The 113,979-nt window shown below is 67.3% G+C and carries 110 protein-coding genes (1 of these 110 only partly in view); 60 read left to right on the top strand and 50 right to left on the bottom strand.

The features are described 5' to 3' along the window. Positions 1-212, top strand: the 3' end of a protein-coding gene (locus tag ACOGXE_RS01090; RefSeq protein ID WP_419933458.1) for an aminomethyltransferase family protein. The gene continues 979 nt to the left of window position 1, outside the view; the window shows 212 of its 1,191 coding nt (coding positions 980-1,191); its start codon lies beyond the left edge, outside the window; the stop codon is at positions 210-212. Continuing rightward, complete coding sequence (locus ACOGXE_RS01085; RefSeq protein WP_419932117.1) at positions 205-969, top strand: class I SAM-dependent methyltransferase; 765 nt, start codon at positions 205-207, stop codon at positions 967-969. Before ACOGXE_RS01090 ends, ACOGXE_RS01085 begins: the two co-directional genes overlap by 8 nt. A gap of 29 nt (positions 970-998) precedes the next feature. On the opposite strand, the gene ACOGXE_RS01080 is transcribed toward ACOGXE_RS01085, so the two are convergent. Continuing rightward, complete coding sequence (locus tag ACOGXE_RS01080) at positions 999-1,829, bottom strand: HNH endonuclease (protein WP_419932116.1); 831 nt, start codon at positions 1,827-1,829, stop codon at positions 999-1,001. Positions 1,830-2,085: 256 nt separating this feature from the next. On the opposite strand from ACOGXE_RS01080, the gene ACOGXE_RS01075 reads away from it, so the two are divergent. From ACOGXE_RS01075 to ACOGXE_RS01065, 3 genes are all read left to right on the top strand, one after another. Continuing rightward, the gene (locus ACOGXE_RS01075; protein WP_419932115.1) at positions 2,086-2,598 is read left to right on the top strand and encodes an adenine phosphoribosyltransferase; all 513 of its coding nucleotides are present in this window, start codon (positions 2,086-2,088) and stop codon (positions 2,596-2,598) included. A gap of 105 nt (positions 2,599-2,703) precedes the next feature. Further along, the gene (locus ACOGXE_RS01070; protein WP_419932114.1) at positions 2,704-3,141 is read left to right on the top strand and encodes a PPOX class F420-dependent oxidoreductase; all 438 of its coding nucleotides are present in this window, start codon (positions 2,704-2,706) and stop codon (positions 3,139-3,141) included. A 7-nt stretch (positions 3,142-3,148) separates the two neighbouring features. Further along, positions 3,149-4,153 (top strand): LLM class flavin-dependent oxidoreductase, encoded by a 1,005-nt coding sequence (locus ACOGXE_RS01065; RefSeq protein WP_419932113.1) that lies wholly within the window; start codon positions 3,149-3,151, stop codon positions 4,151-4,153. 24 nt (positions 4,154-4,177) lie between these two features. Here the strand turns inward: ACOGXE_RS01065 and ACOGXE_RS01060 are convergent, their stop codons facing one another. Beyond that, positions 4,178-6,481, bottom strand: coding sequence for a CotH kinase family protein (locus ACOGXE_RS01060; protein WP_419932112.1), 2,304 nt, complete (start codon positions 6,479-6,481; stop codon positions 4,178-4,180). A gap of 203 nt (positions 6,482-6,684) precedes the next feature. Between ACOGXE_RS01060 and ACOGXE_RS01055 the strand changes: the two genes are divergently transcribed. The 11 genes from ACOGXE_RS01055 to ACOGXE_RS01005 all read left to right on the top strand — a co-directional run bounded on the left by ACOGXE_RS01055 (position 6,685) and on the right by ACOGXE_RS01005 (position 18,670). Beyond that, positions 6,685-7,539 (top strand): MBL fold metallo-hydrolase, encoded by an 855-nt coding sequence (locus tag ACOGXE_RS01055; RefSeq protein WP_419932111.1) that lies wholly within the window; start codon positions 6,685-6,687, stop codon positions 7,537-7,539. Between the two features lie 82 nt (positions 7,540-7,621). Continuing rightward, entirely contained in the window at positions 7,622-9,904 is a 2,283-nt protein-coding gene (locus ACOGXE_RS01050) for an arylsulfatase (RefSeq protein WP_419932110.1), read from the top strand. A gap of 11 nt (positions 9,905-9,915) precedes the next feature. Further along, entirely contained in the window at positions 9,916-10,461 is a 546-nt protein-coding gene (locus ACOGXE_RS01045) for a hypothetical protein (RefSeq protein WP_419932109.1), read from the top strand. After that, positions 10,458-11,366 carry a haloalkane dehalogenase gene (locus ACOGXE_RS01040; RefSeq protein WP_419932108.1) on the top strand — a complete coding sequence of 303 codons (909 nt, stop codon included), beginning with the start codon at positions 10,458-10,460 and terminating at the stop codon, positions 11,364-11,366. The genes ACOGXE_RS01045 and ACOGXE_RS01040 overlap by 4 nt, the downstream gene beginning before the upstream one ends. A 49-nt stretch (positions 11,367-11,415) precedes the next feature. Then, positions 11,416-12,864, top strand: a complete 1,449-nt coding sequence (locus tag ACOGXE_RS01035) for a N,N-dimethylformamidase beta subunit family domain-containing protein (RefSeq protein ID WP_419932107.1) — start codon at positions 11,416-11,418, stop codon at positions 12,862-12,864. A 5-nt stretch (positions 12,865-12,869) separates the two neighbouring features. Beyond that, entirely contained in the window at positions 12,870-14,258 is a 1,389-nt protein-coding gene (locus ACOGXE_RS01030; protein ID WP_419932106.1) for a carotenoid oxygenase family protein, read from the top strand. Positions 14,259-14,328: 70 nt separating this feature from the next. Continuing rightward, positions 14,329-15,558, top strand: a complete 1,230-nt coding sequence (locus tag ACOGXE_RS01025; protein ID WP_419932105.1) for a hypothetical protein — start codon at positions 14,329-14,331, stop codon at positions 15,556-15,558. A gap of 7 nt (positions 15,559-15,565) precedes the next feature. Then, the gene (locus ACOGXE_RS01020; protein ID WP_419932104.1) at positions 15,566-16,738 is read left to right on the top strand and encodes a hypothetical protein; all 1,173 of its coding nucleotides are present in this window, start codon (positions 15,566-15,568) and stop codon (positions 16,736-16,738) included. Positions 16,739-16,769: 31 nt separating this feature from the next. Continuing rightward, entirely contained in the window at positions 16,770-17,924 is a 1,155-nt protein-coding gene (locus ACOGXE_RS01015) for a redoxin domain-containing protein (protein WP_419932103.1), read from the top strand. An 82-nt stretch (positions 17,925-18,006) separates the two neighbouring features. Next, positions 18,007-18,306, top strand: coding sequence for a hypothetical protein (locus tag ACOGXE_RS01010; RefSeq protein WP_419932102.1), 300 nt, complete (start codon positions 18,007-18,009; stop codon positions 18,304-18,306). Beyond that, entirely contained in the window at positions 18,290-18,670 is a 381-nt protein-coding gene (locus ACOGXE_RS01005; RefSeq protein ID WP_419932101.1) for a twitching motility protein PilT, read from the top strand. The genes ACOGXE_RS01010 and ACOGXE_RS01005 overlap by 17 nt, the downstream gene beginning before the upstream one ends. Positions 18,671-18,751: 81 nt before the next feature. Here ACOGXE_RS01005 and ACOGXE_RS01000 read toward each other — a convergent pair whose 3' ends face one another. From ACOGXE_RS01000 to ACOGXE_RS00985, 4 genes are read right to left on the bottom strand one after another with little or no spacing between them, the layout of a single operon-like run. After that, on the bottom strand, positions 18,752-19,171 hold the full coding sequence (locus ACOGXE_RS01000; RefSeq protein ID WP_419932100.1) for a DUF5367 family protein: 420 nt from the start codon (positions 19,169-19,171) through the stop codon (positions 18,752-18,754). A gap of 22 nt (positions 19,172-19,193) precedes the next feature. Continuing rightward, positions 19,194-20,312 (bottom strand): zinc-binding dehydrogenase, encoded by a 1,119-nt coding sequence (locus ACOGXE_RS00995; protein ID WP_419932099.1) that lies wholly within the window; start codon positions 20,310-20,312, stop codon positions 19,194-19,196. A 20-nt stretch (positions 20,313-20,332) separates the two neighbouring features. Further along, complete coding sequence (locus ACOGXE_RS00990) at positions 20,333-20,776, bottom strand: PaaI family thioesterase (protein ID WP_419932098.1); 444 nt, start codon at positions 20,774-20,776, stop codon at positions 20,333-20,335. A gap of 10 nt (positions 20,777-20,786) precedes the next feature. Next, positions 20,787-21,893, bottom strand: coding sequence for a zinc-dependent alcohol dehydrogenase (locus ACOGXE_RS00985; protein WP_419932097.1), 1,107 nt, complete (start codon positions 21,891-21,893; stop codon positions 20,787-20,789). A gap of 217 nt (positions 21,894-22,110) precedes the next feature. Between ACOGXE_RS00985 and ACOGXE_RS00980 the strand changes: the two genes are divergently transcribed. The 9 genes from ACOGXE_RS00980 to ACOGXE_RS00940 all read left to right on the top strand — a co-directional run bounded on the left by ACOGXE_RS00980 (position 22,111) and on the right by ACOGXE_RS00940 (position 32,372). Then, on the top strand, positions 22,111-23,079 hold the full coding sequence (locus ACOGXE_RS00980; protein ID WP_419933457.1) for an ester cyclase: 969 nt from the start codon (positions 22,111-22,113) through the stop codon (positions 23,077-23,079). Between the two features lie 84 nt (positions 23,080-23,163). Beyond that, positions 23,164-24,183 (top strand): LacI family DNA-binding transcriptional regulator, encoded by a 1,020-nt coding sequence (locus tag ACOGXE_RS00975; protein WP_419932096.1) that lies wholly within the window; start codon positions 23,164-23,166, stop codon positions 24,181-24,183. After that, a complete protein-coding gene (locus tag ACOGXE_RS00970; protein WP_419932095.1) occupies positions 24,180-25,310 on the top strand; it encodes a hypothetical protein in 1,131 nt (376 codons plus the stop codon). The genes ACOGXE_RS00975 and ACOGXE_RS00970 overlap by 4 nt, the downstream gene beginning before the upstream one ends. 46 nt (positions 25,311-25,356) lie before the next feature. After that, a complete protein-coding gene (locus tag ACOGXE_RS00965) occupies positions 25,357-26,862 on the top strand; it encodes an ABC transporter substrate-binding protein (RefSeq protein WP_419932094.1) in 1,506 nt (501 codons plus the stop codon). Positions 26,863-27,028: 166 nt separating this feature from the next. Beyond that, positions 27,029-27,895 carry a carbohydrate ABC transporter permease gene (locus tag ACOGXE_RS00960; RefSeq protein ID WP_419932093.1) on the top strand — a complete coding sequence of 289 codons (867 nt, stop codon included), beginning with the start codon at positions 27,029-27,031 and terminating at the stop codon, positions 27,893-27,895. Positions 27,896-27,926: 31 nt separating this feature from the next. Next, positions 27,927-29,045 carry a carbohydrate ABC transporter permease gene (locus ACOGXE_RS00955; protein WP_419932092.1) on the top strand — a complete coding sequence of 373 codons (1,119 nt, stop codon included), beginning with the start codon at positions 27,927-27,929 and terminating at the stop codon, positions 29,043-29,045. A 3-nt stretch (positions 29,046-29,048) separates the two neighbouring features. Continuing rightward, the gene (locus ACOGXE_RS00950; RefSeq protein WP_419932091.1) at positions 29,049-30,125 is read left to right on the top strand and encodes a nuclear transport factor 2 family protein; all 1,077 of its coding nucleotides are present in this window, start codon (positions 29,049-29,051) and stop codon (positions 30,123-30,125) included. Between the two features lie 31 nt (positions 30,126-30,156). Beyond that, on the top strand, positions 30,157-31,332 hold the full coding sequence (locus ACOGXE_RS00945; protein WP_419932090.1) for an ABC transporter ATP-binding protein: 1,176 nt from the start codon (positions 30,157-30,159) through the stop codon (positions 31,330-31,332). Then, complete coding sequence (locus ACOGXE_RS00940; protein WP_419932089.1) at positions 31,329-32,372, top strand: ester cyclase; 1,044 nt, start codon at positions 31,329-31,331, stop codon at positions 32,370-32,372. The genes ACOGXE_RS00945 and ACOGXE_RS00940 overlap by 4 nt, the downstream gene beginning before the upstream one ends. A gap of 20 nt (positions 32,373-32,392) precedes the next feature. Here ACOGXE_RS00940 and ACOGXE_RS00935 read toward each other — a convergent pair whose 3' ends face one another. The 6 genes from ACOGXE_RS00935 to ACOGXE_RS00910 all read right to left on the bottom strand — a co-directional run bounded on the left by ACOGXE_RS00935 (position 32,393) and on the right by ACOGXE_RS00910 (position 39,095). After that, entirely contained in the window at positions 32,393-33,205 is an 813-nt protein-coding gene (locus ACOGXE_RS00935; RefSeq protein ID WP_419932088.1) for an SDR family oxidoreductase, read from the bottom strand. A gap of 101 nt (positions 33,206-33,306) precedes the next feature. Continuing rightward, the gene (locus tag ACOGXE_RS00930; RefSeq protein WP_419932087.1) at positions 33,307-33,786 is read right to left on the bottom strand and encodes a c-type cytochrome; all 480 of its coding nucleotides are present in this window, start codon (positions 33,784-33,786) and stop codon (positions 33,307-33,309) included. After that, positions 33,783-35,348, bottom strand: coding sequence for a copper resistance CopC/CopD family protein (locus tag ACOGXE_RS00925; protein ID WP_419932086.1), 1,566 nt, complete (start codon positions 35,346-35,348; stop codon positions 33,783-33,785). Before ACOGXE_RS00925 ends, ACOGXE_RS00930 begins: the two co-directional genes overlap by 4 nt. A gap of 6 nt (positions 35,349-35,354) precedes the next feature. Further along, on the bottom strand, positions 35,355-35,870 hold the full coding sequence (locus ACOGXE_RS00920; RefSeq protein ID WP_419932085.1) for an O-acetyl-ADP-ribose deacetylase: 516 nt from the start codon (positions 35,868-35,870) through the stop codon (positions 35,355-35,357). Next, positions 35,867-38,212 (bottom strand): CoA transferase, encoded by a 2,346-nt coding sequence (locus tag ACOGXE_RS00915; protein ID WP_419932084.1) that lies wholly within the window; start codon positions 38,210-38,212, stop codon positions 35,867-35,869. Before ACOGXE_RS00915 ends, ACOGXE_RS00920 begins: the two co-directional genes overlap by 4 nt. Positions 38,213-38,324: 112 nt before the next feature. Next, on the bottom strand, positions 38,325-39,095 hold the full coding sequence (locus ACOGXE_RS00910) for a glucose 1-dehydrogenase (RefSeq protein WP_419932083.1): 771 nt from the start codon (positions 39,093-39,095) through the stop codon (positions 38,325-38,327). A gap of 116 nt (positions 39,096-39,211) precedes the next feature. On the opposite strand from ACOGXE_RS00910, the gene ACOGXE_RS00905 reads away from it, so the two are divergent. The 13 genes from ACOGXE_RS00905 (at position 39,212) to ACOGXE_RS00845 (ending at position 52,748) form a co-directional block, all read left to right on the top strand. Continuing rightward, on the top strand, positions 39,212-40,420 hold the full coding sequence (locus tag ACOGXE_RS00905) for an NAD(P)/FAD-dependent oxidoreductase (protein ID WP_419932082.1): 1,209 nt from the start codon (positions 39,212-39,214) through the stop codon (positions 40,418-40,420). A gap of 69 nt (positions 40,421-40,489) precedes the next feature. Continuing rightward, complete coding sequence (locus tag ACOGXE_RS00900) at positions 40,490-41,500, top strand: LLM class flavin-dependent oxidoreductase (protein WP_419932081.1); 1,011 nt, start codon at positions 40,490-40,492, stop codon at positions 41,498-41,500. 55 nt (positions 41,501-41,555) lie between these two features. After that, positions 41,556-42,017: a nuclear transport factor 2 family protein gene (locus ACOGXE_RS00895; protein WP_419932080.1), complete on the top strand. Its 462-nt coding sequence runs from the start codon at positions 41,556-41,558 to the stop codon at positions 42,015-42,017. 71 nt (positions 42,018-42,088) lie between these two features. After that, positions 42,089-42,772 carry a VOC family protein gene (locus ACOGXE_RS00890; protein WP_419932079.1) on the top strand — a complete coding sequence of 228 codons (684 nt, stop codon included), beginning with the start codon at positions 42,089-42,091 and terminating at the stop codon, positions 42,770-42,772. Positions 42,773-42,871: 99 nt separating this feature from the next. Further along, positions 42,872-44,854, top strand: a complete 1,983-nt coding sequence (locus ACOGXE_RS00885; RefSeq protein WP_419932078.1) for a 4Fe-4S dicluster domain-containing protein — start codon at positions 42,872-42,874, stop codon at positions 44,852-44,854. A 53-nt stretch (positions 44,855-44,907) separates the two neighbouring features. After that, on the top strand, positions 44,908-45,906 hold the full coding sequence (locus ACOGXE_RS00880) for a hypothetical protein (protein WP_419932077.1): 999 nt from the start codon (positions 44,908-44,910) through the stop codon (positions 45,904-45,906). A 71-nt stretch (positions 45,907-45,977) separates the two neighbouring features. Then, complete coding sequence (locus ACOGXE_RS00875; protein ID WP_419932076.1) at positions 45,978-46,187, top strand: type II toxin-antitoxin system CcdA family antitoxin; 210 nt, start codon at positions 45,978-45,980, stop codon at positions 46,185-46,187. Beyond that, entirely contained in the window at positions 46,172-46,492 is a 321-nt protein-coding gene (locus ACOGXE_RS00870; protein WP_419932075.1) for a type II toxin-antitoxin system PemK/MazF family toxin, read from the top strand. Before ACOGXE_RS00875 ends, ACOGXE_RS00870 begins: the two co-directional genes overlap by 16 nt. Positions 46,493-46,506: 14 nt before the next feature. After that, positions 46,507-47,376, top strand: coding sequence for an FAD binding domain-containing protein (locus ACOGXE_RS00865; RefSeq protein WP_419932074.1), 870 nt, complete (start codon positions 46,507-46,509; stop codon positions 47,374-47,376). Then, entirely contained in the window at positions 47,376-47,867 is a 492-nt protein-coding gene (locus ACOGXE_RS00860; RefSeq protein WP_419932073.1) for a (2Fe-2S)-binding protein, read from the top strand. Before ACOGXE_RS00865 ends, ACOGXE_RS00860 begins: the two co-directional genes overlap by 1 nt. Then, positions 47,864-50,140, top strand: a complete 2,277-nt coding sequence (locus ACOGXE_RS00855) for a xanthine dehydrogenase family protein molybdopterin-binding subunit (protein WP_419932072.1) — start codon at positions 47,864-47,866, stop codon at positions 50,138-50,140. Before ACOGXE_RS00860 ends, ACOGXE_RS00855 begins: the two co-directional genes overlap by 4 nt. Before the next feature lie 2 nt (positions 50,141-50,142). Beyond that, positions 50,143-51,762 carry a hydantoinase/oxoprolinase N-terminal domain-containing protein gene (locus ACOGXE_RS00850; RefSeq protein ID WP_419932071.1) on the top strand — a complete coding sequence of 540 codons (1,620 nt, stop codon included), beginning with the start codon at positions 50,143-50,145 and terminating at the stop codon, positions 51,760-51,762. Continuing rightward, a complete protein-coding gene (locus ACOGXE_RS00845) occupies positions 51,759-52,748 on the top strand; it encodes an LLM class flavin-dependent oxidoreductase (RefSeq protein WP_419932070.1) in 990 nt (329 codons plus the stop codon). Before ACOGXE_RS00850 ends, ACOGXE_RS00845 begins: the two co-directional genes overlap by 4 nt. A 72-nt stretch (positions 52,749-52,820) precedes the next feature. Here the strand turns inward: ACOGXE_RS00845 and ACOGXE_RS00840 are convergent, their stop codons facing one another. From ACOGXE_RS00840 to ACOGXE_RS00815, 6 genes are all read right to left on the bottom strand, one after another. Continuing rightward, positions 52,821-53,891, bottom strand: a complete 1,071-nt coding sequence (locus ACOGXE_RS00840) for a DUF917 domain-containing protein (RefSeq protein WP_419932069.1) — start codon at positions 53,889-53,891, stop codon at positions 52,821-52,823. After that, entirely contained in the window at positions 53,875-54,888 is a 1,014-nt protein-coding gene (locus tag ACOGXE_RS00835; protein WP_419932068.1) for a phosphotransferase enzyme family protein, read from the bottom strand. The genes ACOGXE_RS00840 and ACOGXE_RS00835 overlap by 17 nt, the downstream gene beginning before the upstream one ends. Then, positions 54,881-56,161 (bottom strand): aspartate aminotransferase family protein, encoded by a 1,281-nt coding sequence (locus tag ACOGXE_RS00830; RefSeq protein WP_419932067.1) that lies wholly within the window; start codon positions 56,159-56,161, stop codon positions 54,881-54,883. The genes ACOGXE_RS00835 and ACOGXE_RS00830 overlap by 8 nt, the downstream gene beginning before the upstream one ends. After that, complete coding sequence (locus ACOGXE_RS00825; RefSeq protein WP_419932066.1) at positions 56,158-57,033, bottom strand: phytanoyl-CoA dioxygenase family protein; 876 nt, start codon at positions 57,031-57,033, stop codon at positions 56,158-56,160. The genes ACOGXE_RS00830 and ACOGXE_RS00825 overlap by 4 nt, the downstream gene beginning before the upstream one ends. 65 nt (positions 57,034-57,098) lie before the next feature. Then, entirely contained in the window at positions 57,099-57,566 is a 468-nt protein-coding gene (locus ACOGXE_RS00820) for a hypothetical protein (protein ID WP_419932065.1), read from the bottom strand. 127 nt (positions 57,567-57,693) lie between these two features. Next, complete coding sequence (locus ACOGXE_RS00815) at positions 57,694-58,095, bottom strand: VOC family protein (RefSeq protein WP_419932064.1); 402 nt, start codon at positions 58,093-58,095, stop codon at positions 57,694-57,696. Between the two features lie 18 nt (positions 58,096-58,113). On the opposite strand from ACOGXE_RS00815, the gene ACOGXE_RS00810 reads away from it, so the two are divergent. Genes ACOGXE_RS00810 through ACOGXE_RS00800 form a run of 3 tightly spaced genes read left to right on the top strand, consistent with a single transcriptional unit; the run spans position 58,114 to position 60,565 of the window. Next, on the top strand, positions 58,114-59,085 hold the full coding sequence (locus ACOGXE_RS00810) for a DUF7065 domain-containing protein (RefSeq protein WP_419932063.1): 972 nt from the start codon (positions 58,114-58,116) through the stop codon (positions 59,083-59,085). After that, a complete protein-coding gene (locus tag ACOGXE_RS00805) occupies positions 59,082-59,513 on the top strand; it encodes a hypothetical protein (protein WP_419932062.1) in 432 nt (143 codons plus the stop codon). The genes ACOGXE_RS00810 and ACOGXE_RS00805 overlap by 4 nt, the downstream gene beginning before the upstream one ends. 2 nt (positions 59,514-59,515) lie before the next feature. Beyond that, positions 59,516-60,565 carry a phosphotransferase family protein gene (locus ACOGXE_RS00800; protein WP_419933456.1) on the top strand — a complete coding sequence of 350 codons (1,050 nt, stop codon included), beginning with the start codon at positions 59,516-59,518 and terminating at the stop codon, positions 60,563-60,565. A 19-nt stretch (positions 60,566-60,584) separates the two neighbouring features. On the opposite strand, the gene ACOGXE_RS00795 is transcribed toward ACOGXE_RS00800, so the two are convergent. Next, positions 60,585-61,580 (bottom strand): LLM class flavin-dependent oxidoreductase, encoded by a 996-nt coding sequence (locus ACOGXE_RS00795; RefSeq protein ID WP_419864880.1) that lies wholly within the window; start codon positions 61,578-61,580, stop codon positions 60,585-60,587. 95 nt (positions 61,581-61,675) lie between these two features. Between ACOGXE_RS00795 and ACOGXE_RS00790 the strand changes: the two genes are divergently transcribed. The 8 genes from ACOGXE_RS00790 (at position 61,676) to ACOGXE_RS00755 (ending at position 72,409) form a co-directional block, all read left to right on the top strand. Next, positions 61,676-63,256, top strand: coding sequence for a pyridoxal-phosphate dependent enzyme (locus tag ACOGXE_RS00790; RefSeq protein WP_419932061.1), 1,581 nt, complete (start codon positions 61,676-61,678; stop codon positions 63,254-63,256). 47 nt (positions 63,257-63,303) lie between these two features. Further along, positions 63,304-64,608, top strand: coding sequence for a Zn-dependent hydrolase (locus ACOGXE_RS00785; protein WP_419932060.1), 1,305 nt, complete (start codon positions 63,304-63,306; stop codon positions 64,606-64,608). Further along, positions 64,605-65,531: an N-carbamoyl-D-amino-acid hydrolase gene (locus ACOGXE_RS00780; protein WP_419864877.1), complete on the top strand. Its 927-nt coding sequence runs from the start codon at positions 64,605-64,607 to the stop codon at positions 65,529-65,531. The genes ACOGXE_RS00785 and ACOGXE_RS00780 overlap by 4 nt, the downstream gene beginning before the upstream one ends. Positions 65,532-65,646: 115 nt before the next feature. After that, entirely contained in the window at positions 65,647-68,238 is a 2,592-nt protein-coding gene (locus tag ACOGXE_RS00775) for a molybdopterin cofactor-binding domain-containing protein (RefSeq protein WP_419932059.1), read from the top strand. A gap of 54 nt (positions 68,239-68,292) precedes the next feature. Then, complete coding sequence (locus ACOGXE_RS00770; RefSeq protein WP_419932058.1) at positions 68,293-69,228, top strand: LLM class flavin-dependent oxidoreductase; 936 nt, start codon at positions 68,293-68,295, stop codon at positions 69,226-69,228. Positions 69,229-69,317: 89 nt separating this feature from the next. Beyond that, positions 69,318-70,367 carry an amidohydrolase family protein gene (locus tag ACOGXE_RS00765; protein ID WP_419932057.1) on the top strand — a complete coding sequence of 350 codons (1,050 nt, stop codon included), beginning with the start codon at positions 69,318-69,320 and terminating at the stop codon, positions 70,365-70,367. Between the two features lie 25 nt (positions 70,368-70,392). Next, complete coding sequence (locus tag ACOGXE_RS00760; protein ID WP_419932056.1) at positions 70,393-71,559, top strand: diaminopropionate ammonia-lyase; 1,167 nt, start codon at positions 70,393-70,395, stop codon at positions 71,557-71,559. Between the two features lie 73 nt (positions 71,560-71,632). Further along, the gene (locus tag ACOGXE_RS00755; protein ID WP_419864872.1) at positions 71,633-72,409 is read left to right on the top strand and encodes an enoyl-CoA hydratase-related protein; all 777 of its coding nucleotides are present in this window, start codon (positions 71,633-71,635) and stop codon (positions 72,407-72,409) included. A gap of 90 nt (positions 72,410-72,499) precedes the next feature. Here ACOGXE_RS00755 and ACOGXE_RS00750 read toward each other — a convergent pair whose 3' ends face one another. The 3 genes from ACOGXE_RS00750 to ACOGXE_RS00740 form a co-directional block, all read right to left on the bottom strand. Then, positions 72,500-72,994 (bottom strand): aromatic-ring-hydroxylating dioxygenase subunit beta, encoded by a 495-nt coding sequence (locus ACOGXE_RS00750; RefSeq protein WP_419932055.1) that lies wholly within the window; start codon positions 72,992-72,994, stop codon positions 72,500-72,502. 9 nt (positions 72,995-73,003) lie between these two features. Next, positions 73,004-74,311, bottom strand: a complete 1,308-nt coding sequence (locus ACOGXE_RS00745) for an aromatic ring-hydroxylating oxygenase subunit alpha (RefSeq protein ID WP_419932054.1) — start codon at positions 74,309-74,311, stop codon at positions 73,004-73,006. A gap of 99 nt (positions 74,312-74,410) precedes the next feature. Then, positions 74,411-75,247, bottom strand: a complete 837-nt coding sequence (locus ACOGXE_RS00740) for a phytanoyl-CoA dioxygenase family protein (RefSeq protein WP_419932053.1) — start codon at positions 75,245-75,247, stop codon at positions 74,411-74,413. Between the two features lie 71 nt (positions 75,248-75,318). Here ACOGXE_RS00740 and ACOGXE_RS00735 point away from each other — a divergent pair, with 71 nt between their 5' ends. Then, positions 75,319-76,221, top strand: a complete 903-nt coding sequence (locus tag ACOGXE_RS00735; protein WP_419932052.1) for a nitroreductase family protein — start codon at positions 75,319-75,321, stop codon at positions 76,219-76,221. A gap of 67 nt (positions 76,222-76,288) precedes the next feature. Here ACOGXE_RS00735 and ACOGXE_RS00730 read toward each other — a convergent pair whose 3' ends face one another. From ACOGXE_RS00730 to ACOGXE_RS00720, 3 genes are all read right to left on the bottom strand, one after another. After that, the gene (locus ACOGXE_RS00730) at positions 76,289-77,527 is read right to left on the bottom strand and encodes an acyl-CoA dehydrogenase family protein (protein ID WP_419853607.1); all 1,239 of its coding nucleotides are present in this window, start codon (positions 77,525-77,527) and stop codon (positions 76,289-76,291) included. Positions 77,528-77,631: 104 nt separating this feature from the next. Further along, positions 77,632-78,423, bottom strand: a complete 792-nt coding sequence (locus ACOGXE_RS00725; RefSeq protein ID WP_419932051.1) for an SDR family NAD(P)-dependent oxidoreductase — start codon at positions 78,421-78,423, stop codon at positions 77,632-77,634. Between the two features lie 66 nt (positions 78,424-78,489). Continuing rightward, complete coding sequence (locus ACOGXE_RS00720) at positions 78,490-79,659, bottom strand: LLM class flavin-dependent oxidoreductase (RefSeq protein ID WP_419932050.1); 1,170 nt, start codon at positions 79,657-79,659, stop codon at positions 78,490-78,492. Between the two features lie 266 nt (positions 79,660-79,925). Here ACOGXE_RS00720 and ACOGXE_RS00715 point away from each other — a divergent pair, with 266 nt between their 5' ends. The 6 genes from ACOGXE_RS00715 to ACOGXE_RS00690 are packed head-to-tail and all read left to right on the top strand — an operon-like array spanning position 79,926 to position 86,614. After that, entirely contained in the window at positions 79,926-81,146 is a 1,221-nt protein-coding gene (locus tag ACOGXE_RS00715; protein ID WP_419932049.1) for a cytochrome P450, read from the top strand. Between the two features lie 19 nt (positions 81,147-81,165). Then, positions 81,166-82,053 carry an LLM class F420-dependent oxidoreductase gene (locus ACOGXE_RS00710; RefSeq protein ID WP_419932048.1) on the top strand — a complete coding sequence of 296 codons (888 nt, stop codon included), beginning with the start codon at positions 81,166-81,168 and terminating at the stop codon, positions 82,051-82,053. A gap of 43 nt (positions 82,054-82,096) precedes the next feature. Continuing rightward, on the top strand, positions 82,097-83,758 hold the full coding sequence (locus ACOGXE_RS00705; RefSeq protein ID WP_419932047.1) for an amidohydrolase: 1,662 nt from the start codon (positions 82,097-82,099) through the stop codon (positions 83,756-83,758). Next, positions 83,755-84,549, top strand: coding sequence for an SDR family NAD(P)-dependent oxidoreductase (locus tag ACOGXE_RS00700; protein WP_419932046.1), 795 nt, complete (start codon positions 83,755-83,757; stop codon positions 84,547-84,549). Before ACOGXE_RS00705 ends, ACOGXE_RS00700 begins: the two co-directional genes overlap by 4 nt. After that, the gene (locus ACOGXE_RS00695) at positions 84,546-85,628 is read left to right on the top strand and encodes a DUF1295 domain-containing protein (protein ID WP_419932045.1); all 1,083 of its coding nucleotides are present in this window, start codon (positions 84,546-84,548) and stop codon (positions 85,626-85,628) included. The genes ACOGXE_RS00700 and ACOGXE_RS00695 overlap by 4 nt, the downstream gene beginning before the upstream one ends. Next, on the top strand, positions 85,628-86,614 hold the full coding sequence (locus tag ACOGXE_RS00690) for a CobW family GTP-binding protein (protein ID WP_419932044.1): 987 nt from the start codon (positions 85,628-85,630) through the stop codon (positions 86,612-86,614). The genes ACOGXE_RS00695 and ACOGXE_RS00690 overlap by 1 nt, the downstream gene beginning before the upstream one ends. Positions 86,615-86,736: 122 nt before the next feature. On the opposite strand, the gene ACOGXE_RS00685 is transcribed toward ACOGXE_RS00690, so the two are convergent. From ACOGXE_RS00685 to ACOGXE_RS00640, 10 genes are all read right to left on the bottom strand, one after another. Next, positions 86,737-87,039 carry a hypothetical protein gene (locus ACOGXE_RS00685; RefSeq protein WP_419932043.1) on the bottom strand — a complete coding sequence of 101 codons (303 nt, stop codon included), beginning with the start codon at positions 87,037-87,039 and terminating at the stop codon, positions 86,737-86,739. Between the two features lie 331 nt (positions 87,040-87,370). Continuing rightward, positions 87,371-88,273 carry a VOC family protein gene (locus tag ACOGXE_RS00680; RefSeq protein ID WP_419932042.1) on the bottom strand — a complete coding sequence of 301 codons (903 nt, stop codon included), beginning with the start codon at positions 88,271-88,273 and terminating at the stop codon, positions 87,371-87,373. Further along, entirely contained in the window at positions 88,270-90,690 is a 2,421-nt protein-coding gene (locus ACOGXE_RS00675) for a xanthine dehydrogenase family protein molybdopterin-binding subunit (RefSeq protein WP_419932041.1), read from the bottom strand. Before ACOGXE_RS00675 ends, ACOGXE_RS00680 begins: the two co-directional genes overlap by 4 nt. Further along, the gene (locus tag ACOGXE_RS00670; protein ID WP_419932040.1) at positions 90,687-92,231 is read right to left on the bottom strand and encodes a 2Fe-2S iron-sulfur cluster-binding protein; all 1,545 of its coding nucleotides are present in this window, start codon (positions 92,229-92,231) and stop codon (positions 90,687-90,689) included. The genes ACOGXE_RS00675 and ACOGXE_RS00670 overlap by 4 nt, the downstream gene beginning before the upstream one ends. A gap of 37 nt (positions 92,232-92,268) precedes the next feature. Then, on the bottom strand, positions 92,269-94,089 hold the full coding sequence (locus tag ACOGXE_RS00665; RefSeq protein WP_419932039.1) for a thiamine pyrophosphate-binding protein: 1,821 nt from the start codon (positions 94,087-94,089) through the stop codon (positions 92,269-92,271). Continuing rightward, the gene (locus ACOGXE_RS00660; protein WP_419932038.1) at positions 94,086-94,835 is read right to left on the bottom strand and encodes a 3-oxoacyl-ACP reductase family protein; all 750 of its coding nucleotides are present in this window, start codon (positions 94,833-94,835) and stop codon (positions 94,086-94,088) included. Before ACOGXE_RS00660 ends, ACOGXE_RS00665 begins: the two co-directional genes overlap by 4 nt. A 138-nt stretch (positions 94,836-94,973) precedes the next feature. Then, on the bottom strand, positions 94,974-95,432 hold the full coding sequence (locus ACOGXE_RS00655; RefSeq protein ID WP_419933455.1) for a cupin domain-containing protein: 459 nt from the start codon (positions 95,430-95,432) through the stop codon (positions 94,974-94,976). Positions 95,433-95,587: 155 nt separating this feature from the next. Further along, entirely contained in the window at positions 95,588-96,787 is a 1,200-nt protein-coding gene (locus ACOGXE_RS00650; protein ID WP_419932037.1) for a Rieske 2Fe-2S domain-containing protein, read from the bottom strand. Between the two features lie 70 nt (positions 96,788-96,857). Beyond that, positions 96,858-97,958, bottom strand: a complete 1,101-nt coding sequence (locus tag ACOGXE_RS00645; protein ID WP_419932036.1) for an LLM class flavin-dependent oxidoreductase — start codon at positions 97,956-97,958, stop codon at positions 96,858-96,860. Between the two features lie 166 nt (positions 97,959-98,124). Beyond that, on the bottom strand, positions 98,125-99,627 hold the full coding sequence (locus ACOGXE_RS00640) for an HNH endonuclease (protein ID WP_419932035.1): 1,503 nt from the start codon (positions 99,625-99,627) through the stop codon (positions 98,125-98,127). Positions 99,628-99,882: 255 nt separating this feature from the next. On the opposite strand from ACOGXE_RS00640, the gene ACOGXE_RS00635 reads away from it, so the two are divergent. Next, positions 99,883-100,611, top strand: coding sequence for a M48 family metallopeptidase (locus ACOGXE_RS00635; RefSeq protein ID WP_419932034.1), 729 nt, complete (start codon positions 99,883-99,885; stop codon positions 100,609-100,611). 151 nt (positions 100,612-100,762) lie between these two features. Then, positions 100,763-101,617 (top strand): carboxyl transferase domain-containing protein, encoded by an 855-nt coding sequence (locus tag ACOGXE_RS00630; RefSeq protein WP_419932033.1) that lies wholly within the window; start codon positions 100,763-100,765, stop codon positions 101,615-101,617. Positions 101,618-101,624: 7 nt separating this feature from the next. Here the strand turns inward: ACOGXE_RS00630 and ACOGXE_RS00625 are convergent, their stop codons facing one another. The 15 genes from ACOGXE_RS00625 to ACOGXE_RS00555 form a co-directional block, all read right to left on the bottom strand. Beyond that, positions 101,625-102,467 carry a hypothetical protein gene (locus ACOGXE_RS00625; RefSeq protein ID WP_419932032.1) on the bottom strand — a complete coding sequence of 281 codons (843 nt, stop codon included), beginning with the start codon at positions 102,465-102,467 and terminating at the stop codon, positions 101,625-101,627. Between the two features lie 127 nt (positions 102,468-102,594). Beyond that, entirely contained in the window at positions 102,595-102,756 is a 162-nt protein-coding gene (locus ACOGXE_RS00620; protein WP_419932031.1) for a hypothetical protein, read from the bottom strand. Next, complete coding sequence (locus tag ACOGXE_RS00615; protein ID WP_419932030.1) at positions 102,749-103,321, bottom strand: hypothetical protein; 573 nt, start codon at positions 103,319-103,321, stop codon at positions 102,749-102,751. The genes ACOGXE_RS00620 and ACOGXE_RS00615 overlap by 8 nt, the downstream gene beginning before the upstream one ends. Further along, positions 103,308-104,384, bottom strand: a complete 1,077-nt coding sequence (locus tag ACOGXE_RS00610) for a hypothetical protein (RefSeq protein WP_419932029.1) — start codon at positions 104,382-104,384, stop codon at positions 103,308-103,310. The genes ACOGXE_RS00615 and ACOGXE_RS00610 overlap by 14 nt, the downstream gene beginning before the upstream one ends. Further along, the gene (locus tag ACOGXE_RS00605; RefSeq protein WP_419932028.1) at positions 104,381-104,878 is read right to left on the bottom strand and encodes an HK97 family phage prohead protease; all 498 of its coding nucleotides are present in this window, start codon (positions 104,876-104,878) and stop codon (positions 104,381-104,383) included. The genes ACOGXE_RS00610 and ACOGXE_RS00605 overlap by 4 nt, the downstream gene beginning before the upstream one ends. A 3-nt stretch (positions 104,879-104,881) precedes the next feature. After that, complete coding sequence (locus ACOGXE_RS00600; protein WP_419932027.1) at positions 104,882-106,144, bottom strand: hypothetical protein; 1,263 nt, start codon at positions 106,142-106,144, stop codon at positions 104,882-104,884. Between the two features lie 92 nt (positions 106,145-106,236). Further along, complete coding sequence (locus ACOGXE_RS00595) at positions 106,237-106,503, bottom strand: HNH endonuclease (protein WP_419932026.1); 267 nt, start codon at positions 106,501-106,503, stop codon at positions 106,237-106,239. After that, on the bottom strand, positions 106,503-108,035 hold the full coding sequence (locus ACOGXE_RS00590; RefSeq protein WP_419932025.1) for a hypothetical protein: 1,533 nt from the start codon (positions 108,033-108,035) through the stop codon (positions 106,503-106,505). Before ACOGXE_RS00590 ends, ACOGXE_RS00595 begins: the two co-directional genes overlap by 1 nt. A 129-nt stretch (positions 108,036-108,164) precedes the next feature. Then, positions 108,165-108,617, bottom strand: a complete 453-nt coding sequence (locus tag ACOGXE_RS00585; protein ID WP_419932024.1) for a hypothetical protein — start codon at positions 108,615-108,617, stop codon at positions 108,165-108,167. Between the two features lie 247 nt (positions 108,618-108,864). Next, positions 108,865-109,038, bottom strand: coding sequence for a hypothetical protein (locus ACOGXE_RS00580; protein WP_419932023.1), 174 nt, complete (start codon positions 109,036-109,038; stop codon positions 108,865-108,867). Next, the gene (locus ACOGXE_RS00575; protein WP_419932022.1) at positions 109,035-109,280 is read right to left on the bottom strand and encodes a hypothetical protein; all 246 of its coding nucleotides are present in this window, start codon (positions 109,278-109,280) and stop codon (positions 109,035-109,037) included. Before ACOGXE_RS00575 ends, ACOGXE_RS00580 begins: the two co-directional genes overlap by 4 nt. Further along, the gene (locus ACOGXE_RS00570; RefSeq protein WP_419932021.1) at positions 109,277-109,894 is read right to left on the bottom strand and encodes a sigma factor-like helix-turn-helix DNA-binding protein; all 618 of its coding nucleotides are present in this window, start codon (positions 109,892-109,894) and stop codon (positions 109,277-109,279) included. Before ACOGXE_RS00570 ends, ACOGXE_RS00575 begins: the two co-directional genes overlap by 4 nt. A 94-nt stretch (positions 109,895-109,988) precedes the next feature. Next, positions 109,989-110,297 carry a hypothetical protein gene (locus ACOGXE_RS00565; protein WP_419932020.1) on the bottom strand — a complete coding sequence of 103 codons (309 nt, stop codon included), beginning with the start codon at positions 110,295-110,297 and terminating at the stop codon, positions 109,989-109,991. Next, the gene (locus ACOGXE_RS00560) at positions 110,281-110,505 is read right to left on the bottom strand and encodes a helix-turn-helix transcriptional regulator (protein WP_419932019.1); all 225 of its coding nucleotides are present in this window, start codon (positions 110,503-110,505) and stop codon (positions 110,281-110,283) included. The genes ACOGXE_RS00565 and ACOGXE_RS00560 overlap by 17 nt, the downstream gene beginning before the upstream one ends. Positions 110,506-110,792: 287 nt before the next feature. Further along, on the bottom strand, positions 110,793-111,995 hold the full coding sequence (locus ACOGXE_RS00555) for a tyrosine-type recombinase/integrase (protein WP_419932018.1): 1,203 nt from the start codon (positions 111,993-111,995) through the stop codon (positions 110,793-110,795). A gap of 101 nt (positions 111,996-112,096) precedes the next feature. Between ACOGXE_RS00555 and ACOGXE_RS00550 the strand changes: the two genes are divergently transcribed. Next, a complete protein-coding gene (locus ACOGXE_RS00550) occupies positions 112,097-112,975 on the top strand; it encodes a carboxyl transferase domain-containing protein (RefSeq protein WP_419932017.1) in 879 nt (292 codons plus the stop codon). Between the two features lie 56 nt (positions 112,976-113,031). Continuing rightward, complete coding sequence (locus tag ACOGXE_RS00545; RefSeq protein WP_419932016.1) at positions 113,032-113,922, top strand: LLM class flavin-dependent oxidoreductase; 891 nt, start codon at positions 113,032-113,034, stop codon at positions 113,920-113,922. The last annotated feature ends 57 nt before the right edge of the window (positions 113,923-113,979 follow it).

The raw sequence follows: 113,979 nt of genomic DNA, 5'->3' as shown, positions 1-113,979 counted from the left end.
GGGTGTGCTCAACCGCCTGGTCGCCGTACCTCCAATGCGGCGTCGCTATCGCGCGCATGGACGACTCGGCTGACGGCCCCGGCACCCGACTCGACGTGGAGTCTCACGACGGCGCCATGCTGCACGGCGAGCTGTGCACGCTGCCGATGTACGACCCCGAACGCCTCATCCCACGAGGCCTCCTCGTCGACATCCCCGACCGCTGTGACTGATCGCCATCAGGCGTTCAACGAGCTTGCGGGCGCCTACAGCCGGGCTCGGCCTGGGTATCCCGAATCGCTGTGGGCTGCTTTGCGAGCGAGGCTCGACGGCCGTGCTGTGCCCCAGCTGGCTGTCGATGTCGGCTCGGGCACGGGCATCGCCACGCGGCAACTCGCGCTGATCTTGCCTGAATGGCGCATCGTCGGGGTCGAACCCGGGGAGGCGATGCGAGCGCAGGCTGTGAGCGACAGTCGCGGTGCCGCCGTCGACTTCCGTGTCGGCACCGCAGAGGACTTGCCCATTGAGGAAGCATCAACGGGTCTCGTGATCGCCGCGCAGGCATTGCATTGGTTCGATCACCCTCGCTTCTACGCAGAGGCACAGCGCGCGCTGGCTCCGGCTGGACTGATCGCGATCATCCAGAACGATCGTGCGTTGGACGAGCTCCCTCTCTTCGAGGACTACGAGTCGTTCCTCGAAGAGCACAGTCCGGGCTACACCCGCGACTACCGCAAATTCGACATCGCCTCGGAGCTCTCCGAGGCGGGTTTCGGCGATGTGTCGAGCACGACAGCGGAATGGACGCGGCCCCAGACCCATAAGGAGTTCATCGAGCTAGCCCGGTCTTCCTCCAAGATGCACGCCGCTGTCGAGCAGCTCGGCGAGGAGGAGACGACGCAACGGCTGCGAGCGCTGCTCGAGCATCACCACCCCTCAGGCCAGTTGGAGATCCCCTACATCTCCACACTTTTCACCGCCCAGCGCTGACTGGGTCCCCGTCGTTCGCCGATGCCGACTCAGCTGGTTTGCACGAACTCCTCGTACCGCTCTTCCAGCAGTTCAGGATTCGGCCTCCGCGCCCGACGGCGAGGCACTTGGATCCGTTGAAGATGCAAGCCCTGTAGAGCGTGTTTCAGCGTTGGGCCGTCTTCCTCGGTGAGGACATCGGCTCGTACCTCGATTTCGTAGGTGGGCCGGATCGCCATGACTCGGTTGTCGAATGCCGCGTGGTGGATCTTGCACATGGCGATGCCATTTGGGACGACCGGTTCTCCCCCCTTGGCGTCACTGCGAATGTGGGCTGCGTCGAGCAGTTCGCGATGACGCAGCCGGCAGAGGGCGCATTGGCCTTCGTAGGCGGTGAGCACCTGCTGGCGAAACACCGGTTGGTGCAAGCGCTCACGGACGACTCGCTCCGCATACGCGCGCCGTAGATCGATCACGTGTTCATCGTCCGTACGGTCCCAGGTGTCTCGCTGCTGCTCGTCAAGTGCAACCACGAATTGATGATTGGCGGGCTCTTCACCGACCAACCAAACCGGAACCACCGGTAGGTACAACCCCGATGCAATTCCCTGAAACCAGATAAGCGGAAGGTTGGCTCGCATCGCGCGCCGAAGCGCGATGTTGTCCGAATGGCTTGGGTTCGTGCCCATCCACTTGTAGCGGAGGTAGCCATCGGGACCTGTCTCATCGGCGTACGGCCGTCGCTCGGGACTACTTGAGAAGACCGTCAGAATGCTGAGCGCCGCATCCAGTTGCTTTGGTTTGCGAATCCCGCGGTACGGGTTCATGAGAGAAATCCGCTGTCCGTCGATCTCGAACGCAGCGACATCGTCGCGGCGCACGGGACCGCCAGTGCGATCCTGGACGGTGCGCAGGAATGCGAGCGCGCTTGATCTCACTCGTTCGTCGAACTCGGCGCTAACTGCCACTGGATTCCAATACAGACATTCGTGCCGAATGTAGTTCTGGCGATCTATGTGCTTACGAGTTGTCGAGCGACGACCTAGTTCTGGCAGTTGCTATGCGAACTGCAAGCGTGTCCACTGCTGAACAAGACTCCAGGTCAATGGAGTCATCGACAGCGACTAGGGGCGGGCTGTGTGGCGGGGGCTGATTCGGGATGTGCCGGGATTTCCGCAGGCTGGGATCGTGTTCAAGGACATCACGCCGTTGCTGGGGGACCCTGTCGGCTTGGCAGCATGCGTCGACGAGTTGGTGGCACCGTTCGAGCACGAGGGCGTCGAGCTTGTTGCGGCACCTGAGGCTCGGGGCTTTGTGATCGGCGGGATGGCAGCAGATCGGCTGGGCGCCGGGTTTGTACCGCTGCGCAAGCCGGGCAAGCTGCCACGCTCCGCGCTGGGCGCCGACTACGAGCTGGAGTACGGCGTTGAGCGTCTCGAGATGCACACCGACGCCGTCGCCGATCGGAAACGGGTGCTGATTGTCGACGATGTGTTGGCCACTGGCGGTACCGCTGCCGCGTCTGCGCGGCTCGTTACGCTGGGCGGCAGCGAGCTTGTCGGTTTCTCGTTCATCGTCGAGCTCGCGTTCCTCCACGGGCGCCGCCTGCTCGGCGATGCACGCGTCGAGTCAGCGCTCCTCGTCGACTAGCGAGGTCCGCCCCGCAAGACACGAGTCACCATGCAGGCGGTGCCCCGACGCTTGCGTTTACGGTGAACGCTTGCACACCGACCTGCTTGCGAAGCGAGGGAACTCATGACGACACCGACTCCGAAGGCCATGACCGCAGAGGCGCAGGAACTGGTGCGCCGGCCAAATTTCGCGCACCTCGCAACCGTGCGCGCAGACGGCTCGCCCAAGCTCGACCCGATCTGGATCGACCTCGTCGACTCCACGACGGTGATCATGGCCACCGGTCGGACATCGCTGAAAACGCAGAACATCCTGCGCGACCCCCGTGTCGCCATCTCGATCGTTGACATGGACAATCCCTACGAGGAAATGCAGCTGCGAGGCGTCGCCGAAGTCGAGCCCGACCCCGACATGGCCGCTATGGACGCCATCAGCCACAAGTACACGTCCAAGCCGTTCCCGATGCGAGACAACCTTGAGAACCGGGTGGTGCTGCGGGTGACGGTGACGCAGAGTCGCTACTCGAACCTGCCCTTCGAGCACACCCCGCCGCAGGAGTGACCGCCGTATGAAACTGGGCACGTCCATTCGGTTCCTGTACCCAACGGGTCCTCACACGTACCCGCAGTTCAAGGAGATCTTCGACTCGCTCCCGCCGGGGGCCTTCTTCGAGCGGCCCATGGGTGCCGAGGACACAGGCCAACAGGCCCGCAACGTTCTCGAGCTGGCGGCCACCGCCCGCCAAGCGGGCCTCAACGGGTTTCTGACCGGCGATCAGCACGCGCTGCCGGCCAGCTACGCCAACACGTTCTCGCCGATGCCGACGCTCGGGCGGATCATGGCGGTCACCGGCGACATGCCGATTGGCGTCGTCCTCCTGGCGCCGTTCTACGAACCGGTCATGCTGGCCGAGCAGCTCGGCACGCTCGCTGCCTTCGCCGAAGCGCCATTGATCGTGGTGCTGGTGAACGGCGGCAACCCCGAGCCGTTCAGGGCGTACGGGTTCTCGATGGCGTCACGGGCCCGGCGCACCGAGGAGCTCGCTGCGGTGCTGCGCCCCCTGCTCGACGGCGAATCGGTCAGCTTCGAGGGGCGGTACCTGCAACTCGACAGCGTCAGCATCAGCCCGCTGCCCCGCGTGCCCGTCGAGATCTGGATCGGCGGCACAGTGCCCGCTGTTGCAGAACGGGCGGGCCGGCTCGCCGATGGGTGGCTGTCGGGTCAGAACACGCCCGACGATCTCAGCGTCGAGCAGTTGCAGCTCTACGAGGACACGGCGGCCGCACACGACCGACCGGCACGAGCTGTGCTGCGGCGCGACATCTTGGTGGCCGACACCAGCCAGGCTGCCCACGCAGAAGTCGACCAGGTGCTCGCCGAGGGCTACCGGGGGACCGGCAAGGGAGATCTCATCGTGGGCTCGGCGGCCGAGGTCACCGAACGTCTCGCCCACTTCGCCAGCTTGGGCTTCGGAGAGGTCATGGTTCGCCACATCTCCGGAGACCACGCCAAGATCCTGCGTTCCATCGAACTCATCGGCGAACAGGTCATCGGGGCCATCGCCGACTACTAGCGGGCTTGCGGAAGCGCCGTCGCATTAGCGCTGGTTGGCGGCGCCTGGGGTGGGGGTGTCGACCGTTTCGAATCGGCCGGTGACATCGGGCACTCGGGCGTAGCTCTCATCTGCGCCGGACTGTCCTTCGTCCCAGTCGACGCTGGCGACCAGCGTGCCGTCCAGCAGCCAGATGCCCAGTTCCTCGTCGCTGCCGAGCGCGAAACCGGGCCAAGCCTCCTTGTCGAGGCTGAATTGCAGGTACTCGCCCGGCCCGATGACCGTGCCGGCCGGGAACGGCACTCGCTTTCCGGCATCGGTGAGATCGTCGGCCATCTCGAAGCCATCAAGCGCTATCGGCACTAGCGAAGCGTTGTGCAGCTCGAACCAGTCGAGCGGGTCGCCCTTGGCAGCCACCTCATTGATGACCAAGCCGACATCAAGCGGCGCATCTGAGGTGCCGGCGCCCTGCGCGCCTGCATCGGCGTCGCCGGTCGCTGGCAGGGACCACCCGTAGGCGCCCCGGAAGTCACCTGCGATGGCCGCGCCGGGAGTCGTCCCACCGCTCGACAGCTCAAGCGCACCCTCAGTGAAGGGCGAGAAGCTGTCCGGCGACGACGCTCCTGGCGGGATCGACCAGATTCCTCCGGCGATGGCATCCACGCCGATGACCAGCGTCTTCCCCGCCGTGAGCTCGCGGGGGTCGACGACAAGCGACATTCCATTGACCGAACCGTCGGGTTCGAGCCCAGCGACGACGATGGAAGCGGGCACCTCGACGTTCGGAAGCAGCACACGCTCTTCGGGGTTGGCGTTACCGGCAAAGATCCCGATGCGTTCGATCAATTCGGGGGTGCCGTCCAACAACAGACTGTGGACCGTTCCTTGCCCGAGCGGATTGGGACTCGAGCTACTGCCCCACGTCGTCTCGAAGCTGATCTCGAGGGTTCCTGACCCAGCAGGGGACGGCGCAGACACGTCAGGTTGGGGCCAGTCAGGTGGCTCCGGCGAGAGGTCCGCCAATATCTCGGCCTTGCGCTTCGAGATGAACGTCCGCAGTCGCTCGGTGTCCTGCTCGGCAGCGCTGGCCTCGGCCGGCAGGGCGTGCTGCTGCACGATGGCGGCCATCTCTTCGACCGCCGCAAGCAACTCAGTCTCGTGCCAGACGTCGTCCAGCATCTGCTTCAGCCGGGCGACGTAGGAGGCCCGCCAGTCAGGGTGGTTGTACAGGCGGTTGGGAATGGCGGTCAGCGCCAGCACCGACGGCGGCGGGTCGGAGATGTTGTCGAAGGGGTTCGGGTCATCGGAGAGGTGGAACGTGCCGTCTGTGCCCCATGGCAAGAACACGAACCGGCCGCCGGGCACCCGGTAGAACCAGTAGTTGTTCCGGTCACCGGCGTACCCGTCCCAGTGGCCCACCAGCACCTCTGTCGCCCAGAACGACAGGAAGCGGTCGAGGTCCACGACTTCGCCCAGCGCTTTCAGGCCGGCGTCGGAAGGATCCGCCACGGCCGCTACTACGGCGTCGATGTCGGACCAGTCGTCGGCGTCCTCGTTGGTCTTCTTCTCGATCGTGCCGCGGAACTCCGGCGTGAAGTCGCTGACCGTGCCTTCGTACAGGTTGCCGTCCGCGCTCCCGAAGTGGTGCGACAGGAACGGCGCCTTGAACTCCTCCACGTGCACGTAGAGCCCGAGATCGGTGCCGTTCACCGACACCGTGGCGAAGTTGCAGCGCGGTGCCGGGTTGCCGGCCGCAGCGAACACCCGGTACGACAGACAGGTGTTGAGCATCGAGGGGTCCTGAACGCTGTTGTTCAGCGTCATCCGGTTCATGCCGCCCGGAAGGGACTGGTCGTCGACGTACTTGTCGAAGCGCAGCTTGAGCGACGGCTTGGTGGAGCTCTGGGAGCCGACGAATCCCTTCTTGCGCACGCCAACGTCGGCGTGCGTGTCGCCGTCAACTGTCACGGTGGCGCCGAACCAGGTGTAGATGCTGGCAAAGGGCCGCGACAGGCCGTACTCCTCGATCTCCGCGAACACGTCTGCGAGGGTGCGGGTCTGATTGCGCAGGACATCCCAGTCCTCCACGGCGATCTCGATGCTGATGTCGAGCACGCGGTCGAGGTCGAAGTAGACGGCGCGTGGGTCGGCCTCGACGTCGTCGTGGGCTGCCTCGGCATCGTCTTGGGATGCTGTCGGGGGAGCGGTGGTGGGAGCTGCAGTGTCGGGGACGGACGTCGCGGTCGGGGATGCGCCATCGTCGGTCGCACCCGTGCAGCCGGCAGCGATCAGCGACGCCGCCACGAGCGCTGCGGCCAAGCGGCGCTGGAGCCGGCACGGTGCTTGCATTCGTCCACCTTCCCAAACTCGATGAGACGTCAGCGGACCATATCGACAGGCTCGTCCGGCGATGCCCAATCAGGAATGCCATACCGGGAATGCCACGTGAGGCATGGGTGAAAGGTATTGGCAGTAATACTGGCAGAAGAATGCTAGAGTGCCGCTGGCTCGTCGAGGCTCGGCCGAGACTGCAAGGCACCCTGGGGAACGTCATGGACATCGTGCTGACCGGGACCGGCTCGCCTCTGCCCGACGCCAACCGTGCGGGACCATCCACGCTGGTCAAGGCAGGCGACACCCACATCCTCGTCGACGCCGGCCGCGGCACGGTGATGCGCATGGCCGGCGGCGGTTCGCTGCCGGTCTTCCTGAGCGCTGTGCTGATCACTCATCTCCACAGCGACCACGTGTGTGCGCTCAACGACGTGATCACGACCCACTGGGTGATGAGCCAGGGCAATGCAACGCTGAGTGTCTACGGCCCGCCGGGCACAGCGCGGTTCGTCGAACGGCAGCTCGGTGCGCTGGAGGCCGACATCGGCTACCGGATCGCCCACCACGACGTACTGGTCAACGAGCCGCAGGTCGCGGTGGCCGAGCTGGAAGCGGGCGATGTGTTCGACATCAACGACGTTCACGTCAGCACGGCGGCAACTGACCATGCGCCGGTGCGACCGACGCTGGGGTACCGCCTCGAACACGAGGGAGCGGTGGCCGCCATCGTCGGGGACACGGTCCCGTGCGACGGCGTGGACCAGTTGGCGGCAGGCGCCGATGCCTATGTCCAGACGGTCATCAGGAGCGACCTCGTCAGGCTGACCCCCAACGAGATGTTCCAGGACATCCTCGACTACCACTCCGACGTCGAGCAGGCAGCCCAGACGGCGGCTCGCGCCGGCGCCAAGCGGCTGGTGCTGACCCACATGGTGCCGGCACCCACTCCCGAGCAATACCCGGAGTGGATCGAGCTGGCCGCAGCGCACTTCGACGGCGAAGTGATCATCGGCGATGACCTCACGACGGTCACGCTGCCAGAGGCTGAGCCGTCAGGCGAAGCCGTGGCCTGAGCGGCCCGTGAGCCCGTATTGAATCGAAACTGGGAACAAGAGCGGGAAACAAATGGGCGGCACGACGAATACCGGAGCATCGATGACACATCCGATCCAGCCCACCCCGTTCGAGGGCCGCATCGGCCGCACGCTGGCCGAGTCTGAGCCGCATTTCGCCTCGTCGCCGCATCCGGGCCCCGAGGCACCGAACGTCGTGATCGTGCTGCTCGACGACACCGGCTTTGCCCAATTCGGCTGCTACGGCTCCGACATCGACACACCCCACGTGGACGCGCTCGCCGCAGGCGGTCTGCAGTTCACCAACTTCCACGTCACCCCGCTGTGCTCGCCGACCCGGGCATCGCTGCTGACGGGACGGTCCCAGCACGCGGTCGGCATGCGCTCGGTGTCGAACCATCGCACCGGCTTCCCGCACCAGCTCGGCCACATCACCAACCACGCAGCAACCGTGGCTGAAGTGCTCGGCTCGCAGGGCTACGCCACGTTCTGCTGCGGGAAGTGGCATCTGGCGCCGACCGAGGACATCTCCGCTGCCGGGCCGTTCGACCAGTGGCCGCTGGGCCGAGGCTTCGACCGGTTCTACGGGTTCCTTGAAGGCGAGACCGACCAATTCCATCCGGAGCTGGTGGTCGACAACCACCACATCGACCCGCCCGGCGGGCCCGATGAGGGCTACCACCTCAGCGACGACCTGGTGGGTCAGCTGCTGCGCATGATCAACGACAGCAAGGGCGTGCGACCCGACCGGCCGTTCTTCGCCTACCTGCCATTCGGGGCAACGCACGCTCCGCACCAGGCGCCGCAGGCATACCTCGACAAGTACCGGGGACGCTTCGACGAGGGCTGGGACGTGATGCGCCAGCGCTGGTACGAGCGTCAGCTCGCGCAGGGCGTCATACCGGAAGGCACGCAGCTCGCGCCACGCAACCCTGGCGTGAAGCCGTGGACTGAGCTGCCGGACAGTCACCGTCGCTTCGCCTGCCGCCTGCAGGAAGCCTTCGCCGCATTCCTCGACCACACCGACGACCAGATCGGCCGCCTTGTCGACGGCCTGCGCCAGATGGGCCAGCTCGACAACACGATCCTGATCGTGCTGGCCGACAACGGCGCCTCCCAAGAGGGCGGACCGTTCGGGGTCATGCACGAGATGAAGTACTTCAACGGCATCGTTGACGACCCCGACGACGTCATGGAACGCCTCGACGACATCGGCGGTCCCAACTCGCACACCAACTACCCGTGGGGCTGGGCCCAGTGCGGCAACAGCCCCTTCAAGTGGTACAAGCAGAACACCCACGAGGGCGGGGTGCATGTTCCCCTGGTCATGCACTGGCCCGCTGGCATCGCTGCCGCCCAGCAGGGCACTCGCCGCGACCAGTTCGTGAACGTGTCCGACGTGGCGCCCACGGTCTACGAGCTCGTGGGCATCACGCCGCCCGAAGTGTTCCGTGGCTACTCGCAGCTGCCGGTGACCGGGAGTTCTTTCGCCTCGGTGCTCGCCGACGAAGGCGCCCCGGCCACGAACACGCTCCAGTACTTCGAGCAATCAGGCTCCCGCGCCCTCGTGGTCGAGCAGGACGGCGTGTGCTGGAAGGCGGTGACGCGGCACATCAAGGGGGAATCCTTCGACGACGACCGCTGGGAGCTGTACGAGCTGTCAGCGGACCGGTCCGAGTGCAACGATCTCGCCGAGACCCATCCCGGCAAGCTGGACGAGCTGATCGGGTTGTGGTGGTCCGAAGCCGAGCGTCACGGCGTGCTCCCGCTAGACGACCGCATGATCGAGCTCTTCGTCGCCCGTCCCGACGATCACTCGCCCCATCCGACGAACCGGCGCTACCGCTACCGCCCGCCGATGTCGCCGATTCCCTCGGCGGCCTCGGCGTCGCCGTCAGGCCGGTCGTGGGAGCTCACGGCGCAGGTGAGCCGCGGTGCTGATGACGCCGGTGTCCTGTGGGCGACCGGCAATGCCAACTCGGGCATGTCGGTGTTCGTGCAGAACGGACGCCTGGTGGCGGACTACAACTCATTCGGCGAGCACACGGTGGTCGAGTCCGAGCTGGAGGTACCAGCAGGCGACTGCGTCCTGGCGGCGCGAGTGCGGCGCACGAGTCGCACCGAGGGCGTCATTGAGCTGGAGATCGACGGCGAGCCCTGCGGGAGCGCAGAGCTTCCCTACATGATGCGCATCATCTCCTCGATCGGCTCCAGCGTCGGCCTCGACCACGGCCAGGCAGTGTCGCCGCGGTACGAGGCGCCCTTCGCCTTCAGCGGCGCCCTGCATGCTGTCGAGATCGACCGCAGCGGCGCGTCGCGAGCCGACGCCGAGACGGCAGCCCGCGCCGAGATGGCCCGCCAGTAGGAGATACGGCGATGACGTTGACTGCCGACTCGATTCCCGTCGCGTACACCCCGGCGGGGGGTTGGACGCAGTGGCCGCCAGCGATCCTGGCGGGCTGCACCCAGCCCCTGTGCGACGGCGCGCCCGACATGCGGGGCTTCTGGCAGACCGCCGAGGTGTACGTGGACGGCACTGCGCAGCCCGGCCATCCTGCCATCGGGCATGTGCAGCGCATCGAGCAGGCCGCCGATCGGGTAGTGGTGACCGGCGCCGGCATCATCCACGACATGCGCTGCGACGGCACGCTGCGCAATGGCGTGCACGATGTCGCGGAGTTCGACAAGTCGACCGAGATCCACGTTGTCGCTGCTTTTGAGGACAGCGTTCACGTGCTGCGCCCTCACGGTCTCGAGGGATCGTCGGGGCCGATAGAGGTACGCCGCTGGCGTGACGGCGAGCACCTCATGTGGGACTACCTGGGATTCACCGCGCGCCTGCGCCTGCTTGCACCGCCTGACGCCGACCCGGCCAGCGTTCTGTCGCAACTCGACCAACACCAAGAGGAGAAATCACGATGAAGACCTTTCGCACGCCCGACGAGCGCTTCGCCGATCTGCCCGGATACGGCTTCGAACCGCACTACACCGAGATTCCCGACGGCGAGGGCGGTTCGTTGCGCGTCCACTACCTCGACGAGGGGCCGGCCGACGCCGATCCTGTGCTGCTGCTGCACGGCGAGCCGTCGTGGGCGTACCTGTACCGGCACATGATCCGCCCGATTGCCGACGCTGGTCACCGGGTGATCGTTCCGGATCAGGTCGGCTTCGGCCGCAGCGACAAGCCCGCCGAGCAGTCCGACTACAGCTACGCCCGTCACGTGACGTGGATGTCCAGCTTGGTGTTCGACGCCTTGGACCTGCGCAACATCACCTTCTTCGGCCAGGACTGGGGTGGGTTGATCGGCTTGCGTCTCGTGACGGCGCAACCCGACCGGTTCGCCCGGGTAGCGGTCGCCAATACGGGCCTGCCCACCGGGGATCGCCGACCCAGCGACGCCTTCATGAACTGGCAGACGTTTGCTCGGGAATCGCCGGTGTTCCCGATCGGCGACATTGTGAACGGCGGCTGCCTCACCGATCTCGACCCTGAGGTGGTGGCCGCGTACGACGCGCCGTTCCCGGACGATTCCTACAAGGCAGGCGCACGCGCCTGGCCGTCGCATGTCTGCACCTCACCGGACGATCCCGAGGCCCAGCCGAACAGGGAGGCATGGGGAGTGCTGCAGCAGTTCGACAAGCCCTTCCTGTGCTGCTTCAGCGACCAGGATCCGGTGACTGCCGGCGCCGACAAGCCGTTCCGGAACCTGGTGCCCGGTGCAGCGGGCCAGGCGCACGTCACCATCGAAGGCGCAGCCCATTTCCTGCAGGAAGACAAGGGCCCCGAGCTGGCCCAGGTGCTGGTCGACTTCATCGACGCCAACTGAGCGCACCTGCACCCCGCCGGCACGGGGACGAGCCAACTACGGTCGCCGCATGATCGCGGGATACTGCTGGCCGCAGAGCGGCGCCGCTGGGGACACCGTCGACCTGATGATCAGTGCCACCGTTGGCTCCTGCCGGGTGGAGGTGCTGCGGATCGGTGCGTCCGAGCGGCTTGCCGGAACTTGGGAAATCGCCGTCGGCGAGCAGCCGGTTCCCGACGACTGCGCCACCGAAGGATGCGGGTGGGATCTGTCGCTGTCGATCGACATCGACCCTGCCTGGCAGCCCGGCTTCTACCTCGTCCGGCTGACGGCCAGCGACGGCGAGGTTGCCGAAGCCTTCTTCGTGGTGCGCGCCGCCGAACCCGCCGAGACGCTGCTCGTGCTGTCCACCTCGACGTGGGCGGCGTACAACGACTGGGGCGGACCCAGCTTCTACACCGGCGGGCACGAGTCATCCCAGCATCGACCGCTGCCACGCGGCTTCCTGGACAAGCCCGATCCGCATCGCTACCGGGTAGCCCGCTTCCCGCAGCTGCCTCGACCTGAGGTCAACGAGTACTTCGACACCTACTCGTACTGGTCGGGTGCCGCGGGATGGGCAAACTGGGAACGGCTCTTCGTGAGCTGGGCTGAGCGCAACGGCGTGGCGCTCGACTACGCGACCAGCCTCGACCTGCACTCCCGCCCGGACCTGCTGGACGGTCGACGCCTCTACATCAGCGTCGGCCATGACGAGTACTGGTCAGAGGCCATGCGCGACCAGGTCGAGGAGTGGATCGAGGCGGGCGGCGCGGCAGCCTTCTTCTCGGGCAACACGGCGTTCTGGCAGGTCCGTTTCGGCGCCGACGATCGGGTGATCGGCTACAAGCTGGACTTCGAACTCGATCCGGTGATGGGAACCGACGCTGAGCACACCGTGTCCACCATGTGGAGCGACCCGCTCACCGGCCGTCCCGAGTCCGAGATGACCGGGGTCACCTTCACCCGCGGCGGCTACGCGCACTGCCGCAGGGCGCCCAAGGGATCCGGCGGTTACTCCATCTGGCAACCGGATCACTGGGCCTTCGACGGCCTGCGGCTGATGGCAGGCGATGTGCTGGGCGGCGAGCCGGTCGTGGTGGGCTACGAGTGCGACGGCTGCGAGCTGGCCCTGGTGGACGGCCTGCCGGTGGCGGTCGGATCAGCGGGCACGCCGGCGAACTTCGAGGTGCTCGGCACAGCGTCGGCGCGCCTGTGGGAGACCGCCGATGCGCCGCCCGGGATGCCCGACACCTACGTCGGTGAGCTCAACTGGGTGACTGAGCGCCTTGGCGGCGGTGACACCCCGGAGAACCGGGCACGCTTCGAGCACGGCGCAGCGGTGATGGGATGGTTCGAGCGGGGCCGCGGCGAGGTCTTCACCACCGGCTGCACCGACTGGGCCTACGGCCTCGAGCACGACGATGTGGCCACCGTGACCCGCAACGTCATCGGTCGCCACGTCGATCTGCGACAGTAGGCGCCATGACTGAGACTGCTGAAGCAGAGTCCACCAACCCGTACCTCGAAGGCAACTTCGCACGGGTCAGCAGCGAGGTGACGGCATTCGACCTCGAGGTCATCGGGGAGATTCCCGAATCGCTCGATGGCCGGTACCTGCGAAACGGCGGCAATCCGATCGTGCCCCCGGACCCCGCCAGCAGTCATTGGTTCATGGGCACGGGCATGGTGCACGGGGTGCGGCTGCGAGACGGCCGAGCCGAGTGGTACCGCAACCGGTGGGTCCGCGGCGACGACGTCACCGAGCTGCTCGGCGAGCCCAAGGTTCCCGGACCCACCCGACAGCTCGACTTCTCGCCGAACACCAGCGTCATCGGATACGCAGGCACCACCTGGGCGCTCGTAGAGGGTGGTGTGCTCCCGACAGAGCTCGACTACGAGCTCGCGACCAAGTGTCGCAACGACTTCTCCGGCACGCTGCCGAACGGCTTCACTGCGCATCCCAAGTTCGACCCGGCCGACGGTCAGATGCACGCAATCTGTTACGCGTGGCAGGACCTGTTCGATCACGTCGAGTACGTCGTGGTGGACACCGGCGGCCGCGTGGCCAAGACGGTGAAGGTTCCGTTGCCGGGCATGACGATGATCCACGACATGGCGCTGACGGAGAACTACGCGGTGATCTACGACTTGCCCGTCACTGTCGACTTGGAGATCGCGCTCAGCGGGGAATCGTCGTTCCCGTTCCGCTGGGATCCCGACTACGGCGCCCGGGTGGGGTTGTTGCCCCGTGAGGGCACGGCGGACGAGATCGTGTGGTGCGATGTCGGGCTCTGCTACGTGTTCCACTCGCTGAACGCCTACGAAGACGGCGACGGGCGTGTGGTGCTCGACCTGTGTCGCTACGACAAGATGTTCGAGCGCGACAAGCTGGGGCCGGCCGGCGATTCCCAGCCGACGCTGGACCGCTGGACCATCGATCCCGCCACCCGCCGTGTCAGCGAGGAGCGCGTGGATGATCGCTTTCACGAGTTCCCGCAGGTCAGCGCCGACTGCGTCGGCCGGGACTACCGCTACGGCTACACGGTGAGCGTCGGAGACGGCCTGATTCCGGGAGCCAGCTGCAAGATCGACTACTCCACCGGCGACATCGCCTACCACGACCATGGCCCGGGCAGGGGTACCGGCGAAGGGATCTTCATCGCTGATCCCGAAGGCTCCGCCGAGGACGACGGCTGGCTGATGTCGTTCGTCTATGACGAGGCGAAGCACGGCAGCGAGCTGGTGATCCTCGACGCCCGCGATCTCAGCCGCCCGCCCGTGGCTCAGGTGCCGCTGCCCCAGCGCGTGCCCTACGGCTTCCACGGCAACTGGGTGCCCGACACAGCGGTCGCCCCACCCACCGAGAGCTGATCGCCTGCCTCAGCCCAGCGTTGTCCGAAGAACAGCTGGATTACGGTAACTCCGGCGATCGGGAGGGAACATGGTCGACGCCGCCACACTGCCCGCGAAGGTGACGCCTACCGTGAAGGCGGCTGACGTCGCCTACATCAGGTTCTCGGCGCCGGACCTCGACGCCATGGAGAGCTTCGTCATCGACTTCGGCCTGGTTGTTGCGCACCGCGACGACGATGTGCTGATCTCCCGGGGCCTCGAGCCGACGCCATTCCTTCATGTCGTGCACCGTGGCCCGGCCAAGTTCATCGGCTGGGCATTCGAGGTGGACAGCGAGGACGACTTGGCGTCGCTGGCCGCGTCGGTGCCGGGCTGCTCGCCGGTTCACGACATCGGCGGTGTCGAAGGCCAGCTCGGCGGCGGCAAGCGTGTCCATTTCGTCGAGCCGATCACCGGGTTCGTGCTCGAAGCGGTGCACGGCCAGCAGGCCGAACCGCTCCCGTCACGGCGCCGCCGGCACACCTACAACCACGCTGGAGTGGATGAACGATTGGGCGTCGAGCAGGACGTCAGCGGCAATCGATACCCGATCAAGAAGGATCCCGGCCCGCCCGAGGTGTACCGGCTCGGTCACGTGGTGGCTGCCGTGCCGCCTGGCGCGCACCAGGCCTTCATGCGGTTCCTCGAAGGCACCTTCGGCATGCTCGTCAGCGATGCAGCCCGGATGATCATCCCGCCGGGGGCCGAGGAGCACTTCCCGCCGCCGCTCGTTGAGCTCATCACCTCGACAGGCTCTGATGTGATGTTTCAGTTCATGCGCATGGACCGGGGCGCTGCTGAGACCGATCACCACAGCATGCTGGTGCTGCCGCTCATGGACGGGACTTCCGAGGCGCAGTTCAGCCACGCGGCGTTTGAGGTGTTCAGCATGGACGACGTCTTCCGTGGTCACATGCACTTCCGGGAACGGGCGGCCGATGGCGCGCCCTATGCATTGGCGTGGGGCATCGGACGTCACGTCTACGGCTCGCAGATCTACGACTACTGGCATGACCCGTTCGGCCACGTTCATGAGCACATGTGCGACGGCGACCGGGTGGATGCCAGCTATGGGCCGAACACGATCGACATGACCGATCCGGGGCAGCTGGGCGACAACGGCGGGAACCAATGGGGCCCGACTGTCGAGGAATCCGGCGTTCACAACCTCAATGGCCCCCACTGCGACCCGAGGTTCGCCGGACGGCCTGAAGAGGTCCGTGCATCGCTGCTGTCGAGGGACCTCAGCGAGTTGCAGCACGTCCTCGACTCGATCTGAGCCGGCAGTGACTGCGTACGACAACCAGTTCCCGGAGGCCCGGGAAGCCAACCGGGCGCGCCTGCTGGCCGCAGTCGACTCGGTGGCCGACGCGCTGGCAGCCGGACGCGACGAGTCAGAGCAGTTGCGACGCCTGTCACCGACCTCAGTGGAGGCGCTGCGATCCTCCGGGCTGTTCAAGCTGAAGTCGCCGCGGGTTCTCGGCGGCGCCGAAGCCCACCCGGTCACCCAGATGGACGTGATCGAGGCGGTGACGATGATCGACCCGGCGGCCGCCTGGTGCATGTTCATCACGGCCTCGGCGACCGGCGCCACGCTGTCGATCCTGCCCGATGAGACCGTCGAGAAAGTCCTGGCTGACGGCTTCCCGTTCATGGCGGCTTCGCTGCGACCAGGCGGTGCGGCCCGGCGCGTCGACGGCGGCTACCGCGTGTCAGGCCGATGGGCGTGGGGGAGCGGCGTCGAGCATGCCGGTTGGGTGACGGTGCCCGTCTTCTGCGAAGGCGACGGACCGCCGCTCATCAGGGCGGTGGTGCCCACGGGCGACGTCATCGTGCACGACAACTGGCACACGCTGGGCATGCGCGGCACGGGAAGCTGCGACTACGAACTCGACGACGTGTTCGTTCCCGACAGTTTCGCGGTCAATGTGTTCTCGGGCGAGCCGCCGAAGGGCGGGGCGCTCATGCGGCTCGGGCTGCCCGCATTCGTGGTGAACGAGCACGGCAGCTTCGCGTACGCGCTCGGGCGACTGGCATTGCGGACCGCAACGGACAGCGCCATCGAGAAAAAGCGGGGCTATCTCGGCGCCGTCAGCCTTGCCGACCGGCAGGTCTTCCAGCGGGCCATCGGCCAGGGCACGATTCGCATGAATGCCTGCGCCTTGGCGATGGCCGATGCGATGGAGCGCCTGTTCGACTCGGCGGCCGAGGGCCCCCCTGATCCGACTCTCGTCACCGAGGCTCAGGCTGCTGCTGTGTGGTGCACCGACGAGGCGATCGATCTCGTGAGCGAGCTGTTCCGCTTCACCGGCGGCAGAGCGGTGATGAACGCCAGCGAGATGCAGCGCATCCTGCGGGACATCTACACCGTGCAATCGCACCTGATGGTGTCTGCGGTCGTCTACGAGCAGTACGGTCAAATACTGCTCGGCATGACCGAAGGCGGAGCACTTCCCTGAGTCTTGGATCTCGATCTCTCGCGGTGCAAACGTGATCATTCTTGCCAACGATCAGACGACCGTAGTCGCACAGCGCACGGACGCGCCGAGCGGGCTGTGGGTGCGGCTCGACGAGCTGCAGAAGGCCACGGGCTGGCAGCTGAAACCCGAGGGTGCGTGTCTCGGCGAGCTCTGCGTGCCGCTGCCGGAGGCCAGGCGGGAGGCATGGATTGCAGACGCCGATGGCTGGGTGTGGCTTCACTACTCGGCCTTTGCCGACATGATCGGCCAGAGGTACGTGCGCGACGGCGACGTGTGGAGCGTGGGATCTGTGCCCGAGGTCCGTCGTGTCGGGCTGGAGTCGGGGATCGCCCCCGATTTCGAGATGGTCGAGCGCAACGGCAACACCCTGCGGCTCTCCGACCTGCGCGGCCGCAAGGTGGTGCTGTTCACCTGGTCGTCCTGGTGAGGCTGCCGCGTCAGCCTGCCCGTGTGGCAGGAACTGTACGAATCGATCGGCGCGGACAAGTTTGAGCTGATCAGCGTGGCGCAGGACTCGGGCGGCGAGGAGGCCGTGGCAAAGTGGTTCGACCGGGCTTCGCCCACATATCGCTGTGTCGTCGATCCGACGCACCGGATCAGCTCACTGTTCGGCTGGGTGAATGTGCCCTCGGCGGCCTGGATCGACGAGGAGGGCCACATCGCCCGCAGCAACGAGGGCGTGTACCCGGCCGAGACAACCATCAAGTTCGGCCTCGGCAAGGTTCGGCTCGGCGACAACGCATTCGCTCAGGCCACCCGCGACTGGATCGAGCGGGGAGCTGACAGCGAGCATGTCTGGTCGAGCGTGGACCTCGCTTCCCGGCTCAAGCCCATCGATGATGACTCGCTGCTGGCCGAAGCCACGTTCAAGCTGGCGCTCTACTTCGAGGCGGTCGGCGACAGCGAGCGGGCGCTGAAGCACTTCGCTGATGCACAGGAGCTGGCCCCCGACAACTGGAACTACCACCGGCAGGGATGGACCCACAAGGGGACCGTCTACGCCTATCTGCAGGTGCTGAAGAAGTCGAACAACCTCCGCAAGCACACAGACAAGAGCTACTACGACCCGATGGAGCTGCCCGGCGAGGACTACCGCCGCTTCACCGAGCCCGAGTGGTTCTGGACGCCAGCGGTCCGCCGGGTCAAGAGCCTGCTCAGCCGCTAGCAGCCGCTGTCCGGCGCCACCGACGCGGGTTCCTCGTTGCGGGCCTTGATTCTCCGGGACGCAGCCGGAATACGATAAAGGTATGACGAAGCGTCGGATTACCTTGACGATCGATGCAGATCTCCTTGAAGATGCCCGTGCTGCGGTGAACGACGGTGACGCTTCGTCGGTGAGTGCCTGGGTGAATCAGGCGATGGCAGACAAGAGCGAGCACCGGCAACGCCTCAAGGCGCTCGGCGAGGCAATCGCCGACTACGAGGCCGAATTCGGCAAGATCACCCCCGAAGAGCGCGAAGAACAGCGCCGCCTCGATCGCGAAGAGGCAGAGCGGTTTCGTGTCGAGTGGCAACACCGGAGAGCCGAGCGTGAGCTTGGTGCTTGACGCGGGCGCGTTCATCGCCCTGGAGCGCAATGATCGGGCGCTGTGGCGAAGGGTTGACGATGCACACCTCGACGGCAGCCCGCCCCTGACCCATGGCGGCATTGTGGCGCAGGTGTGGCGGGGAGGCTCAGGACGCCAATCCCGATTGGCAAAGGCCCTGCTCGGCACCATTGTCGTACCGCTCGACCACGGCCTCGGCCGCCGAGCCGGCGTCCTGCTGGCACGGGCCGGTAGGTCTGACGCCATCGATGCGGCACTGGTCGCTCTGTGCCGCCCCGGCGATCAGATCGTGACCTCCGATCGTGACGACCTTGCGGCGCTAGCCGACGCGGCCCGACTTCGCGTCGACTTCATCCCCGCCTGACCTACGCGGACACGGCAAGCCAGCCGGCGTCGTCAACGCAGCCGGTCGGCGTGCTGAGCAGTCGCGCTCCCGCGCGGCGGGCTAGGACTTGTCGGCGGTGGGCTTGTTGACGATCATCGCCACGAGCAGGCAGATGCCGGCCGCACCCAGGATCAAGGCCGAGTACGCCGTGTCGTCATGGTCGCCTTGGTCGAACCAGTCGTTGAAGTAGGTGGTCGTCAGTGCGTCCAGGCACATCGCCGGCGCGAGCAGCGCGATCGCAGCCGAGCTGCGCCACTGGCGTGGCGTCTGCAGCACCCGGAAGCACACGAACATCGTGATCAACGTGACGATCGTGCCGACGATCAGCCAGACCCACCACACCGTGCGGGAAACCGACGGCTCGTAGCTGTCGGTGAAGATGAGCAGGAACAGGCCCAGGAACACGGCCCAGCCGACGACGGCGATCACCATCATCAGGACCATGTGCTGGATGTACGTGAGTCGGCTCTGTGCGGGCACTGGCTCCGTTTCTCCTTCCGTCCTAGGCGTGGGGAGCGATCAAGTATTTCTCGCCGGTCGCTTGACGGGCGTACACAGCAATCTCGGCTGGATCGAGCGCGGCGGCCAGACTGACCTGCTTGGTGTAGCTGCTGGTGAAAGTGGTGGAGAGCTCGTCCGCAACACGCTGACGCAGCTCTTGGCCTCGTGCTGGGCCGACCTTGGCCAGGAAATTAGGAAGCAGAAAGCCGCCGATTCCCCAGGCCATGCCGCACGTGCGAGTCAGCTCCGTCACAGAGCGCTCCAGCCCGCCGTAGATGTACACCTGTTTGTGCGTTGTGGAGCCGTAGCGACTGTAGGCAGCCGTGGCGTCGGCACTGGCTGCGGCCTCCATGGCGTTGAGGATCCGATTAGCGAGCCGGCCGCCTCCAGTGGCGTCAAAGGCCACCGTTGCCTTCGTAGCAACCAGTGCCGCAACGAGGTCGTCGTGGAAGCTCTCTTGGCTGCAATCGCAAACGTGTCCCGCGCCGAGAGACCTGAGGAGCTCGACCTGTTCGGGTCGGCGCACGATGTTGACCAGATCCACCCCATCGGCCTGACAGATCTTGACCAACATCTGCCCCAGATTGGATGCCGCAGCGGTATGCACGATGCCGGAGTGGCCCTCGGACCGCATGGTGTCCACCATCGCCAACGCCGTCAGCGGGTTGACGAAACACGACGCAGCTTCAGTCGCCGTCGTCCCGTCGTGCAGCACCAAGCAGTGCTGGGCCGGCATCACCCGGTACTCGCTGTACATGGCACCGCCGAGTACCGCCACCGTCTTGCCGAGCAGTGCTTGTGCGCCGGGGTCCGAACCGGCGCTTACGACAGTGCCGGCCCCTTCGTTGCCGCACGGCAGCGACTGGCCTATGCGGCCGGCGAGTCCGGCCAGCGCCGCTGGCGGAACGGTGGCGGTGATTCCGGGCTGCCCATCAACCTTTCTCGCTTCGATGGTGGCGACATCGGCACCCGCGAGCAGCAGACCGAGGTCGGAGGGGTTGATCGGCGTGGCCTCCACTCGAATCAGCACATCGCGGTCGGACAAGGTCGGCGTGTCGACCTCCGCCAGGCAGAGCGAGACCTGACCGTCTGCAGAGACCGTGGACTGCATCTGGAGCATGAGCGCAGACTAGAGCCGTGCTAGCTGGGGTTCTTCGGGGCAACGATGGTGGTCGTTCCTTGGGCGACAGCCACCATGCGGCCATCGTTCTCGATCTCGACCCGCAGGACGGCGAGCCGTTTGCTCATCGAGATGATTTCGGCGGTGGCGACGCATGTGCCTCCGGTGACCGGGGCGAGCAGGTTGATCTTGAACTCGGTGGTGGCCGCCCAGTAGCCGGGCGGCATCACGGGATACATGACCACGCCGAGCACGTGGTCGCACATGGCCGACAGGCAGCCGCCGTGCATCGTGCCCATCATGGTCACAAGCTCGTCGGTGACCGGCATCTCGCACACCAGCCGGCCGGCCTCGAACTCGACCGCCTTGATGCCCAGGTAGCCGTCGATGCCCGAGCGCGAGACCCGGCCGATGACCTTGTCGGCCCATTCCTGGTTGAAGGTCTCGAAGGTGGGTCGGCTCAATGAACTGCTCCTATGAATCTGCGGAACCCGGTGCGAAAACACCGTGCACCGGGGGTGTACCGGGACGTTCGCCGGCGAGAGTCTGGATGAGGGGCTCGAGACTGTCGAAGTCGGCGACTTGGCGGGGGAGATCCGTGAACGGGTAGCGGCCCGATACCAGCAGGTCGAGGGCCTTGCGGTAGGCAGTCACGTCCACGCCGAGCGCGCCGAAGATGCGCAGTTCCTTGTACACGATGTGATCGGGGTCGAAGCCGGGTGTCTCGGGCGAACCGCGGGTGCCGGCGAGCACGATCGTGCCGCCTGGGCGGGCGAGCTGGACTGCCTGTGCCAGCGCAGCCGGTGCCTTGGCGGTCACGTCGATCACCACGTCGGCCTTGGCCCCGGCTGCATCACGCAGCGCCCGGTTGGGATCGTCGGTCGAGACATCTACCGCCAGGTCGGCGCCAAAGGCAGGCGCAAGGGCCAGGCGCTCGGTATCTCGTTCGCCCAGGCCGGTGATCATCACAAATCCGGCTCCGGCTTCCTTTGCCGCAGCGGCAGCGCACAGTCCCCGCACTCCCGGACCGAGGATCGCCACGACGTCGCCGGGCTGGGTATCAGGAATCTCGACCGCCCAGCGGATTCCCGCCCCGAGCGGGTTGAACAGCGTCGCCGTGACCGGATCGAGCTCGTCGGGCACCGCCATCAGCATCGAGTCGGGTCGCAGGTACAGGTGCGAGGCGTAGCCGCCGCCCAAGCCCGGCGGCGTGTCAGCGTCGGTGAATCCGACCATGGTGGCCAAGCCGTTGCGCTCGCAGCGCCGGTAGAGCCCGGCTCGGCACTGGTCGCAGTTGCGGCATGACAGGAACACCTCGACGGCCACCCGCTGGCCGGCGCTCACGCCCCATCGCTCAGCCGCGGCATCCCCTAACTCCTCGACCACGCCGACCACCTCGTGTCCGGGGATGAACGCGTGCCGGTTGGTGATGTGGCCCGTGTATTGCTCGTGATCCGTCCCGCACAGCCCGCAGGCCTCGACACGCAGCAGGCCATCGTCGGCATCGACCTCGGGCAGATCGAAGCTGCGACGCTCCAACGAACGCGGCTCGGTGAGAACCAGCCCGGATGCGATGGACATGCGTGCACTCCCGTGATGCGGTCACGCGGCCTGCCGCGAACCCGTCATCACGCTATTGCACCAATCCGTGAGCAACGTCGCCGGACCAGCAAGGATCGGTGCATCGAATCCGGAGTTGCCGTATGACACTCGCAATGGTTACGTATGCAATACCGCATCAGGCACGAGCTCTCCTGTGCGGGACTGTGCCAGCGAAGCAAGGGGTCGCGAGATGAGCATGGATGGCTTCGACGAGGAATTCCGTGATCCGCGCGACTTCATCTTGGGCGTCACCGAGACCATCTGGGAACGGCGAGGCGTGCATACCCTCAATCGCTTCTACGCCCCCGATGTCGTCGTCCGGTCGCCAGCGGGCGTCGTCGTGGGCAACCAGTCGGTCATCGCCGCGACGCTGGCGACGCTCGCGGAGTTCCCCGACCGCGAACTGCTCGGCGAGGACGTCATCTGGTGCGCCGATGACGACGGCGGCTTCCTGTCGTCTCATCGGATTCTCTCAACCGCCACTCATCTCGGCGACGGGGTCTATGGCTCGGCCACCGGAACCAGGCTGCAATACCGGATCATCGCTGATTGCGCGGCTCGAGATGGCCAGATCTACGACGAATGGCTGATCCGAGATCAAGGCGCCATCGTGCGCTTGCTGGGCGTCGATCCAAAGAGTCATGCCGCCGGTCAAATCGAGGCGGAGGGCGGCCCCGGTCAGTCCGCTCAGCCGTTCTCGCCTGCACGCGACGTGGCTGGCCGCTACCGCGGAACGGGCAACGATGACCCCGAGGGCATCCGCTATGCCGAGCTGCTCCGCCAGATCATGGTGGGGGACTTGTCCGCCATCCGCACCGAATACGACCGCGCTGCTCACCTCGAATTGCCGAGCGGCGTCACAGATCATGGATGGAGAGGCGCCGACAATTTCTGGCTCGGCCTCGCCTCGTCATTCCCGTCGGCGTGCTTCACAATTCATCACCAAGTCGGCCGTCGCGATCCCGGGCGCCCGCCACGTGCGGCCCTCCGCTGGTCCCTCGATGGAATTCACGACGGGGAAGGCCGCTACGGTGCCCCCAGCGGCGCCGACGTGCACGTCATGGGCATCAGCCATTGCGAATTCGGCCCTGACGGCGTCCTGCGCGAATGGGTGCTGCTCGACGACACGGCTGTGTGGAAACAGGTACTTCTGCACACCGGTTGAGCGCTGCCTGTCTGAATGTGCAGGTCAGGGCATTGCGACCGGCGTCGGTTGACGCAATGAATACGTATTCATAGGATTCGCCGCATGGCGGGGGGGACAGAGCTTCCTGGCGGCGGGGCGCGTCCCGCTACCTCCACCGATGTCGCCATCGAAGCGGGCGTGTCGCAAGCCACGGTGGCGCGAACATTCTCGGCTCCGCACCTGGTCTCAGAACGGACTCGAGAGCGGGTCAGCGCAGCGGCAGAACGACTCGGCTACGCACCCAACGCGTTCGCCCGCAGCCTCAAGTCACAGCAGAGCAACGTGGTGGGTGCCGTGGTGCCGGCATACGGCGAGTACTGGCAGAACGTCCTGTCGGCAGTCACCCGCGAGCTCGCGGTGCGCGGACGTCAGCTCCTGCTGTTCAGCTTCACCGACCCAGGCGAGGTCGACGACGTGCTCGACATCGTTCGCCAGTACCGGGTGAGCGGGCTGATGCTCGCCTCGGCCAGCATCCGACCTGACCAGCTCAGCACCATGCGTCGCCAGTCGAGCCCCACGGTGGCCTTCAACCAGCCGGCGGCATCGGGGCTGGTGTCGTCGGTGTCTGTCGACAATGAAGCCGGTTGCCGCTTGTTGGCGTCCCACCTCGTCGATCAGGGTTGCCGGACAGCCGTCTTCGTCGGCGGCGTGTCGTCAATCTCCACGGATCAAGCCCGGTATCGGGGAGCGGCCAAGGAGATGGGCGATCACGGAGTGGCCTTGCCGTACATCGAAGCGGGCGCGTTCAGCTACGACGCGGGCTATCGCTGCGCCGAGCGAATCGCCCGGCTCGCTCCCGACGCTGTGATGGTCGGCAGCGACGAGGTCGCATTCGGCGTCATCGACGGACTGGAATCGCGGGGAGTCCGGATACCCGACGACATGGCCGTCACCGGTTTCGATGGCCTGCCGCAGGCCTCCTGGGCCGGTATCGACCTGACGACGCTCGTCCAGCCGACTGACCTGCTCGCACAGCACGCCGCCGAACTGCTGGTCGACATGACGTCGGTGTCGCGGCCGACAGACGTCGTCGTCGACGGCCACCTCCGCATCGGCCGAACCACGAAGCGCAGCGAACGATGACCGTGCCCGCATTGCCGGTCAGCGAAGCCGAACTGGCCGCACGCGTCATCGAGCCGGAGGATTTCGTGGCTGATACCGAGGCCTTCGTCGATGTTCGCATCGAGCGCTCGAAGGGCAAGGCCAGCTATTCGTTCGTAGGCCCCGGCGTCTCTCAGAACGCCGACCAGCACATCAGCATCGCCGAGCCGCACGGCTTCAACGTGGGCGCAGCCACGATGCCCCACGGCGTCTACAACAACGCCCACTTGCACTACACCCCCGAGGTGTTCATCTGCACACGGGGGAACTGGCGGATCGACATCGGCCGGAGCCGGGAGCATGCTGTCCATCTGGCGGCCGATGACATCTTCTCGGCGCCGACGTGGGTGTTCCGTGGATTTGAGAACACCGGTCCCGATGACGGGTTCCTCTTTGTGGCCCTAGGCGGCGACGACACTGGCGGCATCATCTGGGAGCCGGACGTGCTGCGCGAGGCAGCGGCGACTGGCATGTATCTCGGGCGTGACAACTCGCTCGTGGATGCGCGTAACGGTGAGGTTCCCACGGAGGTGCTCGAACCGCTCAGCGACGGCCAGCTCGCAAGCATCGACAGCTACAACCAGTCCGAGCTGAGCGAGCGTCTTGTGCCACCAGACCGGCTTCGCTGGTCGCAGGCGGCCCTGCTGTCGACCGTGCTCGGCCCTGAGCACCACGTGGAGCTCGCGCCGGTCATCGGGCACGGACTCACACAGGATCGGCGCAGCCGGCCGCCGGTCGGCACGCCTCACGGCTTTGCGCTCGAATGGCTCCGGGCAGCCTCAGGAACATCGACCGGCCTCCATCGTCACGGTGACAGCCAGGTCGTGCTGTTCATCGAGGGTGACTGGGAAGTTGCGCTCAATGAGCCGGCGCACGAGGTCTCCACACAGCCCGTCATGGGCTCAGTTGCATCCATCCCCGCATCGGCATGGCGGGATCTGCGCAACGTCGGTACGACGTCCGCACGCGCAGTGATCGTCACCGGCAGCGACAGCCCCAGCAGGGTCGAATGGCCCGCTGAGACGCTGGAACGCGCCGCCGATGCGGGCTTCGGTCTCGATGCGGCCGGCTACGTCGCGCCGCTCGAGTTGTTGGGAACCGGGAAATGAGCCTCCGGTTCTCGTTCGCATGTATCACCCGGGAGGGAACCTCATGATGACCACCACAGGGAAGGCTTGGCGCCTGATCGCCGTCCTTCTCGCGTTCGTGCTGCTGGCTGCGGCTTGCAGCAGCGACGACGGCGATGACGACGCCGACAGCGGCGCGTCGCAGACAGCCGCAACTGCGGCGGACTCTGGCGCCGACGACGACGACCATGACGAAGACGATGGCCACGACCACGATGAAGACGACGGTCACGACCACGACGAAGACGACATGGACGACGCTGCCGATGACGCCATGGACGACGACGCCATGGAAGACGACATGATGGAAGCGGAGCTCATCTCGGACGAGTGTCCGATCCCGAATCCGTCCGAAGTCATCGAGATCGACGCGATCGGCTGGGAGTTCCCGATCATCACGCAGTACGCCGAAGAGCTGGAGGACTGCGAGGAGGGCAACTACCGCTTCAACCTTCAGTTCCTTGACAGCGTCGAGGCTCGCAGTGCCATGACCCAGGACGCGGCAACCGGATCGCCCACATTCGAGCTGTACCAGGGCTCGAATGCGTTCATCGGCGAGCTGGCCAATCAGGGCTTCCTGATGCCGCTCAACGACCTGGTGGCCAAGTACAGCGATCAATTCGATCTCGACGAGATCGACGAAGCCTTCTGGGCGATGGCCTCGATCGACGGCCAGATCTACGCCGTGCCGATGGTGTCGAACACCATGCACGTCTTCTACAACAAGCCGGCGATGGAGGAACTCGGCCTGTCAGTGCCGACGACCTTCGACGAGGCGTTCCAGACGTGCCGGGCAATCATCGATTCGGGTTACGACATCGGCTTCCTGTACATGCTGTCGGCCGGCTGGGCCTGGCAGATCGAATTCGACTCCGTGCTCGGCTCGATGGGCGTCACGCCGATCAATCCGCAGACGGGCGCGCCGAACTTCAACAGCCCTGAGGGTGTTGCAGCGGCCACGACCCTCAAGCGGATGGTCGACGAGTGCGCGCCGGGCATTGCCAGCTCCTACAGCACCGACGACGTGCAAGCCGCCTTCCAGACCCGAGAGGCGATCTTGGGCCATACGTGGGCGTCGCGTGCAGCCGGCATGGACGATCCCGAGGCCTCCATCGTCGTGGGCGAGATCGAGTTCGCTCCGGCGCTGGGCACCGGCAGCGGCATCCTGGCTGCCCCCGCCTACATCGACGGCTGGGGTATTCCCGTCGGCACGCCTGCCGACAAGGTCGAGGCGATCTTCCTCGCAATGCTCGCGGCGACTGACCTGGAGAGCATGCAGGCTGCAGCCGAATTCGGCCTGGTCACCCGCAACGGCGTGAGCCATCCCAATGGCCCGCGTGATGCCGCCGCCGCGCAGGCAAGCTTGGTGAACGGCCGTGGCGCCGACCTCACCCATCCCGCAGCGGGCATCGCCAGGGCGAAGCTGGGTGAGGCGCTGATCACCATTCTCGACGGCACGCCGGTCGAAGAGGCCCTTGCCGCAGCTGAAGCCGCCTACCTCGCCGAAGCCGGTGATCAGGGGCTGCTCAACTAAACGAGCGGCTCAGCAGGTTCCCTCCCCGTGCACCCTGGGGCGGCACCGCATTGCGGTGTCGCCCCAGGGCAGCGGGAGCAGGGAACATTGCGGGGAGCGCCGGACGCCAGTCTCGGACCGCATCTCGCAGGTCCAGATTGATGGAGTGAGCCAAAGGGGGACGTGAGTGGAACGCAAGACGTTCTGGTTCTTCACCGTTCCCAGCGTCGCGGTGATGGCGCTGCTCATGGTGGTGCCTCTGGCGACCACTGTCTGGCTGGGCTTTCATCGCCTCCTGCTGCGTGATCTGAAGAACCCCACGTGGATCGGGCTGCAGAACTACACCGACCTGCTGACTGATCCCGAGTTCTGGACCGCATTCCGGTGGACGATGCTGTTCGTGGCCATCGTGGTGCCGATTCAAATGGTGCTCGGGCTCGCCGTAGCGCTCATGCTGGATCGGGTGGTTAGAGGTCGCAGCTTCTACATGGCTGCGCTGCTCACCCCGTTCATTGTGACCCCGGTCGTCGGTTCGCTGGTGTACAAGGACCTGTTCGACCGGGGCGGCCTGATCGCATGGCTCTGGCAGGTGATCTTCGACGACCCGTTCCAGATCACCTCGGGCAACGTGCGCTATCTCATCGTGATCCAGGCGGTATGGGCGGTCATGCCCTTCGCGATGATCACGTTCTTCGCCGGACTGCAAACCCTCCCCGGTGAGCGTCTCGAAGCTGCGGCTATCGACGGCGCAGGCTTCTGGCGCAACCTGTGGCACGTGATCCTGCCGCACCTGCGGACGCTGGTGCTGTTCGTCGGTTTGATCTCGGTCATGGATATGTACCGGATCTACGACCAGGTTTTCGTGTGGACCGGGAATCGCTTTACCGATGCGCACACACTGCAGGTGTACAACGTGCGCATCGCGACGGCCTTTGACATCGGAAGACTGGGCAAAGGCAATGCGATGGCGGTGCTGACCGTCATCGGCATTCTCGTGGTGCTCATCCCGTTCCTGTACCGGTCCTACAAGGACCAGATCTCGGAGCGCACATGAGTGCGCTCGCAATCGGCTCGGAGCGGACCAAATGCGCTCGCTCTTGACCCGCAGCGCACCGGAGATGCGCGGCACCGCGCCCCGGCGCATCGCACGGCGCGTGCCGCTGCACGTCACGCTGGGCGTGCTGTGCATCTGGTCGGTGTTGCCGTTCCTGTGGACCGTGCAGACATCGGTCAAGTTCACCCGAGACGTGCTCGCCCGCGAACCCGTGCTGTGGGGATACGAGACCACGGCCAATGCGTACCGGGCGTTCTGGCTGGGCGATGACGACATCAACATGTGGGGGGTCTTCGCCTACATCGCCGGCGCGGGACTCATCGCCGCCGTGCTCGGACTCGTCGGCAAGCGGATGCGGCGCGGCTGGCCCTGGTACTGCGGCGCCGGAGTCGTGCTGCTGGTGGCTATGTGGCGCTTCCCGAAGATCTGGGAGACCAACGACGAGTACGACTTCTTGGTGAACAGCATCGTGGTCACGATCCTCACGATGCTGATCTCGCTGTCCATCGGGCTGGTGGCCGGCTACGGACTGGCCCGCTACAGCGGGATATCAGGCGCCGTGATCCTCATCGTGGCGTTGGGATTCAGGGCACTGCCCCGCAGCGCGTTCGTGCTGCCGTACTTCTTCGGCGCCACCTGGATCGACGACTGGCTGGAGTCGAGCGGTGTGGGAACGTTCGACTTCCCCTTGATCGACTTCCCGTTCATTGATCAACTGCAACTGCTCGACACCCGGCTCGTGCTGGTCCTCGCACTGGTCGCGGTCAACCAACCGTTCACCATCTGGATGTTCCGCAGCTTCTTCCTCGACGTGCCCAAGGAACTCGAGGAGGCCGCAATGATGGACGGCGCCACTCGCCTGCAGGCATTCCGCAAGGTGATCATCCCGGTGATGTGGCCTGCCATCATCGCCACCGGATTGTTCACGATGCTGCTGGCTTACAACGAGTTCCTCTTCGTGCGGGTGCTTGCTCCCACCGAATGGACGTTGCCGGTGGCCATCGTCTCGCTGACCGGCGGCGAGAGCAGCCGGACGATCACCGAAGCGGCAGCGGCGGCCGTGTCGATCACGCTGCCCATCGTCATCGTGATCATCCTGTTCCAGAAGCACTTGGTCAAGGGTCTCGGTGCCGGGGCGGTGAAGGGCTGAGCGATGGCTGACGACGTCTCTGGCCGCCTGCAGCGCGCGAAGTCCACGGTCTTGGACTATCACCGCAATCTCGACAGCGTGCTGGCGAGCCCCCGCCTGCCGGCCGGCGACGCTGGCGATGACCTCACCGGCGCGCTGGCGGCGTGCGTGACCGAGGACTTCTTGTGGCGGGGCATGCACCCCTTCTACGAGCAGCACGGCGCAGGTGCGGTTGTCGACGTGTTCTGGGCGCCCCTGCATGCAGCGATGGCACCGTTGCAACGGCGCATGGACGTCTTTCTGGCCGGCGACAACGACGCCGACGGAGGTGCGTCGACCTGGGTGTGCTCGATGGGGCACTTCCTCGGACTGTTCGACGCCCCGTGGCTGGACATCCCGCCGACTCGCCGGGCGACGCCAGTTCGCTATGTCGAGTTCAGCCGGGTGGAAGGCGAGCGGATTGCCGAGTCAGCGCTGTTCCTGGACCTGATTGCTGTCATGCGCCAAGCAGGCCAGTACCCGTTGCCGCCAGCCACTGGACAGCCCGGCATCTATCTCGGTCCCCGCACTGCGGACGGCGTTCAGCTTGATGCGCAAGATCCCGCCGAGACTGCCCGGACCCTGGAACTGGCATGGCGCATGGCAAGCGATCTCGACGAAGCGAACCGGATAGCGCGCGAGCAGGGCACCGATCGCATGCCCGCTGAGGTGCTTGCTCGCTGCTGGCACCCCGACATGCTGTGGATCGGGCCCGATGGCATCGGATCGTCGTACACGATCGAGCGCTACCAGCAGCAGCACTCCTACCCATTCCGTTTCGGACTGGGGGACAAGGAGTTCCACGGCCATATCGCCCGCATAGCTGAGGGCCGTTACGCGGCCTGGTTCGGCTGGGCGAACGTCAGCAACCGCCCCCGAGGCGGCTACCTAGGTTTGCCGGCGAGTGGGCCGGCCGAGATGCGTGTGGTGGACGTGTACCGGCGCGACGGCGACAAGCTGGCCGACAACTGGGTGTTCATCGACCTGCTGCACTGGCTCTCCCAGCAAGGGCTGCGGCCCCTGGAACGGATGCGCCAGCTCTTGGGAATCCAGGAGTTTTGATGATACGAGTTCTGATGACGGGGGTTGGCACATGGCAACCGTGACATTGAGCGAGCTGACCAAGGTCTATTCGAACGGATTCGAAGCGGTCACCGACCTCAGCCTGACGCTCGACGACGGCGAATTCCTGGTGCTCGTCGGGCCATCGGGATGCGGCAAATCCACTGCGCTGCGCATGATCGCCGGACTCGAGAAGATCACCAGCGGCGATCTGTTCGTCGGCGATCGCCTGCTGAACGATGTTGCGCCGAAGGACCGCGACATCGCGATGGTTTTCCAGAATTACGCGCTGTACCCACAGATGACCGTCGCAGAGAACATCGGCTTTCCGCTGAAGCTGCGCAAGGTGTCCAAGGCCGAGCGAAATGAGCAAGTGCGGCAGGCCGCACGCGTCCTCGAGCTGACGGACTACCTCGACCGCAAGCCGGCTCAGCTGTCGGGCGGTCAGCGCCAGAGGGTTGCGATGGGGCGCGCCATCGTGCGGCGACCCGAGCTGTTCTTGATGGACGAGCCGCTGTCGAACCTCGACGCCAAGCTGCGCGTCCAGATGCGAGCCGACATCGCCGGCATCCAGCGCGAGTTCGGTGTCACGACGTTCTATGTGACCCATGACCAGGTGGAAGCCATGACGATGGGTGACCGGGTGGCCGTCATCAAGGACGGACTGCTGCAGCAGGTGGACTCGCCCGAGGATCTTTATGCGCACCCGGCCAATGCCTTCGTGGCGGCGTTCATCGGTTCGCCCTCGATGAACCTGTATGAGGCAACGCTTCGCCGCAGCGATGACCCCAGCGGCGACTGCCAGATCGACTTGGGCGACCAGCGCCTGACCGTGCCGGCCGAGGTCGTCGCGGCGCGGCCGGCCTTGGAGGCGTATCTCGATCAGCCGGTCGTGCTGGGCTTCCGGCCCGAGCACCTCGAGGACGCAGCGGTGGCTGCCGAGCATCCCGACGATCAGCGACTTGATGCGGTCGTGGATGTCCGTGAAGCCCTGGGAGCGGAGACGCTCGTTCACTTCAACCTCAACGCGCAGGGCGTGGAGAGCGGCGATCCGGACGCGCTCGACGAGATGCGAGACACCGGACGCTGCACCGCTCGCTTCGCAGCGGAGACCCGTGCCCGGGTGGGCGACCGGATACGAGTCAACGTGGACGTGCGCAACCTGCATTTCTTCGACCGCCAGAGCCACCTCGCCATCAACGCATGAGTTCGGCGGGGGATTCGCATCGCGGCAACCAGGCGTTGCTTTCGCCGCTCCGAACGGCTCTGTATGACTACGACCCAGCGAGTGTGCAGGCGGCACTGAGGACGGTGATGGCATCCGACGCAGCGGTGCACCTGACCCACCCGTTCGAAGATCTCGACGGACCGGACGGCATGTACCACAAGGCGCTCGCACCGTTGGCAGCGGCCTGGCCAGACCTCGAGCGGCGCGACTACATCTGTATGGCTGGCTCAGACCCCAGCGGTCACCACTGGGTCGGCTGCGCCGGTTCGTACATGGGCACCTTCGCTGCGCCCTGGCTGGGCATTCCAGCTACCGGCCGACCGTCCTCGATGCGATACCACGAGTTCTTCCGGTTCGCCGATCGGCGAGTTGTGGAGGTGCAGGCGGTTTGGGACGTGCCGGAAGTCATGATGGGCGCCGGTGTCTGGCCGATGACACCGAGTCTCGGGCGCGACTGGCTGGTGCCGTCCCCGGCGACGGGCGACGGCCTCACCTCTGGGCTACGCGATGAAGCGATATCGCAGGCCAGCGTTGACCATGTGATCGGCATGCTCTCCGACATGGGGCGCCATCCCCGTGAGCCCGTCGAAGCGATGCGTCTCGAGCACTGGTGGCACCCCAGATTCAGCTGGTACGGCCCCCACGGCATCGGCACCGGTCGCGGCGTGGACGGGTTCCGCCGGTTTCACCAGATCCCATTTCTGCGTGCGATGCCAGACCGTCGAGGCGGCTATGCCGGCGATGGTCACTTCTTCGGCGACGGCGCGTATGTCGGCGTCACCGGCTGGCCAGGCATGGCGATGACCGTCACGGATGACGGATGGCTTGGCATCGCGGCGTCTGGCCAAGAGATCACGATGCGCAGCCTGGACTTCTGGCGTATCGAGAGCCAGGTGCTCTCCGATAGCACGGTCGATCGCAAGATCCGTGAGAACTGGGTGCTCATCGATTTGCTGCACGTCTACGACCAGATCGGCGTTGATGTGTTGGCGCGGATGTCTGAGCTCGCTGCGAGGTAGCTACACCGGCGCGCCGGGGGTCAGTTGCGACGCGAGCGTGACGCGGGCGAGTCCTTGGGGTTGGCCCAGCCGACGGTCATGCCGGCAGACAGGCCATTGTCCACCGGCAGATCGATGCCGTTCACCCAACCGCTCTCACCGGCGAGCAACCAGGCGACCACCTGTGCCTGATCGTCCGGCGTGGCGACCCTGCCGACCTGTTCGTTCAGCCATGCCATCTGCTCGGCACCGGTGTCCTGCTCGAAGAAAGGAAACAGAGGGGTATCAACCGGTCCCGGACTGACCGAGTTGACGCGGATGCCTCGGCTCACCAGGCGTCCGGCGAGGTGCTTGGTGTACGACACCACCCACTCCTTCGACAGGGTGTATGCAGCCGGGCCGCTTCGCTCGTAGGACTGGGCGACCTCGATGCCCGCGGCGAAATCCTCTGCGGCGTCGAGCTCGGCGATGCGATCGAGGTGGCGGTTCCACACCATCCCTGCCAGCGACGCGATGTTCACGATCGATGCCCCGTCATTGAGCTTGCCGGCCGCCAGCAGCGTCTCGGTGATGTGGCGCAGCCCGTACACATTGACGCGCAGCACCAGCTCGGCGCCCATGCTGCCCGCCACCCCGGCGATGTTGCCGAGCCCGTCGAACGCGCCGTCAAGCCCAGCAACCACCTCGTCGATGGAGCCGGGATCGGACAGGTCGCAGTGGTGATGTTCGGCGGCCCCCTCAGGGGCGTCCTTGACGTCGAGGTTCACGACCTTATGGCCATCAGCGACGAGTCGCTGCAGGGTTGCATTCCCGATTCCCGTCGACGCTCCAGTGAGCAGAATTCGCTTGGTCACGATGATCCCTCCTGCGATTGATGCGAACCGTAAGCATTCCTAGTTCGCTCAGCGGAGGGAGATTAGATCGTCGGGTTCGCCTCGGCACGTGTGACGGCGATTCACCGCTCGAAGCCGAGGCGCTGCTGCTCAGCCCGGATGAAGCTGATCACCTTCTCGATCTCGAGATCGGTGATGCCTTCGACCGGCGGCATGTCGCCGAACCACCAGTGGTGCTCTCGAGTGCCTTCCCGGATCGCCACGCGGTACGCGTAGTCGCCGTGGTGGTTGGGCTCGTAGATGATGGAGAGCTGCGACGGACCCTTGTCGGTGCCGCGCAGGTCGACCCCGTGGCACTCGGCGCAGTACTGCTGGTACACCGCCGTGCCGTCGGGAACTGCGGGCGCAGTGCCTGCGCTCGTGGGCACTGACGCGGCAACGCGGCCTGCAGGCTCCGCTACGGCAGCGGCTGCGGTCGTAGGAAGCGGTTCGGCGACTGCGCTCTCGCCGGCATCACTCGCATCGGCACCGCAGGCGACGGCAATCGCAACAACCGCGAATGCGGCGAGAGCGATGCGAATCGAGGCGAGGGTCTTCGTCATAGAGCGGAGGCGCCGACCAAAAACGCCGTGACGACGCCGACGCACCCGAGCGCGATGGCCTCAGTGACCACGGTTCGGCGCAGTCGTTCGTACGCAGCACCGGAAGGTGGCTGGCCGACGACTTGTGCCGCCACGGGCAGGTGGACCCATCGGTTGCGTGCCCCGAGGAACACCGCCGCTGCCACAAGTGCAATCTTCGCTATCAGCAGGCGCCCCCACGCCGTTGACCATAGGTCGGCGAATCGATCCAGCACCAGCACCGCCATGATCGTGCCGCCGACCGCCGCCATCACGAGCGACACAGATGCCAGCTGTGAGAAACGCATCAACGGCCGGACGACATCGGCGCCGCCGCGACGGCGTCGGAGCAGATCGGCAAGCAATGCCAGGCCCCCGCTCCACACGGCGGCTGCGTACACGTGCGTCGCGTTGGCAGCAGCGTGCAGCCATCGTGGGCCCTCGGTGACGGTGTGACCGTCGAACGAGTACGAGACGATCACCAGTGCTCCGCTGATGAGACTGACGGCCGGCAATCGAGCCCGGCCTGCTCCCAGTGCTTCGGGAGGAGGCGCGGCAAGCACAGCGAGTCCGCCGAGCACGCGCAGGCCCACTGCGATGCCAAAGGGCGCGGAGAGAGCGTCGGCGATCGCGCTCAGGGACACGATGGCGGCCCAGTCGTCTTCGAGAACCACTGCTTGGGTCAGCCCTGCTGCCACCGCGGCGACGACGAGCACGGTTCCGCTGATGGGCAGCACACGGTGCACTCGGGCTCGTTCCGATAGTTCGCCCCGGACGATGAACGACGCAAACGCGAGCCCGCCGACAATGGCCAATGTCGCCAGCAGACCCAGGACTCGTGCAGCTTCGGCGAATCGCCCGGCACCTGCCGCTCCTGCGCTGCGAAGCAGCGGCCTGCTCTCAGCAGCAGTGTCCGATGTCTCGGAGGTCGTGGTGTCCAGGGTCTCCGAGCCCGAGGGCACCATCGTGCTCATGGATGATGTCTCGCGGACGGAGTCCAGATCGGTCGCAGCCGTCGTCGATCCCGTCCGGGCGGTGCCGGTTCCGCTTGTCGCGTCCGGCGATTCCTCGTCGACATCGGCAGATGCGGCGATCTGATCAGTGGAATCCGCGACTGAAGCTGCGGCCGAGTCTGCGGACGGTTCAGCCGCGGATCCAGCATGGGGAGCATCGGCCGTGAACCTGAACGTGCCCTCGACGATGTGGCCGTCCTCGGTCGCGACTCGCCACCGGACTTCATAGTCCCCGCCCGACAGCGGCGTCTCGAATCTCAGGACCCAGGTCTGGCCGTCCGCGGAACCCAGCGAGCTTGGCCGTTGCTCGACGCCGTGCTCATCGAATACGCCGAGACCGCTTCCAGCCGGCTCAACCGGTCGGTTGAACGTGAGCGAGACGGCCGACACCGGCTCGTTGATGGTCTCGCCCTCGGCAGGCTGCGACGACTCCAGCCCGGTGTGCGCGCCAACAGGCCTCTGCAGTGAACCTAAGAGCACGAAGCTGAGCGCGAACGTCAGCACGAGTGCGACAGCCGGGCGCAGCGTCATTCGTTCTCAAGCAGCGAGTGCTGCCTCGTATGCAGCGCGGGCGTCGTCGTTGAAACAGACGAAGCGGACGAGTTCGACATCAGTCGCCGCAGCCTGGACTGTTGCGACGGCGATCTTGGCAGCGGGTGCCGCCGGATAGCCGTAGACGCCAGTCGAGATCGCCGGAAAGGCGACTGTGCGGGCACCGACCTCATCGGCCCGGGCCAGCGATTCGCGGTAGCACGAAGCCAGCAGCTCGGGTTCTCCCTGATGGCCGCCGCGCCACACGGGTCCCACGGTGTGGATCACCCAACGCGTCGCCAGCCTGAAGCCGGGCGTGATCTTGGCCTGGCCGGTCGGGCAGCCGCCGAGTGTGCGGCAGTGCGCCAGCAGCTCAGGCCCGGCGGCCCGGTGGATGGCGCCGTCCACCCCGCCGCCGCCCAGCAGCGTCTCGTTGGCGGCGTTCACGATGGCGTCGACCTGCTCGGAGGTGATGTCGCCGACAGCCAGCTCCAACTCTGGTTGTCCGCGGGACTCGCTCACTCGAGGGCCTCGGCGACGGCCAGCTCGGCGATGCGTTCGGCGTCGTAGCCGAGCAAGTCTTCGAGGACTTCCATCGTGTGCTCGCCGTACATCGGCCCTGCCCACTCGAAGCCGTTGTGCGCTGCCGACAGCGTGTAGGGCACGCCGTCGACGACGGTGCTGCGAGCGAAGCCGTGCGGCATCCACTGGAAGTGCTGCCGGTGTGCGAGCTGCGGATCGTTAAAGCACGCCCCCGAGTTCTGCACGTGGTGGGCAGGAATGCCGTGCGCTTGCAGGCGGTACATGAGCCCTGGGCCGTTCTGGCGGGAGGTGAACTCGGTGACGATCTCGTCAAGTTCGGTCCGGCGCTCCTGACGGGTCGCGGTGTCGAGATCGGCCAAGTCGTCCCGCCGCATCTCGATTGCCAGCGAGCGCCATTGCTCGTCATCCGAGATGGCAATGGCGATCCACTCGTCGTCGCCCTGCGCGGGATACGCGCCGTGGGGCACCATCTCGTCGTCGGCGTTGCCCCGCCGAGAGCGCATCTCGCCGGTGTCCTGCAGCTCGGCGATCGCCGGTGCCAGCAGATGCACCGCAGCCTCCATTTGCGAGAAGTCCAGGTGCTGGCCTTCTCCCGTCCGGCGCCGGTGATCGAGCGCCGCCAGCAGCGCGCACACCGTGAACCTAGGGGAGCAGTAGTCGGTGTAGGCCAGGTACGGCCCGGCGGGCCCGCGATCTGCCCAGCCAGTGATGTCGAAGAAGCCGGCGATCGAAGCCGCCATGTTGCCGAAGCCGGCGAACTGCCGGAACGGCCCGGTCTGGCCCATCACGCAGCTCGAGACCATGACCAGTTCGGGGTTGACCTCCTGCAGAGCGTCGTAGCCGAGGCCCCAGGCGGCCATGGTGCCGGGCGTGAACGACTCGACGACGACGTCGGCCCACACAGCGAGGTCACGGACCACGTCGCGAGCCTCGGGCTTGGCAAGATTCAGCGAGATCGTCATCTTGTTGGCATTGGTGGAATGCCAGGCGATGGCGTTCTCCTGATCGGGAACGTCGTCGCGATGCCCGAGTGCGCCCCTCAGCAGGCACGGCCGGTTCTGCGTCTCGACTCGCACGACGGTTGCGCCCCAGTGCGCCAGGATCTTCGTCGCCAGCGGTGCGGCCGCAACCCACGACAGGTCCGCCACCTTCAGGCCAGCGAGCGGCTTGTCCGTGCGCGCATCAGCGGGCAGCGGTTCGGGCGCCGAGGCCAGCCGAACGTCCCCTGCGGCGATGACCTCGGCGGTGTGCTGTCCAGCGTCGGGTGCGGGGTCGAGGGCGTGCAACGGGGTGGCGCCGGCCAGCACGAGCCTGCCCGGCATCCGGGTGCCGTCGACGTCGTCCCAGAAGTCGCGGTCCGCGAGCTGGGGACTGTCCAGAACGTCCTGCAGCGTGTTGACCGGGCAGATCAGCAACGAGTCCTGCAGGCCGCGCTCGATCATCTCGGCTTTCGTCTTGGAGAGGCAGAAGCGGGCGATGTCGTCCATCAGCCCCTCGATGACGTCGATGCTCTCCTCACCGGTCTGCAGTTGCAGGGCGAAGTTCACCCAGTCCTTGTTCAGGGTGTCGTCGTCACAGAAGCCCTCGGCATGCATCCAGGTCAGGAATCGCCGCACCATCGGCCCGATCATCGGCCCGAAGGCAACGGTGACAATGATGTAGCCGTCCTTGCAGGGATAGATCGTGCGCAGCATGAGATCGCCGAAGCGCACGCCGCCGGCCTCGCGCTGCACCTCTGCGAGACCCGCGGGGGCGTAGAGGATCGCGGAGAGTGCCGTCTCGCACACTGCCTGCTGTGTCGACAGGTCGATGTGCTGGCCGTGGCCGACACGCGCTCGATGCTCGAGGGCGACCAGTGCCGCCACCGCGGCCTGCGCGCAGCCGTGCAGCCAGGCCTGCGGGATGCTGATGCGCACCGGTGGCCGGTCGCTGTCGCCAGTGACCGCGAGCTGGCCGCTGGATGCGAACAGCACCAGGTCGGTCGCCTCCCAGTCGGCCTTGGGTCCGGTCTCGCCCCACGGGGTGATGTGCGCAGTGATGAGCTGGTCGTTCGACTCCCGCATGGCGGCCAGGTCGACCTCGAAGGGCGTGCCGTCGTTGTGCAGCACGATGTCGGCCGTTGCCGCCAGCGCTGTGACGTCAGCGGCGCTCGCGACCGTCACCGAGCGCTTGCCCCGGTTGTACGCCTGGTGCGCGTAGCCACGCGGCCATCCGCCTGACGGCTCGGCGAGCACGACATCGGCGCCGAGCTGCGCGAGCAGATTGCCGGCGAACCAGCAGCGTTCATCGGTGAGATCCAGCACCCGATACGGACCGAGCATCCCGCCCCCAAGCTCTCAAGCGGCCGGCGGCAGCGCGCCACCGCAGCTCCTGCGCCCGGACACTAGTTCTGCTTGCTGCGCACGCCGATGGCCGTGCCGGCAGGCGGAGCCGCTACTCGGGCGTGACGTAGGCGGCGGTGAGGCCGCCGTCGACCTGGAGGTTGGCGCCCGTCATATAGGACGAGTCGTCCGATGCCAAGAACAGCGCAGCGGAGGCCATCTCGTCGGCTTCGCCGAAGCGGCCCATCGGCACGTGGACGAGCCTTCGCTGCTTCTTCTCGGGCGTGTCGAGGAAGGACATCAGCATTTCGGTGCGCAACGGCCCGGGAGAGAGGGCGTTGACGCGGATGTTCTCCCTCGCATGGACGACTGCCAGCTCGCGGGTTAGTGCCAGCACGGCGCCCTTGGACGCGGTGTAGGCGATCTGCGGCGTGGCCGCACCCACAGATGCGACGAACGAAGCCGTGTTGATGATCGAGCCGCCGCCCCGGCGGCGCATCGCCTCGACGGCGTGCCGGCAGCCGTACAGCACACCCTTGATGTTGACGCCGAAGGTGCGGTCGATCGTCTCCTCGCCAGTAGCGATGGCATCGGTGTCGTCGTCGAGCATGATGCCGGCGTTGTTGAACGCCACGTCCAGCCCGCCGAACACGTCTTCCGCCCGGTTGAACGCCGCCGCCACATCCGATTCAACCGACACATCGGCATGCACCGCGATGGCCTCGCTGCCGGCGCGCTGCAGCTCGGCCACCGTGTCGTCATTCGAGTCTGCGATGTCGACGGCGACGATCTGTGCGCCTTCCGCTGCGAAACGCAGCGCCGTGGCCCGCCCGATCCCGCTGCCCGTGCCCGTGATCAGTGCCACCTTGCCCTGCAGTCTCATGCCGCCTCCCTGTTCCGGATGCGCTGGCGACAGCCTCGCCGTTGCTGCTCAGGCGAGCGGGGCTGCCATGATCTGACGGCGCCGAACCGTCCCAGCACACGACAGGACCGTAACCAATGACCGCTGCGCCCAATGCGCCACGACAGGACAGTTACGACGTGGTGATCGCGGGCGGGGCGGTCATGGGGTCGTCGATCGCCTGGGCGCTGTCTGCCTGCAATGGCTTCGACGGCTCGGTACTGGTGGTGGAGCGGGATCCGACGTACTCGCAAGCCTCGACCACACATACGAACAGTTGTATGCGCCAACAGTTCTCGAACCCGCTGAACGTGCAGATCTCCCGCTTCAGCGCAGACTTCGTGCGGAACTTCCGGGAGCGCCTCGGCGGCGATCCCGAGATCCCCGACATCTTCACCCATCACTTCGGCTACATGTACCTCGCCGCCGATGAGGACTTCGCGGACACGCTGCGCCGAAACCAGGCCGTCCAGTCGGGGCTCGGCGCCGGCACTCGCATCATGAGCCCGGCCGAGATCAAGGCCGACTACCCCTTCTACAACGTCGACGACATCATCTGCGGCAGCCACAACCTGACCGACGAGGGCTACTTCGACTCGGGCACCATGTTCGACTGGTGGCGTCGCAAGGCTCGCCAGAACGGTGTGGAGTACATCACCGGTGAGGTCGTAGACCTCGTCATGGAAGCGGGTCGCGTCAGCGCTGCGGTGTTGGCGTCAGGCGACTCCGTCCGGTGCGGAACGCTGGTGAACGCAGCGGGGCCGCGTGCGGTCGAAGTGGCCCGGATGGCAGGCGCCAGCCTGCCCGTAGAGCCGCGCAAGCGCTACACGTTCGTCTTCGACGCCGCCGAGCCGCTCGACCGTGCCTTGCCGCTCACCATCGACCCATCCGGTGTCCACATGCGCACCGACGGTGACGCCTACATGTGCGGCTGCACCCCCGATGTCGACCCCGCCGTCCACTACGACGACTTCGCCATGGACCACGACATCTTCGAAGCCAAGGTGTGGCCGGTGCTGGCCCATCGCGTGCCTGCCTTCGAGCGCCTCAAGGTCACCCGCCAGTGGGCCGGCCACTACGCCTACAACACGCTCGACCACAACGTGGTGGTGGGGCCGCATCACGAGGTCGAGAACTTCGTCTTTGCCAACGGGTTCTCCGGCCACGGCATGCAGCAGTCGCCGGCCATCGGCCGGGCGGTGTCGGAATGGATCGCCTACGGCGAGTACCGCACGCTGGACCTCACCCCGCTCGGCTACCAGCGCATCGTCGATCGGACGCCGTTCGTCGAGAGCGCCATCATCTGAACAGCCGCCCGAGCGCGGCCAACTGGCGTCCCGGCTGCGCGCCCAGTCCCACAACTACGCTCGCCCCTCATGCGGTTCGGCATCTTCGACCAGCTCGAACAGCCGGGCGACGTGCCGTGGCATGAGCTCTACCGGCACCGGCTGGACCTGCTGGTTCGGGCCGAGGAGGCCGGCGTGTGGGGCTGGCACAAGTCCGAACACCACCTGATCCCGCTCGACGCCGCGCCCAGCATCAACGTGTTCCTCGCGGCCGCCATCGAGCGCACCAGCCGCATCCGCATCTGCTCGCTGGTGCACCTGCTGCCCTTCTATCACCCGATCCGGCTGGCCGAGGAGCTGTGCATGCTGGATCAGCTCTCCGAGGGCCGGCTGGAGTTCGGCTTCGGCAAGGGCATCAGCGTGCCCGAGCACCTGCTGTGGGGCCTCGATCCCGACGACGCCATCGCGCAGACCGACGAGTCGCTGGAACTGATCCTGGCGGCTATGCAGACCAGCGGGAACTTCAGCTTCGACGGGCAGTTCTACGAGTTTCGCGACGTGCCGATCGAATTCGAGCCCTACCAGAAGCCCTATCCGCCGCTGTGGCGGCCCGGTCAGCTGGAGACTGCCGCCGAGATGGGCGTGCGCACCATGGCTGCGGGGCCGCTCGCTGCCGTGGCTGCGAGCACCGCCCGCTACCGCGAGCTCCTCGGTGCGGACGGCATCGGCCGGCACCACTCGCCGATGATCGGCGGCCTGCGGCGACTGGTGGTTGCGCCCACCGACGCCGAGGCCGACGAGATCGGGCGCCGCACATGGGCTGCGTTCTCCGAGCATCTGACACGGTTGTTCAGGCGCTACGAGATGACGCCGCCGAATGACCCGACGCTCGGAGGCGACTACGACAAGGCCAAGCACTTCCAGGCCGTCGTGGTCGGTTCGCCGCAGACAGTGCGCGAGCACTGCGAGCAGTTCGCCACCGAAGCCGGTACGGACTACTTCGTGGGCGTCTTCGCGTGGGGCGACCTGTCCGCCTACGAGGTCGACCGCTCGTTCGATCTCTTCGCCGAGCATGTGATGGCCCCATTGGCGGCGTCCTGAACGCGCCGTCATTTACGCTGCGGCCGCCCCAGACAAGAACCGAGGATGACCAGCTATGAGCCAATGGAGCCGAGACGAGATCGAAGAAGCGCTCGCCGCCTACCAAGCGGCGAGCAAGAAGGCGGGACAGACCGGCGACTGGCGCGACTGGGCTGACTGTTTCACCGAAGACGCCACCTACGTCGAGCACTTCTTCGGCACGATGATCGGGCGGGAGACCATCTACGAGTGGATCCAGTCCCAGATGAGCGAGTGGCCGGGATCGGAGATGATCGAGTTCCCCATCGAGTGGCACATCATCGACGAGGAACGAGGCTGGGTGGTGTGCAAGATCTGGAATCGCATGGGCGACCCTGGCGACGGCTCGGACCATCGGGAGTACAACTTCTCGCTGCTCAAGTACGCGGGCGATGGCCTGTGGAGCTACGAGGAGGACATCTACAACCCGAACCGGTTCATCGAGATGCTGGAGGGGTACGAGGCCAGCAAGGCGGCGCTCGCGACCGAGGCATCCTGAGCGCACCCGGGCTGGCTGCCGCGAACCCCCGAGACATATAGTCACAACAGGACTGCAGCAGGGGGGCTCGAATGACTGCACTGCATCCCAATGGCGTGAACCACTTGGCCCTGTCCACCCGCGACATGAAGGGCCAGCTGGAGTTCTGGTGCGATGTCCTCGGACTGCCGCTGAAGGCCCTGTACTGGATGCACGGCGTGGACGGCACTTACCACGGCTTCGTGGAACTCGCGCCCGACAGCTACGTCGCATTCGTGCAGCATCCGGACAACGCCAAGGACATCGAGCTGGGAGTCACCCACGCTGGTGGCCCGGGGGAGCCGGTGACCGCCGGCACCATGCAGCACGTGGCCTTCAACGTGGACACGTTCGAGGATCTGATGGCGCTGCGGGACCGCATCCGCGACCGGGGCGTGCAGGTGTTCGGTCCCATCGACCACGGCTTCATCCAGTCCATCTACTTCGCCGGCCCCGAGGGGCTGGCCTTGGAGGTGGCGTGCGGTTCGGCCATCCCGGTAGAGCAGTGGGTGGATCCCGAGGTCCAAGATCTGTGCGGCATCTCTGCCGCCGAACTCGAGGCGCTGAAGCAACCGGCTGAATTCGCCCGTCCTGCCGAGCCAGTGCCTCAGCCATCGGGGGACACCGGCATGCCGCGGCTGATGCCCGAGGACCACTACGACATGGTGATGAGCTTGCCTGACCAGGTGGTGTGGGATCGCATGAGCGAGACCACGCCCCCCGTGGCCGCCGACTGAATGCGCCTGTTCTCGCATCGCCGACGCCTGGCGGCGTCTGGTCCACTGCCCACCGAACTGTTGCCGCGGCGCGCCCCGGGGAGCGTCGACAGCGGGAACGTGCTGCCGAAACCGCCCGAAGCGGGCACGGCGCCGGGCGAATGGAGCGTCTCGCACACCTACGGCGACATCGTGGAGGTCTTCACGGCATGCCGCACGGCCGATGTGCTGGCCGCGCCGGCGCCGATGCCCAGCACCCAAGCCGCAGTGGACAACATGCGCGGGTACTGCTTCTTCCTCGATGCCGACCTCGCAGGCATCTGCGAGCCGTCACCGGAGTGCTGGAGCGACGAGGTGATCGAGGGGCACCGCAGCGCCATCGCCATCGTCGTGGGGATCGGGCGGCGCATCAGGCCGGGCGAACCGGGATACGACTGGATCTGCGGGTCCGAGCAGGACAACGCCGACCTGCGCGCCACCGAGATCGCCACCGTTCTCACGAGATATCTCGGCATGCTCGGCTATGACGCCACTGCCCACACCGCCGCAGCCTCCGATCTCGACCGCTACCGGGTTGCTGTCGAAGCCGGTGTGCTCGAGGCCGGGCGCCGCGGACTGGGCCACCCGTTCCTGAAGCGGGGGTGTGCCGTATCGGTGGTGACGACGAACTTGGAGATGACACCAGACGGCCCGCTCGCACCGCGCACTCCGCTGCAGCACCTGCGCATCGCCGCCAAGCACTGGCTGGGCTGGGGCGGCACCCGGCCAGGGTGGAACCGCCTGGACGGGCGTCATCGCCCGTGGCATCTCGGCCGCTTCCCGATGGAGAAGGTCAAGCGGGTCGACGAGCCGACCACGCTCATCATCGCTGACGAGGTCAAGCGACCCGCGGCCCGCCACAACTTCTTCATCCGCGCAGGCGCCGGCGACCTCGGTCCCCGGCCGCGCACCGAGGTGGCCCGGTTCATCCGCAAGGCACCGCACGGCATCGCCTCGCAGGAGATGCTGCGGCGCTTGGTGCCGCTGCAGCGAGGAGACGCTGCCCCTGAGGTCGCTGTGGGGGCCGGTGATGCCGACGCGAACGCCGATGCCGTCAAGGCACTGGGCCACTTCATCGGTGCCGACATGACCGGCGTGTGCGAAGCGCCCGAATACGCCTGGTATTCGCACCGTCCCGACGGATCGCCGATCGAGAATCTGCACCGCTACGCCATCGTGTTCGTGCTCGACCAGGGCTTCGAGACCATGGAAGGTGCCTCGGGCGACGACTGGATCAGCGGAGCGCAATCGATGCGGGCCTACCTGCGGGCGTCGATCATCGCCAACGCGATCGCTGCGCAGATCCGCCGGCTCGGGTACGCCGCGCAGGCCCACACCGCCGCCGACGACGAGATCAACCACATCCCGCTGCTGCTGTCCGCAGGCATCGGCGAACTGTCGCGCATCGGCGAGCTGGTGCTGAACCCGTTCGTGGGACCGCGATTCAAATCCGGCGCAATCACCACCGATATGCCGCTGACACCGGATCGCCCGATCGATTTCGGCTTGCAGGATTTCTGCACCAAGTGCACCAAGTGCGCCCGCGAGTGCCCGGTCGGTGCCATCCGGTTCGGCGACAAGGTGATGTTCAACGGCTACGAGATGTGGAAGCCCGACGTGGACCGCTGCGCCCGCTACCGCATCACCAACATGCGCGGCTCGGCCTGTGGGCGCTGCATGAAGACGTGCCCCTACAACATCGAGGGCGTGCTGGCCGAGCGGCCGTTCCAGTGGGCGGCGATGAAGCTGCCGTTCGCCCGTTCGTGGATCGCCCGGCTCGACGACAAGCTCGGCCGGGGAGAGATCAACCCTGCCAAGAAATGGTGGGTCGACATCGAGGTGCTCGACGACGTGCCGGTGGAGCCGCCGAAGGGCGCCAACACGCGTGGGCTCAATCTCGAGCGCAAGCCGCGGGACGAGTCGGGATTCGCGATGTTCCCGCCGGAGATGGCGCCGCCCGGGCCCGACGGCATGGCGCTTTTCCCGCTTGACCGCGAGGCCGGCGTCGCGGCTTCCCAAGAGGCCGAACGGCCCGCTGCGGCCCGCGAACGCATCAGACAGTAGGGAGGCGGGCGATGGCCCACGTACAGGGCGCTCACTTGGTCGGAAGCGCTCCCGTGAACGAGCCGGACGAGCTTTTCGTGCTGGTGGGGGACCATCTGGCAGGCCACTTGCGCCGCGTGCCCGACGGCGAGATCGGCGAGCGCGACACCTGGATCGCCTGGCAGTTCCCCAAGCTGTCCCAATGCCCGCAGCTTGAGACCAGGTCGGTGAACTCGGCCTACCTGGGGCGCGAGGTTCCTCAGCACGAGATAGTCGGCGGTGCGGGGCCGCTCGAGCTGGTCGATCTGGGATATGCCGATGCGGCGCTCGCCTCGTGGCAGAGATTCGCTGCGGCCCAGCGCTCCGGCAGGTTGCCGGAGCACGTGCGGTTCATGGTGGGACTGCCGTCTCCGCTCAGCGTGGTCACCATCTACGTGGCGCCGCAGTCTCGCCCGGTCGTGCTCGATGCGTGGACCGCAGCGATGGAAGCTCAGCTCGCGCGCATTCTCGAAGGCATCCCGAACGACCGCCTGGCCATCCAATGGGAGGTCTGCATCGAGTTCGGGATCCTTGAAGGCCTGTGGACCTACCTGGACACCAGCATCGACGGCGTCGACGCTCGCGAGGGCATCGCAGCGCACCTCGCGTATCTCGGCAATCTCGTGCCTGGTGGGGTCGAGATGGGCTACCACCTGTGTTACGGCGATGCCGGCCACCAGCACTTCGTCGAACCCAGCGACACCGGTCACCTGGCGTGGGCAGCCCAGACGTTGCTGGAGCAGGTGCATCGCCGTATCGACTGGATTCACCTGCCGGTGCCGAAGCAGCGTGATGATGACGCGTACTTCGAAGCGCTGGGAGCGGTGGAGATGCCCGACGAGACCGAGCTGTACCTCGGCTTGGTGCATGTCACGGGCGGGCAAGCGGGAACTCGCCGCCGGATCGCCACTGCCTCACGGCACGTGTCCCGGTTCGGCCTCGCCACCGAATGCGGATTCGGCCGCCGCCCGCTTTCCCAGATTCCGGCACTGCTCGACCAGCACGCCGCCCTCAGCGCGCCCTGGGCTATGTGAGCGACGCCCGGCACGATGGAGAGCTTCGGCTACTGCATGATGGTGCTAGCAAATAGTGATATAACTAAGTGATGTCAACAACGAGAACGACGTTCACGCTCGACAAAGAACTGGCGGCGCAGGCGCACCGTCTGAGCGTGAATATCTCCGCTGCGGCGCGAGACGGCGTGGCTGACGCAGTGCGGCGAGCGATGGGCGAAGCGGATCGTGCCGCATACCTGCGAGCCCCTGAGACCCCCGACGACTTCTGGGACGATGCGGAAGCGTGGGGCAACGAGTGAACCGCGGCGAGATCTGGTGGGCTCACGCGGGCGGCAAGCGACGTCCAGTGCTGGTCCTGACCCGGCCCGAAGTCATAGATGTCCGCCAATTGGTGACGGTGGCAGAAGTGACCACAGCCATTCGCGGGCTGCACTCCGAGGTTCTGATCGACAAACCCGACGTGGGTTTGCCGCTCGAGTCGGCAGTCAATTGTGATGGTCTGCACACTGTGCGGCGCTCAACTCTCGACGAATGTATCGGTGAATTGGACGGAGGGACGATGAACGCCGTCTGCCAATCCGTTGCCTACGCGCTGGGCTGCTAGCAGGCAGGCTGGCGGTGGTGCAGTACTGCAGGGTCCGCAGCGTCGCCGAGGCAGTCGACGAGCTCTCTCGATGGGGCACTGAGGGTCGCGTCCTGGCTGGCGGAACTGACGTCATGCCCCAATGCCTGCGCGGCGAGCAGGCCCCTGCGGCACTGATCGACATCGGGGGGATCGAGGGGATGCAAGGCATCTCCGAGGTCGGCGGGGTGACGAGCATCGGCGCGCTGGTCACGATGCGACGGCTCGCAACTGCGTCGCTGATCGCGCTGCGACACCCGGCACTGTCCCAGGCGGCTGCTGCGGTGGGCGCGTGGCAGACCCAGACCGTCGCGACCTTGGGCGGCAACATCTGCTCAGCCGCTACGACTGCCGACACGCTGCCAGCCCTGCTTGTCGCCGACGCGCAGCTGACGCTGGTGTCCAAATCCGGCCGGCGCCGCGTCGGGTTGGACGAGTTCCTCGAAGGTCCGGGCACCACGGCGCTGCGACCCACCGAGTTGCTGCGTGCGGTCGAGCTGGAGCCGCTCGGCGAGCGCAGTGCCGAGGGATACCTGAAGGTGGCACGGCGCAGCGCCATGGATCTGGCCGTCGTCGGCCTGGCGCTCCGGCTCGACGTGGCGCCGAGCGGTGTGATCGACGGTGTCCGCATCGCGATGTGCGGCGGTGACCGATCTGCACATCGGGTCCCTTCGGCCGAGTCGGCATTGTTGGGCGCCCAGCTCAGCGACGAACCCGGCGCGTTCGCCGAAGCAGGGGCGGCGTTGGCCGATGCGGTGGGACCTGTGGCTTCGGTCGAGATGCGGTACCGCCGGCGCGTGCTGCCCGGTCTGTTCGACCGGCTCACCCGGCGCTGCTGTGCAGAGATCTCCGGGGCGGGCGCCTGATGCCTGCGCCCTTGGGAGAACAGAACGTATCGATCCGGCTCGTCGTGAACGATCGAGCACACCAGATGGACGTGCATGCCGGCGAGACATTGCTGGGAACACTGCGGCACCGGTTGGGACTGACGGGCCCCAAGGAGGCCTGCGGCGAAGGCGAGTGCGGCGCCTGCACCGTGCTGGTGGACGGCGGGCCGGTTGCGTCTTGCATCCTGGCCGCCGGCTCGACGAACGGTCGGGTCGTGCGAACGGTCGAGGGATTGGCCGGGGCGGGCGATCTGACGACGCTGCAGCAGGCATTCGTGGGCCACGCAGCGGTCCAATGCGGCTACTGCACGCCTGGGGTGCTGATGGTGCTCACGGCACTGCTCGAGGAAGTGCCCGAGCCGGCCGAGGCGGAGATCAGGCAGGCATTGGCAGGCAACATCTGCCGCTGCACCGGGTACCAGCAGATCGTCGACGCGGCACTGGATGCCGCCCGTGCGGTGGCGTCGTGAGCGCACTGGGTGCCAGCCCAGATCGCAGCGATGCAGATGCAAAGCTGCGCGGCCAAGCGATCTTCGGCGCTGATCTGTCCCGGACCGGGATGCTGTGGGCGTCGCTTGCGCGTTCACCCGCAGCCGCCGGCAAGATCCGGGCGATAGACCCAGTTCCCGCGCTCAGGGTCGACGGGGTGCTGGAGGTGGTGACTGCTGCCGACGTGCCGGACTGGCGAACCGGTGTGATTGTGTCGGACACGCCCATGCTGGCCGCCGATTACGTCGCCTATGAGGGCGAACCGGTCGCGATCGTGGTCGCAGAAAGCCGAGCTGCGGCCGAAGCCGGAGCCCGATCGGTCGCCATGGACATCGAGCCGGTCGAGCCCGTGTCCACGCCGGAACAGGCACTGGCACCGGGTGCGCGCCTGGTGCACCCCGGCTGGAACCGCTTCGCGGTCGCGGGCGGGGCCGACATCGGGCGCAATGGCAACGTGGTCGCCGAAGTCGTGCACGATCCGGGCGACCTCGACGAGGCGTTCGCAACGGCGGATTTGGTGGTGGAAGGCACCTACCGCACGCCCCGGCAGTACCAGGCGCACCTGGAGCCCAAGATGGCGCTGGCCACCTACTCCTCGGGCCGGTTCACCATTGAGGTCTCCCACCAGTACCCATTCCGCGTGCGCGATCGGGTCGCGCAGATCCTGGGTGTCGCACCGTCAGCCGTGCGTGTGGTGGGACATCACATCGGCGGCGGATTCGGGGCCAAGCTCGATGTGAGCCTCGAGGCGTTCGCGGCGCTGCTGGCACAGCGCTATCGACGCCCGGTGCGGATGCAGCACACCTCGCTCGAAGAACGGCTGGCGGCGCCGTGCCGGGCCAATGCGATCACCGCGGTGCGCACTGCTGTGCGACATGACGGCACGATTCTGGCCACCGATGTCGAGATCGTGTCCGACAGCGGCGCCTATGCCAACAACGGCCCAGCGCTGTCGTCGATTCCCATGTTCGTCTTCGGGTCGATCTATCAAGTGGGAACCGCGCGGATCCGGACCCGCAACGTGTACACGAACACCGCCCCGACGGGTGCTTACCGGGGCGTCAACGGACCGTGGTTGGTGTTCGCCAACGAGCGCCACATGGATGCGATCGCGGACGCGCTCGGCCGCGATCGGCGCGAATTCCGGCTGGCATCGCTGGCGCAGGACGGCGACCTGATGCGCAACGGCCAGCCCCTCGATCAGGTGTCGATCCTGCGAGAGGCCTTCGATCGAGTTGATGACTTGTCTGGGTGGCAGGACGCTGGTGCAGGCGAGCTGCGGGGCGTCGGGCAGGCTGCCGCCATCTGGTTGACCAATCCGATGCCGGGCCATGCGACCGTGAAGCTGAATGAGGACGGCACCGCCACCGTGATCACGTCGGCAACCGAGAACGGCTCAGGCGCCGTTGCAACCGGGCTGCGGCAGATTGCGGCCGAGGCGTTGGGCCTAGCGACCGAGCACGTCACGGTGACCATGCCCGATACCGACGCCACCGGATACGACGCCGGGTCGCAGGGCAGCCGGACCACCCACGTGGTCGGCCGGGCCATCGCCGACGCCTCAGCAGAGGTGCGCAGTCACGTGCTCGACCGGGCCTCGCAGATGCTGGAGGCCGCCGCGGAGGATCTCGTGATTTCCGACGGCGTGGTGTCGGTGGCGGGCGTGCCGACTGCGAGCGTCACGCTCGGCCAGGTTGCGCAAGCGGCCACCTGGACCGAGGGGCCGATCGCTGCAGGCGCCTCCTATGTCACGCCCACACCGCCGCATGATCCCCTGTGCGCAACGGGCATGCTCATCAAGGGCTGGCCCACACCCACCTATCACCTGCATCAGGCAGAGGTGAGCGTCGATCCTGTCACCGGCCACGTCACGGTGGATCGGTACATCGTGTGCCAGGAGGTCGGCCGAGCGATTCATCCCAACGCCGTCATCGGGCAGATCCAAGGCGGCGTCGCCCAGGGCTTGGGATTCGCCCTGAGCGAACGGGTCGATCTGGACCACGGCCGCTACGTTCAGCGCACCTTCAAGCAGCACGGGCTCCCGCTTGCGGCGGATGTGCCCAGGGTGGAGGCCATTGTGATGGAGCACGCTGACCCAGCCGGCCCATTCGGCGCCAAGGGTGCAGCTGAGCCTCCCGTAGTGCCGGTGGCAGCCGCAATCGCCAATGCGGTAGCCGACGCCATCGGCGCACCCATCGACTCGCTGCCGATCAGGCCTGAAGACGTGCTCGACGCCTTGGAGCGCACACAGTGAACGTGGCGCCGCCGTCGGCGGCAGGCACCCTTCGCATCGGTGTCGATGTCGGCGGCACCAATACCGACGCAGTGGCCATGTCCGGCAACGAGGTGGCGGGCTGGGCCAAGGCCGTGACGACGGCCGATGTCACCGCTGGCATCGTGACCGCAGTGCGCTCGCTGCTGGCCGGCGACGACCTGCCGACCGCTGAGATCGGTGCCGTCATGATCGGCACCACCCACTTCACGAATGCCCTGGTGGAAGGCCGCCGGCTTGTGCCGACGGCGGTCGTGCGCCTCGGGCTACCTGCCACCAAGGGCATCCCGCCCTTCATCGACTGGCCGGACCGGTTGCGAGGTGTGCTGGGCGATCACGTATATCTGTGTCACGGCGGTCACGAGTTCGATGGGCGGTTGATCACCCCCATCGATCATGGCGAGCTGAGGGCAGCGGCCCGCGACATCGCCTCGAAGGGCGTGCGATCGGTGGCGGTGGCGTCGGTGTTCTCGCCGGTGGATGACAGCTACGAACACGAGGCGCAAGAGGTGCTGCTCGACGAGGTGCCAGAGCTCGACATCAGCCTCTCCAGCGAGATCGGCAGGCTCGGGCTGCTCGAACGCGAGAACGCCGCCATTGTGAACGCCTGCCTGCGCCCGTTGGCCGAGCGGACGGTCGCTGGGCTTGTCGAGGCACTGGTGCAGCTCGGCTTGGACTGCCCGCTGCACGTCAGCCAGAACGACGGCACGCTCATGAGCGCTGACTTCGCCCGCCGTTATCCCGTGGCCACGTTCGCCTCGGGCCCGACCAACTCGATGCGGGGGGCCGCCTTCCTGAGCGGCATCCGCGACGGCGTCGTCATCGACGTGGGCGGCAGCACGTCGGACATCGGCGTGCTGGTGCATGGTTTCCCGCGTGAGGCGTCTACTGCAGTGTCGGTAGCGGGCGTGCGGACCAATTTCCGCATGCCCGACGTGCTGTCGCTCGGGCTGGGCGGCGGGAGCCTGGTGCGCTCCGCCAACGGCGCCGCGGCCGGGGTGACGGTCGGGCCGGACAGCGTCGGCTACGAGCTCACTGAACGGGCACTCGTCTTCGGCGGCGCCCAGCTGACCGCCACCGACGTGGCCACCGCCGCCGGAATGGCCGAGATCGGCGACGCGAACACCGTCGACGATCTTGATGGGACGCTGGTCGGCGACGCGGTCGATCGCATGCAGGACATGCTCGCGACTGCCGTCGAGCAGATGAAGACCTCGGCCGATCCGGTGCCGGTCGTGGTGGTCGGCGGCGGGGGAGTGCTGGTGCGCGACGGGCTTGCGGGCGCCTCGGAGACCATCCGGCCGGATCATTTCTCGGTGGCCAGCGCCATCGGCGCCGCTATCGCTCAAGTCGGCGCAGAAACCGACCGGGTGTACTCGATGGCGGCGATGACACGCGACGAGGCCATGGCAGAGGCCCGGAGCGTCACCGCCCAGCGTGCCGTCGAAGCGGGCGCCGACTCCTCGACGGTGGAGATCACCGATGTGGATGAGATTCCGCTGACGTACCTGCCCTCCAACGCCATCCGCGTTCGAGTGAAGGCTGTCGGCGATCTGGCGCTGGACCCCGCCAATGGTTCGACCCAGAGGGGGATGAGCACGTGAATGGCCACGGCAAGATCAGCCTCATCCTGGGCAGCGCCATCGCTCCCGAGTCCATTGCCGCTGCTGCAACGCAGGCCGAATCCAGCGGCTTCGACGAGATCTGGCTCGCCGAGGACTACTTCTTCACCGGCGGCATCTCGGGAGCCTCGGTGGTGCTGGGCGCAACCAGCGACATCACGGTTGGCCTCGGCGTGGTGTCGGCGGTCGCACGGCATCCTTCCGTGCTGGCGATGGAGCTCGCCACGCTCAGTCGTTCGTCGCCGCAGCGGCTGGTGGCAGGCGTGGGACTCGGGGTGCCGGCCTGGGTGCGGCAGATGGGCCTGCATCCGCGTTCGCCGCTGACCGCGGTGCGGGAATGCGTCACCGCGGTCAAGGCGCTGCTGGCCGGAGAAACCGTGGATCGCCGGGGCGAGGTATTCGAGTTCAACAACGTCAAGCTCACCTACCCCGAAACCGGCCCGCTGATGCCGGTGCGGCTCGGGGTGTCCGGCCCGAACATGCTGCGCCTCAGCGGCGAGATCGCCGACGGCACGGTGCTGTCGGTGTGCTCCAGCCTGCGCTACGTCGAATGGGCTGCGGAACGCATCGACGAGGGCCGCAAGCTGGCTGGTCGCACCGACCCCCATCCGATCACGGTGTTCGCCCTCTATGCAGTGGATGAAGACGGCCAAGCGGCGCGGGACTCAGCCCGGGCATCGCTCGCGTTCTACCGCCAGCACGGGCCGAACGCCCTCACCGACGTGTACGGCATCTCCGACGAGCTGCAGGTGCTCATCGACCAAGGCGGGTACGCGGCGGTCAGGGACGGCATGCCCGATCAGTGGGTTGCCGACCTGACCGTGGCGGGCACGCCAGCCGAATGCGCCGCCAAGATCCGCGCGCTGTGGGACGGCGGCGCCGACTCGGTTGCGCTGTTCCCGCTCGCCACCGACCGCCTAGCAGAGACCATCGACCTCACAGCGCGTGAGGTGCTGCCCCGCACCTGAGCTGTCTCTGCGAGCGCCGGCGAAGCTTCGGCGCCTTTTCGGGTGAGCGCCGGCGAAGCTTCGGCGCTCGCACTAGACAGCAGGTTGATACTCGGCGTCGATGCCGAAGGCGTGCGGTCCGACGACGGCCAGCGCCTCGGGAGTCCGCAACAGGTCAGGCGCCGGAAGCACCAGAACATCGGCGCGCACGCCGAAGCGCAACAGCTCCGTGGTGATCGGCTCACCGGTGTCCGTTGTGACCAACGTGATGAGATCGGGCACCATCACCGTCGGCTGATCGTCTTCGTAGATCGCCAAGTTCTCGTTCTGGAAGTCGATGCGGATGGTGCGACCGGCGTCGTCTTCGAGACCAGCCACGGTCATCTGACCGCGTGCGAAGCCGGCCGCGTTGCGCCGGTGCACATCGGTCACCTTGCCGCGCAGGTAGCGCATCCCTCCTGCGACACCCAGGATCGCCTCGGTCGGATCATCCTTGACCTCACGAGCCCGATGCACCGCGTGCCCGATCTCGCTCGCCAGACGCAGCGTGTTGGGAATGATGGAACGCCGGCAGTACGCCCCGTCCATTACGGCGGACGCCAGGCCGCTGTGCGCGCCCATCTCGACGGTGGCCGCTCTTGCGATGCGCTCGAGCCACTTGGCATCGGGCACCTCGGCGATGACCACTTGGCTGCCCCGCTCGTCGGCAATGGCAGCGGGGTAGGGACTGCCGCCATAGATGAGATAGGTGATCATCTGCAGCTCGGGGAACGCCCGCCCCATGCCGTCGCCGTTGACGATGGGGATGCCCATGTCAGCAGCCACGACCATCGGCACCATCGAATTGCTGCCGCCCATCTCGAACGGCGCGATGGCATCGAACTTGCGGCCGAGGTGCTGTTCCAGAGCTCGGGCGGCCACAGTCTCCTCGTCGCCGCCGGCCAACTTCTCGTGGCTCACCATCGGCGAGCCCATGCCGCCCACGGCAACCAGCAGGTCGTCGTCGGCGATCTCATCGGGTTCGATCACCTGCACCCGGCCGCCAGACCGCATCACCTGCAGCACCCGCAGCCGCCCGAGGTAGGGATTGCCACCGCCGCCGGTGCCCAGCACCGCTGCGCCCAATGCAATCGGTGCCAGGTCCGGCTCAGTGATCTCCCACACGGCACCCCTCCAGGAAGCGTCGGCAGCCGCCGAGAACTCCGCTCAGCAGCAGCTCGAATTGGCCGTCAGGCCATTCCACTTCGGGCCGCTGCGCCTTCCAGCCGATGATGGCCATGCCCCGGATCAGCTCGAACATCGGCACCAGGCTGAGGTCGTCATCGCTAATGGGACGAACGGATCGATAGGCGCGCAAGAATGCGGTTGCGGCCTCGTCGAAGTCGGGCGCCGCTCGCGAGTGGTACATGGCCACCGCGATGTCGTACTGGTGCCAGCCGAATCCGGCGTCGTCGAAGTCGATGACGGCGAGCTGCCCGTCCGAAACCAGCAGATTCGCCAGGTGCAGGTCGGCATGGATCATGCTGAACGTGCGCGCTGGCTCGCCGTACTGGGTCAGCTTCGTCCGGCAGGCGTCTCGGGTTTGCACCAGCAGGCTGTGTTCGTCGGCAGTCAGTTTGGGATGTTCCCAGAACGGCCCCCAAAAGGGTGCGTCTCCGAGCAGGCCATCCGTATCCAATCGGTGACGCCGGAACGACGGCGGTGGCGTCCAGGCTGTCGCCTGGTTGTGCATTGCTGCCATCAAGCCGCCGAGCTGGCCGAAGGGCTCGGAGGTCTCAGCAAGTGCTTCGTTCGTACCGCCGGGCTGTGTCAGCAGCACGCCCACGATTTCTCCGTCAGCCCACAGATTCATCCCGGCGTTGCGGATCTCGCTCGACCTGATCTCCACTGGCACGAAGTAGCGACCGTCTGGGGCGCTGACAGGAGTGGGCACGCAGATGCCAGCGTCGCGCAGCGCGGCCAGCCAGACCCGCTCGGAGTCGAGCTCTTCTGCGGTGTGATAGCCCGGCCGGTGCAGCCGCAGCACGTAGGCCTGCCGTGAACGGGCTTCGACAGCCTGGAACGTGATGTTCTCGCTCACTCCGATCAGCTCGAGGCGTGACGCTTCCACGCCGAAGGCATCGAGCGCTTCGTGCGCCGCGCCGAGCCAGCGCTCATCCATCGAAGTCGGCGATCACCGCGTCGAAGGCAGCCAGGAATTCCTCTGCGTGGGACTGCTGCAGCACCAGCGGGGGCCGGACCTTCAGCACGTTGGCGAACGCGCCGGCGTGCGAAGCAAGGATGCCCCGGTCTTTCAACCTGTCGGTGAACTCGACCGCTCGTGCGCGATCCGGAACCAGTTCGCCATCGGATTCCACCATCTCCACGCCGATGAAGAGGCCGTGCCCTCGCACATCGGCCATCCATGGGCAGCGCTCGGCCCGTTCGACCAATGCCGCCTTCAAGCCGTGACCGAGCTCGGCGACGCTGGCGGCCAAGTCCCGCTCTTCGATCTCGTCGATGACGGCGTGCCCGACGGCAGCCTGCAGCGGGCTCGCCGCGTACGTATTGAAGTAGCGGGTCGCGCTGCGGAATCGTTCGACGAGACTGCGGCTGGCGACCGTGGCCGCCAGCGGCAGGCCGTTGCCCATGGGCTTGCCCATCACGGCGATGTCGGGCTCGAAGCCGGTGACTTCGTAGCCCCACCAGCGACCGGTCCGGCAGTAGCCCGCCTGCACCTCGTCTGCAATGACGAGACCTCCGGCGGTGCGCACCAGCTCTGCTGCCTGGGCCATGAAGTTGCCGGGAATGTTCGGCAGTCCCTCGTTGGCTTGGATCGAGCAGACGATGAGCGCAGCCACGCCGGCACCCGACGACTCCAGCCGCTGGATCGCTGCCGCAATCTCGTCGAGATAGGCGTCGGCCAGTGCGTGGTCATCCAGACCTGCCCGAACCGGGCGGAGTCGTTGGGGGAACGGGAATGTGGCCACATCGGGGTACTCGTCGGGTCGTGTCGCGGCGGCGCGCAGCGCGATCACCGATTGGCTGTTGCCGTGGTAGGTGGCGTTCGTGGCGATGACGCCGCGGCGGCCTGTCGCAATGCGAGCCATGTTCATCGCGACCTCGACGGCTTCGGTGCCGGTGCAGCTGATGACGGCGCTCTCGATGCCGTCATGGTGCAGCCCCACGAGGCGCTCGGCGAAGCTGACGATGCCTTCGTCGAGGTAGCGGCTGTGCACGTTCAGCGTGGCCTGCTGGGCGGCCATTGCCTCGGCAACGCGGGCGTTGCCATGACCCACGCAGGGCACGTTGTTGTACAGGTCGAGGTAGCGGCGGCCGTCCGCGTCGAAGAGTTCCACGCCGTCGCCTCGCACGAGGTGCAGCGGCTCGGAGTAGAAGAGCTGCGCGCCGGCGCCCAGCGCCCGATTGCGCCGATCCTGAAGCGTCTGGTTCACTCCGCTGGGACCAGGAGTCCCGAGTTGGAGTGCTTGGAGCTGGGCTTGCGGCCCAGCACCATCTCAGGCGTGAGCAGGTCGACCGGCCCCGGCATGTCGTGGGGGTCGGAGTAATAGCCGAGTGCGTAGTTGCCCATCGAGTAGCCCATCAGGTCCGCCAGCTCGGGATCCAGTTCCTTGGCCACCTCGGGCGGGCACGACAGGAACTGGTTCTCCTCGGTGCGCAGCCAGCCCAGCGTGTAGGTGATGTTGATGCCGGTGCGGTCGGCGTCGGTGCAGTTCTCGCCGCCCCCGTGGATCACCGAACCCGAGTAGAGCAGTACCGAGCCGGCGCCCATGGCGGCCTGGGTCTTCTCGTCGTCGGTGGCTCGGCGGTCTTCGTCCCACCCGGGGCTGCCCGGAACGATCCGCGTCCCGCCGTTCTCGGGCGTGAAATCGGTCAAAGCCCACATCGTGTTGAACTGCGGATCGATTTCGGCAGGGATGTAGCCGCCCCATGCCAGGCGGTCGCGGTGCAGCGGTTGGGTTCCCTGGCCCGGCTTGATGTTGATGACCTGCGTCAGGTGCAGCTGGATCTTGTTGGTGTAGGGGCTGAGAAACCGGTTGGCCATGTCGATGACCTTGGGGTGCATCACCAGCTCGCGGCATGCCGCCGATCGGGCCACGAGGGCACCGGTTCGCGTCGTGTTGGCGCCGCTGAAGTTGTCGAGACCGCCCGGCGTGCGATCGATCCAGGGTCGCAGCTCGTTCTCGAGCCGGTTCAGCATCTCGATGTCGATGGCGTCCTCGATGATGGCGCCGCCGTCGATGCGCACGACCTCGACGATCTCTTCATCCGGGGTGTCCAAGGTGAAACGCGCGAGCTCGGCCATACGTGAACAGTACGCGTTGGCGGCAGTCCCCGCCGCTCCCCAAGATCGCTGGGGCAGCGACAGATTCAGGAACAGGTGCGGCGGGGTATTCGCATCATCGGGGGCGAGGTCGCAGCGGAGCCTGCGGAGCGGCTCGGTCTGGGCCGCCATGCTGGCGCGGCGTCACGCCGCTCGCGCGTGGCGGCTCGCACCGTGGCGCATGCACGGCGGGCGGGCAAGGCTCGCGCACCGAGCAGGTGCGAGACGGCCACCAGACCGTGATGGAAGAAGCGGTCGTTCGCCTCGCTCCACGCGCCGTAGGCGTCGAGTTCGGCCCGCATTCGCGCGACCTCGGCATCGATCTCGCGTTTGTAGTCGTTGAATTCCTGGCGGAGGCTCTCCGCGTCGGCCCGAGCCTCGCTGGCCAAGCGACGGCAGCGTCTGAGCAGCCGACGGTGGCTCATGGTGCAATGCAGCAGCAGGAGGACCGACCACGCGACGACGAGCGGAGTCGGGATGCTGGCGGTCAGCAGCGACCCGAGCGGGCCGGTCATCTGCTCGCTCCGATCGAGCAAAATCGTTGATGGCAGGCGTGCGTCGAATCCATGCCTGCATGCCAGCATGTGTGCTCACGAAAAGCAATTGAATTTATTGAAATCTACTGTTACTCACCACAAGAGCTCACATGAGGTCGTAGGTGCGGAGTTCGACCTCGTTGCCGTCTGGGTCGTGGACGTAGACAGCCGAACCCCAGCCGCGTGCTCCGTACACCCGCGGCGAGCGCCGGACGACTTCGACGTCGGGATGCGAGATGATCTGCTCGACGTCTCCGGTGACCCACAGGGCGAAGTGCCCGAGATTCTCGCCGCTTCGTTCGGTCTCCACCAAGTCGATGATCGTGCTGTCGTCGATGCGTGCCGAGACGAACGGTGCCTCACCCGATTTCCACTCGGCGTAGCGGACCGGCGTCAGGCCCAGCCGGTCCCGGTACCACGCCAGCGACCGCTCGGCGTCGGCCACGTTGAGGACGATGTGGTCGAGTCCTTGCACAGTGGCCACGGCATCAGTATCGGCGATACGCACGGGCCTACGCTGCGCCCCGTGAGCCAGGCATCCGGCAGCACCCCGATGTTCACCGCGGCCGACGACGGCTTTCATGACCACCTGCGAGGCGACGACTGGTGGTTCACCGAGACGGCGTGGTTCTCGTTCCACCACGCCGAGAGGAAGCTCGGTGGGTGGCTCTACACGATGGCTCGCCACAACATCGGCACCATCGCCGGCGGCGCGTGGGTGTGGGACGACACGGCCCATCTGCCGTGGGAGGTGCTCTACAGCTCGAATCTCACGGCCCTGGCGTTGCCGCCCGAGCTGGACCTGCGTGACGCCACGTTGCCGAACGGAATCAGCATCGAGGTCGAAGTGCCCACTATGAGCTACCGCCTGGGCTACGACGATCCGGGCCGTCTCATCGCAGATCTCCGGTTCGAAGCGGTGCTGCCGCCGCGGCCGCTGACAGCAGGCGATTCGACGTTCGGCCACTCGGCACACTTCGATCAGATCGGTCACGTCACGGGCAGCATCGAGGTGAACGGCGAGCGCATCGGCATCGACTGCTGGTCCATGCGGGACCGCACGTGGGGACGCCGCCCTGAGGACCGGCCCCGTCAAGCCGCCTACGTGACCGGCGCCGGCGAGGGCGGATCGGGCTTCCTGGCAGTGACGAACGCACGCGACGGCGAAGACCGAGTGGCCTACGGGTTCGTCCAACGCGGCGACACCCAGGTCACGCTGGTCGGCGGTAAACGGAGTGTGCGGCGCTCCGCCGACGGCTGGATCGCCGCGATCCGGATCGACGCGGTCGACGCCGCCGGCGAGCGCTTCGAGGCGGTAGGACATCCGGTGAGCCGCATCGTCATCAATCGCCACAGCTTCATTGACATCAACAGCCTCATTCGTTGGGAAGTCGGCGGAGCGGGAACCTGGTGGGGCGAGGACCAGGACATGTGGCCCACTCATCGCTTCGCCGCCGCCAAGCGCAGCGGCGATTGGTCGATCGGCAGTCGCAGATGAGCTTCGAGAGCCATGAGCTGCTGGGGCGCCTCGCCGAAGGGCTGCGTCGCGAGATCGCACCGGCAGTCGACGGCGAGTACCTGCGCACGCAGGCTCACATGGCCGCGGTGATCTTGGAACGACTCGCTCGCGAGGCGGCTCTCGGGGAGCGTCACCGGACTGCCGAAGCCGCCGACCTCGCCGAGCTGGCCTCAGGCCTGGGTGAGATCGCCGACATCGATGGTGCTTCGCAGTCGCAGGCAGCTCCTGAGGAGGTTCGCTCGGCACTGGCCCGGCTGCAGGACGACCCGGGTGTGATGTCGCTGGGACCCATGGTGGAGGCGCTCTATCGCTGGGGTCCCGAACGTCCTGCAGCGGCCGCAGCGCTCGACGCGATCCGTTCGGTGCTGCGCCGCGACATCGATCGGCGCATGGACATCGCCCGGTGAGCATGGCCGATACGACACCGGCAGATCGAGCCGAGTTGGCATCGGTTCTCAGCGACTACTTGGCTGAGCGACTCGCCACGACGAGCGCCGTCGAGATCTGCGACATGGAGCGCATTGCCGTCGGGTGGTCCCACGAGACCTGGCTGTTCGACGCTGTCTGGTCGCAGGGCGGCAGCGAGCAGCGCCTGGGACTGTGCCTGCGACGCGATCCCGGCAACGCCCTGCTGCGAGACAAGTCCGACCTCGGCGAGCAGTTCCGGGTGCTGGAGTGCCTGGAGGGCACCGATGTGCCCGCCCCGCGTGCTCACTGGCACGAACCCGATCCTGCCGTGCTGGGCGCGCCTGCGTTGATCATGGAGCGAGTGCCCGGCGTGTGCCCGAGCCCGTGGCGGCGCGCCGGCCGGGAGTTCTACGCGGCTGCGGCGGCGCGAGGCGTCCTGCCGGCCAGCTTCACCGACGCACTTGCCGCAGTGCACAACGTCGACTGGCGGTCTGCAGGGCTGGACTTCCTCGGCGTGCCCGAGGACGGCAACGACTTCGCTCATCGCGAGATCGACAAGTGGCACAGCCTCATTGATGCCTCCGGCCACGAGGTCCACCCGATCCTCATCGACGTGATCGGCTGGCTCCGGCACCACGCGCCGCCCGTCGACCGGCTGACGCTGGTGCACGGCGCGTATCGCACCGGCAACGTGCTGATCGACGGCGACCAGGTGTCAGCGATCTTGGACTGGGAGCTGCAGGTCATCGGCGACCCGATGTACGACGTGGCCTACGTGCTCACCGAGCTCAACCGGGAAGGCACCGATCTGTTGTCGAACGTGGTGCCCCGGGAGCTGTTCTTCGAGCGGTACCAGCAGGCCACGGGCATCGAGATCGACGAGGAGCGCTGTGCCTACTACCAGCTGCTCTATGCAATGCGCTCAGCCGCGTTCTGGATGAGCGCCGCGGGGCTGTATGCCGACGGTTCGAACGACGATCTGCGGCTCGCCCGCACGCACTGGTCGGTCACCGTGGCGCTCGAGCGCGCCGCCACCGAATTGGGCTACTAGACCGTCACCCGCCGCGCACTCAGACGGCGAAGGCGTCGATCATCGCGTGCACATCGCCGAGCGGGTACAGGATCGGGCAGGTGGCGCCGTTGGCCAGATAGCCGTCGACCGCCTCGCGGGCCTCCGCGGGCGTGCCCGATGCGGTGAGCATCTGCACGATGTCGTCGGGCACCAGCCGTGACGCGGCCTCGACCTGCTCAGCCGTCGCCGGCCACGTCAGCACCTTGCCGACGTCTTCGAGCAGCGAGTCCGGCACGCCTGAGGCTTTCATGATGTGCGGCTGCTGACCCAAGTACTGGGTGACCATGTTGCGGGCCATGTCCAGCGCCGTCGCACGGTCCTCGTGTACCGAGCACACCACGAGCTGGGGCCGGTCCAGGTCGTCCACACTGCGGCCTGCCTTCGCAGCACCCCGCTCCAGCGCCTCCATGGCACGGCTGTTGTAGTCGGGCGAGACGAGGTAGTTGAGCACGACGCCGTCGGCGATCTCGCCGGTCAGCTCCATCATCTTCATGCCGGTGGCGCCGATGTAGATGGGCACGTCCTTCGGCCGTCGCTCCTGGTACACGTAGTCCAGCTCGACATCGTCGAGGTGCACATGCTCGCCGTGGAACGTGACGTTCTCGTTGGCGAGCAATGCCCGCACGACGGCGGTGACCTCGCGCATCGCGCCGAGCGGCCGGGCCCGGCTGATGCCGACCTTCGCCGCCAGCGGATCCCACCACGCGCCCAGCCCGCAGATGATGCGGCCTGGAGCGAGATCGTCAAGCGTCGAGAACATCGACGCCAATCGAGCCGCGTTGCGCGACCAGATGTCGATGACGCCGGCACCCACCTTGATGCGAGACGTTGTGGCCGCGAACGCGGCCATGGGCACGCTGGCCTCGCGCACCAGCCGTGAATCGGCCTGCCAGACGGCCTCGAATCCGTGTTCCTCGGCGTACTGCGTGAAGCCCACCGCCTCGGTGATGGTGTGGGCATCCTGCAGGTACAGCGCATTCCGTGTCGATGTCATCGATCTGCCGCCATGGATTGCAGGCCTCCCATCTGTCCCCGATACCCGTGCCGCGGGCATCCGGAGCGCTTCGCGGAACATAGCCTCGGCTGGGTATGGCCGACCACACTGTGTCACCTGAGTCAACTGGGTCGAATGGGACCGCAGTTGCGTTTCCCGCCAGCTACGCAGCCCAGCTCGCCACCGACGTCACCGACTCTGATGGACGCGCTCACGTTGTCGAGCGGTTCCGGGAGCAGGGCATCCGCTTGCCGACCTTCGCCGAGCTGGCCGACCCCTCGTTGATCGATCCCGACATCGACAGCGCCCTCGCCGATGTCGACCCTGACTTCGCCGATCCTCTGAACCTGTTCCGGGTGCATTGGTTCAACGACGGCGCCGGGGGCCGGACTGAGGTTCCCGAGCATGTCGTGCTGCCGAGCGAGCTGACCGGCACCGACGCACAGGTGGTGGTGCTGTTCGGCAACCGCTTCCCGATGATCGGCGCCCACAAGGTGCTCGCCGCGTACTCCTGCCTCGCGCCCCGGGTGGTCTCCGGGCAATTCGACCCCACCCGGCACCGGGCAGTGTGGCCGTCCACCGGCAACTACGCCCGCGGCGGCGTGGCCATCAGCCGCATCATGGCGTGCCGCGGCGTGGCCGTGCTGCCCGAGAACATGAGCCGCGAGCGTTTCGAATGGCTGGCCCGCTGGGTGGCCGGCCCCACCGACGTCATCCGCACGCCCGGCTCGGAGAGCAATGTCAAGGAGATCTACGACGCCTGCGCAGAGCTGTCTTTGGACCCGGCGAACTTCATCCTGAACCAGTTCAGCGAGTTCTCGAATCACATCGGGCACTACGAGGTGACCGGAGCGGCGCTCCTGGCCGTGTTCGAACACCTGCGCCAACGTGCAGCCACGGGCTCCGAGCCGAACCTGGCCGCATTCGTGGCAGCCAGCGGCTCGGCCGGCACGCTCGGCGCCGGTGACCAGCTCAAGGACGCTCACGGCGCGCAGATCGTCGCGGTGGAGGCGCTGGAGTGCCCGACCATGCTCTACAACGGCTACGGCGAGCACAACATTCAGGGCATCGGCGACAAGCACATCCCGCTGATCCACAACGTCATGAACACCGATGTCATCGTCGGCGTCAGCGACCGTGCGACGGACGGCCTCGGGCTGGTGTTCAACACCGAGCCCGGGCGCGATGCGCTGCGCGAGCACCTCGGGGCCGCTTCATGGGTGCTGGACGAGCTTGGGCACTTCGGTTACTCGTCGATCTGCAACACCCTGGCCGCAGCCCGGGCCGCCAACGAGCTGGGCCTCGGCGCTGATGACGTGGTGATGACCGTCGCCACCGACGGGTTCGAGATGTACTACTCCGAGCGGGAGCGGCACCTTGCGGAGCGCTATCCGGACAGCTTCGATGCAGGCACCGCCAGGGGCATCATCGAACGCCATCTCGCTCCTGATGCCCGCAGCGACGATGCCCCCCATATTGAAGTGCTGTCGGACCGGGGCCGGGACCGGATCTTCAACCTCGGCTACTACACCTGGGTCGAGCAGCAGGGGGTCCCGCTGGAGGATTTCGAGGCACGCCGCGACCAGGCCTTCTGGGACTCGCTGAGAGGCCTGCCCCGGCTGTGGGATGAGATGATCAACGAGCTCAACGACGAGGTCGCTGCCACCTTCGTGTAGACGGGCCGTGATGCGGGTTCAGCACCGTGCGATGAGAGAATGAGCCAATGAGCGCATCTTCAGGGGGGGCACCGCGCATCGACGGGGCGCGCCTGATGGGGCGCCTCGACGAGCTGGCGCAGATCGGTGCCATCGAGGGAACGCAGGGCAACTGCCGCCTCGCGCTCACCGACGAGGACCGGGACGGGCGCGACCTGGTCGGCACGTGGATGGCCGATCTGGGGCTGGAAATCACCGTCGACGGGCTCGGGAACGTGGTCGCCTGCACGGAGCCCGGCAGGGTCGCCGAATCGGTGATGATGGGCAGCCACATCGACACGGTCGCCACCGGCGGTCGCTACGACGGCAATCTCGGTGTGCTCGCCGGCTTGGAGGTCATCGAGTCGGTGCTGGCCAGCGGCCAGACGCCCGCCCGGCCCCTGTCGGTGGCCTACTTCACCGACGAGGAAGGCAGCCGGTTCGCGCCCGACATGCTGGGCAGCCTCGCCTACGTCGGGGGCATGGCGCTCGAGGAAGCGTTGGAGATCACCGACCGCGACGGCATCTCCGTCGGCGACGAGTTGGATCGCATCGGCTATCGCGGCCCCGCCCCCGTGCCCGGAACCGTGCCTTACGCCTACATGGAGCTGCATATCGAGCAGGGTCCGGTGCTGGAGTTCCACGAGACGCAGATCGGCGTGGTGGAAGGCGTCCAGGGCATCTCGTGGACCGAGGTCACGCTGAGCGGCCAGTCCAACCATGCCGGCACGACGCCGATGCCGCTGCGGCGCGACGCAGGGCTGGCCGCATGCCGCATCGCCGGCGAGGTGCGCGAGCTGGCGCACAACATCGGAGATTCGCAGGTCGGCACGGTCGGCTCGATCTCGCTGGTGCCGAACCTGGTCAATGTCATCGCCGGCTCGGCGGTGATGACGGTGGACCTTCGCAACACCTCCGAACCGATGCTGCAGCACGCGGAGGCTCGCCTCGACGAGATCGTCAGCCGCATCGCCGAGGGCGAGCACCTCGACGCCGCCATGCGACGCACCGCCCGTTTCGAGCCGGTCGAGTTCCATTCCGCAGTCATCGATCTGGTCGAACGCTGCGCCGCGGAAGCGGGCCTGAGCCATCGCCGGATGCCGTCTGGCGCGGGCCACGATGCTCAGATGCTGGCCCGTGTGTGCCCGACAGCGATGATCTTCGTGCCCAGCTTCGACGGGGTCAGCCACAACCCGGCCGAGTACACCTCTGCCGAGGACATCGAGGCGGGAGCGAACCTGCTCGCTGACGTCGTCTGGCGCCTCGCCAGCGGCGACATCGACGGTGCATTCTCCGGCGGCCCAGATGCTGCGAGCGGCGGGACGGCCGCATGAGACCGCTCACGGTCGGCGCCGCGCAGCTCGGGCCCATCGCACGCTATGAGACCCGTGCCAAGGTCGTCGAGCGGCTGATCGCGTTGCTGCACCAGGGAGCAGACCGGGGTTGCGAGGTGGTGGTGTTCCCGGAACTGGCGCTCACCACGTTCTTCCCCCGCTGGTACTTCCCCGACGACTCCCCCGAGCTGCTGTCGTACTTCGAGACCGAGATGCCGTCGGCGCAGACACAGCCGCTGTTCGACGAGGCCAAGCGCCTCGGCATCGGCTTCCACCTGGGATACGCCGAGCTGACACCCGACGGGCACCGCTACAACACGGCCATCCTCGTCGATCGCAGCGGCAGCCTCGTCGCCAAGTACCGCAAGGTGCACATCCCCGGTCACGAGGAGCACGAGCCGCAGCGGCCGTTCCAGCACCTCGAGCGTCGCTACTTCGAGGAATCCACGGAGGGCTTCAGCGTGTGGCGCGCCTTCGGCGGCGTCATGGGCATCGCGCTGTGCAACGACCGGCGCTGGCCCGAGACCTACCGCGTCATGGGCCTGCAGGGCGTCGAGATGATCTTCATCGGCTACAACACGCCGCTGCACTATGCGCCGGATCCGGTCCAGGATCCGCTGCAGGCGTTTCACAATCACCTCGTGATGCAGGCGGGCGCCTACCAGAACGGCACCTGGGTGATCGGTGTAGCCAAGGGCGGCACCGAGGAGGGCGTGGAATCGCTGGCGCACTCGGCGGTGATCGCACCGTCCGGCCAGATCGTGGCCCAGGCCGTCACCGACGGCGATGAGCTCATCACCGCCCAGTGCGATCTGGACTGGTGCTCCCAGTACAAGGACACGCTGTTCGACTTCAGCCGTTACCGGCGGCCTGAGACCTACCAGCTGATCGGTCAGCAGAAGGGCGTCATCCCGCCGCCATAGCCGCCGCCACAGCCAGCACAGAGCGTTGGTGGTGTGAATGGCCGTGCAGCGGTGCGACAATGGCCTGCGGGGAGGGGACCAAGAGAACTCTGTGGTCCCAGAGACGAGGATGTCGATGACGACCGAGTTCGTGCTGAACGGCTCGCCGGTCACGGTCTCCAGCGATCATGAGCATCTGCTGGCGGCGCTGCGAGATGAGCTGGGGATCATCTCGCCCAAGGACGGCTGCGCTCCGTCGGGCCAATGCGGCTGCTGCACGGTGCTGGTGGACGGCAAGGCCCGGGTGGCCTGCCAGACCAGCCTGGAGCGCTCAGCCGGCACCGAGATCACCACCGTTGAAGGCTTCGACGAGGCCGAAGTGGACGCGATGGCGAACACGTTCGCGGCCTACGGCGCGCTGCAGTGCGGATTCTGCACCCCCGGCATCGTGGTGCGGCTGAAGGCCCTTCTGGATCGCAAAGGCTCGGCGCTGACCCGGGAGGAAGCCAGCCGGCACCTGGGCGGCCACCTGTGCCGCTGCACTGGCTACACCAAGATTCTCGACGCTGTGGAGTCGCTGGCGGCCGGGGAGGTGCCGGTGGCGCTGCCGCCCAAGGGCGTCGGCAGCTCGGGCGTGCGCTACGAGGCCCGCGAGCTCACGCTGGGCAGCCGCCCCTACATCGACGACATGTATCCGGACGGGATGCTGCACGGCGCCCTGCGCTTCGCCGATCACGCCCGTGCCGATGTGCTGGCAATCGACGTGAGCGCAGCCGAGGCAGTGCCCGGCGTGCAGGCAGTGTTCACCGCCGCCGACATCCCCGGCGTCTTGCGAGTGGGCCTCATTCACAAGGATTGGCCGGTCATGATCCCGGTCGGCGGGCGCACGTCGTACCTCGGCGATGTGCTGGCGATCGTCGTGGCCGACAACCGTCCCGCTGCCAGACGGGCCGCCGAGCTGATCGAGGTGTCCTACGACGTCCTCGAGCCCATGACCGACCCAGTGCGGGTGAAGGACAGCGATGTCGATGCTGTGTGGGAGCTCGACGGCAACATCCTGTCTCGCTCGACGTACTCCCGTGGGGATGTCAATGCTGAGCTGGCCGGCTCTGCACATGTGGTGACCGAGACCTTCCAGACGCAGCGCATCGAGCACGCCTACCTCGAACCCGAGTCGACCCTGGCCGTGCCCACGCCTGCCAACGGGCTTCCCGCCGGGCTGCACGTCTACACCGGCGGGCAGGGCATCTGGGACGACCGCAACGACATTGCGGCGGTGCTGGCGCTCGACCCATCGGTGGTCACTACCGAGCTGGTGTCCAACGGCGGCGCATTCGGTGGCAAGGAGGACATGTCCAATCAGGCGCATACCGCGCTTGCGGCGTGGCTGACCGGCAGACCAGTGCGCATCACGCTGTCGCGTGAGGAATCGCTGCTGATGCACCCGAAGCGGCACCCGATCCGCATGACCTACGAAGTGGGCTGTGACGCCGGCGGCAAGCTCACTGCCGTGCGGGCACGCATGTTCGGCGACTCGGGCCCGTACGCCTCGGTGGGCATGAAAGTGCTGGAACGGTCGGCGGGTCACGCCACGGGCCCGTACTTGGTGCCAGCCGTCGACGTCGAGTCGGTGGCAGTGCGCACCAACAACCCCGTCTGCGGTGCGTTCCGGGGATTCGGCGCCAATCAGGCCCAGTTCGCCATGGAAGGCGTGATGGACCGGTTGGCCGAAGCGGTGGGCATCAGTGGCTTCGAGATGCGCCAGCGCAACGTGGTGGTGCCCGGGGGAGTGTGGGGACCGGGCCAGATCATGGATGATGGCTGTCTCGGCGCCCAAGCCTGCCTCGATGCGGTGCGCGAGCCCTACGAGGCTGCCCGTGCTGCCGGCAAGCCCGTCGGCATCGGGCTCGGGCTGAAAAACTCGGGTCTGGGCAACGGCTTCAAGGAGATCGCCAAGGCGATCGTGCGCTTCTGCGCTGACGGCACGGTGGAGGTCCGCCACTGCTGGACCGAGATGGGCCAGGGCGTGCACACCGTGGCGTTGCAGGTGGCCGTGGAGGAACTGGGCGTCGACCCCGAAGCGGTGAGGGTGATCGTGGACTCCACCCGTGAGCTGGGTGCCGGCCAGACCACCGGCAGCCGGGGCACGTTGATGGGTGCGGGTGCGGTGGCAGACGCCTGCCGTGCGGCGCTGGCCGACGGCTGCAAGTCGGAAGTGGACTACGAGGGCGAGTACCGGGTGGACTGGACCAACTCGCTGTCGGAAGGCCTTGAGAACCCGGTCATCCACTCCACGTTCGGTTACGCCGCCCAGGTCGTGATCCTTGACCCTGACACGGGCAACGTCGAGCGGGTCATCGCAGCCCACGACGTGGGACGGGCCGTGAACCCGATCTTGTGCGAAGGCCAGATCGAGGGCAGCGTGCATATGGGCTTGGGGTATGCGCTCAGCGAGGGCTTTCCGGCCGACGCCGACGGGCGACCCCTCAACTCCACGCTGCGCAGCCTTGCGATCATCCGGCCCAAGGACATGCCCGACGTCGACGTGATTTTGGTGGAATCGCCGCAGCCCGGTGCTCCCTACGGCATCAAGGGCGTCGGCGAGATCGGGCTGGTGCCGACAGCCGGCGCGGTGGCGGCTGCGCTGCGCGAGCACGAGGGCGTCTGGCACAACGAGCTGCCGATGCGCAACCCCTCCAACCGCGAGCGAGCCGACGCCTGGGTCTGACCGCCTGAGCCCTCCTCACCGCGCCCAGGCGACGGGAGTGGCAGAGTTCTCGCCATGACCTCACCTGGATCAGTCACCTTCGGCCTGCTCCTGCCCTCGCGTGAGCTGGCGATGTACCCGCCCCACGACGGCGATCCCCGGCGGCTGGTGGCCTGGGCCGTGCGAGCCGAAGAGCTCGGCTTCGACGCTGCGTGGATCGGCGACTCCCTGCTGGCCAAGCCGCGGGCCGAGCCGCTCTCGGTGCTGGCGGCCGTAGCGGCTGCCACCGAACGCATCGATCTCGGCACGGCGGTGCTGCTGGCGTCGATGCGCAGTGCCGAGCAGCTCGCGCAGCAGGCTGCCACGGTGGACGCGCTGTCCGGCGGCCGCCTCATCCTGGGCGTGGGGGCAGGGCCGCCCGGAGCAGAGGTCAGCACCGATTTCGATCTGGTCGGGGCCGATTACGGTCGTCGGGGCACCCGGATGATGGAGATCGTCCATCGAGCCCGCGAGCTCTGGCGAGCCGAAGGCACACCCACGCAGCAGCGGCTGCAGCCGGTGTGCGTCAGCGAGGGCGGGCCGCGCCTGTGGCTGGGCGGCTCGGGGCCTCGCGGGCTTGAACGTGCCGGCCGGCACTTCGACGGATGGTTCCCCACCGCCCCCGCAGTGGACGCGTTCGCCGATCAGCTTGCGACCGTGCGCAGTCATGCGGCCGACGCAGGCCGTGATCCGGCGTCGATCGCGGCTGCGGCCTACCTGACCGTCAACATCGGCGAGCCCGACACCGCGGCAGCCGAAGTGGCTGAGCACGCCATGCTGTATTACGGCGTCCAGATCGAAGTGCTGCGCCGGATCATGGGCACAAAATCCGGTACGGCCGATGAAATCACGGCGTGGCTGCAGAGCTACATCGACGCAGGCTGCCGGCACATCTGCATCCGGCTGGCGTCGCCGAACGTCGACACACAGCTCGGTCGCCTCGTCGAGATCCTTCCGGCGTTCCGTCGGTAGCGGAGCCACGCCCGCCCGCCTGACTTGCCTGCTCCTGGCTCTGCCGAATCTGCCCAATCGGCACCGGGGCCGGGGTTACGCTCGCAGCCGTGAGCGAGGAGGGTGCGACGACGCCGGGACTGGTGTGCTCGCATCACCACCTCTATTCCGCGCTGGCCCGGGGCATGCCGGCACCGCCGCGCACGCCCGGAGGCTTCGCTGAGATCCTCGAGCTGGTCTGGTGGCGCCTCGACCGAGCGCTCGACCTGGAGATGCTGGAGTGGTCGGCGAAGCTGGGCGCTCTGGAAGCGCTGGAGACCGGCTGCACGGCGATCGTCGATCATCATGAGTCTCCCAACGCCATCGAGGGCTCGCTGGATGTGATCGCGGATGCCTGCGCCGAAGTCGGGGTGCGGATCAGTTGCTGCTACGGAGTGACCGACCGTCACGGAGCGGATGGGGCCCGGCGGGGATTGGCGGAGAACGACCGCTTTCTCGCCGCCGGCGGCCGCGGCTACGTGGGCGTTCATGCAGCCTTCACGTGCACCGACGACACGCTGGCTGCGGCGGCCGACATGGCTCGCCGCCACGACGTCGGCGTGCACATTCATGTCGCCGAGGGCCCGCCCGACGCTGATGCCGCAATGAGGCTGGCCGGCCTCACCGACGAGCGCTGGCTGCTGATCCATGGCGTGCACCTGCAGGACGACCACGGTCTGCGCGGCACCGTCGTGCACAACCCGCGTTCCAACATGAACAACGCGGTCGGCTACGCCGATCCGGTGCGCTTCGCGGCCACGAGCCCGATTGCGCTGGGCACCGACGGCATCGGCTCAGACATGCTCGACGAGTTCCGGGTGGCCTACGCCCGGCTGCGCGAGCACGACGTCACCGCCTCGCCGGATCCGCCGTGGGAGTGGCTCGCCCAGGGTTGGGAGCTGATGCCCGGAGCCCGCAACGACACCGTGCGCTGGTCCTATCCCAGCGCTGACCCGTGGCATCTCGCCTACACGCCCGGGGTGCACCCGCTCGACGTCACGATCGACGGCGAGCAGGTGCTGTCAGGGGGCACGGCGACGCGTGTCGACCCCGCCGAGGTGCGGGCCAAGGCAGCCGAACAGGCGCAGCGGCTCTTCGCCGCACTCGACGAGCTCGACTGAGTCTCTGGATTGAGGGAGGTCAGCAATGGGCGCTCTGGTCAACCGGAACCCGCTGTTCGACGGCCGCAACTGGCCGGCAGTGCCGCCGGAAGTGATGGCGTTTCATCGCCGGTTGCCTGCATACGCACCGACGCTGCTCGTGGATGCTCCCCGGCTGGCCGACAGTCTCGGCGTGGGGCGCGTGCTGGTGAAGGCCGAGACGCAGCGCATGGGCCTGCCGTCGTTCAAGATATTGGGCGCATCGTGGGCGTCGTATCGCGCCATCTGCGAGCACATCGGCGGGGAGCCGCCGCCGTGGGCGAACATCAATGAACTGGCAGCCAGCTTGGCCCATTTGAGGCCCATGACCCTGGCCGCGGCAACTGACGGCAACCACGGCCGGGCGGTCGCGTTCATGGCGCGCCTGCTGGGATTCGACGCGCACATCCTGGTGCCCGACGGCACATCGGAGGCTCGTATCGCCGCCATCGAGGGCGAGAGCGCGACCGTGACCGTCGTGGACGGCACGTACGACGACGCCATCGAACAGAGTGCCGAGATGGCCGGCGATCGCTGTCTCGTCGTGTCCGACACCTCGTGGCCCGGCTACGAGACCATCCCCGCCAATGTCGCGGAGGGCTACACGACGATCTTCGCCGAAGTCGACGATGCGCTGGCCGCCAACGGCATCGCATCGCCCGATCTGGTCGCAGTGCCCGTCGGCGTCGGTGCATTCATGGCCGCTGCCGTCACTCACTTCCGCAGCGGCGCTCACCGTCCGGTGCTGGTATCGGTAGAGCCTGACGACGCCAACTGCGTCCAGCTGTCCACCATCAACGGCGAGATCACCGAGACTCCCGGCCCGCATCGGTCGATCATGGTCGGCCTCAACTGCGGGGTGCCGTCGCCGCTGGCGTGGCCGATGATGGCGAGCGGCGTCGAGTGGTGCGTCTCGGTGAACAGCGACGCTGCAGGCACAGCAATGGGAGACTTGGCCGACGCCCAAGTAGTCGCCGGCGAGACCGGAAGCGCCTCGCTGGCCGGAGTGCGGGCGCTCCTGGCCGATGAGGAGGGCTCAGCGGCGCTGGAGGACCCGGCGAGCGCCACCGTGCTGATTATGGTCACCGAGGGTGCCACCGACCCGGCGAACTACGAGCGAATCGTCGGCCGGCCCCACACCCAAGTGGGTCGAGTCCTCACCGCTGCACGGTGAGGACAATCAGACACAGTCTCACCGCAGTACGTTGAGCGCCAGCCAAGTGGCCTAAGACACGGGGAGGCTTGTCATGCCGCTGGACCAAGCGAACTACCAGGCAATGCTCATCGACAAGCGAGACAACGGCGTTGCCGTGGTCACGCTGAACCGGCCCGAGCGGCTCAATGCCGTGAACGGGCAGATGCATCACGAGATGGCCTCGTTCACCCGCGACGCCCAGACCGACGACGACGTGAAGGTGGTGGTGCTCGCCGGCACCGGCCGGGCATTCTGCGCCGGCGGCGATTTCAGCGACACCGGCGGTCCGGCAGTTAGCTTCGAAGAAGGACGCCAGATCGTCGACCACTTGCTCGAGCTGCGCAAGCCGATCATCTCCGCCGTGCAGGGCTACGCCATGGGCTTGGGCGCCAACATCGCCCTGCTCTGCGATGTGGTGGTGGCCGGCCACAGCTCGGTGTTCGCCGACACGCACGTCAACATGGGCATCGGCGCCGGCGACGGCGGCCAGGTCATCTGGCCGTTGCTGATGGGCGTCAACCGGGCCAAGTGGCATCTGATGACCGGCGAGCGGGTCACCGGCGAGATGCTCTACGACATGGGCCTCGTCAATTTCCTGGTGGACGACGACGCAATCCTCGACACGGCGCTGGAGAAAGCCGGGCAGCTCGCCGCAGGACCGCAGAAGGCCATCAGCGCGTCGAAGGTGCCCATCAACAACTGGATCCGGCAGATGTCGGCCCAGATCCTGCCGCTGTCGCTCAGCCTGGAAGGCGAGACGTTCCACAGCAGCGATGCCCGCGAGGCCCAGCGGGCCTTCGTGGAGAAGCGACCGCCCAAGTTCGACTAGAGGCTGAGCCGGAAGGCGAAGCCGTGGCCCGAGCGGCCTGTGAGCCCGTACTCATTCGAGATTGGGAACAAGAGCGGGAAACAGTGCCCCTCAGATGATGAAGGGCAGGTTCGGCAGCGGGGAAGTGGAGTTCACCAGCTCCACCGTCTTGGCCGCCATGCGCAGCCCGTCGGGCGTGCGCCGCAAGCGATGCCTGGTGCGTCCCGCCCACAGGCGCAGGTGGCCCGTGGCCTGGACTGCGTGCTCGTAGAGCACGAAGTTGCTGCCGACCTCGAATTCGTCGCCCTCGGCCCTCAGGATCTCGATGTTCGACACCACCCGGCGCATCGATGACGGCGGGTCTTGTGCGTGATGGACACCAGTTGCGAGCTGGCGGATACGCGTGGCCAGGCGGGCTCGGTTGTCGTTGATGTAGCTGACCCGGGTGCCGGGCTCGTAGTCGCCGGGGCCGAACGGCACCCAGTAATGCATGTCGTCGGTGACCAGTGCTTCCCACTCGTCGTAGCGAGATTCATCGGCGAGCCGGGCTTCGAGGTACACGAATGCGTCGATCTCGCGACGCGTCGGCTCGTCGACGGTCGCCATGGCGGCCGCTCAGGCGCTGTTCTGCCGGTCGCCCAGCACGTTGGCCATGACATCGCGGTAGTGATGCCAGAAGCCGCGATTGGTGGTCTCGTCGGTGATGTCGCTCCAACGCTGACCGTCAGTGACGTGCTCGCGCTCGAGGCCCCGGCTGAGATCGACCCAGGCGTCGTCGCCGACGGCGGCCCCCTGGAAAGCCCGGTGCATGCGCTCGGCGATCACCGCGTCGTCAGTCAGGAAGAACGATGCGGGGCCCATCGCCGCTTCTGATTGCAGCACGAGTCGCCGGTTGACGCTCTCGTCGGCGCCATCCACGAGCAGGGGAGTGTGGTGGTGCACCGTGACGCCCGGCGAGACCGGCTCGATTCGGGCGATATTCATCTCGGCGAGGAACAGGTTCGGGAACACGAGTGCGTGCGGCGGGCCGTCCCACATGATCGTCTTGGCCCTCTCGGGTCCGTAGGACTGCTCGAGGGCATCGCAGTAGCTGGCCACCTTCTCGCGAGTGGTGCCGAGCCAGGCCAGCTCGCGGGTGTAGCTGCCTCGGAAGTCGAGTTCGAGGTGGCCCCCGTCGTAGGCGCGTGTGGCCGACTCCGAGGCCTCCTCGCCGGTCATCACGATCTCGTCGTAGTAGGTGTCGGGCACGGCCCGGGCCATCGACGCATGGGTGAAATTGAGGTGGTAGCCGTCGTGGTCGCTCTCGGGCCACATCTTCCAGTTCGAGTCGATCCGCTGGCCGATCCAGCCCGCGGACAGGCGGACGCTGCCCGAGGGCGACATGTTGGAGGTCCGATCGATGAGATCAGTGCCGCCCGCCCCCAGGTGATCGGCGAGCGACCCCGCCGTGCCGCTGCGGTTGGCGAACACGAAGCCCCGGTAGTCATCGACTTGGCCGGGTCGATCCAGTCCCAGATCAGCGGTGTCTTTGTGGAAGCCCTTCGGTCCCGGCACTCCCAGCAGCGTGCCGTCGAGGTCGTAGGTCCACCCGTGGTAGGCACACCGGAAGTTCCGGTTGTTGCCGTCATTCTGCGGGCACAAGGTGGTGCCGCGGTGGGCGCAGCGGTTGGCGACCACGCTGATGCCGCCGTCTCCGTTGCGCACCATCAGCACCGGCTCGGTGCCCAGCCGCCGCGAGACCCAGTCGCCGACGTCGGGCACCTCGGATTCGTGGCCCACGAACACCCAGCCGTCGGTGAAGATGCGCTCCATCTCATCCGCGAACACCGCAGGGTCGGTGTAAAGGCTGCCGTGGATCCGGTCGTCCTGCACGAGGTGCCGGTAGTCGTTGACTGCCGGTGAACTTTGCACTGTCAGTGCCATCGCTGCGCCTCCCCCCGCTGCTCGCTGACGCTAGGCGCTCTCATCCGGCTGCTGCTGATATCGGCGACGTCGCAAGCGTCGGGTTGCTGCTGATGCCCGCTAGATGCCGGGCGTGCGGTAGCCGTCGTGCCGCCACAGGATCGGGAAGTGGTTCTCGTCCATCTCGTCGTCGGTAAGGCGGGCGTAGCGGGAGTAGATCGGTCCGTTGCCCTCGCCGAAGCCGTCCCGGTTGAAGCGGGCCTCGCTGCTGGCGCAGTGCAGCACGAGCGCCCGCCGGTGCCGATCGGACTCATTCGGCCCCGAACCGTGCCAGGCCCACCCGTGATGGAACGACCCGCCGCCGGCCGGTACTTCCACCGGCGCGAGGTCGAGAGCGGCACCGGCAGTTTCCGCTGCCGCACTGACCGTCGCCCGGTAGTCGTCGGGGGCATGAAACTCGCCCATCTGGTCGCCTTGTGTGGGCCAGCGGTGCGATCCCCGGGCTATCTCCATGGTGCCGCCGCCGGCGACGGTGTCGTCGAGCGCGATCCAGCACGAGAACATCTCGGTCGGCGTGTACCAGGCCAGGTAGGCGTTGTCGCGGTGGAATCCCAGCGACCGGGCGCCCGGCGGCTTCCACAGCACATTGTCTTGAACGATCCGGGCACCGGGCCAGCCGGCCAGCTTGGCCACCGTCTCGCCGAGGCGGGCATCGAGCACGGTCGAGGCGATCAGCCGGTCGGCCTTCCAGCCGTTGCAGATCTGTCTCGTCAGCGTCGGATCGTCGCGGCCCGCCAGCCAGTTGACCTCGTCGGGCGAGATGCCGGTTTCGAACTCACCCCGGAACAGCCGCTCGAACCGCTCCCTGAGTGGCTCGATCAGATCCGAATCGATTAGCGAGTCAACCGTCACGAAGCCATCAGTGCTGAACGACGCGACCTCATCGGCCGTGAGCATGGCCTCACGCTAGTTCTGCAGGCCCTTCACACCAGCAGTCTCCATAAGCGCCGCGATTACCCTCGCCGCAGATGGATGAGCCGACATTCGCACCGGGCACGCCTGATTACCAGGCGATCGTCGATCACGCGCTGATGACGACCCGGGGCGTGCGCCAGCGTCTCGACTTCGACCGGGAGGTCGAGGACCAGGTCATTCTCGACTGCATCGATGTGGCCGAGCAGGCACCCACCGGGGGCAATAACGGCAGCCGTCGCTGGATGATCATCAGGGATCAGCAGACCAAGGACCGGATGGCCGAGCTCTACCTGTCGGCCGGCGTCGACTGGGTCATCGAGACTGCCAAGCGTCTGCAGGGCAGCGGCCACCAGAACGAACGGCTGATGGCGGGCGCCCGCCATCTCGGCGAGAACATCGCCAGGACGCCGGCGCTCGTCATTCCCACGATCCTCGGACGCCATGACGGCAGCGGACGGCCCGGGCTGTTCGATTCAGTGATCCAATCGGCGTGGAGCTTCATGGTTGCGCTCCGGAGCCGAGGCCTGGGAACGGTGTGGACCACGATGTACCTCAACGAGGCGCCGGCAGTCGCCGAGCTGCTGGAGCTGCCGGACCACGTGACCCAGATCTGCCTCTTCCCGGTGGCCTACACGATCGGCACCGACTTCACGCCGACGTCACGGCGCTACCCGGCTGCCGACATCGCCTACTTCGATCGCTATGGCCGGACCAAATCGCAGAGCGGTCCAGGCGTCGTCGACGAGATCGATCTGAAGGCCAAGCCCGACGCGGTTCGGGCCGCCATCGAGTCGCTCGACGTGCCTGCGGACGCCTGGCGCTTCGATCTCGAACAGGTACCCGGGGGAAGCCGGGTGCGCCTGCACGCGCCGGTCGGTCCCAGCGACGACTCATCGACGGTGCTGGCCGAGGTGCGACGCACGCTGGACACGCTGTCAGAACGGCTCAAGAGCTAGCCCAACCTGCTGTGTCTGATGTTCCGGACGGCTTACGCCATCCGCAGTGTCTGATGTTCAGGATGTCCTAGGACATCCTGAAATCGGGATCGTGGCGGCGGAGTTCGCGGCGGGCGATGGTCATCTTGTGAACCTCGTCGGGGCCGTCAGCGATCCGCAGCGTCCGCATCTGGGCGTACATCTCGGCCAGCGGGAAGAACTGGGTGACACCGCCGGCGCCGTGCACCTGGATGGCCCGATCGATGATCTTCAGCGCCATGTTGGGCACCACCACCTTGATGCCGGAGATCTCCTGCGCGGCGGCCTTGTTGCCGATGGTGTCCATCAGATGTGCCACATGCAGCACGTACTCGCGGGCCTGGTCGATCTCGATGCGTGCTTCGGCGATCCAGTCCTGGATGAGGCCTTGCTGGGCAACCGACTTGCCGAAGGTGTGGCGTTCGAGCGCCCGCTTGCACATGTACTCCAGCGCCCGTTCGGCCACGCCGATCGAACGCATGCAGTGGTGGATGCGTCCGGGGCCCAGCCGGGCCTGGCTGATGGCGAAGCCCTCGCCCTCGCCGCCCAGAATGTGGTCCTCGGGCACCCTCACGTTCTCGTACACCAACTCGGGGTGACCGCCCCGGTGGTGGTAGCCGAACACCAGCGGGTCGCGTTCCACCGTGATGCCCTCGGCGTCGCGAGGCACCACGATCATCGACTGCTGGCGATGGCGCGGCCCGTCCGGGTCGTTCTTGCCCATCACAATGAGCACCTTGCACTCGGGCCGCAGCGCGTTCGAGGAGAACCACTTACGACCGTTCAGCACGTACTCGTCGCCGTCCTTGTCGATCCGCAGGCGGATGTTGGAGGCATCAGAGCTGGCCACCTCGGGCTCGGTCATCGAGAAGGTCGAGCGGAACTCCCCCTCCAGCAGCGGTGCCAGGTACTGCTGCTTGACCCGCTCGGAGCCGTACAGGTTCAGAATCTCCATGTTGCCGGTGTCAGGTGCCGCGCAGTTCAGCGCCTCGGAGCTGAACGACACCTTGCCGAGCTCTTCGGAGATCGGCGAGTAGTCCAGGTTGGACAGCTTCGTGCCCGGCGCCTGCGGGTCGAGGTGGGGGATGAACAGGTTCCACAGGCCGCGTTCGCGCGCCGCCGCCTTGAGCTTCTCCATGATTGCCGGGGTGGCGTGGACTTGCCCGGCGGCTACGAGCTCCTCGTACTGCTCGTTGTACTCCTCCTCGTTGGGGTAGATGTGGTCGTCCATGAACGACTTCACGGCCTCCTGCATCTCGAGGCCCTTGTCGGTGTAGGCGTGCGCCATGTCGGTGCTCCTGTTTGGTCTGCGAGTTCGTGAGCGAGATTGGCGACCTGAAAGCTAGCCCGCGGCTCAGATCAGTTTCAGAGCAACGCAGACAGGTGTTCAGGTCAGACGTGGGTGCCGACGCCGCCGTCGATGGTGAGGCAGGTGCCGTTGACGTAGTTCGCTGCGTTGCTTGCCAGGAACACCACGCCGGCGGCGACCTCGTCGGCTGTGCCGTAGCGGCCTTGCGGGACCCCGGTGGAATTGCGGGCGAAGATCGCCTCGGCGTCGGTGTTGTTGGCCTCTGCGATCTCGGCGGCTGCGCGTTCCCACATGTCGGTGCGGATGAGCCCGGGGATGACCGTGTTGGTGAGCACGTTGTCGGCGCCGTACTTGCCTGCCAGCGCCTTGGCGGTGGCCACCATGGCTGCCTTGGTGGCGGCGTAGTCGATGAGCGCAGCGTTCGGCGAGAACGCGGCACCGGTGGCGATCATGATGACCCGGCCCCACTTCTGCTTGCGCATGTGCGGCAGGCAGAAGCGGGTGCAGCGCACCGCCGACATCAGGTTGAGCTGGTGCAGATCGGTCCAGTCGTCGTCGGACATGTACAGGAAGTTGCGCGACGGCGAGGCGCCCACGTTGTTGACCAGGATGTCGGCGGGCCCCACATCGGCGGTGGCCGCCTCGAGGAATGCCTGCGTGGCGTCGGCATCGGCCATGTCGGCGGTGTAACCCTGAACCGAGCCCGATCCCGACGGCGGCACGTACGCGGCCAGGGCATCTACCGCTTCGGCGCCACGGGCGCAGAATGCGACCGCGGCGCCGTGGTCGGCCAGCAGCCGCACCGAGGCCTCGCCGATGCCCTTGGAAGCGCCGGTCACCAGCGCCACCCGTCCCGAGAGATCCATGTCCAGCATCAGGTTCCCCTGTTCATCGGTGCTTCTGGCCGGCCTTCGTGGTCGGTGTTTCGCCCAGCACGCTGTCTAGTCCGCGGCTGCGAGCGCCGTATCCGCCCGGGAGCCGGACTCAGCCTGCGCCGCTCGCGCATCGAGCTCGGCAGCACCCGCCTTGATGCGGGGAATGAGCTCGCGGCCGAAGTCGACGGCGTCGTTGAAGGGATCGAAGCCCCGGATCAGCACATGGCCCACGTCGCTCACCCCGCCGTCTGCCGGAATTCCGAGCTGGTAGTACCGCAGGATGGAATCGGCCACCTGCTCAGCAGTACCGACCAGGCACGAGGTGTTGCCGGGAGCACCAGTGGCCTCGGCGATCTTGAGCCATAGCCGCTCATCGTGGACATCGCTCGCGGCGGCATAGGACAGCATTCGTTCACCACCGTGGTCGTACGGCTTGCCCCGATGACTGCCCGCCACGGTCAGCTTGTCGGTGCCAGCGGCCTCGATGCCGCCCAGGATGCGGTGAGCGCGATCCCACGCCTCGCCCTCGGTGTCGCCCAGAATCGGCCGGACGCTGATCGAGAAACGCGGCGTGCGCCCGTACGCAGCGGCCCGGCGGCGGAAGTCCTCGAACCGTGCTGCCACTGCGGCGCGAGGCTCCGCGTAGATGGCATACACGTCGCATCGTTGAGCGCCCATCTCCAATGCCTCTTCGCTGGATCCGCCGAAGAAGATCGGCGGCGACGGCTGCTGCAGCGGTTGCACGTCGGCGCGCACATTGCTGAATCGGTAGTACGTCCCTTCGTGGTCGAATGGCTCCGCTGAGGTCCACGTGCGGCGCATCACGTCGATGTACTCGCCGGCACGGGCATAGCGGTCAACCTTCGGCAGGTAGTCGCCGTCGCGCTGATTGTCGGTGTCGCTGGCTCCGGCGATGATGTGCAGCGCGAAGCGGCCGTCGCTGAGCTGATCGAAGGTGGCTGCCTTGCGGGCGGCCAGCGTGGGCGCCACGAAGCCGGGCCGGTGCGCGACGAGGTAGCCGAGCCGCTCGGTGACCGAAGCGGCGTGGGTCGCCACCGCCCAGCCATCGGCCGAGGTCGACGTGTAGCCCACTAGCACCAGGTCGAAGCCGGCCTCGTCGTGCGCACGGCTGAAGTCCTCGAGGAACTGGCGGGACAGCCCGCCCTCGATGACATGCACGGTCGAGTCGTCCTTGGGCGGCGACACGCCGATCATCCCGATGACGTCGAGCGGCACGTCACCACGGTACGCGCCGTGTCAGGCCGACGCAGCGGCCGTGCATCCTGGCGACCGGCGCGGTGGTCGCGCGGTGCCGTACCGACGCAGTGGCCGTGCGCCGTGCCGAACGCACGTCGGAACTGCCCGCCGAGCCGGTCGCCCGGGAACTCCGGCGCAGCAAGCCACTGGCGGAATACCATCGGTACCCGTGCGGATCGCTGGCAGCGTCCGCAACGGACCGCCGCAAACCATCGGCGGGTGTCAGGAGTGGAGTGCCGACCGACATGTCAGAACGACCGCCTGTCGCCGACTGGGCAACGGACTTCGATCACCTGAGCGAGGAGTGGGCCGCCGGCGGCCCCGAGATCATGGCTGACCTGCGTGAACGCTGCCCCGTCGCTTCCACCGAGCGGTTCTACGGCGCATACCTGGTGACCCGTCACGACGACATCACCAAGACCGCTCGAGATACCGAGACCTTCTCGAACCGGGTCACGGCGGTCAACACGAATCACCCGGACAAGATCAAGCTCGACCTGTCGCCGATCACGCTGGACCCGCCCGAGCACGGCCCGGTCCGCCGGCCGCTGCTGCCGTCTTTCAGCCCGAAGGCCACCGCCGAGCTGGAGCCGACCGTCGTGGCCATGGCCGAACGTCTGCTCGACGGCATCGGGGATCGCACGCTCGTCGACGGCGCCTTGGACTACGCACAGCTGCTGCCCGTCGAGGTCATGAGCCACCTGTTCGGCGTCTCGGCTGACATGGGCCCGAGCTTCCGGCGCTGGGTCGACGGGGTCATCAAGGAAGGCCAGATCGACCTGGACATCGCACGGCGGGCTGCCCGCGAGGTCCAGGAGTTCTTCGCCAACCAGCTCGACGAGCGTGAGGAGCTGGGTGACGGCGCGCCGGATGATCTGGTGACCACGGTGCTGCGAGCCGAAGCCGAGTCACCCGACGGCAGCACGCGGCCGTTCACCCGGAAGGAACGCATCGGTGCGCTGTTCGTGCTGATGCTCGGCGGCATCGACACCACGTGGTCGACGCTGGGCTCCATGCTGTTGCATCTCGGTACCCATCCGGACGACCTCGAGCGGCTCGTGGGCGAGCCCGAGCTGATGCCCACCGCCATCGAGGAGTTCCTGCGCTTCTACAGCCCGGTCACCATCGCTCGATACATCACCGAGGACGCCGACATCGCGGGCTGCCCGGTGTCGGGCGGCAAGCGAGTGCTGCTGGCCTATCCCTCGGCGAACCGCGATCCCGAGTACTTCGACCGGCCGGACGAGTTCATTTTGGACCGCGAGAACAACCGCCACATGGCCTTCGGGGTGGGCGTGCATCGCTGCCTGGGATCGAACTTGGCCCGTATGGAACTCGAGGTCGGCCTGAGCGCCTGGCTGCGCCGTTATCCCCGTTTCGAGCTCGCGGTCGACCCGAGCGAGGTCCCGTGGTCGGTCGGCCCCGTGCGGGGGCCGCGCAGCGTGCCGATCCGGATCCTGGGCTGAGCCGGCACGGCGACGGCACATGAAGTTCGGCGCTGTTCTGCCGACGTGCGAGATCGGCACCGACCCGATCGCGCTGCGCGACTGGGCGCAAGCGGCTGAGTCGCTGGGCTACTCGCACATCGTGACCTACGACCATGTCCTGGGCGCCGAGCACGCCGGGCGTGAGCCGGCGTTCTGGGGTCCCTACACCGAGCACGACGACTTTCACGAGCCGTTCGTCCTCTTCGGCTACCTGGCAGGGGTGACCAGCACGATCGAGTTCGAGACCGGCATCATCATCCTCCCGCAGCGCCAGGCCGCCTTGGTCGCCAAGCAGGCAGCCGAGGTGGACCTGCTGTCAGGGGGCCGCTTCCGGCTCGGCGTGGGCTCCGGCTGGAACTACGTCGAGTACGAGTCGCTGGGTGCCGACTGGGAGCAGCGCGGCGCACTGCTGGACGACCAGATCACCGTGATCCGGGCGCTCTGGGAGCACGACGTCATCGACTACACCAGCGAGTTCCACCGCATCGACCGTGCTGGCATCCGCCCCCGGCCGCAGCGGCGCATCCCGATCTGGTTCGGCGGCTACACCCCGGCGGCGCTGAGACGGGCGGCCCGTCTCGGCGACGGCTTCACCTTTGGCGACTCGGGTCCCGACACCGTCGCGCTGGCTGATCGCTTGCGGGAGCTGCTCGTCGACCAGGGGCGCGATCCGGCCGATTTCGCCTTGGAGGGCGAGGCCAACCTGGGCATCGGCCCGGACAGATGGACAGCGCTCGTCGACGGCGCCCGAGATGCGGGGTTCAGCCACTTCTCGATCAACTGCCAGAGCACGACGTGCGAGTGGGGCGGCAACCCCGCTGCGAACCTGCAGAGCACCGCTGAGCACATTGCCGCACTGGAGAGCTTCATCTCGTCGGTGCGCTGAACTAGAACCGGGTGGGACGCCCACGGCACCAGCGGGGTGGCGCATGGAACAGATCACGGTGTACCCGGCGGCCCGGATCCACACCATGGACCCCGGCAGGCCGCACGCAGAAGCCGTGGCGGTGGCCGACGGCCGGATCGTGTCGGTGGGATCAATCAGGTCGATGCAGCCGTGGCTGCGGCGCAACCCCTACGAGGTCGACGACCGCTACGTCGGCAAGGTGATCATGCCGGGCTTTATCGACCCGCATACGCACCTGCGTCTCAGCGGCACCTACATGGGGCTGCATTACGTCGGGCCGATCGACTCGGCGTCGCCCACGGGGCTGCGCAAGGGCCTGCCCAGCCGTGACGCCGTGGTGCACCAGCTGCGCGCGCTGGTTGCCGAGCACGGCGACCCACGGGAGCCGCTGACGGCGTGGGGTTACGACCCGGCCAGCCAAGCCGGGCACCTCGACCGCGACATGCTCGACGCCATCAGTGACACCGTGCCGCTGTGGGTGTGCGCCTACGCACCGCACATCGTGTACGCCAACACGCCGATGCTCGGCCTCATCGGCGTCGACGACGACTCGGTCGGTCACGGCTTGGGTCGCTACCCGGACGGCCGGCTGAACGGCTGGTTCGTGGAGACCGAGGCAACGGCGCGGGCCAACCGGCCTGTCGCGGCCTCGATCTTCGGTCCGGGCACGGGACGGGCCGCCATCGACCGCATGGGGGCGGTGGCCCGCGCCGCCGGCGTCACCACCACCGCCGACTTGGTGTGGGGCATGGCCGACGGCTTCGAGCCCGAATGGGACGACCACGCGGCCGCGATCGCCGAGGGCACCTTTCCGCTGCGGATCTTCATGATCCCCTTCGAGCCGAAGCTGCGACGCAACTACGGCGACGACATGCTCGACTTCCTGGCCAGCAAGCGGGCCGAGGGCGACGACCGTCTGAACACCCACGGCGTGAAGTACGTGAACGACGGCTCGTACCCGTCGATGACGCTGGTGATGAACTCGCCCGGCTATCTCGACGAGGACACCGCGCACACCGGCGAGGTGCCGTGGGAGGACATGGCGGAGCGGATGCGGCCCTTCTGGCAGTCGGGTGTGCAGATCCACTCCCACGCCAACGGCGACCGCACGGTGGACATGACGCTGGACACACTGGCGGCCCTGCAAGCTGAGCACCCGCGCTTCGATCACCGTTTCACTATCGAGCACTACTGCATCTCCACGCCTGCGCAGGCCAAGCGCCTCGCTGCGCTGGGCGGGCTGGCGAGCGTCAACTGCTACTTCGTGCATTTCCGGGCACAGCTGCATGCCGATCACGGCTTCGGGCCCGACCGCAGCGAGGCCACTGCCCGGCTGGGCTCGCTGGAGCGGGCCGGCGTTACGTTCGCCCTGCACAGCGACTTCAACCTGGTCGTCACGCCGTTGCAGCCGCTGCTGGCGGTCTGGTGTGCCGTCAACCGGGTGGGCGCCGACGGCGAGACGGTGATGGCGCCGGGGGAGCGCATCTCGGTGGACCGGGCCCTGCGTGCGATCACCGTCGACGCCGCGCATGTGCTGGCCCGCGACGACCGGCTCGGGTCGATCGAGGCCGGCAAGCTGGCCGACTTCACCGTGCTGGACGACGACCCCTACGAGGTCGATCCGATGGCATTGCGCGACATCGGCATCGCCGGCACGGTGCTGGGCGGCGAACCCACCTCGTGAGACGCCGGCGCCGCTCGTTTCCCGACAGCTACGGGGCGTGGGCCGTCGTGGCCGGCTCCTCAGAGGGGTTCGGTGCTGCGTTCGCCGCCGAACTCGCGGCTCGCGGCATGAACTTGATGCTGTTGGCCCGTCGGGGGGACGTGCTGGCCGAAGTACGCGATCGGCTGCAGAGCACACACCCGGTCGAGGTGCGCTGCGTCGAGCTGGACCTGGCCGACGACGCGTACGCGGCCGCTCTCGCCGATGCGGCTGCCGGCCTGGACATCGGCATCGTGGTGTACAACGCCGCATCGGTGCCGATCGGCCCGTTTCTCAGCAACACCGACGAGGCAATCCAGCATGCGGTGGACGTGAATGTGCGCGGCCCGCTGCGCGCCGTGCAGACGCTGGCGCCGGCCATGTGCGAACGGGGCCGCGGCGCCGTGGTGCTGGTGTCGTCGCTTTCCGGCTTGCAGGGAACCCCGCACGTCGCCGTGTACGCAGCAACCAAGGCGTTCAACACCCATCTCGCCGAGAGCCTCTGGTACGAGCTCCGGCCGTTCGGCATCGACGTGGTGGCGTGCTGTGCCGGCGCCATGCCCACGCCGGGGTATGCCCGGACCTTCGGCCGTGACGTGCCCGGCATGCTGGCCCCCGAAGAAGCGGCACGCCAGACGCTGGACCGGCTGGACCGCGGCCCACGGGTGGTGCCCGGACGCGTCAACCGCCTGGCTGCACAGCTCATGGGACGCGCGGTGTCCCGCAAGGCAGCCATCCGCTTCATTGCCCGGGACACGAAGCACCTGACATGAGCGACGCGGTGGCCGGCTTCTTCGCACCCTGGGTCGTGTTCGCCGCAGTCGGCGCCTTGCACTTGGTGCTGCCGGCGCGGCGCATGGCGGGCTATGCGCGCCACGAGCGCACCGGCGAGGTTCTGCAGTACCGGATCAACGGCTTGGGAGTCTTCGCGGTCACGCTGGCCGTGTGGTGGACCGTGTGCGTGACGGGCCTGATGCCCTGGGATTGGCTCTGGCAGCAGCGCTGGCCGAGCGCGCTCGGCGCACTCGTGCTGGGCCTCGGGGCGAGTGCCGCCACAGTGCTCGGCGCACCTTCGAGCGGGCGAGGGCTGCTGGCCGAGCTGTACCTGGGGCGCCGGGCCAACCCGCAGCCGTTCGGCGGCCGGGCCGACGCCAAGATGTACCTCTACCTGGCCGGCGCCGTGCTGCTCGAGCTGAACGTGCTCTCGTTCGCAGCGCACCACTGGGATGCGTTCAGGGACGATCCCTCACCCGGCATCGCCCTCTACGTAGTGCTGATGAGCTGGTTCGTCTGCGACTACCTCATCTTCGAGCGCGTTCACCTCTACACCTACGACCTGTTCGCCGAGCGCGTGGGGTTCAAACTCATCTGGGGGTGCCTGTTCTGGTACCCGTACTTCTACGCCGTCGGTCTGTGGGCGGTCGCCGATCTCGCCAATCCCGATGCCCCAGCGTGGCTGCTGGTCGTTGCCGCAGTCGTGTTTTTCGGCGGGTGGGTGCTGGCCCGCGGGGCGAACCTGCAGAAACACCGTTTCAAACGGGAACCCGATCGGGCGTTCTTGGGCATTGCCCCCAAGGCGCTTTCTGATGGCGAGCGCGAGGTGCTGGTCAGCGGCTTCTGGGGTGTGTCACGCCACGTCAACTACCTGGGCGAGATCGCCATGGGCGTGGGCTTGGCCCTCGCGCTCGGTCGGCCCTCGATGCTGGCGCCGTGGCTGTACCCGCTGTACTACGTGGCGTTGCTGGTGCCGCGTGAGCGCGCCGACGACCGGCGCTGTGCCGCCAAGTACGGCCCGCTGTGGGACCAGTACCGCGCCGAAGTGCGCTGGCGGATCGTGCCGCGCATCTACTGATGAGCCGGCTGGACGCCGAATGGCAGGCTGTGGTTGGCTCGATTGCAGCGGCGCGCCGACGGCCCGGCGACGGTGGCGGCGGAGATGTCGGTGTCACCGTGCTGACGGGCTTCCTCGGCAGCGGCAAGACCACGGTGCTCCGTCAGCTGCTGGTTGAGCCAGCCGGGCTGCGCATCGCCGCAGTCGTGAACGACATCGGACCCGTGAACATCGATGCCGCCGTCATCGGGGGACTGCCGGTTGCGTCGCGAACACCCGATCGGGTCGAGCTCACCAATGGCTGCGCGTGCTGTGCGCTGGTGGACGACCTGGCCGAGACATTGGAGCGGCTAGCCAGCTCCCAGACGAGCGATGCCATCGTGGTGGAAGCCAGCGGAGTCGCCGATCCCGCCACGCTGGCATTGGCCGTCGAAGGGGCCGCGGGCTGCGTGCTCGACGGCGTCGTCGCAGTGACGGACGCCCAGCAACTGGATTCCCAGTTGAGCGACCCGCGCGTCGCACCCGCCGTCCGTCGCCAGATCGACGTGGCTCACCTAGTGGTGCTGTCGAAGGTGGACCAAGTCGGTGGCGACGAAGTTGCAGACCTCACTGACCGACTCGGCGAGCTCGCGCCCGGCCGTATGGTCGTACCTGCGGTGCACGGTCGCATCGACCCCCGGTTGTTGCTCGGCGCTGCCCTTCGAGGAGCGACGTTACCCGCCGATGCAGGTGAGCACCCCTTCGAGGTGGCGACTGCGGTCGTGACACCAGCGGGGACGTGGGAGGTGGTTGCGATTGCTCGCTGGTTCGAATCGGAGCCGCCCTCTCTGCTACGGGCGAAGGGGTGGTTCACCAGCCCGGATGGAAGCTGTCATGAGGTGCAGGCTGTGGGCCGGAGCTGGCGCATCGTGCCCGCAGCTGACGTGCATGAGCCGGCGGTAGTGCTTATCTGTTGCTCCCGAGAAGCTGTCGACAGCGCAGCTGCGTCCTTGGAGCAGCTCTGCTAGTCGAGGATTCGGCTGCGCAGGCCCGGTGGTTCGTCGGCCGCTCCGGCCATGTGCTCGCGCATCTCGGCCGACGGTGAACCGGCCGTGCCCCAGCGGTTTGTCAGCCTTGATGAGTTCTTGGGTCAGCCACAGGCGGCACGTACATCAGCCCAAGTCGAGATACTTGCCGGTGCCGCTGCCCACATTGCCTCCGCTGCTTCGTTGCGACGTCGGAGGTATGCGCCCCAGCGGCTCAGTTCGCCGGGTGGCCAATCGTTGACATCGGGCAGATCGCGGTACTGACGCTCGATACCCGAATGCTTGGCGTCATAGGAACGCCACTCCTCGAAATGGTCGCACCAGGAAGCTCCGCCTTCGGTATCGCTGGCGACTGCGCAGCTGGCGAACAATGCGACGACTGCGGCCAATGCAAGAACTCGCTTCATACAACGAGCGTATTGAGCAAGGCCCTTGCGCTGAGCCGGCTGGACGCCGAATGGCAGGTCGTAGTCAGTTCGATCACGGCAGCTCGGCGCGGCGCGGCCGTCGCCCCGGATGGAGGTATCCGGGTCGCGCTGCTCACCGGTTTTTTGGCAGCGGGAAGACGACCGTCTTGCGGCGGCTGCTGACGCCAGCGTTCAGGCCGCTGTGGTGCTGATCGGCCGCGATCAATCGGCCGTGGATCGGGCCGCAGCCTCGCTCCGCGAGCTCGACTGACCCGGGCGCGTCTTACAAGCGAGTCGAACGTGAGCCGGCGCTGCATTCACGCTGAGAGAGTCAGGCGTCAGGGGTTCCCGCCATGGACTGTCGCATCTCGGCGGACGGGGGTCCGGCGGTGCCCCAGCGGTCCGACAGCTCAGGCGTGCGCGGCCAGGTGCGCGGCACCCAGGTGGCCTCGTCCACCTGCTGCACCTCGGCGGTGACTTCGGGCACGGTACCTGCCGGGTCCACGAAGTAGCCGAACGCATTGTTGCCCGGACCGTGCCGGCCGGGGCCCCAGCCGACATCGTGGCCCGCACGCTTGAGGCGGCCGATCGACGACATGAACGCATCCAGCGAGGGAACCTCGTACGCCACGTGGTTCAGCGATGCCCACTCGGCCCGGTTGAAGGCAATCGAATGGTGATCGCTGTTGCAGCGCAGGAACACCATCTGGCGCTCGCTCCAGTCGCTCACCCGGAAACCCAGCACGTCGCACCACCACGCGCTCAGCGACTCGATGTCGGCGGTGTTCAGCACGATGTGGGCGATCTTGACGGGAGTGGGCTGCACGAGGCCCGCTGGCACGGCATCGGTGCAGGCCGACAGCTCCACGATGCGCCCCTCCGGGTCGGCAATGCGGAAGCCGTAGCCACCGCCGGGCCGGTCCAGGGCGGCCGGTTCGCCCAGCAGTGTGACGCCAGCGGCCCCGAGCCCCATGGCCGCGGCGTCCACAGCTCGGTCATCGGCGAGCCCGAGGCTCAGGTGGTGGATGCTGTTGCTGTCGGAGCGATGCAGTTCCAGCACGTGGTGTTCCGGACCGGTGGCCCGCAGCACCGCCGTGCTGTCATCCGAGTCGCTGAGGCGCTCCAGCCCCCACGGCCCCGCGTAGTAGTCGAGGCATTCGTCGAAAGCGCTGCAGTTGAGAGCGATGTGACGCACATGGGTAATGGCCCATCCAGGCTGCGCCGATGCGCTCACTGCTGCTCCCGCGCTGCGTCGAGTGCAGCCAGCACCGTCTCGCCGGTCAGGGGCATCGAGGTGACCCTCGCCCCGGTCGCATCCGCGATGGCGTTCGCGATGGCTGACGCGACCGGCAGCATCGCGCCCTCGCCGAGACCCTTGGAGCCGAACGGGCCCGGCCCGTGCCCCTGCTGTTGGGTGATCGACACGAACTCTGCTGGCACATCGCTGGCCCGCGGCACCCGGTAATCAACGAGGCGGCCGTTGGCGAGCACAGCGCCGTCGAAGCGCATGGTCTCGAACAGCGCGCCGCCGAGGCCCATGATCGCGGCACCCTCGTCCTGGCCACGGCAGGCACCCTCGTGCAGCACCGCGCCCGCATCGCCCGACACCGCCAGCCGGTGAACGGTCACCACGCCGGTCTCGGCGTCCACCGACACCTCCGCAGCTCCCCAGCCGTACTCCCACGACACGCAGGGAGATTCCAGTGGCGCACGGCTCTCGCCGGGTGCCTTGAAGAACCCCTCGCCGGTGAATTCGTAGCCGGTGCCGCCGTAGAAGCCCATCACCAGCGGTGCCAGCGGGACGCGTTCGGGCTCGCCCGAGCCGTCCGGGGAAGCCGCGATGATGAGTCCATCCTGGAACTCGACGCGCTCGAGCGGAACGCCCAGTGCCGTTGCGGCGAACAGCAGGACGCGCAGCCGGGCCGCTTCGGCGGCCTTCTGCACTGCCTGGCCCATGACCGAAATGGCTGAGGATGCGTTCGTGCCCTGGTCGAAGGGCGTGTGGTCGGTGTCGATGTCAGACCCGTGGACCCGTTCGCGGCTCACGCCGAGCACCCGCGCTGCAACCTCTCGCAGGGCGGTCTGGGCGCCCTGGCCCATCTCGACAGTGCCGCACTGCACCCAGGCATCGCCCGAGGTGGCCACCTTCACGCGGGCCTGCGCAGGCTTGTTCACGCCGCCGGAGTCCTTGAATCCCACTGCCACGCCACGCCCCCTCCCCGGTGGGCGCTGTTCGTTCATGCCGATGCGGTCGGCTACCAGGTCCAGACCCTCGACCAGGTCCGAGTCCATGGCCGACTCGCCCGGCACGTAGGGCTCGCCCAGCCCGATCAGGTTGCGTCGCCGCAGCTCGACGGGGTCGAGGCCGAGCCGGTCAGCGATCATGTCGATCTGGCTCTCGCACGCGAAGTTGGCCTGCGTGCCGCCGAAGCCCCGGAACGGGCCGGCCGGCGTGGTGTTGGTCAGCACGGCGTCGGTCACCGACCGGATGTGCCGCCAGCGGTACGGCCCCGCCACCCGGTAGCCGGCCTTCTCCGCAACGAGTGGGCTGGCGTCCGCATAGGCGCCCCCGTCGAGCAGCACTTCGGCGTCGCGGGCCACGAGCGTGCCGTCGGCCATGACGCCGGTGCGCAGCGTGAGCCGGGCGTTGTGCTGGCGCATCGTCCAGAAGCCCTCGTCCATGGTGAGGCAGTAGCGCACCGGTGCCCCGGCCTTCAGCGCCAGCAACGCGGCGACGGGTTCGGTCTTGCAGCCGTTCTTCGCCCCGAAGCCGCCTCCGAGGTAGCCGACATGCATGCGTACCCGCTGCTCGCCGATGCCCAGCAGGCGGGCCATCTCCTTGCGAACAGGGAACGGGTTCTGACAGCTCGACCAGAGCTCCAGCCGACTGCTGGCGTCGAGATGCTGCGTCGCTGCGTCGTCGGACTGTCTTGCCTCGGGCTGTCGTGCGCTGGTCCAGCGAGCACCGATCCACTTCGCGACAGTCACGAACGGCTCCAGGTGCAGGTGCTGCTGACGGCCGTCGAAGTTGAACACGTCGGTGAAGACGTGGTCGCAGCGGTCGAATGCGGCAGGGTCGCCGGTCTCGTAGCCGAAGCGGTAGCAGACGTTCGGCCGCGGCCTGGCGCCTCCGCTTGCACCTTGGCCGTACTTCGGCGTCATGGCGAGCGGTGCTTCGGGAAACAGCTCTGTGGCTCCGGGAGCCAGGGCCTCGTCGAAGCCCGTCACGGCGGGCAGCGGTTCGTAGTCGACCTTCACCAGTGAGAGCGCTCTGGCTGCATCCAGCTCGGTGTCGGCGGCGATGGCCACCACCGGATCGCCGATACAGCGCACACGGTCCAGGGCCAGAATCGGCTGGTCCTTGATGAAGTAGCCGTAGCTGTGCGAGGCCACCAGGGGCCGCTGGGGCATGCGCAGGCGGGCGTCCTGGCCGGCCCAGCGCTCGCAGGTGTCCGCGTCGAGCAGGTCGCGACGTGTGAGCACGGCCCGAACGCCGGGGGCTGCTTCAGCCTCGGTGGTGTCGATGCGCGTGACCAGTGCATGGGCATGGGGGGAGCGCAGCACCTTGGCATGCAGCATGCCGCCGAGGGTCACATCGACCGCATAGGGCGCCGTGCCGGAGACCTTCAGGGCAGCATCGGAGCGAGTCATGCCGCACTTCCTGCAGAGACGTCTGTAGAGGCGTGCTCTCCCAGTGCCGCTGCGGCGGCCTCGACCGCTTCGATCACCATCAGGTAGCCAGTGCAGCGGCAGACGTTGGAATCCAGCCAATCGCAGATGGTGGCTCGGTCGGGATCGGGATGGCGGGCGAGCAAGGCAGCGGCCACCAGGATCAGGCCCGGAGTGCAGTAGCCGCACTGGAAGGCGCTGCTCTCGGCGAAGGTGCCTTGGACAATCGGCAGGATCGATGCCACATCGTCGTGAGCGTTGGCGCCGACTGAGGCTCCGGCAGCCTCAATGGTGAGCACGCTGCGGCCGTCGGCCTGCCAGGCGAATGTCGAGCACGACGCCGTCGGCACGCCGTCCACGAGCACCGTGCAGGCCCCGCACACCGCCTGATCGCAACCGACCCGGGTGGCGCCGAGACCAGCCCTCGTGCGGATGGTGTCCACCAGCATCTCCGACGGCGGCGCCGCGGCGGCAAATGACTCGCCGTTGAGACGCATCCCCACGTGTACGGCGCCGTCCGATGGGGGAGTGACGACGGGCGCCGCGGCCGCAGTGAATGGTTCGCCGCTGGGGTGCATCTCCACATGGGCCGTGCTCGCGGCGCTGTCTCGCGAGGAGGCATCCGACGGGGCAGTGTCGGACGCCAGATCAGATGGGCTCGCAGGACTGCCGATGCCGTCATCGTCTCGGGATGTACTTGGGTCGGCATGCATCCGCAGACACCGATCCACGAGCACGTCGATCATCCGGCGCCGGTAGGCAGCGGTGGCGAATGCGTCTTCGATCGGGTCACCGAGCGCGGCAACCGCAGCGGTGACGTCTTCGGGGTTGGCCGCTCCATGCGGGATCACGCACGTCGCTGCATACGCGCAGCCGATGGCGACGGCTTGCTCGCCGACAGCCACTGAGACGACGGGCTTCAGCGAGCGGTCATAGACGACGCGCCCCGACAGCGGTATCTCACACCCCACGATCAGCCGATGCCGTGGCACGTCGGCCACGGCGCAGCGAACCTCGGTGCCGTCAGGCTCGGCGACGATCAGCTCGGCGCCGGCAGCCGCAAGTATCGGTGCAGCGTCGTAGCCGGGATGGAAGGCCGCCAGGTTGCCGCCGAGCGTGCCGGCGGCGCGGATCCTGACGTTGCCGATCGTCCGCCATGCGGCCGCCACGTCGGGACGGTGTGCCTGCACCAGTGGGTCCGACTCGATGCGAGCGTGTGAGACACCGGCGCCGATGAAGAGGGACCGCTCGCCGAGCGAGATCTCCGTGAGCCGTTCGAGTCCGGCACCTGCCGATCTTCGCGGAGCGCACAGAGGCACGAGCTCGTCGGCAACCTCCCCGGCGCGTAGGCGCTGGGCCACGTCGATGCCGCCGGCATGCGCCCAGGAGCCGTTCGCCACTGCGGCCGCTGCTTCAGCCAGCGATGCCGGCAGGCGCAGCTCGAACGGGTCGATGCCGAGGTGGCTGCGCGAGATGAGCCCACTCGCCGGCGGACCCGCTGCGGGTTCTGCCAGCTCGCTCATCGCAGCGTGCCTCGACATCGGCTGGATGTAGGAATCGTCATCGGACCCCTGAGGGCACGTCGACGGGCGGGACGAAGGGCGCTGGCATGGGACCGAGTTTGTCGCAGTCCACCCGGATCATCTGCGGGTTCCCGCTGGCCGTCGCAGCTTCGAAGGCTGCAGCGAATTCGTCAGGTGTCGACACATCGCAGTAGCCGAGGTCGAACGCCGCCGCAGTCGAGGCGAAGTCAGGTGCCATCAGGTCGACACCGGATCGGCGGCCGACGTGGCGATCCTGCGTGTTGCGCAGCACGCCATAGCCGCCGTCATCGAACACGACGAGGGTGACCGGCAGCTGCTCCTGTGCGATCGTCGCCAACTCGCCAAGCTGGGGAGCGATGCCGCCGTCGCCGAGCATCACCATCGTGGGTTCGACCGGTCTGGCCACGGCTGCCCCGATCGCCATGCCGACAGCCTGTCCGATGCCGCCGCCACGGGGGACGATGTTGGTGGTCGGGTCGGTCACGGGCAGCAGGCGGTTGCCCCACGAGCTGTTCGGGATCGTGATGTCACGGACACGGGGAGCCCGTTCGCCGAGCACACTCGACATGATGTCGCAGATCGCCGCATAGGGCCCGATGTCGCGGCGCAGCTGAGCCCGACACTGTTGGCGTGCGGCTGCGATGGCTTCGCTCCAATCGGGATCGCCGCCAGAGGCACTGCCGCCGCGTTGCTTGCCGTGTCGCCTGCTGTGCTGTTCGTTATGTCTTTCGCTGAGCTGATCGACCAGCGCGTCCAGCACGGCCGCGGCATCACCCACGATTCCGACCTCGGCCGGATACACCCGGCCGACGGCGGCCGGGTCCACGTCGATCTGGATGTGTCGCGGCGGCAACCCCAGCCGGTAGCTGCGGGTCTCGTTGGAGCGGAAGTGGGTGCCCACCGAGATCAGCAGGTCTGCCTGCGATAGCAACCCGGCACCGCCTGGCGAAGCAGCGAAGTTCCCGATGACCCGAGCGTCGGATTCGGGCACTACGCCCCGCCCGGCGTTGGAGGTGAACAGGCCTGCTCCCGTTGAACGCAACAGGTCATCGACCTGCCTACCGGCGCCGATGGCGCCGCCGCCTGCCCACACCAGCGGTCGCTGTGCCGCGGCGATGAGCTCGGCGGCGCGTGCCAGCGATGCTGAGTTCGGCTCGGGCACGTCCAAGGTCGTCAGGCGAGTCCCGGTGACAACACCGACCGCTGCGCCGACCGGCTCGGAGGCTCGTCCCGTAGCTTCCGGGCTGAGTGCGGGCCCTGTCCCTGGGGTTGCGGAGGCGTCACGCAGCAGAGCGGCGTCGAATGGCCTCGTCGCGGCGTACTGCAGGTCGATAGGCCATTCGAGGCTCACCGGGCCGCGCGGATGCTGGACGAGACGCCACGCAGCGTCGGCGAAGTCGGTGGCCGGGTCAGTGCCCACCGTGGTTGCCCAGACGGAACACGACGTGAGCAGCTCGAGTTGGTCGCGGGTTTCGTGGATGACCCCGCGGCCCTGGCCCAAGTACTCGCTCGGAATCTGGCTCGTGACGTGCAGGATCGGCGAGCTGGCGGTGAGCGCTTCGACGAGCGCGCCAGCTGCGTTCGCCGCGCCGGTGCCGGTGGAGGTCACCGCACAACCAGGTGTGCGGCGAACCCGCGCGTAACCGTCGGCGGCGTTGACAGCGGCGGCCTCGCTTCGGGTCGGTACCCAGCGCAGCCGGTGCGCGAGGGCGTCCACCAGCGGCAGGTTGTGCACGCTCACCACGCCGAAGGCAGCGTCCGTCCCCAGGGCCGACAGCACTTTGACCAGCAGGTCGCCGCCGTTCCGGTCCGGATCGGAAGGACCGTTCGTTGTCACGGCATCACGAAGCCGCCATCCACCACGATGGTTTGCCCAGTGATGTAGGCGGCGTCGTCCGACAGCAGGAAGACGACGGCCCCGGTGACGTCGGCGGGCTGTTGTGGCCGGCTGATGGCCCGGTTGGCGGCATAGAGCTCATGGCGCTCCGCAGGGATCTGCTCCGCAGAGGGTCCCTCGGTGAGCCCGGGCGCAACCGCGTTGACCGTGATGCCATGATCGCCCAGCTCGCGTGCCATCGCCCGGGTCAGGGCAATCAGTGCGCCCTTCGAGGCGATGTAGTGAGCGAGCCGTGGGGAGCCGTACAGCGCTGCATCTGAAGCGATGTTGACGATCCGGCCTTCACCGGCCGCCAGCAGGCTCGGCGCGAGCGCTCGGCTCACCAGCCACGGGCCGCGCGCATTGGTCTGCTGGATGCGGTCCCACTCGTCGGGGTCGATCTCCCAGAACGTCTTGCCGCCCACGGCATCGGCGAGACCGGCGTTGTTGACGATGCCCCAGACGGGCCCGCGGTTGTCGAGCAAGGCGGCAAGCTCAGCCACCGACGCTTGGTCGCTGACATCGACGGTGTGCGATTCCGCGGAACCTCCCTGTGAGCGAATCTCGTCCACGACGCGACCGGCTCGCTCGGACTGAATCTCGGCAACCACGACGTGAGCCCCGTCGGCGGCGATCGCAAGCGCCATCGCCTCCCCGAGCCCGCGTCCCGCACCCGTGACCACGACACGACGACCGTGCAGGCTCATGTGCCAGCCAGGAGCGAGAGCACGTTCAAGGAAGAGCGGAGCGATGAGTTCTCCTGTTGCGTCACCTCGCGCTCGCCGCGCTCGCTCGCTCGGGGCATACGCAGCGCTCGTCGCGACTCCGCCATACGGCTCAGGATTTCAGTCCCGCGTGATCCCCGCCATGGGGGAGTGCGGGGGATAGGTGGGCAGCTGAGGCTTGGACGCTCCCAGCATCACCACGAACAGCGCGTCGGTGTCGCCCACATTTCGAATCGAGCGTGCGGTGCCGGCGGGGACCTTGATGAGATCGCGGTAGCCCAGCAGGCGGCTGGCCGAGTCGTCGCCGTCGTGAATGGTCACCTCAAGCTCACCTTCGAGGACGAAGAACGCCTCCTCGACGTCGTGGTGGGTGTGCTCGGGGCCCTCGGCGCCGGGCGGCAGCAACATGTTGGAGAACGTGAAGTGCTCAGCGGTGAGCGCCCGCTCGTCACCTTCGTGATTGCCGGTCCCTCCCGAGCCGATGTAGCGAATCTGGGCACGCCGGTACTGCGGTCCGGCCTTGGTCTGGAAGGCCAGCGTGTCCCAGTCCTCGCGCCGGCTGTCTGCTGTGGCGCACATCGAGTCGATGCGTTCCTCGATGTCGGCTGCTGGCGCTGAGCCGGGGGTTTCGAGTGCTGCGGTGGTCTGGCTCATCGGTGTCGTCCTGTGGTCGAGGCGGGCGGACAGTGAGTGGGAAGTGCGGAGGTTGGGCTGTTCGGCGGGCGGCAGGGCAGTCAGTCAGCGGCGAGCTGCGGCACGGTTTCCGTTTGGGCTGCCAGCCCGAAACGCTGCCGCTGCTCCTCGAAGGCCGGTTCGAGCGCTCGACGCAAGTGCACCACAGGGCGATCAGCCTGGGCGAGATGCTCATCGCGGCGGGCTTCCTCGACGGTGCGCAGGCTCTCCAGCATCTCCTTGTCCTGGTTCAGCACATGGAGGTGGGTGCCGCGCAGACGCAGCCGGTACAGCGTCCGCCAGATGCGGCGCTCGCGGCCCGAGACCTTCCGGAAACGCGGGAAGTGCACCAGCGTCGCCGCATTGTCACGCGGTGTCAGGAATCCCAATATCCGCAGCGGCGGACCCGGTCCGGCACTGGGCGGTAGCGGGATGTCGAGCCGTACGTAAGAGAGCGAGCCCGTGTGGATGTCGATCCAGTCGAAGTTGGTGCCGGCCTGGTCGCGGCGGCGCACCTCGAACCCGTCGTCGTGATCGTCCACCACTACCCGGTCGTCGGTGATGCCCTCGTTCAACGTGATCGAGCGCGCATGCAGGAACGGCGCATGCATCAAGTCGACGAGGTTCTCGAGCGCCAGCATCCAGTTGGCGCCCCACTCCACGGTCTCGGGGAACGTCGAGTATCGATCGTCGGTGAACTCAGCCGGCAGCTCCAGCAGAGCCGGCTCTGACTCGCCGATCCAGGCCCACAGGTAGCCCGCCTGCTCGGTGACGGGGTAGGTCACGCTGACATGGGTCCGTTCGGCCAGTGAGCACGCTCCGCCTTGCGATGGCACCGACGTGCACTGGCCCTCGCCGTCGAATCGCCAGTGGTGGTACGCGCACTGCAACTGCCCGCCGACGACATCGCCGACCGACAGCCGTGCGCCCCGGTGCGGACACAGGTCCGCCATGAGGCGCACCGCGCCGTCGCCATCGCGCCAGGCCACCAAGTCTTCACCGAGGAGGCGTGTCGGCACCGGCTGGGCGCCCACGAGGTCGGCCACGCCCAGCAGGTACCAGCGGTCTCGCAGTCCGAGACGGGGGTCACCCTTGGGGAGGTCGGGCGCCGGAGGCCAGATCGGCGGCCGTCGCGCGGCGCGTCTCGCGCCGATGCCCGAGTATTGGGAGACGCGGCGTCGGGCGAGGCCAACCAGTGCTTCGGCTTCGGTTCGCACTGCCCGAAGTGCTGGCGAAGTTGCCGCCCGCGGTGCCGACACCATGGCGCGCAACTGTATTCGCCCCGGTCGCCGCAGCCAGCGGGTCGAAGCTCTTCGCAGTGTTGGAGCGGGTTCAGTCCCCGGTCAGGTGCGCCACGCGCGGCATCACGTCGTGGGCCAGCAGCTCCATCGACTGCCGCCACGCCTCCGCGCTCTCGGGCGTCTCGGAGTAGTCGAAGCAGAACAGCAGCAGGTGGCCGAAGCCGCCGACATCCGCGTAGACCTTCTCGATCGACGCCGCGACGGTTTCCGGCGATCCGACGAACCAGTTGTTGCGGGCGCAGTACTCCGCGGTGACGACGCCGTCGGCCGGTGGGTTGCGCTCGTCGATGAGGAACTGGTGGAAGTCGAAGGCGCCGAGCAGCGGGATGAAGTAGTCGGTCATCATCCGGCCCATCATCCCGCCGTAGGAATGCTCCCAGGCCTCCTCGTCGGTGGGGGCAACGAAGACCTCGCGGACCATGCGCCAGTCGCTGCGGCTGACCTCCCGCCCGGCGCGCCGTGCGCCGGCTTCGTAGGAGTCCCAGTGGCCGCTGACGTACTGCGGATTGAGGTTCAGGCTGAGCGGGATCCAGCCCTTCTCGCCCGCCATCTCCAGCGTCGGCGACGGCGAGTTGAGCCCGGCCACGCCGATCGGCGGGTGCGGCTGCTGCAGCGGCTTGAGATGGTGCACCAGCTCCATGTCGGGCATGCCGTGGGGCACCGAGCCCTTCCAGTGCTTGCCGTCATGGGTCCAGCCGGGTTCCTGGCTCCACAGATTGAGAATGAACTCGACCGACTCCTGGGTCATCTCCCGGTTCTCGCCGGCCATGCCGTCCACGCCGAACATCTCCCAGTCGCTGGGCAGGCCGCTGGCGGCAACCCCGAAGTTCAGCCGGCCCTCCGAGATGTGGTCCAGCAGCGAGATCCTGTTGGCCAGTTCGGCGGGGTGGTAGTACGGCATCAGGAAGCCGCCCGGACCGATGCGGATGTTCTCCGTGCGTCGCAGCGCCTCCAGCGTCAGCAGGTCAGGCGCAGGGTGCGGCTCCCACTTGGCGGCATGGTGCTCGCCGATCCATGCCTCGGCGAAGCCGTATTGATCGGCCCACTCGATGACCTGCAGATCCCATTCCCAGCCTTCGCGCAGATCGCGCTCGGGTGGGTGGCTCGGCATGGTGAACAGTCCCAGGTCCATGGTGATCCCCAGTCAGACTCGGCGGCACCGCACAGCCCGGCACCTCGCAGCCGCAACTTACTTCGGCCACCGAACTCCGTCACCTGCACCCATCTGGTCTCGACCCCGTTTTGGGAGAGATCCGTCAGGGGCGGGTACGTCTGAACAACTGTGCGTTCGGGCTCTTTCAGGCGACGGGGTCGTGCCACAGCGGCTTGGCGGTGACCGGGCTGGGCGAGGGTCTAGCTATGGTCGGTGCCCGCTGCCCCGAACGGAGCTGGGGTGTCGGCTGCTCGGGTTCGCGCTGTGGTGAACGGCGCTCAGGTTTGGGCTGCGGCACTTGGCCGCATGCTTCGGCCTGTGTCGTGTACTTCTCAAGAAGGTGCTGCGGCGTTTGGCGGTTGGGTTTGCGTTGCGGGGCAGGTTCGGCGGGGTGTGCGGGGTCGGGGGGTGCGAGCCGGTAGCGGCCGTCTCGGATGGTGACTTGCCAGTTGTGGTCGTGGATGAGGTCGTGGCAGCGCCAGCACACCAGCACGAGGTTGTCGAGGCGGGTCTTGCCACCGCGTTGGCAGGGTGTGATGTGGTGGGCCTCGCATTCGCCGGGCGGTTCACCGCAACCGATGCACGCCCCGTCGCGGGCGATCAGCGCGCGTCGTTGTGCTGCAGTGGGTGCCCGGCTTGCGACGGTCTCATACAGCGGTGTGAGGTTGTCGCCGAAGATCTCGACCGAGACGTCGGAGTTGCACGCCAGCCGTTGCAGGGTGCTGGGCGGGATCGGGCCGACGCCACAGATCTCGGCGATGCCGCCTGGTGCACCGACGACTGCCGCGAGGTCGGCGCGCACGATGATCTCGCCTGCCTTGGTGACGGCCGGGGGAGTCGGCCTGGGCCCGGATGCCGGCTCGGCGCTGGTGGCGAGGAGTGTGTCGAGGGCATCGGCCATGCGCTGGTCGCGGGTGCGCTCGGCGTTACCGGGCTTGGTGCTGGCAACGTTGTCACCATCGTGGTGTTCCCCGGCGTCGGTAGCGGCGTCCGGGGATTGCGACTGGGCCTGACGGCGGCGGTCCGCTTGGCGGAGCTGTTCGGCTTGCTGGCGGAGGCGTTGTTGGATGCGGGCGCCCATCTCGGCGTCGAAGCTGCCGCGCATCTGCACCGAGCCGTCCTCGCCGTTCCAGAACTGCACGCTGCGGTTGCGCCGGTTGCGGCGATGCTGCGCGGCGAGGTCTTCGGCGCTTTGATGCCGGATCGTCCAGCGCTGCGCGGCCTGGGCGAACTCGTCGGGGGGCAGCGTCTTGGCCATGTGCACCAGATCGGGGTCGCCCTGCACGGCGTCGGGGCTGGTCTTGCGCGCTGCTTGGGCCAGCTTGGCGGCGTTGGCGAGGCTGATCTCGCCCTCCGAGACCGCACTGCGAGCCTCAGGCAGCTCAGCGAGCTCAGCTTCGGCGCGCACGTTGCGGACGGCCTCGGAGCGAGACCGCCCGCCGACCTGGTTCAACAGCCCTGCGCCACCGTCGCCATGGCACTCGCGCTGCGCGACCACCGAAGCGGCCTTGGTCTCGAGCAGCTCCACACGGGCCCGCAGCTGCTTCGCCAGCCCAAGCGCGCGACGCAGATCGCCCGTCGCGGCCGCTTCGACTCCGCCGAGGGCAGCGGTGAGGCAATCGAGCGCCTGCTGCACCTGTGAGAACATGCGTTCAACCTAGAAGGGGGCTGTGACACGAATACGCCCACATCGTCATCGGCTCATTGCAGGCATACGACAGTCACTCGCAGAAGCCTTCAACTGCAACCAGCCAAATACGATCAGACCAACCGACAGCGCAAGCCACAGCGCTAACTGCCAGCGTCAGGTCAGTTGCCTGTCGTGGGCACTCGCCGGCGGTGGGCGTTCGCGCCAAGAGAAAGCGACACCGGTGATGTCACAGCCCCCGGTCAGGATCGCGAGATGGACTTCACCGAACGTGACTGGATTCGATTCGGCGACGCCGTCATCGATTACGAGATCAAGCGCAGCACACGGCGGCACAAGACGATGGAGATCTCTGCCGGCCCCGGCGGAGTCCGTGTCGCGGTGCCTGCGATGACACCGGCTGAGGAGGTGGCGGCATTCGTCCGCAACAAGGCGCGATGGATACTTGCGCACACTGCGGCACCGCGCGCTGCGCCGGAGCCGCTCGAGCTGCCGAGCTCGCTTCCGTATCTCGGTCGACGCGTGAACGTGGCCGTCGGCAACGGTTGCACAGCGGATGTCGACGTGCGCTTCCGGCCCGGGGAACTGCAGGTGCTCCTGCCGCTGGAAACGGACGAAGCAAATGCTCCGGGGCGAGCTCGCCGCGCGGTCGCCGAGTGGTACTGGCTGCGTGCCTGCGAGCACGTCACGACGAGCGTCGATCGCTGGTGGACCGACCTCGGTCGTGACTCCACGCCGGAGATCCATATCGGGGATCAGAGAAAGCGCTGGGGAAGCTGCGCTGCGGACGGCCGGCTCAGCTTCAACTGGCGGCTCGTGATGCTCGCACCGCGACTGATGGATTACGTGGTGGTCCACGAGCTGGCGCATCTCACAGAACGAAACCATGGCCCGGCGTTCTGGGCACTCGTCGAGTCGGTGCTCCCCGATGTCGCCGAACGCAAGCGTGCGCTGCGGGCGGTCGAGGGGACGCTTCCGATGTGAGGTCAGGCTGTTGCAGCGAGCGGCCGTGCGCTGATCCCGGCGCAGATGCAGCCAGCACCTCATACATTCGTAGGGGCACCCGATGGTGCACGCTCTGCGGTCGCCGACGCAGCGATGTGCACGGACCTATCGGTGTGATCGGAGCGCACGGATGCCTGTTGACCCGGATCGGGAGACGTGGAAGCCGGGAATGTCCTGGGAGGACGCGATCGCCGAGATCGCCTACCTCAAGGAGCTCGCATCCGAGATGGGAGGGCCCGAACGCATCGACCGCCAGCACCAGGGCGGGCGTTACACGGTGCGCGAGCGCATCGCCAAGATGGCCGACCCGGGTTCGTTCGTGGAGATGGGCGGCCTCATGGGCGGTCCGGAATACGACGACGACGGCAACATCGTCGGGTTCACGCCCGGCGGCTACGTCATGGGCCTCGCCGAGCTGGATGGTCGCCCGGTGGCGATTGGCGGCGATGACTTCACCATTTCGGGCGGCAGCCCCCACAACGTGCACAAGATCCCGCACCAGTTCGCCCAACCGCTGGCCATCACCTATGGCATCCCGTACGTGCAGCTTCGTGAGGGCGTCGGCCACAGCTCCCGATCCGACGAGGAATCGGGCCAGATGGCGCTGCCGCAAGGCGACATGTGGTGGCAAGGCGTGGAGATGCTGACCAAGGTGCCAGTCGCCGCCGGGATCATGGGATCTGTCGCCGGCTGGCCTGCGGCGGCCGCGCTCATGTCGCACTTCACGGTCATGGTGAAGGGACAGTCGCAGATCTTCCCGTCCGGGCCTCCGGTGGTGCAGCGTGCCACCGGCGAGTCGCTGTCGAAGGAGGAACTGGGCGGCTACCGCATGCACGTCTACGAGAGCGGCCAGGTCGACAACGTGGCCGAGAGCGAGGAGGACGCGTTCGACCAGATCCGTACGTTCCTGTCGGACGTGCCTAGTCCTGGCGTTTCCGCAGGTCACACCGCTTCTTGTGGCTGCCTGACAGTCTCAGTCCCTTGATAGTTCCCTATTCCTCGCGGGTGTTCTGAACGATCACCATTCGGCCGAGAGCCGGCACCGGTCCCCAGTCGCCAAGCGTGACGGTCGGCTCGATCCAATGCGCGATGAACTGCGGGTCATCGGTGCTGTAGGTGCCTGCCGGCGCCGAGACGTGAACGCTGCGCAGACCGGTAGCGCCGGCTGCGGCTTCCACGACGGCGGGCTCGAAGGTCAGCGGCGTGTCGGTGGGGAACTCGATTCGGATCGCCCACGGCGTAGGACCGTCGAGGTGCCACGGCATCCGGTACCCGTGCCCTTCGTTCAGGTTCACCTCAACGTGAAAGTCGTCACCGAAGCCGGTGTGCGCCCAATGCTCAATGTGGCGCTGCGCCTCGAGCGCTGCCACCCGGTCGGTGAGCGCGGCGAGATCGTCGGCGGTCGTGTCGGCTGGCCACAGCGTGCCGGCCTGTTCCTGAATGAATGCGAGCCAGTGGCCGAGAATCACGGTCTGCGTGGCCGTCGCGGCGACCCAATCGCTTCGCCGGTCGCCGCACACACTGCGGACCTGCGGCGTGAAATCGCGGGTCGGCTCGATGCCCCCGAACTGAAGCTGATTGCGGTTCCTGTCGAATGAGAACGTCGAGAACGGGAACCTGCCCGACTTCACTTCGTGGCCTGTCACCGTCTCGCCGCCGCGGGTCCAGTTCAGCCGAACGGTGCTGTAGCTCACTTCTAGGTCGGTGTTCACGCTGACCGGCGCCGGGCACGGCGGCGGCGCTTCGGTGGTCGGCGGCGGGTCTGTCTGCGCGCCGGCAGCGGTGCACGCGGCCGCGAGCACCGCTACGGCGAGGATGGGCAGGGTTCGTCTCATCGGGCTCCCTTCGGGTTGTGGGGAAGCCAGCACGCGAAAAACCGGGGAGGCCTCGCACGCGCTGGCCTCCCCGGCTGATGTTGCGCCGCGACTCTCGCGCGCCTGCCGATGAGCTGTCAAGCGCGGTTCAGGCTTCGCCGTCGTCGCCCCACGTCAGGAAGTCATCGCCCCATTTGAGCGGCTCACCGCCCCAGGTGAGAGCGTTCGACGGCACACCTTCTTCGCAGCCGATGCCGCTGAAGAGCAGCAGCAGACGCGACGGGCGGCGCTTGCGGCGACGGTCACGCATCCCATGCCCTCACGAACGGCCTCAGCAGCCACCTCACGTCAGGGTCGACCCGGAGCAGTTGCCCGTCGGGGCCGTCGGCCAGCAGCGGCTTCTTGAAGCGGGAGATGTACCGCACGGCGAGCAGCCGGGTCGCCTGTGTGACCGATGCGGGCACGCTCGGCCATCCCCATTTGGCGGTGACGGCGACGGTCGGGAAGAGCGCTGCCGGCCATGGGCCGCCGATGCGGATGAGCGCGGCGTAGGGCTGTCCTGGCGGTGTGGGGCGGGTGGTCCAGGTGAGCCCTTCGTCATCCCACGGGTGCGAGAACTCGACGCGCATCACCACCTGAGTCGGCGCCTCGGCCATGTCGGGCACGGTGAGCAGCTCGCTCGCGTAGGGCACTACGAATTCGCGGGCTTCGGCGGTGTCGAGCTTGCCGAAGGTGCGGTGACAGTGACGGTCGACCGCATCGTGGGCAGCGTTCAGGGCAGGCTCCACGGCGGCGGCTCGATCGTCGGTGTCGGCGTCGATGTTGAGATCGTTGCGGACCTGGGCGAGCGTGGCGTAGGTCTCAGTCGCCGTCATCGCCACCACCGCCGTCGCCGTCGGGCTCTTCGATGCCGGCGAGGCGCTTGGCCTCTGCGGCGTCCACATCGTCTGCCGAGACGAAAGCCCGGAACGCACCCGCTCGGCCCTGCAGGTCGTAGACGGCAGGATCGGGCTCGATGGTCAGCTCTCCGCCGAGCTTCGATCGGAACTCGAGAGCGATCCGGTCGGCCAGCGGCGCGAGACTCACGATTGCGAAGCGGCGCAGCGCCTCGCGTGCTGTCTGAGCAGCGCCGCCGTCGACCATGCCGCGAGGAATGCCGCACATCTCCAGGGCGGTGAAGTAGCCGAGCTTCGTGGCATTCACGTTGCCATCGGGCACGTCCGGCCCCAGCCGGCGCGGCTGCCATTCAGACGACGCGGGCGGCTTGTTGTCATCGCCCCAATGCGCCGTCGTGGACGGCACTAGCACCGTGCGGCCGCGTGACTGGCGCAGCGATTCGGCGGTCTCGCCGTGCCGCTTGCGCTCAGCGTCCTTGTCGGGATTCTCGGCGCGTGGTGTGGGCAGCAGCTTGGCGATGTCGCCGCCGAGTTCGTCGCCTAGTGCTCGCTCTCCCTGCGCCGCCCACTCGCGGGCATTGCCCACGATCGGCGGCACGCCCGCCCACGGGTGCTGCGGCTCGTCACGCCACCGAAGCCAGATCACATCATCGAAGCCGACCACCCGTGAGACGCTGACCTGAGAGAGCGCCGACTCGGTGACCCGAACGGTGGGGCGCCGTTGGGTGCCCTGCCATGTCCATGTCCACGCCTCGAAGAAGAGCGGCCCTTCGGTGTCGACCACGATTCGGGCCAGATAGGCGCCGCGGCGCACCAGGCCATCACCGACGGCGGCGAGCACCCTTGGCGTGACAGCATCGGCGTAGTCGCCGGTGACCTTGCACCCGGCCAGCGCACCCGACCAGATCGCCGCCGCCGAGTCGACCGCTGCGGGATCGTCGGACGTGCCGCGCTGAATCTGGGCGAGGAACGCCTGCCCCGCTTCGTGGCCGATGTCGGCGCGCTCTTCGGGCTCGGGCTTGCGCCGCCCGAAGAGCCTCACAGAAGCCTCCACAGATCGTCGGTGTCGGCTTCGTTGCGCAGCTCCAGCGTCGAGCCCGGATAGGCCGGGCGGCGGGCAAGCGCCACATGGTCGAGACGTGCGCGGGCGATCACCCGCACGCCGGCATCGTCTTTCTCTTCGAGCGCGTAGAAGCCGACGCTGAGACCGCCGAACTCGCCGGCGGCGACACGGCGGGCGGTGCGGTCGTCTAGGTCGTGGCTGATGTGCAGCCCGTCGTCTCTGAACTCGATCGGGAGCGGCACGGCGACGGCTTCGCCGCGGTGGTGCGCCCGGAGCTGCAGCGGCTCGCTCATGTCGGCAGCGGTGAACGCTCCCCGCTCGAAGCGCTCAGGCTTGCCGGTGCGCGGGTTGCGGCCGATGTCGCCGTACCGGACGGCGTACCCGGTCAGCGTGCGCCCTTCGGCGCGCACCTCGAGAGCGTCGGTGTGCTCGATCGGGGGACCGTCACCGGCCCCGTCGGGGTCGGCGCTCATGGCTCAGGCGGTGGTCTTGATCGAATACAGCTTGTAGGCGCCGGCCTCGAGCACCTTCACATCGGAGCAGTAGACGTGTGCGGTGGTGTGCCGCCAGTCCTTAGCAGCATCGGACCACGGATCGGAGAGCTCGACCCGGCCCCAGTTCGCACAGAACGACGTCCAGGGCCGGTCGGCCACGCCGTCGCCGGAGAGAAACGCCAGACAGTTGCTCACACCGTTCGCGGCGGCGGGCATCCGGTCGTGGGCGACGATGCCGCCGCACGCCTCGCGCAGGTACGCCGCGAGCGAAACGCTGCCCTTCGCGCCGCTGGCACCGGCCGGCTGCTGAAACAGCGTCTCGTACTTGGTCATCACCGTGTCATTCACGATGGATCGGATCTCGGCCAGCGACCGCCCCCACAGGCCGTCGATGAGATCGGCGAGCGCCTCGATGCCGGTTTCGAAGGTGACCTGATCGGTCGCAGCGGCGGCAGCCGTCAGCGCGCCGATCAGACCTTCCGGGTACTCGGCATTCGCGGAGAGGTCCTGATCGTTGAGAATGTAGGTGTCGAGCTGGGCCGAGAGCGCCGCCTGCAGGTTGCGGCGCAGCGCCGCCTCGAAGTCGGTGAAGCCCGACCGGGCCACGTCGATACCGCGGTACGTCAGCCGAGCCGAGACCCGCTTCGCGGTGGCATCGGTCACCGTGATGGCACCCGCCGTCGAGTCACGGGCCGCATCGTCGGCCACGCCCGCAGCACCCGCCGAGGTGGTGATGCGAGGAACGGCGTAGGTGCCGGTGCCCACGCTGGGCATCATGATGCCGAGCATCGGGGCGATGCTGGCCGCGAACACGAAAGGCTGAATCGGGGCGATGTTGCGGCCCACGCCGGCGGTCGGCGCCGGTGTCGCAGCGTCGGCTCGCTCTTCGACGCTGCGGGTCTCGAGCAGCTCGAAGGGAATCTGCTTGACGGTGCACCCGGTCTCTGCCTGCAGCTCGGCGGTGGCGCCGTCCAGCGGCCGGAAGCCCTCGATCGCCGCCACGATGTCGCTGATAGCGGCGGCGTTGCGCAGCTCCAGCCGTGCCGGGTCGACCTCTTCGGGCTCTTCGGGCTTGGTGGATTCCAGCAGCAGCGCCGCCTGCAGTTCTTGCTCGCCGCGTTCCAGCTCGCCGCGCAGCTCCAGCACGCGCGCGTGCTGATCGTCGCTGCGCTCTTCGAGGTCGAGCAGCTTGCCCAGTTCCTCGCGGCGCTTCGACTGCGCCAGTTCAATCTTGGTCTTGCTCATCGGGTCGTGTCCTCAGTCCTCAGAATCCGTCTGTCGATCGGGTCCGTTTTGGGCTGGGCACCGCACCGAGAGCGCGCTGCTTGGCTGCGAGGTTACCGAAGTTCGTCTCTGAAGTCGTGAAGCGCTTTCGCCCGCGGGCCGAGTTCTGGCCGGTGCCGCTCGAGGTGGCAGCCGAAACACAGGGTCTCGCAGTTGTCGGGGTCGTAGATCAGATCCGGGCGAACGTGGCGGGGGACGATGTGGTGAACGTGCAGCGCGCCGTCTAGGCCGCAGTCGACGCAGCGGTGACCGTCTCGGTCGAGAACGATCCTGCGGGTGCGCTTCCATTGGGCGGTGTTGGTGAACCACCTCGACGGCATCACGTCACCGCCAAGATCAGGTCGTCGTCGTAGTCGTCGGTCTCGGTGCCGCCGATGAGCGGTGTTCCGACGGCGACGGCTTGGATGGCTGCAGCGAGCGCGTCGTCTTTGCCGGTGCGCCGCCGCCCGCTCTCGGTCTTGGTCGCCAGTCGCTCATTGCCTGCCTGATCGGTGACGGTGCGGGCCTCAGCGAGAGCGGAGCGCAGCAGCAGCGACGGCACCGGGCGCACCTGATCTTCGAGCAGCCCGACCCGGAAGCGGCGCAGCGCTTCGGCAGAGTCCTTCCAGGAGAGGTTCGCCCACGTCATCGGCACCCGGGGAATGCCCGCCGCCCGGAACGCGTCGATCAGGTCGGCTTGGCGGTACCGGTCGCCGGCCATCGCCGCCGGCGTGCCCCACCGCTCGAGCGCTTCGCCGAGCAGCTCGACGGGCGGCACGGTGCGCGACCCGGCGACGGTGCGCAGCTCCCCGCGGCGTGCCATGTCCTCGTACAGCGTGCCCACACCGTCAGCGAGGCCTCGCGCTGTCAGGTCCGGGTCGCCGGGGAAGTACCCGAACGCCTCGAGTCGGCCGGTGTGCGGCCAGTACGCCGCCGCAGCCGACATCGCAGCCACGCCGCCGAGATCCAGCCCCCACACACAGGGACCGTCGGCGGGCAGGTCACCTTCGGCATCTCGCCACACATCGGCATCGACTACGACGGCCTCGATGGTGTCGCGGGTGCCCATGTTCAGCCGAAGCGACTTAAACGCTGCGAGCTGCGAAGGGTCTTTCTGGGCTGCGCCCCATTCCTGCCGGTAGGCGGCTTGCAGCGTGGGGAGCACCGGAAGCGACGGCGCTGCTTTGCACCAGGTCTCATAGGCGCCGAGATCGTCGGCGGGCTCGGCGGCGTGAACCTTCGACCACGACGCTGCATCGGTGCTGTCGAGCATCTTGCTGAACACGTGGTCAGCGATGTGGCTACGGGTGCCGATCGCTATGAACCTCGAGCCGGGCACCTTGCCGCGGGCGGTGCGAAGCGCTGCCATCATCGGCCCCAGCCAGCCGACCGGCCATTGGGCCATTTCGTCGGCCACCACCAGGCCGGGCCGCAGGCCGTGCGCCGTCTTCGGGTTGGATGAGATCACCTTGCATTCGCCGCCGCCGAGCTCGGTGGCATCCCATCGGCGCATCGTCGGACTGTTCGCGAACTTCGCACCTGGCCACGACTCGCCAAGCATCGTCGACAGGTCGGTGAGAGCGAGCGAAGCCTGATCGCCGGACGCGGCGACGATCACCACCTGCCTGCCTGCCGGCAGCCAGTCGAAGGGCCCACCGGGCGCGACATAGGCAGCGGCGATAGCGGCCGCCAGCGGCGTCTTGCGCTGACCGCGTGCCGCCGACCATGCCGCCTCGGTGTGAGAGCAGACACCTTCGATCAGCTCGCGCTCATGGTCGAGCAGCCCGAACGGCTCGCCGGCGAGGTCGCCGTGAGGATTGACCAAGTTGGCGTCGATCCAGTCGATCACCTCGCCGGCTTCGGGCCAATCCATGACGCCCACGGTGCCACCGATCGGGTGCGATAGGAAGCCCTATTGCACATCGTGACCGGGCGCAGGACCGACAGCATGAGCCCCCCCTGCCGTGGGTCCCAATGCCCGCCGTGGTGGTGTCGATCGGCGCTAGACCGCTGCGACGGCTCGCCGTCGAGCAGCCTCAGCCCGGATCTCGCTCGCCGCCTGCCGGTAGTAGCGGGCCAGCGCAGGCGGGAAGCCAGCGAACGGCTCACATTCAGGCTCAGGCTCAGGGACGGCGGCAGGCGGGCCGCCGCACGCGCACCGCGGATCGGTGCACACCTGCCGATGCTGCTCGAGCGCAGCGTCGGCGCTGAACACCTCAGACAGCGAGTCGACACGGCGACGGGGCTGCAGCGGGCCGAACTTGGCTTCGAGGTGCTCGGCTGCGCAGAGCGCGCACGACGGGCCCGCGTTGTAGCTAGGGCTGTCCTGCGTCCAACCTTCGACACCGTGCACCGGGCACGACTCGGCACCGGGCGGGTGAAGCCACGGCGCCGGCGTCTCGGTCAGCATCACCGTGCAGTGTGCCAGCGCACCGGTACCGTCGGAAGCGTTCACGACGGACACTGTGAATGTCGGCGGGTAACTAGTCGAAGGCACCCGCCGAGCGTGCGCCCCGCCGGGCCGGCGTTATCCCCATTTCGTCGGGTTGGACCGGTGGGGCGCTCGCATTTGGGGCGAATGCTCTCAGACGCTCAGAATCGCCGTCTAAGCGCTTCTAGGTGCTGGCCGCACCGATGACACCACCGAAGGGGCTCTCTCACGGCATTCGTGACGGTGAGCGGCGATCCGGTCGAAATTTGCCCTACCCGTCGGCCGAGTAGCCCCATTCCTCGAGCCACGCCCGCACATCGTCGGGCAGTTCGGGCTTCGGGCCGCTGCCGCCGTCCGCTGCCCAGCAGCCCACGTCGGCCATGTACCCGATGTAAGCCCGCTCGAGGTGCTCAGGCATCTCGATACCGGCGTACTCGTCGCTCATGCGCCACCAGGCCGGTAGCGGCTGCCGGTCGCCGGCCTAGGGGTGTGCTCGCCGCACCAGTCCCGGTCGCGGTTCGTGATCGGCCATGCGACGTGGAAGTCTTGCAATTCCTCGTGCACCGGTGCGGGAGCGTTGCGGCGGCACCACCCGCGATCATCGATGTCGGCAGTCTGGCCACCGTCGAAGTGCTTGCACGATCCGCAGGTCTCTTGTTGGGGCATGGGCTCAGTCTCGCGGATCATGACGGCACCTCGCAGGTGCACGCACCGAGACGCGCGTGATGCTCGCCCCAAGACGCGCCGCACGGCGGCGGCTTCGGTGCCGACCGTCGCCGTCGCGGGCGCGTTTCAGAATCTCTATCCAGTACTTCTACAGAGGGGTGACCGGATCGGTCACCTTTGCGACCCGGATCGGTCACCCTTGGGTGACCGGATCGGTCACCCTTGGCGTCGAGCAACGACGGGTGAAGCTCGACGATGACACCGGGCCGGGTGACCTTGCGGTGACCGTGCCCACGCTCCCGCGCTCGGCGCAGCTCACCGGTCTCGGTGGCCTTCTTCATGAGCCGTTTCACGCTGCGCTCGGTGATGCCCAGCTCTCGCGCAATCTGCGCGGTGCTGAGGTCGTGCCAGCGGTACCCGCCCATGCGGGCGAGGTTCCACCCGACGAACGCCACGATGCCGCCGTGTCGGTGGTACATCGTGCGGAACCATCCGCAGGTTGCGAGCACCGAGTACCACCGCGGGCGCTTGTCGCCCGTCTCGTCGCTGCTGGCTTCGATGCGCTCGAGATCTTCGTCGGTCAAGAGGCTGAGCTGATCGGCTTCGTCGGTCGGCGCGGCGACTATGCTCGGCATCGATTGATCCTCATTCGCACCTGTCGCATGGTCGGGTGGTGGGCTTCATCTGTCGGAGCGGTCGCCCTTCGGGGCGACCGTTTCGCGTCGGCGCTCATGTCGGCTCGCCGTCGGTGTTCTCGCCGTCCATGCCGTCGATAGCGGCGCCGGCCTCGAAGCGGTCCGCGACCTGGCGCAGGTAGTCAGCGACCGACTGCTGATCGGCGCCCAGGCCGACGGCGACCACGACGGCGAGCGAGCCGTCATAGGGACCTGCAGCGAACGCCAGCGGCGGCGGTGAGGTGATGATGCCCAGCTCGCCGCGGCCGACACCGACGATGACACGGGCGATGAGACCGGCTTCGACCGGTGCCCATGCGCAGAGTTCGGGCGGCAGGTTCTCGGGGTCAGGCTGCGCCGGCATCGGGCATTCCTGCGAGGTACGCCTGAACGTCTGCGAAGCGCCACCGCTTGACGTTGCCAATCTTGATGGGCTTGGGGAAGCCCGGAGCGGTGGTGACGTGCCGGTACAGGGTCGTGCGCGAGATCTTGAGGATCTTCTGCAGCTCGGCCGATGTGAGCACGAGTACGGGCAGTTCCGTTGCCGGTGCCGATTGCTCGGCGTCCATCATGGCTACCTCCCAGATGGTGTGTCTATGTGTGTGCCCGGTAGTCAGCCGAGCGGTCTCTACGTCACCACAGGTTTCGGCGCGGGTGGTGGATGCTTGGACGTGCGAGCGCCCCGACCGATTGGCCGGGGCGCTCGAGATGCGAGACCGTGCCCGGAGGTAGCGGGCACGGCTCTAGGCCAACTATCTCACGGGCTGACTAGGCCGGTGGGTTCCCTTCGGGTTCGTGGCGCATAGCCAAGACTCTACGCCATGGGGCACCGTAATGATGGCATTCCACCATGACAGCACTAGGAGCGGGTGAGCAGCTCGGCGGTGTCGGGGATCTCGACGGCGGCGGGCATCGTGCAGAAGTCGCCCCAGTCTGCGAGCAGCTTGCGCCGTTGGTCGATCAGGTCGCTTCTGATGTAGCGGGCTTCGACGTCGTTGCCGACGCGGTGCGCTAGCGACATCTCGGCGGCTGCCCACGGTGCGCCGTTCTCGAGCGCCCACGTTCGGAAAGACGACCGGAAGCCGTGCACCGTCGCGGTGGCGATGCCGAGCTGCCTGAGCCGATGCGTGGCGGTGGAATGCCCAAGCGGGCGGGTGTTGTCGTGAGACGACGGAAAGACGACCTCTGAGCCCGGAAGCCGCAGCCGGTCGGCCAGCTCCAGCACCGCGAGCGCCGGACGGCTCAGCGGCACGGTGTGTTCCTTGTGGGCTTTCATGCGCTCGGCGGGCACCGTCCATGTCTCGGCGTTCAGGTCGATCTCTGGCCACCGCGCACCGCGGGCCTCGCCCGGTCGTGCCGCCGTCAGGATCGTGAACGCGAGCAGCATCCGGGCCACGTCGCTGCCGTCGTGGTCGGTCAGCAGCTCCATGAGAGCGGGCACCTCACCGAAGGGCATTGAAGCCATGTTGCCGCCCGCGGGCTGCCGCTCATAGGCGCCGTCGATCATCTCCCCTGCAGGGTTGCGGTCGATCCACCCGCGCCCCATTGCGAAGCGGAACACCTGAGCCATTGCGCCGCGGACCTTCACCGCCGTCGGCGGCTTGTCGGTCCAGATCCGGTCCAGCACCTCGAGCACGTCGGCGCGGCCGATCATGTCGACGGGCTTGCTGCCGATGTGGGGCTCGGCGTGCAGGGTGAGTCGCACCCGCCATTCGTGCGCCCGCTGCGGGTTGCGGAAGTTGGGGAGCTTCTGCCGGTACAGCAGCTCTACGGCATCGCTGAACGTCGGCACCGCCGAGCGGCGCACCGCGAGCGGGTCGGTGCCTGCCCGCACCCGGTCGCGCATCTCGGCGGCTTTCCGGCGTGCCTCACCGAGACTGACGGTCGGGTACCCGCCGAGCCCGTAGTCTTTCTGCCGGCCGTCGAGCATGAGCCGCACCGCCCACGACCTGGCACCGGACGGCTTCACGATCAGGATGAGACCGGCGCCGTCGTAGTGCTTGCCCGGTGGCGCTCCCTTCACCTGCTGGGCGGTGAGCTTGTGAACGCTGCGATCTGTCATCGGCAGTTCCCTTCGTCGTGGGGAGTTCCCAAGGGAACCGTACTACACACCGACTCTGCCGTGAAACGCTGAGAAACACAGAACGGCTCTGACCTGCGCTTTTGGCACGGCAGGAAACGGCGGCGAGCACGCTGAACGGGTGCGGCGTGTTCCTGTCGTACCTGCCCAACACCACCTCGCAGGTGGCACCCCGTATCGACACGGGCGACCCGCCCGACCGGCGCCCCGAAGAGCTGCTCAACATCATTCCCACGAACCGGCGAGCCGGCTACGACGCACGGGCGCTCATCCGCCACGTCGTCGACAACGGCGAGTTCTTCGAGATGCGCCAGCACTACGCCGGGGCGATCATCACCGGTTTCGCCCGGCTCGACGGCTACAGCGTCGGCGTTGTCGGCAGCGACCCGATGCGTCTGGCGGGTGCCATGGACGGCGACGGTGCCGACAAGTACGCGCACTTCGTGGACCTGTGCGACGCGTTCAACCTGCCGATGCTGATCTTCCTGGACATGCCCGGGTTCATGCTGGGCTCGGCCGCCGAGCGGAAGGCCACCATGCGGCGTGGCGTTCGGGCGCTGATCGCTTCGGCCGAGGCCAGCGTTCCGAAGGTGGAGTTCAACGTGCGGAAGTCCTACGGCGTAGCCGCTGATGCGCCCAACAGCATCGGCCTGCCGCACAACCTCAACCTGCGGTTCGGCTGGCCCGCGGGAGAGTGGGGCGGCATTCCCATCGAGGGCGGCGTCGCGGCGGCCTACCGGCGTGAGATCGATGCAGCACCCGATCCCGAGGCGCATCGAGAGATGATCGAGGAGCGGCTGCTGCGTCTTCGCTCGCCGTTCAAGGCAGCCATGCACGGCGACGTCGTCGACCTCATCGATCCCCGCGAGACCCGCAGGTTGGCGTGCACGTTCGTGAAGCTGGCCCAGCCGGTGCTCGAGGAACTCGCCCGCCGGCCCAACAAGCGCGCCGTCCGTCCCTGACCGAGGTCTCTGGCGATCTTCCCGAGCGCTCAGGAACAGCCGGTTAGCGTGACGCCGTGACTTCAGGGAATGAGCTGAGATTCGGGTGGCTGTCGCCGTGCATCGGCAACCGCTGGAGCGACCACCGCCCGATCGTGGCCGACCAGGTGGAATGGCTGCTGCCCGAGGTGATCGGCCACTTCGACTCCCTGTGGATCGCCGACCACTTCTACGGGTTCGACGCCAAGACCGATCCGTTTCTCGAGGCGTGGACCACCATCACGTGGTGTGCAGCCCGCCTGCCTGGCGTGCAGCTGTGCCACCACGTGCTCGGACACGGCTACAGGCCGCCGGCACTCACCGCGAAGATGGCGGCGACGCTGCAGTACCTGTCGGGCAACCGGTTCATCCTGGGCATCGGGGCCGGATGGCGGGGCGACGAGTACAAGGCATACGGCTACGAGTTCCCGCCGCCCAAGGTGCGATTCACCCAATTGGAAGAGGTGGTCACGATCTGCCGCCTGATGTGGACGCAGGACGACCCCAGCTTCGAGGGCGAGCACTACCGCATCGACGGTGCAGCAGCGCCGCCCCTGCCTGAGGTGCCGCCGCCCATCTGCATAGGCGCCTCAGGCGAGCAGATCGGCCTGAAGGTCGCTGCCCGCCATGCCGACATCTGGAACACGCCGTGGCGGCGCGATCTCGAATCGCTGAAGCGCAAATGCGGCATTGTGCTCGACGAGCTCGAGCGGTTGGGCCGTGACCCCAAAGACGTCGAGATGTCGACCACCGTCGAGCGAGCGCTGCCGACAAACGACAGCGAAGCCGCCGAGTACGCCGAATTCCTGGCCTCACTGGCCGAGGTCGGCATTCGTCACTTTGTGCTCGATTTCGGCAACCCCGACAGCGCCGAACCGGCCCACCGGTTCGCCGAGCAGGTCATCGCGCCGCTGCGGGCTGCCGGTTAGTCACCCGGCCCTCCGCGGGGGGAGCGCTGAAGCTGTGGCGCAGGCACTTGTGTCCGT

The organism is Candidatus Poriferisodalis sp., from assembly GCF_965208555.1.
Taxonomy (GTDB): Bacteria; Actinomycetota; Acidimicrobiia; order Acidimicrobiales; family Poriferisodalaceae; genus Poriferisodalis.
The sequence above is the reverse complement of the archived record's forward strand: the minus strand, read 5'-3'. Positions and strand labels throughout refer to the sequence as shown.

Bases quoted from the DNA above. Each gene is read 5' to 3' on its own strand.
- ACOGXE_RS00710 (WP_419932048.1), top strand. From the start codon at position 81,166: ATGAAGTTCGGCGCTGTTCTGCCGACGTGCGAGATCGGCACCGACCCG.
- ACOGXE_RS01045 (WP_419932109.1), top strand. From the start codon at position 9,916: ATGACGTTGACTGCCGACTCGATTCCCGTCGCGTACACCCCGGCGGGG.
- ACOGXE_RS00660 (WP_419932038.1), bottom strand. From the start codon at position 94,835: ATGAGCCTGCACGGTCGTCGTGTCGTGGTCACGGGTGCGGGACGCGGG.
- ACOGXE_RS00625 (WP_419932032.1), bottom strand. From the start codon at position 102,467: ATGAGACGAACCCTGCCCATCCTCGCCGTAGCGGTGCTCGCGGCCGCG.
- ACOGXE_RS00635 (WP_419932034.1), top strand. From the start codon at position 99,883: ATGGACTTCACCGAACGTGACTGGATTCGATTCGGCGACGCCGTCATC.
- ACOGXE_RS00600 (WP_419932027.1), bottom strand. From the start codon at position 106,144: ATGAGCAAGACCAAGATTGAACTGGCGCAGTCGAAGCGCCGCGAGGAA.
- ACOGXE_RS00705 (WP_419932047.1), top strand. From the start codon at position 82,097: ATGGAACAGATCACGGTGTACCCGGCGGCCCGGATCCACACCATGGAC.
- ACOGXE_RS00565 (WP_419932020.1), bottom strand. From the start codon at position 110,297: ATGCCGGCGCAGCCTGACCCCGAGAACCTGCCGCCCGAACTCTGCGCA.
- ACOGXE_RS00955 (WP_419932092.1), top strand. From the start codon at position 27,927: ATGCGCTCGCTCTTGACCCGCAGCGCACCGGAGATGCGCGGCACCGCG.
- ACOGXE_RS00615 (WP_419932030.1), bottom strand. From the start codon at position 103,321: ATGACGGCGACTGAGACCTACGCCACGCTCGCCCAGGTCCGCAACGAT.
- ACOGXE_RS01060 (WP_419932112.1), bottom strand. From the start codon at position 6,481: ATGCAAGCACCGTGCCGGCTCCAGCGCCGCTTGGCCGCAGCGCTCGTG.
- ACOGXE_RS00965 (WP_419932094.1), top strand. From the start codon at position 25,357: ATGACCACCACAGGGAAGGCTTGGCGCCTGATCGCCGTCCTTCTCGCG.
- ACOGXE_RS00670 (WP_419932040.1), bottom strand. From the start codon at position 92,231: ATGAGCGAGCTGGCAGAACCCGCAGCGGGTCCGCCGGCGAGTGGGCTC.
- ACOGXE_RS00905 (WP_419932082.1), top strand. From the start codon at position 39,212: ATGACCGCTGCGCCCAATGCGCCACGACAGGACAGTTACGACGTGGTG.
- ACOGXE_RS00685 (WP_419932043.1), bottom strand. From the start codon at position 87,039: ATGAAGCGAGTTCTTGCATTGGCCGCAGTCGTCGCATTGTTCGCCAGC.
- ACOGXE_RS00650 (WP_419932037.1), bottom strand. From the start codon at position 96,787: ATGGTGTCGGCACCGCGGGCGGCAACTTCGCCAGCACTTCGGGCAGTG.
- ACOGXE_RS00825 (WP_419932066.1), bottom strand. From the start codon at position 57,033: ATGGCCGAGCTCGCGCGTTTCACCTTGGACACCCCGGATGAAGAGATC.
- ACOGXE_RS00995 (WP_419932099.1), bottom strand. From the start codon at position 20,312: ATGCTCCAGATGCAGTCCACGGTCTCTGCAGACGGTCAGGTCTCGCTC.
- ACOGXE_RS00860 (WP_419932073.1), top strand. From the start codon at position 47,376: ATGCCTGCGCCCTTGGGAGAACAGAACGTATCGATCCGGCTCGTCGTG.
- ACOGXE_RS00875 (WP_419932076.1), top strand. From the start codon at position 45,978: ATGTCAACAACGAGAACGACGTTCACGCTCGACAAAGAACTGGCGGCG.
- ACOGXE_RS00770 (WP_419932058.1), top strand. From the start codon at position 68,293: ATGACCTCACCTGGATCAGTCACCTTCGGCCTGCTCCTGCCCTCGCGT.
- ACOGXE_RS00940 (WP_419932089.1), top strand. From the start codon at position 31,329: ATGAGTTCGGCGGGGGATTCGCATCGCGGCAACCAGGCGTTGCTTTCG.
- ACOGXE_RS01050 (WP_419932110.1), top strand. From the start codon at position 7,622: ATGACACATCCGATCCAGCCCACCCCGTTCGAGGGCCGCATCGGCCGC.
- ACOGXE_RS00735 (WP_419932052.1), top strand. From the start codon at position 75,319: ATGGATGAGCCGACATTCGCACCGGGCACGCCTGATTACCAGGCGATC.
- ACOGXE_RS00740 (WP_419932053.1), bottom strand. From the start codon at position 75,247: ATGCTCACGGCCGATGAGGTCGCGTCGTTCAGCACTGATGGCTTCGTG.
- ACOGXE_RS00690 (WP_419932044.1), top strand. From the start codon at position 85,628: ATGAGCCGGCTGGACGCCGAATGGCAGGCTGTGGTTGGCTCGATTGCA.
- ACOGXE_RS00630 (WP_419932033.1), top strand. From the start codon at position 100,763: ATGCCTGTTGACCCGGATCGGGAGACGTGGAAGCCGGGAATGTCCTGG.
- ACOGXE_RS01070 (WP_419932114.1), top strand. From the start codon at position 2,704: ATGACGACACCGACTCCGAAGGCCATGACCGCAGAGGCGCAGGAACTG.
- ACOGXE_RS00925 (WP_419932086.1), bottom strand. From the start codon at position 35,348: ATGACGCTGCGCCCGGCTGTCGCACTCGTGCTGACGTTCGCGCTCAGC.
- ACOGXE_RS01055 (WP_419932111.1), top strand. From the start codon at position 6,685: ATGGACATCGTGCTGACCGGGACCGGCTCGCCTCTGCCCGACGCCAAC.
- ACOGXE_RS00645 (WP_419932036.1), bottom strand. From the start codon at position 97,958: ATGGACCTGGGACTGTTCACCATGCCGAGCCACCCACCCGAGCGCGAT.
- ACOGXE_RS01010 (WP_419932102.1), top strand. From the start codon at position 18,007: ATGACGAAGCGTCGGATTACCTTGACGATCGATGCAGATCTCCTTGAA.
- ACOGXE_RS00640 (WP_419932035.1), bottom strand. From the start codon at position 99,627: ATGTTCTCACAGGTGCAGCAGGCGCTCGATTGCCTCACCGCTGCCCTC.
- ACOGXE_RS00980 (WP_419933457.1), top strand. From the start codon at position 22,111: ATGGATGGCTTCGACGAGGAATTCCGTGATCCGCGCGACTTCATCTTG.
- ACOGXE_RS00715 (WP_419932049.1), top strand. From the start codon at position 79,926: ATGTCAGAACGACCGCCTGTCGCCGACTGGGCAACGGACTTCGATCAC.
- ACOGXE_RS00555 (WP_419932018.1), bottom strand. From the start codon at position 111,995: ATGACAGATCGCAGCGTTCACAAGCTCACCGCCCAGCAGGTGAAGGGA.
- ACOGXE_RS00575 (WP_419932022.1), bottom strand. From the start codon at position 109,280: ATGATCCGCGAGACTGAGCCCATGCCCCAACAAGAGACCTGCGGATCG.
- ACOGXE_RS00775 (WP_419932059.1), top strand. From the start codon at position 65,647: ATGACGACCGAGTTCGTGCTGAACGGCTCGCCGGTCACGGTCTCCAGC.
- ACOGXE_RS00755 (WP_419864872.1), top strand. From the start codon at position 71,633: ATGCCGCTGGACCAAGCGAACTACCAGGCAATGCTCATCGACAAGCGA.
- ACOGXE_RS00595 (WP_419932026.1), bottom strand. From the start codon at position 106,503: ATGCCGTCGAGGTGGTTCACCAACACCGCCCAATGGAAGCGCACCCGC.
- ACOGXE_RS01025 (WP_419932105.1), top strand. From the start codon at position 14,329: ATGGTCGACGCCGCCACACTGCCCGCGAAGGTGACGCCTACCGTGAAG.
- ACOGXE_RS00620 (WP_419932031.1), bottom strand. From the start codon at position 102,756: ATGCGTGACCGTCGCCGCAAGCGCCGCCCGTCGCGTCTGCTGCTGCTC.
- ACOGXE_RS00785 (WP_419932060.1), top strand. From the start codon at position 63,304: ATGAGCGCATCTTCAGGGGGGGCACCGCGCATCGACGGGGCGCGCCTG.
- ACOGXE_RS00790 (WP_419932061.1), top strand. From the start codon at position 61,676: ATGGCCGACCACACTGTGTCACCTGAGTCAACTGGGTCGAATGGGACC.
- ACOGXE_RS00745 (WP_419932054.1), bottom strand. From the start codon at position 74,311: ATGGCACTGACAGTGCAAAGTTCACCGGCAGTCAACGACTACCGGCAC.
- ACOGXE_RS00820 (WP_419932065.1), bottom strand. From the start codon at position 57,566: ATGACCGGCCCGCTCGGGTCGCTGCTGACCGCCAGCATCCCGACTCCG.
- ACOGXE_RS00760 (WP_419932056.1), top strand. From the start codon at position 70,393: ATGGGCGCTCTGGTCAACCGGAACCCGCTGTTCGACGGCCGCAACTGG.
- ACOGXE_RS00915 (WP_419932084.1), bottom strand. From the start codon at position 38,212: ATGCTCGGTCCGTATCGGGTGCTGGATCTCACCGATGAACGCTGCTGG.
- ACOGXE_RS00605 (WP_419932028.1), bottom strand. From the start codon at position 104,878: ATGAGCGCCGACCCCGACGGGGCCGGTGACGGTCCCCCGATCGAGCAC.
- ACOGXE_RS00950 (WP_419932091.1), top strand. From the start codon at position 29,049: ATGGCTGACGACGTCTCTGGCCGCCTGCAGCGCGCGAAGTCCACGGTC.
- ACOGXE_RS00655 (WP_419933455.1), bottom strand. From the start codon at position 95,432: ATGTGCGCCACAGCAGACAGCCGGCGCGAGGACTGGGACACGCTGGCC.
- ACOGXE_RS00570 (WP_419932021.1), bottom strand. From the start codon at position 109,894: ATGCCGAGCATAGTCGCCGCGCCGACCGACGAAGCCGATCAGCTCAGC.
- ACOGXE_RS00975 (WP_419932096.1), top strand. From the start codon at position 23,164: ATGGCGGGGGGGACAGAGCTTCCTGGCGGCGGGGCGCGTCCCGCTACC.
- ACOGXE_RS00730 (WP_419853607.1), bottom strand. From the start codon at position 77,527: ATGGCGCACGCCTACACCGACAAGGGCCTCGAGATGCAGGAGGCCGTG.
- ACOGXE_RS00695 (WP_419932045.1), top strand. From the start codon at position 84,546: ATGAGCGACGCGGTGGCCGGCTTCTTCGCACCCTGGGTCGTGTTCGCC.
- ACOGXE_RS01030 (WP_419932106.1), top strand. From the start codon at position 12,870: ATGACTGAGACTGCTGAAGCAGAGTCCACCAACCCGTACCTCGAAGGC.
- ACOGXE_RS01065 (WP_419932113.1), top strand. From the start codon at position 3,149: ATGAAACTGGGCACGTCCATTCGGTTCCTGTACCCAACGGGTCCTCAC.
- ACOGXE_RS00805 (WP_419932062.1), top strand. From the start codon at position 59,082: ATGAGCTTCGAGAGCCATGAGCTGCTGGGGCGCCTCGCCGAAGGGCTG.
- ACOGXE_RS00590 (WP_419932025.1), bottom strand. From the start codon at position 108,035: ATGGATTGGCCCGAAGCCGGCGAGGTGATCGACTGGATCGACGCCAAC.
- ACOGXE_RS00970 (WP_419932095.1), top strand. From the start codon at position 24,180: ATGACCGTGCCCGCATTGCCGGTCAGCGAAGCCGAACTGGCCGCACGC.
- ACOGXE_RS00560 (WP_419932019.1), bottom strand. From the start codon at position 110,505: ATGATGGACGCCGAGCAATCGGCACCGGCAACGGAACTGCCCGTACTC.
- ACOGXE_RS00675 (WP_419932041.1), bottom strand. From the start codon at position 90,690: ATGACTCGCTCCGATGCTGCCCTGAAGGTCTCCGGCACGGCGCCCTAT.
- ACOGXE_RS00725 (WP_419932051.1), bottom strand. From the start codon at position 78,423: ATGCTGGACATGGATCTCTCGGGACGGGTGGCGCTGGTGACCGGCGCT.
- ACOGXE_RS00900 (WP_419932081.1), top strand. From the start codon at position 40,490: ATGCGGTTCGGCATCTTCGACCAGCTCGAACAGCCGGGCGACGTGCCG.
- ACOGXE_RS01040 (WP_419932108.1), top strand. From the start codon at position 10,458: ATGAAGACCTTTCGCACGCCCGACGAGCGCTTCGCCGATCTGCCCGGA.
- ACOGXE_RS00835 (WP_419932068.1), bottom strand. From the start codon at position 54,888: ATGGATGAGCGCTGGCTCGGCGCGGCGCACGAAGCGCTCGATGCCTTC.
- ACOGXE_RS00750 (WP_419932055.1), bottom strand. From the start codon at position 72,994: ATGGCGACCGTCGACGAGCCGACGCGTCGCGAGATCGACGCATTCGTG.
- ACOGXE_RS01035 (WP_419932107.1), top strand. From the start codon at position 11,416: ATGATCGCGGGATACTGCTGGCCGCAGAGCGGCGCCGCTGGGGACACC.
- ACOGXE_RS00890 (WP_419932079.1), top strand. From the start codon at position 42,089: ATGACTGCACTGCATCCCAATGGCGTGAACCACTTGGCCCTGTCCACC.
- ACOGXE_RS00945 (WP_419932090.1), top strand. From the start codon at position 30,157: ATGGCAACCGTGACATTGAGCGAGCTGACCAAGGTCTATTCGAACGGA.
- ACOGXE_RS00985 (WP_419932097.1), bottom strand. From the start codon at position 21,893: ATGTCCATCGCATCCGGGCTGGTTCTCACCGAGCCGCGTTCGTTGGAG.
- ACOGXE_RS00895 (WP_419932080.1), top strand. From the start codon at position 41,556: ATGAGCCAATGGAGCCGAGACGAGATCGAAGAAGCGCTCGCCGCCTAC.
- ACOGXE_RS00910 (WP_419932083.1), bottom strand. From the start codon at position 39,095: ATGAGACTGCAGGGCAAGGTGGCACTGATCACGGGCACGGGCAGCGGG.
- ACOGXE_RS00780 (WP_419864877.1), top strand. From the start codon at position 64,605: ATGAGACCGCTCACGGTCGGCGCCGCGCAGCTCGGGCCCATCGCACGC.
- ACOGXE_RS00930 (WP_419932087.1), bottom strand. From the start codon at position 33,786: ATGACGAAGACCCTCGCCTCGATTCGCATCGCTCTCGCCGCATTCGCG.
- ACOGXE_RS00580 (WP_419932023.1), bottom strand. From the start codon at position 109,038: ATGAGCGACGAGTACGCCGGTATCGAGATGCCTGAGCACCTCGAGCGG.
- ACOGXE_RS00795 (WP_419864880.1), bottom strand. From the start codon at position 61,580: ATGACATCGACACGGAATGCGCTGTACCTGCAGGATGCCCACACCATC.
- ACOGXE_RS00800 (WP_419933456.1), top strand. From the start codon at position 59,516: ATGGCCGATACGACACCGGCAGATCGAGCCGAGTTGGCATCGGTTCTC.